The sequence below is a fragment of the Chryseolinea serpens genome (genome assembly GCF_900129725.1).
Classification (GTDB): Bacteria; Bacteroidota; Bacteroidia; order Cytophagales; family Cyclobacteriaceae; genus Chryseolinea; species Chryseolinea serpens.
Window position 1 is genome coordinate 285,884 of the sequence record NZ_FQWQ01000005.1, and the last position, 115,343, is coordinate 401,226.

The 115,343-nt window shown below is 52.0% G+C and carries 96 protein-coding genes (2 of these 96 running past the window's edge); 71 read left to right on the forward strand and 25 right to left on the reverse strand.

What is annotated here, in order from left to right; translation table 11 throughout:
* The 4 genes from BUB30_RS29250 to BUB30_RS29265 form a co-directional block, all read left to right on the forward strand.
* Positions 1-80 carry the end of a sensor histidine kinase gene (locus BUB30_RS29250; protein WP_073141766.1) on the forward strand. It extends 1,768 nt beyond the left edge of the window, so 80 of the gene's 1,848 nt are visible here — the last part of the coding sequence; its start codon lies off the left edge, out of view; it ends in the stop codon at positions 78-80.
* 36 nt (positions 81-116) lie between these two features.
* A complete protein-coding gene (locus BUB30_RS29255; RefSeq protein ID WP_073141768.1) occupies positions 117-752 on the forward strand; it encodes a response regulator in 636 nt (211 codons plus the stop codon).
* Between the two features lie 119 nt (positions 753-871).
* A complete protein-coding gene (locus BUB30_RS29260; RefSeq protein ID WP_073141769.1) occupies positions 872-1,198 on the forward strand; it encodes a hypothetical protein in 327 nt (108 codons plus the stop codon).
* A gap of 191 nt (positions 1,199-1,389) precedes the next feature.
* Entirely contained in the window at positions 1,390-2,826 is a 1,437-nt protein-coding gene (locus tag BUB30_RS29265; RefSeq protein ID WP_084138457.1) for an aminotransferase-like domain-containing protein, read from the forward strand.
* Positions 2,827-2,832: 6 nt separating this feature from the next.
* Here BUB30_RS29265 and BUB30_RS29270 read toward each other — a convergent pair whose 3' ends face one another.
* Positions 2,833-3,276, reverse strand: coding sequence for a GNAT family N-acetyltransferase (locus tag BUB30_RS29270; protein ID WP_073141770.1), 444 nt, complete (start codon positions 3,274-3,276; stop codon positions 2,833-2,835).
* Positions 3,277-4,104: 828 nt separating this feature from the next.
* On the opposite strand from BUB30_RS29270, the gene BUB30_RS29275 reads away from it, so the two are divergent.
* Positions 4,105-4,362, forward strand: a complete 258-nt coding sequence (locus tag BUB30_RS29275; protein ID WP_073141771.1) for a SemiSWEET transporter — start codon at positions 4,105-4,107, stop codon at positions 4,360-4,362.
* On the opposite strand, the gene BUB30_RS29280 is transcribed toward BUB30_RS29275, so the two are convergent.
* The 3 genes from BUB30_RS29280 to BUB30_RS29290 all read right to left on the reverse strand — a co-directional run bounded on the left by BUB30_RS29280 (position 4,352) and on the right by BUB30_RS29290 (position 7,247).
* Positions 4,352-6,007 carry a hypothetical protein gene (locus tag BUB30_RS29280; protein ID WP_143165131.1) on the reverse strand — a complete coding sequence of 552 codons (1,656 nt, stop codon included), beginning with the start codon at positions 6,005-6,007 and terminating at the stop codon, positions 4,352-4,354. The genes BUB30_RS29275 and BUB30_RS29280 overlap by 11 nt on opposite strands.
* A gap of 2 nt (positions 6,008-6,009) precedes the next feature.
* Positions 6,010-6,780: an ABC transporter ATP-binding protein gene (locus BUB30_RS29285; RefSeq protein ID WP_073141773.1), complete on the reverse strand. Its 771-nt coding sequence runs from the start codon at positions 6,778-6,780 to the stop codon at positions 6,010-6,012.
* 68 nt (positions 6,781-6,848) lie between these two features.
* The gene (locus BUB30_RS29290) at positions 6,849-7,247 is read right to left on the reverse strand and encodes a response regulator (RefSeq protein WP_073141774.1); all 399 of its coding nucleotides are present in this window, start codon (positions 7,245-7,247) and stop codon (positions 6,849-6,851) included.
* A gap of 69 nt (positions 7,248-7,316) precedes the next feature.
* On the opposite strand from BUB30_RS29290, the gene BUB30_RS29295 reads away from it, so the two are divergent.
* The 3 genes from BUB30_RS29295 (at position 7,317) to BUB30_RS29305 (ending at position 14,280) form a co-directional block, all read left to right on the forward strand.
* Entirely contained in the window at positions 7,317-10,979 is a 3,663-nt protein-coding gene (locus tag BUB30_RS29295) for a chemotaxis protein CheB (RefSeq protein ID WP_084138459.1), read from the forward strand.
* A gap of 131 nt (positions 10,980-11,110) precedes the next feature.
* Positions 11,111-11,782, forward strand: coding sequence for a GIN domain-containing protein (locus BUB30_RS29300; protein WP_143165132.1), 672 nt, complete (start codon positions 11,111-11,113; stop codon positions 11,780-11,782).
* A gap of 59 nt (positions 11,783-11,841) precedes the next feature.
* On the forward strand, positions 11,842-14,280 hold the full coding sequence (locus BUB30_RS29305) for an ABC transporter permease (RefSeq protein WP_073141777.1): 2,439 nt from the start codon (positions 11,842-11,844) through the stop codon (positions 14,278-14,280).
* 53 nt (positions 14,281-14,333) lie between these two features.
* Here the strand turns inward: BUB30_RS29305 and BUB30_RS29310 are convergent, their stop codons facing one another.
* Positions 14,334-14,711, reverse strand: a complete 378-nt coding sequence (locus tag BUB30_RS29310) for a winged helix-turn-helix transcriptional regulator (protein ID WP_073142460.1) — start codon at positions 14,709-14,711, stop codon at positions 14,334-14,336.
* Between the two features lie 206 nt (positions 14,712-14,917).
* On the opposite strand from BUB30_RS29310, the gene BUB30_RS29315 reads away from it, so the two are divergent.
* Positions 14,918-15,925 (forward strand): zinc-dependent alcohol dehydrogenase family protein, encoded by a 1,008-nt coding sequence (locus tag BUB30_RS29315; protein WP_073141779.1) that lies wholly within the window; start codon positions 14,918-14,920, stop codon positions 15,923-15,925.
* 2 nt (positions 15,926-15,927) lie between these two features.
* Here the strand turns inward: BUB30_RS29315 and BUB30_RS29320 are convergent, their stop codons facing one another.
* The 3 genes from BUB30_RS29320 to BUB30_RS29330 all read right to left on the reverse strand — a co-directional run bounded on the left by BUB30_RS29320 (position 15,928) and on the right by BUB30_RS29330 (position 18,177).
* The gene (locus BUB30_RS29320; RefSeq protein ID WP_143165133.1) at positions 15,928-16,467 is read right to left on the reverse strand and encodes a methyltransferase; all 540 of its coding nucleotides are present in this window, start codon (positions 16,465-16,467) and stop codon (positions 15,928-15,930) included.
* A 163-nt stretch (positions 16,468-16,630) separates the two neighbouring features.
* Positions 16,631-17,275: a 3-keto-alpha-glucoside-1,2-lyase-like domain-containing protein gene (locus tag BUB30_RS29325; protein WP_073141782.1), complete on the reverse strand. Its 645-nt coding sequence runs from the start codon at positions 17,273-17,275 to the stop codon at positions 16,631-16,633.
* Positions 17,276-17,337: 62 nt separating this feature from the next.
* Positions 17,338-18,177: an alpha/beta fold hydrolase gene (locus BUB30_RS29330; protein ID WP_073141784.1), complete on the reverse strand. Its 840-nt coding sequence runs from the start codon at positions 18,175-18,177 to the stop codon at positions 17,338-17,340.
* A gap of 117 nt (positions 18,178-18,294) precedes the next feature.
* Between BUB30_RS29330 and BUB30_RS29335 the strand changes: the two genes are divergently transcribed.
* A complete protein-coding gene (locus BUB30_RS29335; protein ID WP_143165134.1) occupies positions 18,295-19,581 on the forward strand; it encodes a hypothetical protein in 1,287 nt (428 codons plus the stop codon).
* Positions 19,582-19,646: 65 nt separating this feature from the next.
* On the forward strand, positions 19,647-22,016 hold the full coding sequence (locus BUB30_RS29340) for an ABC transporter permease (protein WP_073141787.1): 2,370 nt from the start codon (positions 19,647-19,649) through the stop codon (positions 22,014-22,016).
* 425 nt (positions 22,017-22,441) lie between these two features.
* Here the strand turns inward: BUB30_RS29340 and BUB30_RS29345 are convergent, their stop codons facing one another.
* Complete coding sequence (locus BUB30_RS29345; protein ID WP_073141789.1) at positions 22,442-23,449, reverse strand: helix-turn-helix transcriptional regulator; 1,008 nt, start codon at positions 23,447-23,449, stop codon at positions 22,442-22,444.
* 78 nt (positions 23,450-23,527) lie between these two features.
* Between BUB30_RS29345 and BUB30_RS29350 the strand changes: the two genes are divergently transcribed.
* Entirely contained in the window at positions 23,528-24,322 is a 795-nt protein-coding gene (locus BUB30_RS29350; RefSeq protein ID WP_084138460.1) for a cupin domain-containing protein, read from the forward strand.
* Positions 24,323-24,508: 186 nt separating this feature from the next.
* Here the strand turns inward: BUB30_RS29350 and BUB30_RS29355 are convergent, their stop codons facing one another.
* Positions 24,509-25,273, reverse strand: a complete 765-nt coding sequence (locus tag BUB30_RS29355; RefSeq protein WP_073141791.1) for a hypothetical protein — start codon at positions 25,271-25,273, stop codon at positions 24,509-24,511.
* A 59-nt stretch (positions 25,274-25,332) separates the two neighbouring features.
* On the reverse strand, positions 25,333-25,683 hold the full coding sequence (locus BUB30_RS29360; protein ID WP_073141793.1) for an MmcQ/YjbR family DNA-binding protein: 351 nt from the start codon (positions 25,681-25,683) through the stop codon (positions 25,333-25,335).
* Positions 25,684-25,836: 153 nt separating this feature from the next.
* Between BUB30_RS29360 and BUB30_RS29365 the strand changes: the two genes are divergently transcribed.
* The 4 genes from BUB30_RS29365 to BUB30_RS29380 all read left to right on the forward strand — a co-directional run bounded on the left by BUB30_RS29365 (position 25,837) and on the right by BUB30_RS29380 (position 30,894).
* Entirely contained in the window at positions 25,837-28,233 is a 2,397-nt protein-coding gene (locus BUB30_RS29365) for an ABC transporter permease (RefSeq protein ID WP_073141795.1), read from the forward strand.
* 385 nt (positions 28,234-28,618) lie between these two features.
* Complete coding sequence (locus BUB30_RS29370) at positions 28,619-29,722, forward strand: hypothetical protein (RefSeq protein ID WP_073141797.1); 1,104 nt, start codon at positions 28,619-28,621, stop codon at positions 29,720-29,722.
* A gap of 161 nt (positions 29,723-29,883) precedes the next feature.
* Entirely contained in the window at positions 29,884-30,609 is a 726-nt protein-coding gene (locus tag BUB30_RS29375) for a hypothetical protein (protein ID WP_073141798.1), read from the forward strand.
* Positions 30,610-30,669: 60 nt separating this feature from the next.
* Entirely contained in the window at positions 30,670-30,894 is a 225-nt protein-coding gene (locus BUB30_RS29380; protein ID WP_073141800.1) for a CDGSH iron-sulfur domain-containing protein, read from the forward strand.
* Positions 30,895-30,904: 10 nt separating this feature from the next.
* On the opposite strand, the gene BUB30_RS29385 is transcribed toward BUB30_RS29380, so the two are convergent.
* Complete coding sequence (locus BUB30_RS29385) at positions 30,905-31,936, reverse strand: GntR family transcriptional regulator (protein ID WP_073141801.1); 1,032 nt, start codon at positions 31,934-31,936, stop codon at positions 30,905-30,907.
* Between the two features lie 246 nt (positions 31,937-32,182).
* On the opposite strand from BUB30_RS29385, the gene BUB30_RS29390 reads away from it, so the two are divergent.
* From BUB30_RS29390 to BUB30_RS29405, 4 genes are all read left to right on the forward strand, one after another.
* The gene (locus BUB30_RS29390; protein WP_073141804.1) at positions 32,183-34,327 is read left to right on the forward strand and encodes a bifunctional aldolase/short-chain dehydrogenase; all 2,145 of its coding nucleotides are present in this window, start codon (positions 32,183-32,185) and stop codon (positions 34,325-34,327) included.
* Positions 34,328-34,365: 38 nt separating this feature from the next.
* Positions 34,366-35,640 carry a sugar isomerase gene (locus BUB30_RS29395; protein WP_073141806.1) on the forward strand — a complete coding sequence of 425 codons (1,275 nt, stop codon included), beginning with the start codon at positions 34,366-34,368 and terminating at the stop codon, positions 35,638-35,640.
* Complete coding sequence (locus BUB30_RS29400; protein WP_073141808.1) at positions 35,640-37,016, forward strand: FGGY-family carbohydrate kinase; 1,377 nt, start codon at positions 35,640-35,642, stop codon at positions 37,014-37,016. The genes BUB30_RS29395 and BUB30_RS29400 overlap by 1 nt, the downstream gene beginning before the upstream one ends.
* 178 nt (positions 37,017-37,194) lie before the next feature.
* Positions 37,195-37,566 carry a hypothetical protein gene (locus BUB30_RS29405; protein WP_143165135.1) on the forward strand — a complete coding sequence of 124 codons (372 nt, stop codon included), beginning with the start codon at positions 37,195-37,197 and terminating at the stop codon, positions 37,564-37,566.
* 195 nt (positions 37,567-37,761) lie between these two features.
* Here the strand turns inward: BUB30_RS29405 and BUB30_RS29410 are convergent, their stop codons facing one another.
* Positions 37,762-38,499 (reverse strand): LytR/AlgR family response regulator transcription factor, encoded by a 738-nt coding sequence (locus BUB30_RS29410; RefSeq protein WP_073141812.1) that lies wholly within the window; start codon positions 38,497-38,499, stop codon positions 37,762-37,764.
* A complete protein-coding gene (locus tag BUB30_RS29415) occupies positions 38,496-39,659 on the reverse strand; it encodes a sensor histidine kinase (protein ID WP_084138462.1) in 1,164 nt (387 codons plus the stop codon). The genes BUB30_RS29410 and BUB30_RS29415 overlap by 4 nt, the downstream gene beginning before the upstream one ends.
* A 266-nt stretch (positions 39,660-39,925) precedes the next feature.
* Between BUB30_RS29415 and BUB30_RS29425 the strand changes: the two genes are divergently transcribed.
* The 8 genes from BUB30_RS29425 (at position 39,926) to BUB30_RS29460 (ending at position 50,535) form a co-directional block, all read left to right on the forward strand.
* On the forward strand, positions 39,926-40,465 hold the full coding sequence (locus BUB30_RS29425) for a retropepsin-like aspartic protease family protein (protein ID WP_084138463.1): 540 nt from the start codon (positions 39,926-39,928) through the stop codon (positions 40,463-40,465).
* Positions 40,466-40,514: 49 nt separating this feature from the next.
* Positions 40,515-40,718, forward strand: a complete 204-nt coding sequence (locus tag BUB30_RS29430) for a hypothetical protein (RefSeq protein WP_073141818.1) — start codon at positions 40,515-40,517, stop codon at positions 40,716-40,718.
* A 366-nt stretch (positions 40,719-41,084) separates the two neighbouring features.
* Entirely contained in the window at positions 41,085-41,471 is a 387-nt protein-coding gene (locus BUB30_RS29435) for a hypothetical protein (RefSeq protein WP_073141820.1), read from the forward strand.
* A 165-nt stretch (positions 41,472-41,636) separates the two neighbouring features.
* A complete protein-coding gene (locus tag BUB30_RS29440) occupies positions 41,637-42,776 on the forward strand; it encodes an efflux RND transporter periplasmic adaptor subunit (protein ID WP_073141822.1) in 1,140 nt (379 codons plus the stop codon).
* A 52-nt stretch (positions 42,777-42,828) separates the two neighbouring features.
* Positions 42,829-45,978 (forward strand): efflux RND transporter permease subunit, encoded by a 3,150-nt coding sequence (locus BUB30_RS29445; protein ID WP_073141823.1) that lies wholly within the window; start codon positions 42,829-42,831, stop codon positions 45,976-45,978.
* A gap of 17 nt (positions 45,979-45,995) precedes the next feature.
* Positions 45,996-47,435 (forward strand): TolC family protein, encoded by a 1,440-nt coding sequence (locus BUB30_RS29450; protein ID WP_073141825.1) that lies wholly within the window; start codon positions 45,996-45,998, stop codon positions 47,433-47,435.
* A gap of 121 nt (positions 47,436-47,556) precedes the next feature.
* On the forward strand, positions 47,557-47,889 hold the full coding sequence (locus tag BUB30_RS29455; protein WP_073141827.1) for a PadR family transcriptional regulator: 333 nt from the start codon (positions 47,557-47,559) through the stop codon (positions 47,887-47,889).
* Between the two features lie 9 nt (positions 47,890-47,898).
* On the forward strand, positions 47,899-50,535 hold the full coding sequence (locus BUB30_RS29460) for an FtsX-like permease family protein (RefSeq protein ID WP_073141829.1): 2,637 nt from the start codon (positions 47,899-47,901) through the stop codon (positions 50,533-50,535).
* Between the two features lie 66 nt (positions 50,536-50,601).
* Here BUB30_RS29460 and BUB30_RS29465 read toward each other — a convergent pair whose 3' ends face one another.
* Positions 50,602-53,679 (reverse strand): glycosyltransferase family 117 protein, encoded by a 3,078-nt coding sequence (locus tag BUB30_RS29465; RefSeq protein ID WP_084138464.1) that lies wholly within the window; start codon positions 53,677-53,679, stop codon positions 50,602-50,604.
* Between the two features lie 130 nt (positions 53,680-53,809).
* Here BUB30_RS29465 and BUB30_RS29470 point away from each other — a divergent pair, with 130 nt between their 5' ends.
* From BUB30_RS29470 to BUB30_RS29480, 3 genes are all read left to right on the forward strand, one after another.
* Complete coding sequence (locus BUB30_RS29470; RefSeq protein WP_073141831.1) at positions 53,810-55,033, forward strand: sensor histidine kinase; 1,224 nt, start codon at positions 53,810-53,812, stop codon at positions 55,031-55,033.
* Positions 55,030-55,713: a response regulator transcription factor gene (locus BUB30_RS29475; RefSeq protein ID WP_073141833.1), complete on the forward strand. Its 684-nt coding sequence runs from the start codon at positions 55,030-55,032 to the stop codon at positions 55,711-55,713. The genes BUB30_RS29470 and BUB30_RS29475 overlap by 4 nt, the downstream gene beginning before the upstream one ends.
* Positions 55,714-55,792: 79 nt before the next feature.
* On the forward strand, positions 55,793-58,285 hold the full coding sequence (locus BUB30_RS29480) for a serine hydrolase (RefSeq protein WP_073141835.1): 2,493 nt from the start codon (positions 55,793-55,795) through the stop codon (positions 58,283-58,285).
* Between the two features lie 22 nt (positions 58,286-58,307).
* Here BUB30_RS29480 and BUB30_RS29485 read toward each other — a convergent pair whose 3' ends face one another.
* From BUB30_RS29485 to BUB30_RS29495, 3 genes are all read right to left on the reverse strand, one after another.
* The gene (locus BUB30_RS29485; RefSeq protein WP_073141836.1) at positions 58,308-59,456 is read right to left on the reverse strand and encodes a DUF3179 domain-containing (seleno)protein; all 1,149 of its coding nucleotides are present in this window, start codon (positions 59,454-59,456) and stop codon (positions 58,308-58,310) included.
* Between the two features lie 101 nt (positions 59,457-59,557).
* Positions 59,558-60,427 (reverse strand): 5'-methylthioadenosine/adenosylhomocysteine nucleosidase, encoded by an 870-nt coding sequence (locus tag BUB30_RS29490; RefSeq protein WP_073141838.1) that lies wholly within the window; start codon positions 60,425-60,427, stop codon positions 59,558-59,560.
* An 11-nt stretch (positions 60,428-60,438) separates the two neighbouring features.
* On the reverse strand, positions 60,439-61,740 hold the full coding sequence (locus BUB30_RS29495) for an NCS2 family permease (RefSeq protein WP_073141840.1): 1,302 nt from the start codon (positions 61,738-61,740) through the stop codon (positions 60,439-60,441).
* A gap of 262 nt (positions 61,741-62,002) precedes the next feature.
* Between BUB30_RS29495 and BUB30_RS29500 the strand changes: the two genes are divergently transcribed.
* Together BUB30_RS29500 and BUB30_RS29505 are read left to right on the forward strand one after the other, a co-directional pair.
* Positions 62,003-64,093 carry a carboxy terminal-processing peptidase gene (locus BUB30_RS29500; protein WP_084138465.1) on the forward strand — a complete coding sequence of 697 codons (2,091 nt, stop codon included), beginning with the start codon at positions 62,003-62,005 and terminating at the stop codon, positions 64,091-64,093.
* A 2-nt stretch (positions 64,094-64,095) separates the two neighbouring features.
* Complete coding sequence (locus tag BUB30_RS29505; RefSeq protein ID WP_073141844.1) at positions 64,096-65,130, forward strand: LIC11966 family surface protein; 1,035 nt, start codon at positions 64,096-64,098, stop codon at positions 65,128-65,130.
* Between the two features lie 11 nt (positions 65,131-65,141).
* Here BUB30_RS29505 and BUB30_RS29510 read toward each other — a convergent pair whose 3' ends face one another.
* Positions 65,142-66,146 (reverse strand): AraC family transcriptional regulator, encoded by a 1,005-nt coding sequence (locus BUB30_RS29510; RefSeq protein WP_073141846.1) that lies wholly within the window; start codon positions 66,144-66,146, stop codon positions 65,142-65,144.
* A gap of 154 nt (positions 66,147-66,300) precedes the next feature.
* On the opposite strand from BUB30_RS29510, the gene BUB30_RS29515 reads away from it, so the two are divergent.
* The 3 genes from BUB30_RS29515 (at position 66,301) to BUB30_RS29530 (ending at position 68,446) form a co-directional block, all read left to right on the forward strand.
* Positions 66,301-66,678 (forward strand): hypothetical protein, encoded by a 378-nt coding sequence (locus tag BUB30_RS29515; RefSeq protein ID WP_073141848.1) that lies wholly within the window; start codon positions 66,301-66,303, stop codon positions 66,676-66,678.
* An 11-nt stretch (positions 66,679-66,689) separates the two neighbouring features.
* Positions 66,690-67,160, forward strand: a complete 471-nt coding sequence (locus tag BUB30_RS29520) for a nuclear transport factor 2 family protein (protein ID WP_245804198.1) — start codon at positions 66,690-66,692, stop codon at positions 67,158-67,160.
* Between the two features lie 716 nt (positions 67,161-67,876).
* Positions 67,877-68,446 carry a hypothetical protein gene (locus BUB30_RS29530; RefSeq protein WP_073141852.1) on the forward strand — a complete coding sequence of 190 codons (570 nt, stop codon included), beginning with the start codon at positions 67,877-67,879 and terminating at the stop codon, positions 68,444-68,446.
* 9 nt (positions 68,447-68,455) lie between these two features.
* Here the strand turns inward: BUB30_RS29530 and BUB30_RS29535 are convergent, their stop codons facing one another.
* Positions 68,456-69,019, reverse strand: coding sequence for an OmpH/Skp family outer membrane protein (locus tag BUB30_RS29535; RefSeq protein ID WP_178377227.1), 564 nt, complete (start codon positions 69,017-69,019; stop codon positions 68,456-68,458).
* A gap of 378 nt (positions 69,020-69,397) precedes the next feature.
* Between BUB30_RS29535 and BUB30_RS29540 the strand changes: the two genes are divergently transcribed.
* From BUB30_RS29540 to BUB30_RS29580, 9 genes are all read left to right on the forward strand, one after another.
* Complete coding sequence (locus BUB30_RS29540; RefSeq protein WP_073141856.1) at positions 69,398-70,114, forward strand: ankyrin repeat domain-containing protein; 717 nt, start codon at positions 69,398-69,400, stop codon at positions 70,112-70,114.
* Between the two features lie 123 nt (positions 70,115-70,237).
* Positions 70,238-70,693, forward strand: coding sequence for an SRPBCC domain-containing protein (locus tag BUB30_RS29545; RefSeq protein WP_073141857.1), 456 nt, complete (start codon positions 70,238-70,240; stop codon positions 70,691-70,693).
* Positions 70,694-70,882: 189 nt separating this feature from the next.
* Complete coding sequence (locus tag BUB30_RS29550; protein WP_073142468.1) at positions 70,883-71,452, forward strand: RNA polymerase sigma factor; 570 nt, start codon at positions 70,883-70,885, stop codon at positions 71,450-71,452.
* Positions 71,453-71,618: 166 nt separating this feature from the next.
* The gene (locus BUB30_RS29555) at positions 71,619-72,713 is read left to right on the forward strand and encodes a FecR family protein (RefSeq protein WP_073141859.1); all 1,095 of its coding nucleotides are present in this window, start codon (positions 71,619-71,621) and stop codon (positions 72,711-72,713) included.
* A 178-nt stretch (positions 72,714-72,891) separates the two neighbouring features.
* Complete coding sequence (locus BUB30_RS29560) at positions 72,892-76,224, forward strand: TonB-dependent receptor (protein ID WP_245804199.1); 3,333 nt, start codon at positions 72,892-72,894, stop codon at positions 76,222-76,224.
* Positions 76,225-76,251: 27 nt separating this feature from the next.
* Positions 76,252-77,694 (forward strand): RagB/SusD family nutrient uptake outer membrane protein, encoded by a 1,443-nt coding sequence (locus BUB30_RS29565; protein ID WP_073141861.1) that lies wholly within the window; start codon positions 76,252-76,254, stop codon positions 77,692-77,694.
* A gap of 112 nt (positions 77,695-77,806) precedes the next feature.
* On the forward strand, positions 77,807-79,825 hold the full coding sequence (locus BUB30_RS29570) for an FAD-dependent oxidoreductase (protein WP_073141863.1): 2,019 nt from the start codon (positions 77,807-77,809) through the stop codon (positions 79,823-79,825).
* 26 nt (positions 79,826-79,851) lie between these two features.
* Entirely contained in the window at positions 79,852-81,699 is a 1,848-nt protein-coding gene (locus tag BUB30_RS29575; RefSeq protein ID WP_073141865.1) for an FAD-dependent oxidoreductase, read from the forward strand.
* A gap of 87 nt (positions 81,700-81,786) precedes the next feature.
* Positions 81,787-83,013, forward strand: a complete 1,227-nt coding sequence (locus BUB30_RS29580; protein WP_073141867.1) for an MFS transporter — start codon at positions 81,787-81,789, stop codon at positions 83,011-83,013.
* Positions 83,014-83,045: 32 nt separating this feature from the next.
* Here BUB30_RS29580 and BUB30_RS29585 read toward each other — a convergent pair whose 3' ends face one another.
* Complete coding sequence (locus BUB30_RS29585) at positions 83,046-83,354, reverse strand: GNAT family N-acetyltransferase (RefSeq protein ID WP_073141869.1); 309 nt, start codon at positions 83,352-83,354, stop codon at positions 83,046-83,048.
* 299 nt (positions 83,355-83,653) lie between these two features.
* Between BUB30_RS29585 and BUB30_RS29590 the strand changes: the two genes are divergently transcribed.
* From BUB30_RS29590 to BUB30_RS29600, 3 genes are all read left to right on the forward strand, one after another.
* Positions 83,654-86,065: an ABC transporter permease gene (locus BUB30_RS29590; protein WP_073141870.1), complete on the forward strand. Its 2,412-nt coding sequence runs from the start codon at positions 83,654-83,656 to the stop codon at positions 86,063-86,065.
* Positions 86,066-86,228: 163 nt separating this feature from the next.
* On the forward strand, positions 86,229-86,432 hold the full coding sequence (locus BUB30_RS29595) for a hypothetical protein (RefSeq protein WP_143165136.1): 204 nt from the start codon (positions 86,229-86,231) through the stop codon (positions 86,430-86,432).
* A gap of 129 nt (positions 86,433-86,561) precedes the next feature.
* Positions 86,562-87,482 (forward strand): DUF2167 domain-containing protein, encoded by a 921-nt coding sequence (locus BUB30_RS29600; protein WP_073141874.1) that lies wholly within the window; start codon positions 86,562-86,564, stop codon positions 87,480-87,482.
* A gap of 247 nt (positions 87,483-87,729) precedes the next feature.
* Here the strand turns inward: BUB30_RS29600 and BUB30_RS29605 are convergent, their stop codons facing one another.
* The gene (locus BUB30_RS29605; RefSeq protein ID WP_073141876.1) at positions 87,730-89,079 is read right to left on the reverse strand and encodes a DUF418 domain-containing protein; all 1,350 of its coding nucleotides are present in this window, start codon (positions 89,077-89,079) and stop codon (positions 87,730-87,732) included.
* A gap of 281 nt (positions 89,080-89,360) precedes the next feature.
* Here BUB30_RS29605 and BUB30_RS29610 point away from each other — a divergent pair, with 281 nt between their 5' ends.
* The 20 genes from BUB30_RS29610 (at position 89,361) to BUB30_RS29705 (ending at position 111,009) form a co-directional block, all read left to right on the forward strand.
* Positions 89,361-90,617: an Hsp70 family protein gene (locus BUB30_RS29610; protein WP_073141878.1), complete on the forward strand. Its 1,257-nt coding sequence runs from the start codon at positions 89,361-89,363 to the stop codon at positions 90,615-90,617.
* Between the two features lie 260 nt (positions 90,618-90,877).
* Positions 90,878-91,438 (forward strand): hypothetical protein, encoded by a 561-nt coding sequence (locus BUB30_RS29615; RefSeq protein ID WP_143165137.1) that lies wholly within the window; start codon positions 90,878-90,880, stop codon positions 91,436-91,438.
* A 6-nt stretch (positions 91,439-91,444) separates the two neighbouring features.
* Positions 91,445-91,771 (forward strand): hypothetical protein, encoded by a 327-nt coding sequence (locus BUB30_RS29620; RefSeq protein ID WP_073141881.1) that lies wholly within the window; start codon positions 91,445-91,447, stop codon positions 91,769-91,771.
* Complete coding sequence (locus BUB30_RS29625) at positions 91,764-92,114, forward strand: hypothetical protein (RefSeq protein ID WP_073141883.1); 351 nt, start codon at positions 91,764-91,766, stop codon at positions 92,112-92,114. Before BUB30_RS29620 ends, BUB30_RS29625 begins: the two co-directional genes overlap by 8 nt.
* Before the next feature lie 207 nt (positions 92,115-92,321).
* Positions 92,322-92,792 carry a carboxymuconolactone decarboxylase family protein gene (locus BUB30_RS29630; RefSeq protein WP_073141885.1) on the forward strand — a complete coding sequence of 157 codons (471 nt, stop codon included), beginning with the start codon at positions 92,322-92,324 and terminating at the stop codon, positions 92,790-92,792.
* Between the two features lie 46 nt (positions 92,793-92,838).
* A complete protein-coding gene (locus BUB30_RS29635; RefSeq protein WP_073141887.1) occupies positions 92,839-93,177 on the forward strand; it encodes a YciI family protein in 339 nt (112 codons plus the stop codon).
* Between the two features lie 83 nt (positions 93,178-93,260).
* Positions 93,261-94,496 carry an RNA polymerase sigma factor gene (locus tag BUB30_RS29640; protein ID WP_073141888.1) on the forward strand — a complete coding sequence of 412 codons (1,236 nt, stop codon included), beginning with the start codon at positions 93,261-93,263 and terminating at the stop codon, positions 94,494-94,496.
* Between the two features lie 216 nt (positions 94,497-94,712).
* Complete coding sequence (locus BUB30_RS29645) at positions 94,713-95,309, forward strand: outer membrane beta-barrel protein (protein ID WP_073141890.1); 597 nt, start codon at positions 94,713-94,715, stop codon at positions 95,307-95,309.
* Between the two features lie 139 nt (positions 95,310-95,448).
* Entirely contained in the window at positions 95,449-96,039 is a 591-nt protein-coding gene (locus tag BUB30_RS29650) for a hypothetical protein (RefSeq protein ID WP_143165138.1), read from the forward strand.
* Positions 96,040-96,087: 48 nt separating this feature from the next.
* The gene (locus tag BUB30_RS29655; RefSeq protein WP_073141893.1) at positions 96,088-96,732 is read left to right on the forward strand and encodes a hypothetical protein; all 645 of its coding nucleotides are present in this window, start codon (positions 96,088-96,090) and stop codon (positions 96,730-96,732) included.
* A gap of 408 nt (positions 96,733-97,140) precedes the next feature.
* Positions 97,141-97,746, forward strand: coding sequence for a hypothetical protein (locus BUB30_RS29660; RefSeq protein WP_073141895.1), 606 nt, complete (start codon positions 97,141-97,143; stop codon positions 97,744-97,746).
* 41 nt (positions 97,747-97,787) lie between these two features.
* Complete coding sequence (locus BUB30_RS29665; protein ID WP_073141897.1) at positions 97,788-98,411, forward strand: hypothetical protein; 624 nt, start codon at positions 97,788-97,790, stop codon at positions 98,409-98,411.
* Positions 98,412-98,441: 30 nt separating this feature from the next.
* The gene (locus tag BUB30_RS29670) at positions 98,442-98,858 is read left to right on the forward strand and encodes a GNAT family N-acetyltransferase (RefSeq protein WP_073141899.1); all 417 of its coding nucleotides are present in this window, start codon (positions 98,442-98,444) and stop codon (positions 98,856-98,858) included.
* Between the two features lie 126 nt (positions 98,859-98,984).
* Positions 98,985-99,431 carry a GNAT family N-acetyltransferase gene (locus BUB30_RS29675; RefSeq protein WP_073141901.1) on the forward strand — a complete coding sequence of 149 codons (447 nt, stop codon included), beginning with the start codon at positions 98,985-98,987 and terminating at the stop codon, positions 99,429-99,431.
* A 157-nt stretch (positions 99,432-99,588) separates the two neighbouring features.
* Positions 99,589-101,472, forward strand: coding sequence for a 7TM diverse intracellular signaling domain-containing protein (locus tag BUB30_RS29680; protein WP_073141903.1), 1,884 nt, complete (start codon positions 99,589-99,591; stop codon positions 101,470-101,472).
* Between the two features lie 340 nt (positions 101,473-101,812).
* A complete protein-coding gene (locus BUB30_RS29685) occupies positions 101,813-104,749 on the forward strand; it encodes a SusC/RagA family TonB-linked outer membrane protein (RefSeq protein ID WP_073142471.1) in 2,937 nt (978 codons plus the stop codon).
* Between the two features lie 13 nt (positions 104,750-104,762).
* Positions 104,763-106,235: a RagB/SusD family nutrient uptake outer membrane protein gene (locus BUB30_RS29690; protein WP_073141905.1), complete on the forward strand. Its 1,473-nt coding sequence runs from the start codon at positions 104,763-104,765 to the stop codon at positions 106,233-106,235.
* Positions 106,236-106,262: 27 nt separating this feature from the next.
* Complete coding sequence (locus BUB30_RS29695; protein WP_073141906.1) at positions 106,263-108,005, forward strand: hypothetical protein; 1,743 nt, start codon at positions 106,263-106,265, stop codon at positions 108,003-108,005.
* Between the two features lie 56 nt (positions 108,006-108,061).
* The gene (locus tag BUB30_RS29700) at positions 108,062-109,492 is read left to right on the forward strand and encodes a glycoside hydrolase family 30 protein (RefSeq protein ID WP_073141908.1); all 1,431 of its coding nucleotides are present in this window, start codon (positions 108,062-108,064) and stop codon (positions 109,490-109,492) included.
* 44 nt (positions 109,493-109,536) lie between these two features.
* Entirely contained in the window at positions 109,537-111,009 is a 1,473-nt protein-coding gene (locus BUB30_RS29705) for a glycoside hydrolase family 30 protein (protein ID WP_245804200.1), read from the forward strand.
* 37 nt (positions 111,010-111,046) lie between these two features.
* Here BUB30_RS29705 and BUB30_RS29710 read toward each other — a convergent pair whose 3' ends face one another.
* Positions 111,047-111,574 carry a DUF4142 domain-containing protein gene (locus tag BUB30_RS29710; protein ID WP_073141910.1) on the reverse strand — a complete coding sequence of 176 codons (528 nt, stop codon included), beginning with the start codon at positions 111,572-111,574 and terminating at the stop codon, positions 111,047-111,049.
* Between the two features lie 287 nt (positions 111,575-111,861).
* Between BUB30_RS29710 and BUB30_RS29715 the strand changes: the two genes are divergently transcribed.
* Positions 111,862-112,194, forward strand: coding sequence for a hypothetical protein (locus BUB30_RS29715; protein ID WP_073141911.1), 333 nt, complete (start codon positions 111,862-111,864; stop codon positions 112,192-112,194).
* Between the two features lie 11 nt (positions 112,195-112,205).
* On the opposite strand, the gene BUB30_RS29720 is transcribed toward BUB30_RS29715, so the two are convergent.
* On the reverse strand, positions 112,206-113,114 hold the full coding sequence (locus BUB30_RS29720; RefSeq protein WP_084138469.1) for an alpha/beta fold hydrolase: 909 nt from the start codon (positions 113,112-113,114) through the stop codon (positions 112,206-112,208).
* A 202-nt stretch (positions 113,115-113,316) separates the two neighbouring features.
* Here BUB30_RS29720 and BUB30_RS29725 point away from each other — a divergent pair, with 202 nt between their 5' ends.
* Positions 113,317-114,411 carry a hypothetical protein gene (locus BUB30_RS29725; RefSeq protein ID WP_073141913.1) on the forward strand — a complete coding sequence of 365 codons (1,095 nt, stop codon included), beginning with the start codon at positions 113,317-113,319 and terminating at the stop codon, positions 114,409-114,411.
* Here BUB30_RS29725 and BUB30_RS29730 read toward each other — a convergent pair.
* Positions 114,395-114,922 (reverse strand): DinB family protein, encoded by a 528-nt coding sequence (locus tag BUB30_RS29730; protein ID WP_073141915.1) that lies wholly within the window; start codon positions 114,920-114,922, stop codon positions 114,395-114,397. The two genes, BUB30_RS29725 and BUB30_RS29730, sit on opposite strands and share 17 nt — an antisense overlap.
* A 141-nt stretch (positions 114,923-115,063) precedes the next feature.
* Here BUB30_RS29730 and BUB30_RS29735 point away from each other — a divergent pair, with 141 nt between their 5' ends.
* Positions 115,064-115,343, forward strand: the 5' portion of a protein-coding gene (locus tag BUB30_RS29735; protein WP_073141917.1) for an alpha/beta hydrolase. It continues 557 nt past the right edge of the window; 280 of the gene's 837 nt are visible here — the first part of the coding sequence; the start codon lies at positions 115,064-115,066; its stop codon lies beyond the right edge, outside the window.

A 115,343-nucleotide genomic window follows, 5' to 3' on the forward strand; every position in this document is an offset into this window, starting at 1 on the left:
AGCTGCTCGACGGCAGCGCCGAAATACACTCCTCCCCCGGCGAAGGCACGGTGGTGGAAGTGCACATTCCGGTTGTCTAACTTATAGCGTACCTTAGTGAACTTGATCTTCCGCTTATGAATAACATCCGATTGCTGCTGGCCGACGACCACCCGCTGATCCGCGCGGGATTCAAATCCATGCTCGTCAAAAACGAGCGCTTCGAGATTGTGGGCGAAGCTGAAAATGGTACCGACCTGCTCACCCTCACGGCCGAGCTGTCGCCCGACATGATCCTGACCGACATCAGCATGCCGGGGATGAATGGCCTGGAGGCGTTGCAGAAAGTGAAAAAGCAATACCCCGCCATCAAGTGCATCGTGCTGAGCATGCACGAGGAACGCGAATACATCATGAACGCCCTGAAAACCGGCGCCGAAGGCTACTTGCTGAAAAGCATCGAAGGACCCGAGCTGGAAAAGGCCATCCTGGTGGTATTTAATGGTGGCAAATATTTCAGCCCCCTCATCACGTCCATCCTGGCCGACTCCGTGGCCCGCCCCGAACTCCCTGAAGTGGGAGATATAACGCCCCGCGAAAAAGAGGTGCTGGAATTGGTAGCCCAGGGCAAAAGCACCAAACAGATCGCCGACCTGTTGGGCATCAGCATCCGCACGGTGGAGTCGCACCGCATCAACATGTTGAAGAAAATGAAAGTGAACAACACCGCCGAGCTCATCCGCAAGGCCATCGAAATGAAGATCCTGTCCTGACATCCGGGTAAACCCTGAGCCGCGTTTCCGTGAAAATCATAGGGCCCAAATGGTACATATCCTGAAGGAAGCCTCTGCCCACGCGCCGTTTATTTGTACAAGAGCAAATAAACCGTGTTATGAAAAAGCGACTGAACGTGTGGACGAAGACCATGGCCCTGGTGGCCTTATTTGTGGCAAGTGTTTCCTTCGCCAACGCACAAACGGGCAACGACCCGGCATGGCCCATCTCTAAGGACGTGCAAAAAGTAGCCAATCAAAAAAGCCTGAATGACCCCAGCCTGCGCCGGTCTCACATCCGCGCGAAATCGCTGGATGCACACTGGTTTGTTTCCAAGAGAGCTACCAAAGCGTCGCGCGAAAGCATGATGGCCAAAGGCAATGTGGCTTCGACCGGAACACCTCTGTGGGTCAACGCCAAGGGTGTTCAGCACATCGGCCGATAATTGAGAAAGTTTCTGTAAGTTTTAGGTACACAGGGAGAGGGAATCCCCACCGCTCGCACGGTGGGTGATTCCCAATTTTTTTTGTGGGATATCAAATCTTTGCCCGCCCAGGCTCGTTCATAACAGTTGGAATTTTGGTATTTTTGACCATATCAGTTCCAATCGGCCTTTCACCCAAAATAGAATAGAGCATGAACGACGTGATGCCCAAGCCGGATCATAAATACAATGCCGTGGCGGAGCGCATTGAAGCGCTTATCGAAAAAAATGTGCTGAAGGTTGGCGACAAATTGTTGTCGGTCCGCGCCCTCAGCAAAGAACAGGGCATTAGCCTGAGCACGGCGTTCCAGGCCTATTATTTATTGGAGAGCAAGGGCCTGGTGGAAGCCCGGCCGCAATCGGGATATTATGTGAAATACTCCCCCGAGCATGTGCTCGACCTGCCCCGCACCAGCGAACCTCCCGACGATGCCCTTCCCGTTACCATCGACGATATGATCAACAGCGTCTACGTCGACCTCAACTCGCGTACGCTCTTGAATTTCTCTATGGCCGCACCCGCCATCGAGTTGTTGCCCACGGCGAAGCTCAACAAGGCGGTGACCCACGTGCTGCGCGAATCAAAAACAAGCTGCCTGCACTACGAACATATCCAGGGCAACGTGGCCTTGCGAAAACAAATTGCGCGACAGGCATTTAATTGGGGAGGCACACCGAGCGAGAACGACATCGTGGTGACGGCCGGTTGCGTGGAGGCCCTGTCGCTTTGCATTAAAGCCATCACCAATGCGGGCGATGCTATCGCGATCGAGAGCCCGACGTACTTTGCTATTTTCCAGGTGATGCAAAGTCATGGGCTGAAGGTGGTGGAGATCCCTACGGACCCCGTGTTGGGGTTGGACATCGACTACCTCGAGCAAGCCATTCCCCGATTTAACATCAAGGCCTGCCTGGTGGTGAGCAACTTCAACAATCCCCTGGGAAGTTGCATGCCCGATGACCGCAAGAAGCGGCTGGTGGACATGCTCGCCAAAAAAGAAATTCCACTGATCGAAGACGACATTTACGGCGAGCTCTACTTTGGTAAAACCCGCCCCAAGACCTGCAAGAGTTTTGACAAAAAAGGACTCGTGTTGCATTGTGCGTCTTTCTCCAAATCGCTGGCCCCGGGCTATCGCATCGGTTGGGCCATCCCCGGCAAGTTCAAAGACAAAGTGATCCGCCTCAAGCGCATGCACACCGTCTCCACCAACACCTTGGCCCAGGCCGCCGTGGCCGACTTCCTCAGCAAAGGCCGCTTCGAGTTGCACCTCCGCCACTTGCGCAAGGCACTCCACACCCAGGCCCTCCGTTATGTGCAGGCGGTCTGTGAGTATTTTCCCGAAGACACCTGCATCTCGCGTCCGCAAGGAGGCTTCACGCTGTGGATCGAGATGAACAAAAAAATAAATGCGTATAAGCTTCACAAACGCGCACTAAAACATAACATCGGCATTGCCCCCGGCCAGATCTTTTCTTCGCAGGGAAGATTCGAGAATTGCTTCCGCATCAGCTATGGCGAGCCGTGGAACCCAAAAATCGAAGAGGGCCTGAAGACGCTGGGCAAGTTGATGCGCGAGTGGAGATAAGGCCCGTTAACTTTTCTTTGGAACAAGCGATTTTATAAACCGCTTCGATGTTTCTGCATAGCCGTGCTTGAGATAAAAATCATGCGTAAGCAGTCGTCGCATGTTGCTGGTCACCTCCACCGAAGTACACCCCTGGGCCACCAGAAATTTTTCAGTCTCCGCCAGCATGTATTGACCGATGCCTTGGCCGCGCACCCGCTCAAGCACACAAAAAGCAGTGATGCGTCCCATCCTACCGGGCGAGTGAAAGATCTGAAACCAATGCAAGGAAATGAATCCAACCACTTCGCCTTCTACTTCACAGACGAGCAACCGGTATGTTTCGGCACTGTAGGTTTCAATTTTGCCAACCACAAAATCCAGGTTCTCCTGCGGCGGCGGATACCCCAGCTGTGTAAGCAAAACCGCCAGTGCCGCAGCGTCTGTCCGAATGGCTTGACGAATCTTCATAAGATGAATGTAAGTAAATCGGTGCGCCTTAATTGCAGTAAACGGAAATGTAAAAAATGTGTTCGGCATAGCCGTCATCATGTCCTACTTGCCGAAGCACAGAAGTTATGATGATCGTGTATAAACCCAGGTTAGGCTTGGTCTATGCACACATTATCCGTGATTCAACTTTCTTGGAAAAAGGGGCGAGCTCAAGACGTTAAACCGAATAAGCCCGTAGGGCTTCCCCATCATAACGCCCGGTGCAACCGGGCGAAGCGAGTCCATGTATTTCAACCCGCCTAGGCGGGTTACCCTTAGTGTGGGAATCTATTCGTGGTCGCAAATATATTAGTGTGAATGTTCTAGGGTGCCAAATTGTGTGGGTTCCATCGAAGATTCAGGGTGTGGTATGCTGAGTACGAGTAAATCGAGATTCGGAAGCATAATGGTGTGAATCGGATCTGCAAGGAGACCCTTCGAAAGGTAACCCCGCTGGGGTTTGTTATATATAGTCGCTGTTCGCCCGGTTGCACCGGGCGTTATGATGGGAAAGCCCTACGGGCTTGAGCGCAAATTTCTTTTGTCAGTTCACCCATGGTTATTCAACCCCAGGCTGTCCTACTAAGGCGCGTCTTAATTAACAACCCCCGGCCTACCCCGGCGCGCTCACCCCAACCAGCTCCTGCAACGTTCGATCTGTTAAAATTTCCGCAATCGTTGTAGCCGGCGAAAGCATCAATAAAATTACATGAAGGGTGAATCACCGCAACGTTTCGGTAGCTTTGGGAGTTAAATAACCTGGACGACCCGCTCAATAAACCATGGGGCTGTCCTAAAACAAACGATATGAATACGATACAACTTCTTGGACTTGCTGCAGGAATGTTAACGACGATAGCCTTTCTTCCCCAGGTGATCAAAACCTGGAAAAGCCGTTCGGCAAAGGACCTCTCGTTGGGTATGTTTTCCCTTTTTTGCTTGGGCGTAGCGTTGTGGCTGGCCTATGGCATCTTGGTGCGCGACATTCCCGTGATTGCCGCTAACATGCTCACGCTCATGCTGGCCTCCACCCTTCTCTTCTTCAAACTCCGCTTCAAAGACTAAGCTGCTCCCACGACGTCTGTTGGTAGTCGCGGTGGGCAAAGTACACGACCACCAGTTGGGCTGGGATGGCCGCCCACAGCAACACCGGCAGATAGGTAACGCCATAGTGGATCAGTCCCAACATCCCGATCATCACGCCGGTCAAAAGCCCGCGCGCCAGGTTGCCGCTTTGGGTGCGCAGGCTGGGCGCCATGGAAAACGGCAGATACCGTTTGGAGATCGTGACCAGCAAAAGCACCATGATCATATTATTGAACAGGCCGAAAACTAAATCAGGCCACACACGCCACCCCCAAACGTACAGGATGATGACGCTGATCACCGCATAGCCCGGAACAAACAAGCGTGCAAAGATCGCCTTGATCGTGCCGCTCAGAATTTCACCCGGTGCCGCCAAGGGTGCGGAAAAATAGATCCAGCTTGCCTTGAAGTCATCGGAGTACGGGATCTCGTGACACGCCACCTGTTGCACCATGAACATGAGGTAGATCAGCACCAAATGATAGTTGGATTCCGAGAGATGGGCCAGCGTGGATTCCAGCGAATCTTTGCTGCGAAAAATAAAGATGAATCCCAGGATCAGCACATACCCATACGCCGGGTAGATCTTCAGCTTGATCTTCCTGTCGCGCGACAACAATTTGGAAACCATATCGAAAGCGCCCTGCTCGACCGACGAGGCCGTGAACCAGCGACGCGACGGAAGGGCTGCACTTTGAACCACCACTTTTTTTGTTTTTGATTCGTCCACACCGCCGCTCAGCGCGCTGAGCTTCCGGTTGAAAATGGGCGTCAAATACGTGTTGACGACATACATGCCGGCAAAGGGCACAATCAACGCGCAGGCAGTTAACCCCAGGTGAAGACCGTCGAAAAGATGGAGCTTCACCATTTCCAATGCGCCGGCCATCCACAGGGGTGGAATGAGAAAACTCCAGGCGTCGAGGCTGAATTCAAAAAACTCGCCCGTAAACCTTCCCATCATGCGCGGCAGGATCTGGTAGCTGCCCATCACCGCCACGGCCATGATGATCTGAAAATAATTGATGATGTTTTTTAATTTCTCCTCGCTGGAAAATTGCATGACCAGTAAGTAGAAGGCATTGGTGATGAACACGGCCGTGAGGATGGCGAGCACAACGCCCACACCAAACGCCAGCAGCACCGCCCATCCGTGCATGAAGAACACCACCATGCAGGGAACGATGGACAGTCCCAGCGCCAGTTGCCCGAGGTAAAGCATGATGTGCGTGGCGCGCGCCACAAAGAGCGTGCGACCGTCAACGGGCCGGGGCAGGATGATGGTGTTGTCGCTGGTGTCGAGCAGGATGGAAGAGAAGTCGGTGATGAGCGTCATCACGATCATGACCATGAGATAGCTGAAGAACACTGTCATGGCAAAGCGGAACGAGGGGATGGCGCTGAGCAGGAAGCCGATGAAGAGACCAAAAATGATATAGACGAATACCGTTTGCCAGAACGTGTTGCCCGATTCTTTTGCTTTTTTCTGAAAGGTGACCAGTTGCCGCCGGTTGTCCATCACGATCTTGATGGCCACGATGGCCCGCACTTGTTCGTAGTCAGCACCCAGCAACCTGAAGATCCAGGCGAAGGCGTCCAGCACGGTCAGGAGAATTTTTTCCATCATTAACTTTTCAACACGTCGATAAAGTGACCTGCGGCGGAGGCGTGTTCGCGGTTGCCCGTGAGGTCGGTAAATATTTTTTCAAGCGAGCCGGTGGCCTGGGCGTTCAGTTCGGCGAAGGTGCCGTTGGCGATCATCTCGCCTTTGTTGATGATGATGATGCGGTCGGAGATCTTTTCCACCACGTCCATGAGGTGTGAACTATAAAAGATGGTCTTGCCGGCGTGTTTGAGCTGCGAAAGAATTTCCTTGACCAGGATGACCGCGTTGGCATCCAGACCCGACAGCGGTTCGTCCAGGAAGAGCAACGCGGGGTTGTGGATCATGCCGGCGATGAGCAGTACTTTTTGCCGCATGCCCTTGGAGAAGGTGGTCATGCGCGAGTCGCGGTGTTCGCTGAGTTCGAAAAGCTCCAGCAGGTCTTTGGCTTTTTTATCGACCACGGTCAGGTCCATCTTGTAGAGCTGGCCGATGAAATACAAATATTCCAACGGTGTGAGTGTGTCGTAGAGTGCGGCGTTCTCAGGAATGTAGCCGATCTGTTTTTTTACCTCCACGGGTTGCTTGCGGATGTCCAGCCCCAACACCGTCACGTCGCCGTCAAAGTCGGGAATGATGCCGGTCAGGATCTTGATGGTGGTGCTTTTGCCGGCCCCGTTGGGCCCGATGTAGCCGATGATCTCACCTTGGCGGATGGTGAGGTCGATGTTTTTTAGAACGGTCTCGGTATAGGTTTTCGACAGGTTCCGGGCGACGATCACGGAGTTTTCCATAGGGGAAAAGGAAGTTAGCGTGTATTACAAGTATACGCATTATTTGAATTTCCGGCTCACCGCCAACGCTAGGTCGGCTTCGTGGCCACCGCCAGGATGGTGCGGATGCTGGAATCAAAACCGTCGACGGTGGTGGGCTTGGTGAGGAATTGATGGGCGCCGGCCTTGAGACAGTATTCTTTTTCGGCGGGGGTGGAGGAGGTGGTGAGGATCACCACGGGAATATGTCGCAGGTCGTCGTCGGCCTTCAGACGGGCCAGCACATCGCGGCCGTGGAGCTTGGGGATGTTCAGGTCGAGGAGGATAACGTTGGGGAAATTTTTACCCATTTTGAGAAATGAAATCACTTTGTCGCCCTGCTTTATAACGTCCAGTGTGAAGTGCACCCCCTTTTCACGGAGCACGTCTTCCATGAGTTCGACGTCGTCCTGATCGTCTTCAACCAAAAGTATTTTCAGCGGATCCACAAAAGCGGGTTGGCACAGAATTTAAGTACACCAAATGTAAATTTTATTTTGAGTAATTCTTCTCCCGATATGGCTAAAATGAAGGAGGTCGCGGAAACAAAACTTTCGGACCCGAAAATTGTTGGCATCGGCGCTTCGGCCGGTGGCATGGAGGCGCTTCACGACCTGTTCGATTACCTGCCCGCCAACACGGGCTTTTCCTATGTGGTGGTCCAGCATTTATCGCCCGACTATAAAAGTCTCATGGCCGATCTGCTCTCGAAGCATACCGCCATGCGGGTGCGCGAGGCCGTCGATGGTTGCGAGATCGAACCGGATTGCATCTACGTGATCCCCAGCAAGAAATTAATGACGGTCGAGAACCAAAAGCTTCGTCTTGTCGAGAAGCTAAAGGGAACGGGCCCCAACACCGCCGTGGATATCTTTTTTGCGTCCTTGGCCGAAGACGTTGGTGACCGGGCCGTGGGTGTCGTGCTTTCGGGCACCGGTACCGATGGGTCAAAAGGCATCGAGGCCATCAAGCGTCGTGGCGGGATCGTGATCGTGCAAGACCCATTAACCGCCGCCTTCGACGGCATGCCCAACAGCGCCATCGCCACCGGCTATGCAGACCTGATCGTGCCGCCCGAAATGATCGGCGAAGAATTGCTGGAGTTCATTCGGGACGAGCCGCTCGTGCAATCGTTTCACAGCATGAACCGGCAGGATGAAAAAAGCCTGCGTGAGTTGTTGGAACTCCTCCACAAGAATACAAAACACGACTTCAATCAATACAAGCGGCCCACGCTGTTGCGCCGACTGGCCAAACGCATGTCGGAGGTGGGAGCGGTCGATCTCGAATCCTATCGCCAGTATATCCGGGAGAACGATGACGAGCTGAAGATCCTCGGACGTGAATTCCTGATCAACGTCACGAAATTTTTTCGCGACGGCGATGCCTTCGAGTGTTTGCGCACGCAAGCCATCCCCAACATTCTTTCAAAGAAGTCGGCAGAAGACACTATAAAAGTCTGGGTGGCCGCCTGCAGCAGCGGTGAGGAAGCCTACACGGTGGGAATGCTGTTCCGCGAATGCATGGAGAAGACCGGCGTGCTGCCTTCCAACCTGAAGATCTTTGCCACCGACATCGACGCCGACGCCTTGGAAACGGCTTCGCGTGGCGTGTATAACGAAGGTATCGCGCGTGATGTGCCACCCGCGTTGTTGAAGAAATATTTTATCGAAGAAGGAAAATCCTATCGCGTGGCGCCGGAGTTGCGTAAACATGTGGTGTTTGCCAATCACGATCTGTTGAAGGACCACCCGTTCAGCCACATCGACCTCATCCTTTGCCGCAACATGTTCATCTACATCAACCCGGTGTTGCAGCGCAGGGCGTTGAAGAAATTTCATTTCGCTTTGAAGATGGATGGCTATTTAATGCTGGGTCCCAGCGAGAACATCGGACCCTTGAAGGAGGCCATGCTCGAGCTGAACCGTAAATGGAAACTCTACCAATGCACCACCAAAGTAGCGCTGTCCGACGGCGAGACGATGCTGGTGCCGCTGGAAAGGTCCGCATTTCCTCAAGTCCCAACCCATGCGCGCAACCCGCAATCCAACATGGCCGAGATCCTGAAAGACACGCTGCTGGAAGACCGGAAGATCGTGGCCCTCATCATTGACCGCGAATTCAAAGTGAAGCAAGCGGTGGGCAGCTATAAGAATTTTCTGCACTTCCCGGACGACATCTTCAATTTCAATTTGCTGAAGTTGGTGGCGCCAGACCTGGCCGTGGCCCTGGGCGTGACCGTGCGTCGTGCCATCGCGTTGAACGAGAAAAGTGTGCTGAGACGCGTGACGGTTCACCACGAGTCGTCGCCGCGCTTTGTCAATATTATCGTGAAGCCCTATCTCACGCAAAAGGAATTTCAAGAGCCTTTCCTCTCCGTGGTCCTGGAAGAAGACCACGTGGAACCCCGCGCCATGAAAACCATCGATCCGGCTCTGGCCGGCGACCTGGACCGCATCACCGAACTGGAACGCGAACTGATCGACACCCGTGAAAATCTCCAGGCCGTGATCGAAGAACTGGAAACGGCCAACGAAGAAATGCAGGCCAACAACGAGGAGATGATCTCCACCAACGAGGAACTGCAAAGCACCAACGAAGAACTCCAATCGCTGAACGAAGAGTTGCACACCGTCAGCGCCGAACACCAGTCGAAGATCCAGGAACTGTATGAACTCAACGACGACCTGAACAACTATTTCAATAACTCCGACATCGGGCAGATCCTGGTCGACCGCAAAATGGTGATCCGGAAGTTCAGCCCGTCCTCGCGGCGCATGGTCAATTTTATAGACGCCGACATCGGCCGCTCCCTGGTGGACATCACGACCAACATCCCCAGCGTGGACATGATCGATCAGATCCGGAAAGTCATTGCCACGGGCGAATTGGTGGCGAAAGAGATCGAGACGACCGATCATCATTTCTACCTGATGCGGCTAAGTCCCTACGTGCGACGCGACAAGAGCATCGATGGCGTGGTGATCAATTTCATCGACATTTCACAGATCAAGCGGCTCGATGGCATCATCCAGGGGATCTTCAAAAGTTCAACCAGCGGCATTGCCGCCAAGCGCGCCGTTCGCGACAAGCAAAGAAAGATCGTGGACTTCGAATACCTGGCCGTGAATGAGGCCGCCGAGAAAATGTTCAAAGTAAAACCCGGCTCGTTGGCGGGTCAAAAACTGTTGCGCATGTTCAACAACGACAAGACCTATTTCGACATGTACGTGAACGTGGTGGAGACCGGCGTGCCCGTGCGCCTCGAATTTTACCAGGAGGCCACCGACAAATGGTACGACACCACCGTGGTGAAAATGCTCGACGGCGTGGTGACTACCTATACGGACATCACCAAACGGAAAAAAGATGCCGACATCATCGCGCGCAACTACGAAGACCTCGAGATCACTTCTCAAAAACTTTCCGAAAGCAACATTCAACTGGAACGCTCCAATTTCGATCTGCTGCAATTTGCCTCTGTGGCGTCGCACGATTTGAAAGAGCCCCTGCGCAAGATCCAGGCGTTTGGAAATTTGTTGCAATCCAAGATCAACGGTAAACTCTCAGAAACTGAAACCGGCTATTTCGACAAAATGATAAACGCCTCCAACCGCATGCAGTACCTCATCGACGATGTGCTCACGCTTTCGAAGCTCTCCAACAACGGCATCGTGAAAGAGACGACCGATCTCAAGGCGCTGGTGAAGGAAATTTGTGGCGACCTTGAAGTTTCCATCCGCGATAAGAAGGCGGTGATCACGATCGGCGACCTGCCGTATATCGATGCCGTGCCCGGGCAGATGCGGCAGGTATTCCAAAACCTCATTAGCAATGCGCTGAAATTTGCGGGCCCCCATCCGCCGGTCATCAGCATCGGACAAAAACCCGTGAGCCCGGAGTATGTGGAAATGCTGGGTATTTCTCCCGAGAACTTCACCTGCGTGGAAGTGAGCGACAACGGCATTGGGTTCGAGAACGAGTACAGTGAAAAGATCTTCGGCATCTTCCAGCGGCTGCATGGCCGGAACTTTGAAGGTACAGGCATCGGGTTGGCTATTGCCCGAAAGATCGTGGAGAACCATGGCGGCCACATCTTTGCCCGGAGCGAGGTGAACAAGGGAGCCACCTTCCGGGTGATCCTGCCCATCACACCCCAATCCAGCATCGGCGCGCGGTAGAGCAGGAACGTACACTTTACTGTTCAAATCTGATCAGCGCCGTGGTCACAAAACCCTCATGGAGAAACAAAAAACGCGGTTTTGCCGGCCGGCATTGTTCTTGAGTGGCTTCGCGCGACAAACAACGCCCCATGACCACCCTCTTCAGAATCCTCGCCCTGATCGCCCTTCTCTACCTGACCGAGGGCATTCAAAAAGCCGTAGGACAACCGGTGAAGCAGGCCCGTTCCGTCAAATTCTTTGAGAATGTGGTGCTGGAAACGTCCGACCACACCGTGGTGCAGATCCACGAATGCAAAACTGCCGGGGTCGCGATCAAGGCCGATGCGGCATGGATCGACAAAATAAAAACGTCCGTCAGCGGCACGACGCTGACCGTGCACGTCGATGAAAAAAATGCCGACGATGGTAATGTAGAGATCTGTATCCAGTTGCCCATCCTCCGAAAAATTTCACTGAATGGCGGTGGCTATGTACAAGTAATCGATGGCAACCTGGGCGCAGACCTGGAGACGAGCATTACCGGCGGCGGCCGCATAAAATTCGAGGAGAAGTCGCACGTACAAAATCTCTTTGGCCGCGTGAGTGGCGGCGGCACCGTGGAAGCGTTGAACCTGATGTCGGAAAAGGCGAGCATATTGATCGTTGGAGGGGGCGAAGTGATGCTGCAGGTTCACGAGGCGCTGGAGGGAAAAATTATCGGTGGCGGCAACATTTTGTATGAAGGCGATCCCCAGGTTTCTTCACAGATCAGCGGCGGCGGCCGGGTGGCCAGCCGGTATTCCCTGTTTCCGGCGTTGTAACCAACCCCATCCTGCGCGGTATCATCAGCATGATCCTTTAACCTTACCCCATAAAAAATATGATCCGCAATCAACTCCGGTTCTCGGCAAGAGTTTTTCTGAAAGACAAATTCTTTTCGATCCTCAACATGCTCGGCCTGGCGCTGGGCATTGCTGTTAGCATTATTTTATTGTTGATCCTGCAAAACGATCTTTCCTACGATAAGTATCACGCCAACTACAAACGCATCTACCGGCTGGGCGGTCACCTGCAAGCAACGGGCGTGGATGGCCGGAGCGCACGCTCGGCGCGCGAGTTGGGTGCCATCCTCAAAGCAGAGTTCCCCGAAGTGCAGGAAGTCGTACGGGCCAACAGTTGGGATCGCACCCTGTTGAAATACGAACCCAAGGACGGTGAAGAGAAAGCGTTTTACGAAGAGAACATCGTGCGCACAGACTCCACCTACTTCCAGGTCTTCACCCACAAATTTATCGCCGGCGATCCGAAGACGTGTCTGCGTGATCTGCGGACGCTCGTCGTCACCGAATCGACGGCCAAGCGCTATTTTGGCGACGACAACCCGCTCGACAAAAGCCTCATCCTCGATGGCACGCCCTGGAAAGTGACGGCCGTGATCGAAGACGTTCCGGAAAACACCCACCTGAAATTCGACATCCTGCTCTCGCGCCTGGTAGACCGTGAGTGGGTGATCGAAAACGGCGCGGTGAAGTCGGAAGCGTTTTGGAATCCCGATGTGTACACGTATCTGTTGATGCCCGACCACTACAACCCAAAAGATTTCATGGCCAAGTTCCCGGCCATCTATACGAAATATTTCAAGTCGTTCGGCGACCAGGTGGGAGGCAAATACACACCCATCCTCGAACCGCTGGCGGACATTCACTTTAACTCCACCCTCCAGGCCGACGAGCCCCATGGCAACAAGGCCTATCTCTATGCCTTCACAGGCATCGGCATCTTCATCATTTTGCTGGCCTGCATCAACTACATGAATTTGTCGACAGCCAAATCGGTGAACCGCGCTGGCGAGATCGCTATGAAGAAGACGCTGGGCTCCTCCAAGCGCGCGTTGGTTTTCTCCTTTTTGATGGAATCCGTTTTCTTGTCAATGCTCTCTCTGGTGTTGGCCATCGGGTTGGTGTTTTTCGTACTGAAAGGAACATCGTTCAACACCCTGGTAGGCAAAAACCTGTCGCCCGATTTTCTGCACAACCCGTTGTTGTTGTTTGGATCCATCGGCATTGCATTGGGCATCGGCATCATTTCGGGATTGTATCCCGCGTTCTACCTGCCGGGCATTCCCACGATCACGGCCCTGAAGGGCGCCTTTAAAAACCGGAAGTCGAGCCACGTGCTGCGGCGCGTGTTGATCACCACGCAGTTTGCCATCTCGATCTTTGTGGTCGTGTGCACGCTCTTCATGCAAGACCAGATCGACTTCATGCGGTCGCGCGAATTGGGATTCAACAAAGAAAATGTGGTGGTGTTGCCCATCCTCGACACGCTGGTGCAGCACCAGCTGACGGGTATCAAAAATGAATTTCTTCAAAACCCCAATATCACGGCCGCGACCACATCGTATAGCATCCCAGGCATGAACGTAGACGGTGGCTCCGTGATGATGGCCGAATCGAAAGAAGGCATGACGCAGCAGCGGTTCACGGGCATGTTCGTGGGCGACGATTATCTGAAAACCATGGGCATTACGCTCGTGGATGGCAGGGACTTTCAGACCGGACCCAAGGCGGATGTGAGCGATGTATTTATTGCGAACGAAGCCGCCGTGAAGCTGATGGGCTGGGGCAAGGACTCCACGGATCGACAAGGTCCCATCGGCAGGAAGCTGAAGTGGTTCCACGCCGAGAAAGATGGTCACATCATTGGGGTGGTGAAAGATTTTAATTTCAATTCATTACACAATGCCATCGAGCCGTTGATCATCGTGAAGGTCGACACCGAAGGCGGTTGGCTGCACTTGCGTGTGAAAGGCGAAAACCTGCCCGAGACCATGGCCTACATCAAAAAGAAATGGGCGGAATTCGACCCGAACCACCCCTACGAATATTTCTTCCTCGACGAACGCTTCAACGCCCAATACAAGGAAGACGAAGTCCAGCACACGTTGCTGTCCAACCTGGCCTACATCTGCATGTTCATTTCGTTGCTGGGATTGTTGGGGCTGTCCGCCTTCACGGCTGCGCAACGCACCAAAGAGATCGGCGTCCGCAAGGTGCATGGCGCCTCGGTGCCGCATATTATTTTCCTGTTGTACAAAGATGTGATGTACCTCATCCTGACGGCGGCCGTCATCATCGTGCCGCTGGCCTATTACGTGATCGAGAAATGGATGGGCAACTTTGCCTATCAAACCTCGCTGAATGTCTTCACGTTCGTAGGGGTCGCGCTGACGGCGTTGGTCTTTTCGTTCTTCACGGTGGCCTTTCACAGCCTGAAAACGGCGCGGATGAATCCCGTGAACGCGCTAAAATATGAATGATCATTTGTCACCGGGAGATGCTCCAGGCGTCTCCCGGTGAAATCGAAAACCGGTCAGACGCAATAGTCCATGTCTTCCGCATGTTTTGTGAGAATGGGCACGCCGCGCTTTCGCATCTGATTTTTCGCCCATCCGCTCAGCAGGGCAATGAAAGGGACCAGGTCGTGCCCGTCTGGCGCAAGGGTGTATTCCACGCGGGGAGGGAGTTCGGCGTATTCGTGCCGGGTGATGAGACCGTCGTCTTCCAGCTCACGCAAGGCCTGCGTCAACATTTTCGGGGTCACGCCGATGAGGCCCTTTCGAAGCTCTCCATAGCGACGCGTTTTTTGACTCAGGTGCCAAAGGATGCGGCCCTTGTATTTGCCACCGATCCGCTGAAAAGCGTAGTCTACGGAACACTGCTCCATCATTTCTTTTACCTCGGTTTTCATGCTGGGAAGATTTTTGTGTGCGATCATATTGGGCGTGGTCATGCTTTCGAAACCCCTGCTGTTCCTGGAAAATTTCAAAATTCTTTGATTTTTTTCTCGCTGGTACTCAGCATTGCTATCCTTTTGGTGCGCAGGTTACCAAAAAGTGCATACTTGATGATGAACGGAGACCGACCCAGTTTTGCTTCATAAAACAACACATTTTTATGAAAGCCATTCATCTAACGAAATTCGGTCTCGAAAATCTGCAGCTGGTAGAAGCGAAGACACCGGAGCCTGCACCCGGCGAGGTGCTCATCAAAGTAGAGGCCGTCTCCCTGAACTATGTCGACCTTGCCGTGACCAAGGGATTGTACAATCCGGCATTAGTGCTTCCCCGCATCCCGGTGTCGGATGGGGCCGGCGTCGTTGAAAGGGTCGGCGATGCGGTCACACGGTTCAAAAAAGGCGACCGGGTGATGGTACACTACTACCAAAAATGGCTGGCCGGCAAACGAACATGGGCCATGGCGCACAGTCAGGCTGGTCAGGCAACGCAGGGTTCGCTGGCAGAATACGCCGTCTTTCCCGAGGATGGGCTGGTGCGCATTCCCGATTCCCTCACGGCCGTGGAAGCTTCCACGCTTCCCATCGCCGCACTCACGGCCTGGACTGGGTTGATCGAGCAGGGTCAAGTCACCACCGGCCACACCGTGCTCACGCAAGGAACGGGTGGTGTCTCCATCTTTGCCCTGCAGTTTGCCAAAGCCGTGGGCGCGCGCGTCATCGCCACCTCCAGCGCCGACGCCAAACTGGAAAAATTAAAAGCCCTGGGCGCCGACGAGGTGATCAACTACAAAACCAACCCCGCCTGGCACGAGGAAGTGTTGCGCCTGACGGGCGGCGAAGGTGTAGAGGCCACGTTGGATGTAGGTGGAGCGGAAACCATCGGGAAGTCCTTGCTGGCGCTTCGCATGCATGGCTATGTTGGGTTGGTTGGTTTTATCACGGGCGCAACGTTGCCCATCGACTTTTTTAGAATGGTCAACGCCTGTCTGCGCGTGCAAGGCTTGTCGGTGGGCAGCCGCGGAAGCTTCGAGAACATGGCGCGCGCTGTCGACAGCACAAAACTGAAGCCTGTGATCGATACGATCTACCCGATTGAAAAAACACAAGAGGCTTTCCGCCACATGGAGAGCGGATCGTTTGTGGGAAAGATCGTCGTGACGATTTGATTTTAGCGATCGTCGCCGTACACGGCCACGGCGGAGTAGATCAGGTTGTTGTTGAAGATGGAGGGTGTTTCGTCCATTTTCGTCACCGCATGAAAACCACTTTGCTCCAGCAAGGGCTGCAGCGACGCGTAACGGATGGGGTAGGGCACCCAGGCATTGGCCCGGTCGGTGTCGTACTCCACCACGATCAGTCTGCTGCCGGAGGTAAAGTGCTTCTTCAGTTGTCGCAGGAACACGATCTTGTTGGATACATAATGCAGCGCATTGGCCATGAGCACGCCATTCGCCACAATGGCATCGAGGTCGTAGCTGACAAAATCCTTTTGTAATTTCTTTAAGGTGATTACCGCGTTGCCAAGCGTCAGGCTTCTCAGGGCGGTGGGATCTTTGTCGATGGCATAGACTGTGCTGTGGGGCGGGAGCAGCGCCGCGAGGGCGTTGGTGAAGAGGCCTTTCCCTGCACCAAGGTCCATCCAAGTCTGGCTGTTGGAAGACGGAGGTATTCCTTTTTCAATCAACCGGATGGCTAGAGACAGTTCCACGGGGAGTGTTTGGATACTTAAGTTTCGTTTTTTTGGCGGTGGCGTCAAAGTAAAACCGTCGAAATTTAAACGATGAACGAAAGTTATAAGTATTTACCCAGGTTAAAATAAAAAACGTGATAAGTTTTGGCTTATCACGTTTTGACACGCGTGCGATGTGCGTCTAAAATTTCAGATTGGCAAAGCGGCCAAAAGAGTTGGATCCGACCCATAACCCTATTTTCCCGTCGTGATGGGCATTCAACTTGTTTACCACCAGGGCTGGCGTTGGATTGTGGTTGACAAATACCCGGATGGCGTCGCCCTTCACCTCGATGCGGGCGTGGAACCATTTGTCGGGGTTGGGCGCGTTCTTTATTTCCTTCTCAAATTCGCCCGTGCGTTTTTCGCGGAGGGTATACCAGTCGTTTTCGGGCATGCTGATGTACTGGACCATGTGGTCGCGGTTTTCTTGTTTGGGGGCCACGAAATTAAACGGACGGAAATAGATGCAATCGTAGGTGCTGTCGTTCTGGGCGTGGAAGGCGATGCCCACAAAACTGGCCCCGGGGTTGTTGGCACCCATGACATCGAATTCGATGACGCCTTCCGTAAACGTCTTGCCTTTCAGCCAGGCGACGCCACTTTTTTGGTTTGGGGTGGTCAGTTGCACGCCGCTAATGCCCTCGCCGGCGTATGGTGCCAGGGTGGCGTTTTTCATGTCATAGTCCTTTTCGGATGTGCTGAGCTTGATAATTTTCCCCTGACCAAACGATGAGACAGCGATCAGCGCTGCGAAGAGACTGGTATAAAACGTCTTGATTTTCATGATGAAATTTTTTTTTTGGTTGAACTTTATCTACCTGTTTTCAGGGATGTGACAAAGGATAGTTAGGGTGCCTTCAGGAAGGGAATGATAAAATCCCGGAGCATCGCCGGATTTTGGATGAGCGACACGTGACCACTGTTGGGCAACATGAGGAGTTGCGCGTTGGGGAGAAGCTTGTACATGGCCACAAACGCCTCGGTGCGCGTGTAGTCATCACGATCGCCGGCCACGATGAGCACCGGGCATTTTATGGTCGCTGCTTTTTGTTCCGACAACCAGACGGGTTCCATCCAGGCATTCTTCAGCATGTCTACCCATTCGGCAAACCGTTGGGGTTCGGGCATGATCTTTTTGCGATCTTTCAAAAATTGGGGAAGGTTTTGCTCCTCGTTCTTACCGGTCATGGTCCAGAGGTATTCTAAAGCCTCGGGGCGTCCGTTGGTGCTATTCAGTGTACCGGCCATGCTCACGAGTTTGATCACCTGCTGAGGATATTCAGCGGCCAGGATGTTGCCCGTGATGGCGCCGTCGCTAAAACCCATGACCAGCGCTTTGTCGATCTTCTCATTTTTCAACACCGTGATCGCGTCCTGTGCAAATAATTTGTAGGTCAGGGGTGTGTGCCCGATCTCTGACCGTCCGTGTCCGCGGGTGGCGACGGCGATGACTTTAAAATTTTTTGTGAGGTCGGGGTAGTACTGTTCGTATTCGCTGATATAGCCGTAGTAGCCGCCGTGCAACAACAAAAGCGGGGGGCCTTCGCCATAGACCTCATAATAGATCCGGGCGTCGCCCGATTGTACATATTTTCCGGTCTTGGGATTGTCGCCATAGGGAATGTTCTGACCTTGGATGGACGTTACGCATCCCAAGAGGATGAGCAGGCAAGCGGTGAGTTTCATGCAATGGTTTTTTTAGGTTGATGTTAGAACGCAATATTCCAGGTTTGGTGTGGAGGATTCGGGATCAATTTGCGATCTTTTCGCAGTCAATCCGCGTTCATTAAAAAAAAACACCAGATGCCCGCTTCCGAAAAAGACTATATTGTTCTCTACCGGACACTCGTCGAAAAAAAACTGATGCTGGGCAACGGCGATGGCAAAGTGAAGCAGCGCGACCTGGAATACCTGGCCGATCACATCGAACAAAAATCAAAAGTGCGCCTCAGTATCTCCACGCTGAAACGCGTGTGGAAAGACGACTTCGCCCAGGAGCCCCATCCCACCACCTTGGATGCCCTGGCGAGCGCCTTGGATTTTGCCGACTGGCCGTCGTTCAAAAAAGCAAATGCGGCAACCCTCGTTGATGCGCTCCCCTCCGAGCCACTCGCAGCGAAACAAAAAATGAGCATGCGGTTCTACGTGGCGCTCGGCCTGGCCATTGTTGCTGCCGGTGTGATCGCGATCCTTGGATTTGGGCTGGGAAAAAAGAAATTAAAATTGCCGGCGGTCATTCCTTTTCGGGCCGACAAGACCGTGACGCAAGGCGTGCCCAACACGGTCATCTTCAACTATGACGTGAGCAACATCGAAGCCGACAGTTTTTTTATACAGAAATCGTGGAACCCTCGCGACAAAACACCGATCGATCCAACGAAAAATCATTTTACGGCCATCTACTATACGCCCGGGTTTCATCATGCCCGGCTCATGGTAGGCGATTCGGTAGTGGCCACCGAGCGGGTGCACATCAAGAGCGACGGGTGGTTTGCCGCCTTGCGCTACGACCCCTTGGATACGCACCCGGTGTACCTGGACCGCCGCCGTTTGAAGCACGACGGCCTGTTGCAGACCACGGAGGGTGATCTGAAGGCGGCTGGAATCGACGTTCAGAAAAATTTCATTTACCGGTATTATAACAGCCGCGATTTTGAAAATGTGACCAGCAACAACTTTGTGCTGGAAACCCGCCTGCGGAGTGACAGCCTGTTGAGCCAGGCTTGCCCGAATGCGGAGATCATGATCGTGTGCGAAGAAGGAATTTGTTTCATACCCATCACCATAAAGGGATGCGTGAGCAACCTCGGTGTGGGGATGGGAGAGGTTTATAAGGGAGGCAACGACCATGATCTTTCCGCGATGGGAACGAATTTGCTGAAGGAGTGGCAGACGTTGCGGATCGAAAATCACAACCGGAACGCTACCATTTTTTTGAATGACGTGGCGGTGGAACATATAAAGTATAAGCAGGACTATGGGAAGATTGTCGGGCTCACGTTCACCTTCAATACGCCCGCCGCAGTAGATTTCGTGCGTTTGAAGAATGAAACGGGCACCATCGTCTATGCGGACGAATTTGACCAATAAAATTATTTTTTTGCAAATCTGTCACCTTTTGGAAAAAGCCGGTAGCTATCTAAACTACCGCGCCCATGATCCGAAACTACATCCTCGTCACGCTGCGTAGCCTGCGCAAAAACAAGGTCTATGCCGCCATCAACATTGCAGGCCTCTCCATGGGCCTGACCAGCACCATCCTCATCCTGTTGTGGGTTTACGACGAAACGTCATACGACCGCTTTCATCCCAAGGCAGACCGCATCTACCAGGTGATGGCCAACGTGAACTACGATGGCACCCTCCACACCTGGGGCGCCGCGCCGGCTGCCGCTTACGAAGGCATTAAGACTTCCGACCCGCGCGTGGCAAACACCGCGCTCGCCGACTGGGGTTCGGATCACCTGCTGAGTGTGGGCGAAAAATCCATCCGCAAGCAAGGCCGCCATGTGACGCCCGAATTCCTGAAGATGTTTGAATTCCCCTTGTTGAAGGGCAACCGCGACAAAGTTTTGCTGGACGAAGGCTCGCTCGTGATCTCGGAGGCAGTGGCCAAGGCGCTCTTTGGCGATGCGGATCCCATCAATCAATTGGTGTTGGTGGACAATAAATATCAGCAAAAAGTGACCGGCGTGATGAATAATATCCCGGTAAATTCCTCCCTTCAATTCGACTGCCTGTTGCCCTGGAGATTGTATGAGAACCATTCACCCGACAGGAGCAACGTGCGCAGCAATTGGGGTAATTATTCGTATCCAGTATATGTAGAGTTGCGCGATCCTGAGTCTCGTGCAGATGTGGAGCAAGTGATCGGCGACCTGGGCGACCGGAATCTGAAGAGTGACGTGAAGCACACGTTCTTTTTATTTCCCCTGTTGGAGTGGAGGTTGTACGACCACTTTGAGAATGGCAAAACAGCCGGTGGGCGGATAGAGTATGTTCAAATGTTTTCGCTGATCGCGATCTTCATCCTGGTGATTGCCTGTATTAATTTTATGAATCTGGCCACGGCCCGGTCCGAGCGCCGTGCACGCGAAGTGGGCATTCGAAAAAGTGTGGGTTCGCGACGACATGACCTGGTGTTCCAGTTTTTGGCCGAGTCGTTTGCCATTGCCCTGATCGCTTTTGTGATCTCGGTGTTGCTGGCCGAACTGCTGTTGCCGGCCTACAACGCGCTGGTGCAAAAAGAGCTGTCGATCCCTTATGGTCAAGCGTCGTTTTGGATCTTTGCGGGCACGATCACTTTTTTCACGGGCATCGTCGCCGGAAGTTACCCCGCTTTTTATCTCTCTTCGTTTCAACCGGCCATGGTGTTGAAAGGCAAGGCGCAGATCGGCAAAAGCAGCGGCACACCGCGCAAAGTGTTGGTGACACTGCAATTTGGGTTCTCCATTTTGCTGATCCTGGGAACGCTGGTGGTGTACCGGCAAATCCAACACGTGAAGGGACGCGACATTGGATATGATCGCGAGAGCCTCGTCACCTTCCAGGTGAATGCCGACCTGGCGAAAAGCTATCAGCCGTTCAAACAGGCGCTCCTGCAATCGGGCGTGGTGGCGAGTGTGACCCGATCCAATTTTCCGATCACCAATCCCAATAGCTGGAGTTTTCTGGGCTGGCCCGGACAGTCTGCCGACCAAAAACTTATTTTCTGCGACCTCGCCACTGAATACGATTTCACAAAAACTATGGGCATCAACGTACTCATGGGCCGCGATTTCTCGGAAGACTTTCCCGGGGATACGGCATCGATCGTTATCAACCGGGCAGCGCTGGAGGCGATGGGGCTAAAAGATCCCATCGGACAGGAACTCGACCTGGGTCAGGGTCGCAAACGCAAATTGATTGGCGTTGTGGAGAACACGGTGATGGGCTCGGCCTACGAAACGGTTGGCCCGATGTTCGTTGAATTTATACCGACCTGGTTCAACGTCATCACCGTGCGGCTCGACAAAACGAAAGACATAGAAGCCTCCTTAAAAAGTGTTGAGGCCGTCTTCAAAAATTATAGCCCCGCCTATCCGTTCGAGTTCAAATTTGTGGATGCCGAATTTCAAAAGAAATTTACCGACATCACCCTCACCGGCAAGCTCGCAAACCTGTTTGCCCTGCTGGCCCTCGCCGTGACCGGCCTGGGACTTTTCGGACTGGCCTCTTTCATTGCCGAGCAGCGCACCAAAGAGATCGGCATTCGCAAAGTGTTGGGCGCCTCCGTGTCGAGCATTGTGGCTTTGCTATCGAAAGATTTTTCAAAGCTGGTCCTTCTTGCGTTTGCGCTATCCTGTCCCTTTGCCTGGTGGATGCTCAATGAATTCTTGCAACGGTATTCCTATCACATCGACATCCCCCTTTGGATCTTCCCGCTCACGGGAGCAGCAGCCCTTCTCTTTGCCCTCGCCATCGTAGGCACCCAGGCCCTGTTCTCCGCCCAAGCCAACCCAGCGAAGACGCTGAATGAAAATTGACAGGAAAATCGAAGCGATACCCAGCGAAGTTTGTTGGTGAAGAACACCAACAACGGCGAAGGAGAGAAGGTGTAAGCAAAGTTATTGTTCGAAACACAATGTGCTATGTGATATCTTGAATAACCCCGGACTTTAGTCCGGGGGTACAGACACCTATTTACGACGGGCTTTAGCCCTGACTTTCCCCCTCTATGATGTATCGTCCGCCCAATCATCGGCGTTGTCAGGGCTAAAGCCCGTGATTGGCCGTGGCTTGTGTGCCCCGGACTAAAGTCCGGGGTTATTTATTTGTGCTCTTCTCTTCGAAAGAGGTGTGCATAGACTAGACCTTTAGGCTGAGGTTAGCGCACTATTCTCACAAAGGGCTTTAGCCCTGACCAAGGTGGGGATCGATTCTATGAGCCGGGACTTCTTTGAATGCGTGATCAGTGTAGCGAAACGAGAGAAGAAGAGTTTCTGACCTGGCTCGGACTATGGCCGAATCTCTTCTTATACTCATAAGAGAAACTCCCGGTATTATTATAACCCACGAACTGCGCCACTTCCGAAATTGTCATCTGGTGTTCGCTCAAAAGGTGTTGCGCCTTTTGCATTCTGAGCTGCAGAATGTGCCCGAAGACCGTCGTATTGAAGAAATGCCTGTAGCCTTTCTTAAGCTTAAATTCATTGAGTCCAAACGCATAGGTCAGCTCCTTCAGCGTTAACGGCTCCAGATACGAGCGCTCGATATATTCCTTTACGGCGAGCATTTTTTCCTTGTCTTCCCTTCTCCAGGATTCCTTTCCGGATGCCGTTTGCAGGGCATGCAGGTGTTCCATTTGTAAAACAAACAGCTCCAGCATTTTGCTCTCCAGGAAAATATAGCGTGTAGGTCCTTGAAATTGACAATGCCGTATCGACTGAATCACTTCTGCGATTTGACTGTCCCAGCCCACCGGGTGATTAGCCGCCAGGAAGTTTTCTTTTTTGTAAAGGTTTTTGCTTAACGCCTCGAGCGACCCATTCTCATGGCACTGCAAGAGACCATTCAGATAAGGAAGGTCATAGGTTATGGTGAGCGCATGAAAATTTCCCGTATGGATAATGTGATTGCCCGCAAACTGGGTGCTGTATTGCAGGTTGTGATGTTGACTATTGAAATAGACCGGGTCCTTCAAATAGGGAAAGTGTGACTCTACATCGCCGTTTAAAATAAACACCGACTCGGCAGCTTCTTTCGGTTCGGTGTCCAAGAGCTGAAAAGGATTATTGGCTTGCAGGCAAAACTCAGTGAGCACCATGCCGGGTGTTGCCACGGCGTGTACTTTCCCGGAAGCCAGCCCCGGTTCTTTAAACGAGCTCAAGGTCTCGGAGTATCTTTCACTGGCATGAAGTATGGCCACTTCTGCGGTGTCGAAGTAGTTGTTCCAGTTGGCGGTGTCGATTTTATCCATTTTTCCTAAATCAAAATCCGTTTATCCTAACGCGGGCAGGGCGGGCATCAAAGACCTTTGATGAAATTTTAAAATCATATGAAAGACTTGATCGTTCCTGCAGGCAACCCTCTAAAAAAAGCCGAAATGCTTCTAAAAACGGAAAAATGGAAGTTTTTGTTGTCCCTGCTATTTTACCCGGTGGGTATTGTCAGAATCTGGCGCGTAAAGGGCTGGGTGGTGGCAAAGTTGTTCTACGCCATTTTTGGATTTGTCTTGTTTTTGGTCTCGGCGGCCTATTTGGCCATTGTGCTCTTTGCAGCTTTTCTCCCGCCTTTGGATAACAGTGTAGGGACCAACCTGGAACGGACGATCTACAACACGGAAGGCAACTATTCGGCGACGTTCGTAAAAACCGGAGGCGAAACGAATGGCGCTTATGAATTGGTACAGGTTGAGCTCGAACCGCGGGGTGGCAATGAATGGCACTATCACAAAACCTTTACGGAAGAGTTTACGGTCGTGGAGGGCCAGGTTAAGATTGGACACAACGGAAGCGAGATCGTGATCGACAAAGGGCAATCGGCCCGAGCCACGCGTGAGGACATGCATTTTTTCCAGAACACAAGAGACGAAAAGTCGGTGTTGCTGGTGAAGATCACCCCTGCTTCCGGTCTCGAAAAAACACTCCGGGTCGCCTATGGCCTGATCAACGACGGCCTCCTCAAAAACGACATGACCAAAAATCCCTGGCACATGGCATTACTCTTAGGCTACAGCGAAACATATCTTCAAGGATTGCCGGGATGGTTTCAGGAACCACTGATCAATGCCTTCGCAAAAATCGCGCAATGGAGAGGCGAGGACCGGGAGCTCTATAAGTACTTCAAGTAGAACGACGGGCGAAGCGTGCAGTGGTACAAGCCAAAGAGCATTGTGCAGCTGAGTTGTGCCAACTATAACAGAATTTAATAACCCCAGCCTTTAGGCTGGGGTTAGTGCATCACCACAACAAAGGGCATTAGCCCAGATCAAGCATGAGATTTCTCAGACGATAGCAGTCTCATCTATTGTGTAAGATCAATCCTTCGAAAAATAAAACCGCACCTCCATCTCTCCCGACACTTCCCGCTGGTGCGTCACATACCCTTCTTCGTTGTAAACATATTCATAGTGCGTTGCCCCTTCCGAACCATTCTCATTCTTTATTCGCCACGTAGCCGGATTATTTTGAAAGAGCACATGATAGGGGTGATAAAAATTCAAGAACAACGCCGCCGAATTTTTCTTGTCGTCAAAACTCTCATACGTCGTCGTGGAGCGGCGGACAAAATCCAACACATCGCGTTGATATTCGTAATACTCCATCTTCACAGCATTCCCCCGACCATCATATTCATATCCCCGCTTGATCGCCGGCGTGAATCCCGCTTCCGGCGAACCCTGCAGGGTGATCCAGGTCTTCACCCAGCCTTGGTCGTCATAGTCGAAGAAATGCATTTGGGTTATTTGGTCGTTGGTGTATTCCAGTGTCTCGGTCAGCCGCGATTCTTTGTAGATGAACTCATACATTTCTGTGTGATCCTCGCGAATGATCTTCGCGATCTGCTCATGGTCATAACGAATGGAGTACACCGTTTCCGTCGAGTCGCCCTGGTCGATCAGGCCTTGTCGTATGGTGCCGATCTGTCCGCTGTCGTTATAGCCCAGGACACGATAGGAGCGTTCTCCATAGGACATCCTCTCCGCGCGTGACTTTTTTTCCGGCGACGGTGTGGCATCATGATCTTCGCATTGTGTGAAGAGACCGGTGAGTAGAATAAAGAGGGGGATTATTTTTTTCATGCTGAACAATAGACCCGGTAAAACGACGATTCGTTGGAAGCCCCGTTTTAAAAAATAGCCTACAACGAACGTCGCTTGTTCACTTGCTCCGCCAAGGCTTTCGGCGCAACATTGGCATAGGATGTATACAGCGCATCCTTAAACATTGTCTTGCGAACTTTATTGAGCTCGATGGCCGTCCACCCCTGCTTGCCCCACGCACCGGGCACGGGATAGATGACGGCGGGATCATACTTCGAGAAAACGGATTGGTCGACAGCCGACAGCTTGACAACGGCTTTTTTCTTAGCCGTATCCAACGTAGCAAAGATCTTTTTCTTTACCCGGAACGAAGCTTTTTCAAAGTGTGGCTGTTGCTCGGCTTCGGGCAGGGCCAGGGCCCAGGTCTCTACTTCTTGCAGGGTTACCATGGTTCAATATAACGGGAACCGCGGAAAAGGCGCAGGGTTGGGATGTTAATTTTTTGTAAAACGAGTTTGCCACCCTGGAACGGTTCTGAAATAGTCTTAACTTCCTGTAACCATTCTTTTCCTGTAGAGTATTCCCGCCATAACCCTAGCCATATGATCAAAAATTATCTTTCCGTTGCCTTGCGAAACATCCGGCACAGCCCGCTGTACGCTTTCATCAATATTTTCAGTCTCGCCATCGGCCTGGCTGCATGCATGGTCATCTATCTTTTTATCAAGGATGAAAAAAGCTTCGACGCCTTTCACGCCCAGAAGGACGTGATCTACCGGCTGGATGAAGTGCAGAATTTCAGCGGCACCAACCTGCAAAAGGTAGCGCTTTCCATGCCGGGCATGGGGCCAAGCATGGTAGCCGATTTTCCGGAGATCAAAAATTTCACACGCTTCTATGATCAGGGTAGTACCGTGTTCAAAAAGGGTGAGATCCAATTGCTGGTGAAGGATGTGCGTGCCGTAGACAGTACGTTCCTCGATATTTTTGACTACGCCCTGCTGGCCGGCGACCGGGCCACGGCGCTGGATGATCCGCACTCCCTTTTGTTGACGGAAGAGACTGCGCTCAAATTTTTCCCGTCGCTGGAGAGTGCCATGGGCAACACCGTTACCCTGAGCGAGGAGGAGTTCAAGGTTACGGGCATACTAAAAAACGTTCCTGAAAACTCTCACCTCCGGTTCGATGCACTCATCTCGACTACTTTCTATCTCAGCAAAGATCGCAAGTTCAATAATCAGTGGGGGTCCAATTACCTCAACACGTATCTTGTGCTGGAGCCCCAGGCAAACATCAAAGCCCTGGAAGCCAAGTTCCCGGACTTCCTGATTCGCCACATGGACAAAGATGCCATCAAAGCTTACACGCTCTTTCTCCAACGCCTGGAAGATGTTCACCTGGCTTCTACTGATATCGAGCATGACTATAACAACTACCGGAAATTCAACGGCAAATATCTCGATGTGTTCTTTGTCATCGGGCTGTTCATCCTGCTCATCGCGGGTGTAAATTTTATGAACCTCACCACGGCGCGCGCTTCGCATCGCTGGAAAGAGATCGGTGTTCGCAAAACGGTGGGGGCGAAAAAATTTCAGCTCTTTTCGCAGTTCATCTTCGAATCGGTTTTGCTGGCGATGGTGGCATTGGTGCTGGCGCTGATGCTCAACTTCTTGTTTGTTCCGATACTGAACGATTTGATCGGCCGTCAACTTAGCTTGTGGTCATTGTTCGGAGAAGAGATGGAGGTCGTGGTGTTGTTCGCCATCACCCTGGGGCTGGGACTGCTCACCGGCATCTACCCGGCATTCTACATGACATCCTTCAGTCTCTCCCGCGTGTTGAAGGGCGGTGGCAAAGTCGATGGCAAATCCGTTTTTAGAAGCGGCCTGGTGGTGGTGCAGTTTGGATTGGCCCTGTCCATGATCGTAAGCACACTGGTCGTGCTCCAGCAGTTGTATTTCATGAAGAACAAAGACATTGGATTCGACAAAGATCAGATGATGTTGGTGAGCATGAACAAAGAGGTGAATGAAAAATTCGAGACACTAAGAACAGAACTGCAAAAGAATTCTTCCATACTCGGGGTCACAGCGTCCGGCCAACGGTTGGGTAATAATTTTCACCAATGGGGCTTTAAAGTAAAAGCCGACACTGGCATCGTGGACATCACGCCCTCCAATGTCAACGTCGATTATGAGTATTTGAAAGTATATGGTATCAAACTGAAAGAAGGCCGGGACTTTTCCAAGGAAATTGCAGGCGATGCGGGTAAGGCGTTTGTCATCAACGAGTCGTTGGCGAAGGAGTTGAATCTAAAAGAAGCCGTGGGCACGCCGGCGGGCCACGGATGGTATCACAACGATTCGCTGGGCACCATCATTGGCGTGGTGGAGGATTTTAATTTCAACTCCCTTCACCATAAGGTGAACACGCTTTCCATGGTCGTACACCCCGGGTGGGGCTACAGCGAAATGACGATCAAAGTCAGTGGCGCAAACATAGAACAAACGGTCGCCCTGGTAAAAAATCTGTGGGACAAACAGATCACCAGCTTTCCCTTTGAATACACGTTCCTGGACGAGCACTTTGCCAACCTCTACCGCTCCGATCAGCAAATGAGTTCTGTCGTAGCCATCATGGCGTCGTTGGCGATCTTGATTTCGTGTATGGGGCTGTTCGGATTGGCGGCGATCACCACCGAAAAGAAAACAAAAGAGATCGGCATCCGGAAGGTGCTGGGAGCCACCGAAACACAGATCACCATGCTGTTGTCGAAGAATTTTACAGTGCTGGTGGTGGTGTCGTTCATTGTGGCCAGTCCGCTGACGTACTGGTTGTTGTATGGATGGTTGCAAAATTTTGCCTACCGTATCAGCATTAATCCGCTCATATTCTTACTGGGCGGGATGATCGCGCTGGTCATCGCGTTGGTCACCATCAGTTATCACACGCTGCGGTCGGCGCGTGCCAATCCGGTGAAGTCGCTGCGATATGAATAGTTCTTTCTGAAAATATACAGCGCTAGGGTTAGCAATGTAGCGGGGCCGGTGGATGTAGCATTCGCCGGCCTTTTTTTTACCTAGCGACTCAGTTGTTAGATATATTTTGTTTCTCTACTTTTACAACCGCTCAGTTAGTGGCAATGCGATAAGAATGATTCCCCATCTAAAAATCTACGCAATCGAGATCCTACCGTCATCGTTCTGGCCCGTTCGTCCGAAAAATTGACGTGTGGAATTGCCCTTCCCAGAGTTTAAGGCCCGGCTTACCAGGCGGAAAATGGCGTGTTATCAATCTGTTTAGTTAGCGTTATGATCGTAAAACACCAATAAAACACTTTTACTTACTACTTAAATAATTCACCATCTAAATGTTATCTCCACTATGAAAAAAAATTATCTGATCCTTATTTTGTTATTGGTTGCCAGCAACAGCATTGCGCAATGGTTGCCTTCGGGAGCAACGACCGGCAATATTTACTATGGGAACGGCAATGTGGGAATAGGCACCACCTCCACAACCGTCAACGCGAAGGTCGAAATCGTAAGCGACAATTCGATGTTGCGGCTGAGAGGAACGCAGTTTTCTACAAACACTCCTTTGGATATCCTTAACCTGGGTCTAACGGGTTCTGGTGCAAACAATCTTACCTTCAGAGTGGGCTTTCCCTATGCAGGCGGTGTGAACGCCGGTGGGAGATTGGATTTGATAAAACTTTTGAATGGGAACACGATTTTTGCCACCAGCGAGAGTGGGACGCAATTGGGAAATGTTGGGATCGGGACAACAACTCCGTTGTCGTTATTCTCTCTCGTCAAAGCACAGCTGGGGACAAACACAGATGGATTGGATGGATCGATGTTGTATTTAAATAACGGGCCAACGCCTGATGGGAGTATTATTGTTAAATCCCATGTTTTGCCAAATCAGGTTATTGGAGCCCTTAAATTTCATGTCAGTCCGGATAACCTAAACTATAGCCAGGCGGCCATCAAAGCAATAGCCGGAACAGGATCAGTTGCCAGCATCCTTGCTTTTTATACATCTACCAACAATACTCAACATGCTGGCAATGAGGTGATGAGAATTCAAAATAGCTCTGTTGGCATTGGCACAACAAATCCGGATGCCATGCTCGCGGTCAAAGGGACAATCCATGCGCAAGAAGTCAAAGTGGATTTAAGCGTGCCGGGACCTGATTATGTTTTTGAACGCACTTATGATCTTTTTTCTTTGGAAAACCTTAAAACATATATAACCGAGAACAAGCACTTGCCGGAAATACCTTCAGCAAATCAGATGAAGGAGGCCGGAATAGATCTTGGCGATATGAACATGTTACTTTTAAAGAAAATAGAAGAGCTGACATTATACAGTATTCAGCAAAATGAATTGGTGAAAGATCAACAGAAATTGTTGAGCGAGCAGAAATCGAAATTGGACCAATTGGAAGCTGCCGTAGCGGAGATCAAAAAATCCTTGAAGTAAATCAGGTCTGAGCTAATAAATAATGAGGGCGCCATAGACAAGGCGCCTTCTTTATTTGTAAAATATTTAAAAAGGGAAACAAGCCACGCCATATGATCTTAGACATAACCCCTAATTTGCCAGGCCAGTGAACAAGAGAATGATGTATCTTTGTCTCCCGCATGACCCACCCTGCACATCAGCCTAATCCATCGGCCGAAACCATTCGCGCCATCGAAAGCGAGATTGCTGCCCTGGAGGCGGAGCTTGGTGGCATCGAGGCGCGCATCAATGCCTTTGAGACCCAGGTCCGCGTCGCACTACAGCCTCAAATCGCGAGACTGAGGGATTTGACCACGCTGTATAAGCGTCTGAGGAATGAGAAAAAGGAGAAGCGACGCGAGCAAAAGAAGAAAGGGAAAAACTATAAAGAACCAAAGGGCCTGAAGAAAACCGGTCCTGCAAAAAAAATGCTCCCTTCCGACAAAAGAGCAGAGGAAGAATTAAAGCGGCTGTACAAAGAAGCCGTCGTACGCGTCCACCCCGACAAATTTGTAAATGGCGACCCCGCGCTCTCGGAACGCGCCACCACCATGACCGCCCAGCTAAATTCCTTGTACGATGCCGGCGACTTGCAGGAATTGAGCGCACTCCATCAGCACATCCTCAGCGGCAACGCCATGAGCCACGTGCCGTATCAACCCCAGACCTTGGCCGATCCCCAGGCCATGGTGGCCTATCTTCAGAAAAAGCGCGACGAAATGATGCAGTCCCTGCACGCGCTAAAGGCCAGCGAGTGGTACGGGATCATAAATACGCATCCTGAACCAACGGCCTTCATCGATACGCTCAGGCCCCAGTTTGAAGAACGCATCCAGGTCCTGACAAAAAGAACGCGGAAGGCGTAAACACATTTCGGTGTGATCGCGGGATTTCTATCTTTGCACCCACATTCAGTAAACTCCATCATGGCAACCACCAAACTTACCATAAACAGCAACGGCTCCGTAAAAGTAGAAGGCGACTTTGAAATTGTTGACGTCCAGGGCAATGCCTATGGCCTTCAAGGTCGCACCGTCGTATCGCTTTGCCGTTGCGGCCGTTCGGCCAACAAACCTTTTTGCGATGGTTCACACAAAGGACACTTCGAACACGATGCGAAGGCGTTCGAGCTTCCTCCCAAAAAAGTCTAGTACCTTTAGATCAGAGTGACGCCCGCAGTGTAATGCTGAAGGGGATCTCAACATGCGCCTTGGAATTTTCCAGGATCAGCTGCGCCGCGCGTTCGCCCATTTGTTGAAAGTCGGTAGAGATGGTGGTGATGCCATTGAGGATGAATTTCTTCAAAGGGATTTCGTTGTACGAGATCACCCCCACATCTTCGCCGACGGTGAGCTTCATGGCCAGTATTTTTTCGATCAGGATCACCAGGTCCTTCTCCATCAGGTTGATGTATACTTCCCCCTTGCCGATGGGTTCTTCTTCAATGTTGTGCACCACTTTGCTGGCAAAAGCATATTGATGACAGAAACGACGAAAACCTTTCAGGATCTCCTCCGGATGATAGGTGTATTCAGGAAAAATAATTTTGATCGTGTGATATTTGCTAAGCCGTTCTAACGCATTTTCCAGCGCCTGGTAAATGTCCTTTTCAAAATTTTCATACACCGCTCCAAATTCATCCTTCACGCCGGGCACCAGTTTATCTAACAAGATCAATTTTTCCTTTGGAATGGAGTTGATGATCTCGTATGCATTTTCGTTGCCTTCCAGAAAATGGGCGATGATGACATAGTAGGCATAATCGTCTTTTTTATTGGCGAGCAATTTTTTAAACAACGCAAAGTCATTGTTGTAGATATAGAAATCGATCGTCGCCAGGTCGCCGAGGGTAGAGGCGAAGGCGTCGTAGATGATCTTCTTGTGTTCGCTCAGCTTGTTGAAGAGCAGAAAGATTTTTTTTGTATTGCCCACGTCTGTGCTTTTGATGAAATAACCTTTGCCGGGAACGGAACCCAGCACACCGATGGTCTTCAGGTAGCGGTAGCTTTTCTCGGCTGTGTCGCGCGAGATCTCCAGTTCGAAGCTGAGGTCATTGATAGAGGGGAGGATATCGTTTTTTTTGATGAAGTCGTCCTGGATGGCTTTCAGGATCGAGTTGGCCAATTGGATATACTTCGGTGTGGAAGAATACTCGTCGATGATAACATGGCTGTAAAAAGAAGGCGCTTTCATGTTTAATTAGGAAACAGGGTTGCTAAAAAGTCGAGAATAAATCTTTAAATTAAAAATACAAGGTAACAATAGAACAACATAATTTCGTCATGATGGTGCAGGACAGTAAAGCGGGTGCGCGCGGGTATTTTGGCGTGAATTTTACGTTCAGTCGGCGCCGGGGCAATATGAGCCTTCCGAGCAGGAAGGAACGCATGATCGTTGTTAAAAGAGTGATCTTAAAAAATATTTCAAACCTTACAGAGCATGGCTTTAGAAAAAAGTAAAAACGCGGCGTTGACATCCGGGAGCTTCAAGCATGTCAGTTATTTGTGGGATGAAGAAAAAGCGAAGTCGCTGGCCGGCGATGAAGTGGGCTTGCTCATCTATCGTTCAAACTTGTTGGGTGCCGATCTCCGGCTCACCAACTATGGCGGGGGCAACACCTCCTGCAAGGCCACGGCCAAAGACCCGCTCACCGGGAAAGAAACGGAAGTGATGTGGGTAAAAGGATCCGGGGGCGACATCGGCACCTTGAAACGAAGCGGTTTGGCCGCGCTCTATGTCGACCGCCTGCGCAGCCTCACCAATGTCTACCGCGGCATCCGCTATGAAGACGAAATGGTGGAGTTGTTCAACCACTGCATCTACGACCTGGCCTCCAAAGCGCCTTCCATCGATACACCCCTCCATGGGTTCCTCCCCTTCAAACACATCGACCACCTGCACCCCGACGCCGCCATCGCCATCGCCGCGGCCAGAGACGGCAAACGCATCACCCAGGAATTGTTCAGCGGCACCATTGGCTGGGTGGAGTGGCAACGCCCCGGCTTTGACCTGGGGCTGAAATTGCGACAGTGCCTGGACGAAAACCCGGGGATCCGCGGCATCATGCTGGGTTCGCATGGTCTTTTCACGTGGGGAGACACCGCCTATGAAAGCTATGTCAACACCCTGGAGGTCGTGGAACGCTGTGCCGAATACCTGGAAGAAAACTACGGCAAGAAACGCCCCGTCTTTGGCGGCCCCCGGCTCAAAAGCCTGGCCCCGGACGCACGCCGGCAACAAGCATCCACCCTGGCCCCGCTGCTGCGCGGTTTCTGCTCCAGCCACACCCGCATGATCGGCCATTTCACCGACGACGACCGGGTGCTGGAATTTATCAACAGCAACGACCTACCCAAACTGGCGCCCATGGGCACCAGCTGCCCCGACCACTTTCTCCGCACCAAGATCAGCCCCCTGGTGCTGGAACTGAAACCGGACGAGTCGCTGACCGGCGTGAAGGAACTAAAGGAAAAGCTGGCGCCCGCGTTCGAAAAATACCGCGAGCTCTATAAAGTTTACTATGAGACCTGCAAACATCCCAACAGCCCTGCCATGCGCGACCCCAACCCGGTGGTCATTCTCTACCCCGGCGTGGGCATGTTCACGTTTGCCAAAGACAAACAAACCGCCCGCGTAGCCGCCGAATTCTATATCAACGCCATCAGCGTGATGAAGGGCGCGGAGGCCGTTTCCGAATACACCTCGCTGCCACGCCAGGAAGCTTTCAACATAGAATACTGGTTGCTGGAAGAAGCCAAGTTGCAACGAATGCCCAAACCCAAAGCATTGTCGGGCCGCGTGGCGCTGGTCACCGGCAGCGCGGGAGGCATTGGCAAAGCCATCGCCAAAAAATTTGCCGACGAAGGTGCCTGTGTCATCATCAGCGACAATGACCCCGACCGATTGAAATCCGCCGAGGAAGAATTTACAAAGCAATACGGCAAAGACGCGTTTGCTCCCACGCTTCTGGACGTCACCAACGCAGCACAATTGGAGAAATCGATGCACACCGCCGCGCTTGCCTTTGGTGGGGTGGATATTATTGTGAACAACGCCGGTCTCTCCATTTCCAAACCGCTGGAAGAACACACGGAAAAAGATTGGGATTTGTTATACGACGTCTTGGTGAAAGGACAATTCCTCGTCACCCAAGCCGGCGTGAACGTGATGCGCAAACAGGGCTTGGGCGGCGATGTACTGAACATTGTCAGCAAGAACGCGCTGGTGTCGGGCCCGAACAATGCGGGCTACGGTTCGGCGAAAGCCGCGCAACTGCACCTGAGTCGGTTGAATGCCGCCGAATTGGGGGCCGACAAAATTCGCGTCAACGTGATCAACCCCGATGCGGTCATTGCCGACAGCAAGATCTGGGCAGGTGCCTGGGCGGAAGGTCGCGCGAAAGCCTATGGCGTGAAGGTGGAGGAGCTCCCCGCATTCTACGCCAAGCGCACCCTGTTGAACGAAATCATATTGCCCGAAGACATTGCCAACGCGTGCTTTGCCTTTGTGGGGGGCTTGCTCAATAAATCCACCGGCAACGCCCTCAACGTCGATGGTGGCGTGGCCGCAGGATTCATGCGATAACAAGAAAGAATATTTTATTTTCCTAACGGTGAAAAGAAATGCAACTGGAAAAATATAAGATCGATCAACACAACGAGACCTTAAGCGCGGCACACAAAAGAAAATTCGCAGCGCTCACGGCCGACCTGCCCCATGCCGAAACCATTGTGAAGAAGCTGGCCGATTTCCAGGTGGCCATACCGAGCTGGGCCTTGGGTACGGGTGGCACTCGCTTTGCCAGATTTGCTGGTGGTGGCGAACCGCGAAGTCTCGAAGAAAAAATTGAAGACATCGGCCTGCTCCATCAGTTGAATCGCTCTAGTGGCGCGATCTCGCTGCACATTCCCTGGGATATACCAAAGAACGGCGCGGCTATCAAAGCGCTGGCTGCACAACACGGCATCCGTTTCGATGCCATGAACTCCAACACCTTCCAGGACCAACCCGGACAAAAGCTGAGTTATAAATTTGGCTCCATGCAGCACGTCGACAAAGCGGTGCGCCGCCAGGCGGTGGAACACAACCTGGAAGTGATCGAACACGGCGTCGCGCTGGGTTCGCAGTCGCTAACGGTATGGCTGTCGGACGGATCGTGTTTCCCAGGCCAGCTCAATTTCAGGAAGGCCTTTCAGAATACCCTGGAAAGTTTGCAAGAAGTGTATGCCGCGTTGCCGGCCACCTGGAAAATGTTTGTCGAGTATAAAGCATTCGAACCCAATTTCTATTCGACCACGGTCGGCGATTGGGGGCAATCTTTACTTTACGCCACCAAGCTGGGTCCCAAAGCATACACGCTCGTAGACCTGGGGCATCACCTGCCCAACGCCAACATCGAACAGATCGTCGCCTTGTTGCTCATGGAGGGCAAACTCGGGGGCTTCCATTTTAACGACTCCAAATACGGCGACGACGATCTCACCGTGGGCAGCATTAAACCGTATCAACTGTTCCTCATCTTCAACGAACTGGTCGAGGGCATGGACGCCCGCGGCATGGATCACACGACCGATCTGGGTTGGATGATCGATGCTTCCCACAATGTGAAAGACCCCCTGGAAGATCTGCTGCAGTCGGTGGAGGCCATCCTGATCACCTACGCGCAGGCCCTGCTGGTGGATCGCGCCGCCTTGCAATCGGCCCAACAAAATAACGACGTGGTGCGCGCCCAGGAGATTTTACAAAATGCATTCCGCACCGACGTCAGGCCTTTGGTAGCCGAAGCCCGGCTGCGAACCGGTGGAGCGCTCGACCCGATCCAGCTTTTCCGCGACCAGCAAGTGCGCGAACAGCTCGTGAAACAACGCGGCCTCAAAACCATTGCCACCGGACTTTGATGCACGCCCTGCCCGTCATTTTGATCTTCGATATTGGCAAGACCAATAAAAAGATATTGTTGTTTGACGAGTCGTATACCTTGGTGGAAGAAGAAACCACACACTTGCCCGAGACCACAGACGAAGACGGCATGCTCTGCGAAGACGTGCAGGGTCTCACCCAATGGATGCGCGACGCCTGGCAAAAAGTGATACACGACAAACGCTACGACGTTCGGGCCATCAACATTTCGGGCTATGGTGCGAGCTTTGTTTACCTCGATGAAAGCCTCGAGCCGTTTTTACCTCTGTACAACTATCTGAAAGCCTATCCACCGGCACTGCAGGAGCGCTTTTACAAAACCTATGGAGGAGAGACCTCCTTTTCCGCGCGAACGGCGTCGCCTGTGTTGGGCAGCCTGAACTCCGGCATGCAGCTCTATCGCCTCAAGGAAGAGCGGCCAGCCCAGTTCAAAGCCCTGAAGTATGCTTTACATCTCCCGCAATACCTCAGCTTTATCCTCACGCGCGAACCAAGTTCGGAGATCACCAGCATCGGCTGCCACACCAACCTGTGGGACTTTGAGCAGAACCGCTATCACGAATGGGTAACCCGCGAAGGCATCGACCTGAAATTTCCTCCGTTGAAAAAAAGCACCGACGTGGTCATGGTCCGCAGCAACGAAAAGACCATTCCCGTCGGCATCGGTCTCCACGACAGCTCTGCAGCCCTCATCCCGTATCTCAAAAACTTTCACGAGCCCTTCATCCTGTTGTCCACCGGCACGTGGTGCATCAGCCTGAACCCTTTCAACAACACCCCGCTCACGACCGACGAGCTGCAACACGATGGTTTATGCTACCTGACCTACCAAGGCCAGCCCGTGAAAGCCTCGCGTTTGTTTGCCGGGTATGAGCACGAGCAAGAGATTAAGCGGTTGTCTGACCACTACGGTGAACCGATTGAGCAGATCACAGCGGTGGCGCATGACCCGGAGATTATCGACCGGCTAAAAAAGAGGGGATGGGAGGAGCGATGCCTGCGCGACACATTGCAACATTCCGTCTTCGGAGAAACCGATCTGAAAGACTTTGGGAACAGCGCCGTGGCCTATCATGCCCTGATCATGAACATCGTGGCGCGCCAGCGGATGTCGACCCGGATCGTGATGCAGGGAACGGATGTGAAGCGCATTTTTGTCGATGGCGGCTTTAGCAAAAACAGTATTTATATGCACCTGTTGGCGACCCTGTTTCCGGGGGTGGAGGTCTTTGCCGCGTCTGTGCCGCAAGCCACCGCGTTGGGCGCCGCCCTGATCCTGCATGCCCGATGGAATCAGAAACCCTTGCCCGCCAACCTCATCGGATTGAGGCATTATGCCGTAAATCCCCGGTAATTTCCCTTCAGCGAAGTCTTTTCCCACATGCTGGAAATCCGAAAAAAAATAATAAATTTCTATTCACAATAATCCCTACCCCAAACCTTTATAGATAGAAGGTTGTTTTCTAAGGGCACGGGAAAGACCCCGTCTAAGGTAGTTGGCGTATCGCGAATTGAATCCTTTTGAACCCAAAATGAACCATGCCATGTTGCTCCTGCGTGTAATTGTTCTTGTATTGATGCTTTCGATGATGTCTTGCCACGGCGGTTTGATCCCCTGCCCCCGGGTGAAGACAGCGAAGCTCCAAAAGCATTACCGGCCTTCAGCGCAATATCTCTCCGCCAAGGCCGAACGCGAGGCGGATGCCGATCTGCAGCGTCAGCGCATGCGCGACCCCAACGTAAAATACATCCAGGATGTCTCTGTAGAAGATTGGGATTGTCCCCATCCCGGCGCCAAGCGCTACAAGCCCCGGGCCGTGAAAGAGAACATCAAGAAGAATCTGAAGAAGATCAATTCCGATTCACAAAATACCCTCAAGGCCGATTCTGTCTCATCGCGCTAGTCCGCGGCTCCTTCCAGTAATGCTGCAAATCTATCAACATTGAGTAGCCCAGGCTTTAGGCTTGGTCTGTCCACACATTATTGTGATTAATTTTTCTTTGAAAGGGTTGAATGCAGTCAGGGCTAAAGCCCGGATGATGGAGGTGTGCTTGTCCCTGGCCTAAAGGCCAGGGTTATTCCAATTCAGGCACGTCAACTACTCCTGTTTCATGAATACATTATTGCGGTTCAAAGCCCTCAGCGCTTCGTTCTTATAATTGCGCCCGATGGGGATATCGATCGTACCAATCTTGACACCCGTGGGGGTGAACGATGAGATCTTATCGATGGGCACAATGAACGAGCGGTGTATGCGTGTGAATTTCCTTTCCGGCAAAGTTTGTTCCAGGTAACTTATTTTTTGATACGTGATGATCTGCCGCGTGGCCGTCTTCACCCGCACATAGTCGCGCAGGCTTTCGATATAGAGGATGTCTTTCAAATAGACTTTCACCATCTCGCGATCTTCCTTGAAATAAAGATACGCTTCGTCATAGGATCGCAACAAGGATGAATCGTTTTGCACTTCGGCGGGAGCGACTTGTTTGAGCTCGAACACTTTGCTGATGCCGCGCAAGAAGCGATCGAATGAAATGGGCTTCAGCAGGTAGTCGACAACGTCGAGGTCATACGCATCGAAAGCATATTGGCGATAGGCCGTGGTGAGGATCACGCGCGGCCGATCCTTCAGGGACTTCAGCAGGTCGATACCCGTCACTTGCGGTAACTGGATGTCGAGCAGGATGAGGTCCACTTTGGTTTTCTGCAGCAGCGTGAAGGCTTCGATGGCATTCTCGCAGCTTTTTACGAGGCTGAGGCCACTCACTTTTGTCACGTAGGACTCGAGGAGCTGACGGGCCAGGGGTTCGTCGTCGACAACGAGGCACTTGATCATGTGTATGCGGGATAAGCGTTGACTCCGGTTGGTTTACGTACGGGGGCATCCAAAAGTTCGATCTTCATCACCACGAGAAACGTTTCCGCCTCTGCATGGATCTGCAACGTATGCCGCCCCGGGTAGATCAGGGCCAGCCGCTTTTTCACATTCTGCAACCCGATGCCCGAGAAGGGACGTTCGGCGGCCTCGGGGGGCGTGCCGGTGCTGTTCTCGACTTTGACCACGAGCGTATTTTCCTGCAAGAGAATATCCACCCTAACCCAACTTTGCGCGATCTGGTTGTGCACCCCGTGTTTGAAACTGTTCTCCACGAACGGAAGGATCAGCAGGGGGGCGATGTTGATGTCGTCCAGGTTGTCATACAGATTGAGCGACACGTCGAGACGTTCCGTGTAGCGCATGGTCTCCAGGGCGATGTAGTTTTGAAGGTGCTGCACTTCTTTCAGCAGCGGCACTTCGGCCTGGTTGCTGTCATACAACATGTAGCTCATCAACTCCGAAAGCTTGTGCACCGTTTCCGGCGCCTTCGCCGGATCATTCAGCGTGAGGGCATACAGGTTGTTGAGCGTGTTGAACAAAAAATGGGGATTGATCTGCGACTTCAATAGCTTCAACTCCGCTTCCAGTTTTTCCTTCTCCAACTGCTGCGCCATTTGTTCGAACACCTGGGCGGTGCGTTGGTGATTATACCAGTGTTTCAACAAGTGGAACGAGGCCACGATCGCCACCAGTGCATACATGGTGCCGATATAGATCAGGATCTTTGGCAGGAAGAAAAGCGGCAGGGCCTGGCCTTCGGGATAGTAGAGGGGATAGACAATGAAGTAGGACAAGATCCGGAACAATAGTCCGAAAGCGGCCATCGAAGCGATCAGTCCGAGCAGAAATGAACCATACCGCCGGTTGATCAATAGCTTATCGATGAGCACGTACAAGGTAAAATAGGTGGCCATGATCTTCACCGGCAATTCCAGGAGCGAGATCATCAGCCGCTCGGTATACTTCCCATCCACCATCCCCCAAATGAAACCCTCGTAGAGCAGGAAACTTACCCAGAAAATGACATGCCACGCCAGGCGGCTGCGCAGCACCAGGGAATGGCTGACGGCGACGTCGAACAGGTTCTCTTGTTCCTTCAATTTTTGGGCGGGTGACATAGAGCGAAGATCACAATTTTCCCGCTCATCCGCGTTACTTTTTAGACAAACGACAGTACTACCTTACAAGATGCACTGCGAATTTTCGAGGGTGTCCGATAATTTTAATGAGTGGAAACTGCAACCTCGTGCATGGCTTTGAAGTCTTACCATCAGACTTCTCTAAAATGGACCAGCATTTGCAGTAGGCTATGGGCCTCGTTTGGCGAATGAGACCGGACCATCCAATGCTCTGGTAAATACGGATAACTTCTTCTTGTTGAATCATGATGTACGCGAAAATTCACCGGCAATGCATAAAAAAACGATCGTGGTGGGAATCTTGCCTGGTGTTATGGATCCCGTTCATCCTGGGGCTCTCGTGTTCGCCTGTTCGCCCACTGTACGAAAATGAAGACCATCACGTACCGTTTCGAACACACGGAGGTATACCCCTCATCACCGCGAAACTCAACGGGAAGACGGCTCACTTCATTGTGGATACGGGTGCCTCCATTTCGCTTTTGAATGAAGGCGAAGCGGACTATTTCGGATTCCAAACGAGACAGGACGAATTGTATAATGAAGTGTGCGTCACCGATCTCAACGGTACGACTACCGCAAATCGAGTGACCCCGTGTGTGTTGGAGCTGGGTACCCTGACGGTGAAGTCCCATCACTTTAAGAGTCGCGATATGGTTGAGTTCTCGAAGCCCTTCATGGAACAGGAGGGCATCCGCATCGCCGGCATTTTGGGGTCCGACCTGATGGCGTACTACCATTTGCAGATTGACTTTAAGAACCATGTCATTTCGTTCAAAAAGTAAAATGTTTTTTCAGTAGACACGTTGATGTAATATCTAAACCAGACTCCCCATGAAAGACAAAAAAGAAAATCTGGAAGATTTCGGCAAAACCGAGTTGCTGAACATGATCAGCTATCTTCAAACCAACCTGCGCCGTCGCACCGATCAACTGCACCGCGCACGGATCACGATCTCGGGATTAAAGGGCCGGTTAGCGAAAATGAAAGATACCATCGAAAGTCAGCGGAAGCGGATTTTGGAGTTGTATCAATAGTTTAGCACAAGTGCAATTATTTTCCGCGCCATAAGCTTTTGGAAAAATTCCATGCTGCAACACAGTGTCGTCGATGGTTGGCTTTAATTTTTTATCGATCCGGGTAAATACGGAGTTCTTTTTTCAGGAACGGATGTCACCAATATCTTTTTTGTGACGGTGATTTAGGATAAGCGCGTCAAAAGAGGACATGACCGGTCTGGTGTGTTCGAACGAAGGTTGTGCTCAAGCCCAAGATTTATTTCTCCGAACAGTCCGTTTGCAAACGTTAGCATCATTTTCATGTGCCGCAAATCCAAAACTATCCGCATTATTTTTCATTAAGCGCTTCCTTTAGGATATATTTACCATAGAGCTGAACGATCGATGAACATATTCAGAACAACAAGTGCCACACAACGCCCCGGTATACTATCGGCGGGTGTGTTGTATTTGTGTCTGCTGGGCTTGTTCAACACGATCTTTTTTCCCACCGTGCAAGCGTCACTGTCGCGGGGCACCGAGGTGCAGGTGCATTCGGATTCTTCCTTGCTGGAAGTGATCATGGAAGCCTTCTTCGATGTGAACGACACCGACACCGACCCGCACGATGATGAAGATGACCTCATTGAAAAGGAGCATTATATCTTACCCGCTCTTTCCCCGGTTTCTAGAGTAGCGGCTTTTGCAGAACGCAAGAAAGCACCGCGTAATCCTTTTGCTCTCAACGACCCTATTTTAGAAAAAACTACACCACCGCCCAAGTATTCGTAATAGCGGTTCTTGGTCATTCGCCTTTTCTCTTGATGCGCTACGCCTCGCGTCACGGAGAAAACGATGATCTTCATTTCATTCCAACGAATGAAATGAAACGCCTATTACATTTTTAACGCGCTCAAAAATTGAGCGTGGTGATCTCATTAATACGATTGGGCTTTTATGAAAAACATCAAGATTTTTATTTTATTTTTTTGCGTGTGGATCGCCGCCTGCAGCCCCGAACGCAAAACAGACACGCAACAAAAATTGCCGGTCACCCGACTGATCGCGAAAGACACCGTGCTGCACCGCGAGTATGTTGCCGACATCAACGCCTTCCGCAACGTAGAGATCCGTGCGCGCGTGCAAGGTTACCTGGACTACATTTATGTAGACGAGGGCCAGGAAGTAAAAAAGGGACAGCTACTCTTCCGCATCAATGATCAGGAATATAAAGCCGAATACACCCAGGCCAAGGCAAATCTGCGCAGCATCGAAGCCGATGCCAAGGCCATTGAACTGGAGCTACACCAGGTGAAGTTGCTGGTGGAGAAAGACATCATCTCCAGGACCGAACTCGAAATGGCCCAGGCCAAGTTGGCTGCCGTGCGCGCCAAAGCCGAAGAGGCCCGGTCATCCTTATCCAACGCTGAGATCCGATTGTCGCACACACAGGTCAAAGCTCCCTTCGATGGCGTGATCGATCGGTTGCCGTTCAAGATGGGAAGCCTCATCGACGAAGGGTCGCTGCTCACCACGGTTTCCGACGTCGATGCATTTTATTCTTACTTCAATGTATCGGAAAAGGAATACCTCGAATACATCAAAAAGAAACTGAACCACAAAAAGGAGAACGACGAAGTGGAGTTGATCCTCGCCGACGGCACCTTGTATGCACACAAAGGAAAGATCGAGACCGTGGAGGGTGAGTTTGAAGCCAGCACGGGCAACATCGCCTTTCGCGCCAAATTCCCCAACCCGCAGAAACTCATCAAACACGGCGCTAGCGGCAGAGTTAGGTTGACCAACACGGTACAGAACGCCCTCTTCGTACCGCAGAAGGCAACGATGGAGATCCAGGACAAAACCTATGTGTTCGTCGTCGACAGCAAGAATAAAGTGAAGATGCAAAGCTTCACGCCCAAGCTGCGGTTTTCTCATTTCTATATCGTGGAAACCGGGCTGAAGCCAGGCGACAAAGTGGTTTACGAAGGCATCCAGAACATCCGCAATGGCATGAGCATCACCCCGGCCTATCTGCCGTTGGACAGTCTCATCCTCATCACGGAACAAAAGCCTGCAGCCGTCGCCAAGATTTAGGGCGAAGATTTTTTTTGTATTCGTCAAATCCTTTTAAACCACAACGCTAAAGATGTTTCGCACCTTTATTGAACGGCCTGTGCTTTCACTGGTCATATCCTTACTCATCACCCTGCTGGGTGTGCTGGCCTGGGTTGAGCTGCCGGTCACGCAATTCCCCGACATCGTGCCGCCCGCGGTGACGGTCACCACCAGCTATGTCGGCGCCAATGCCGAAGTGTGTGCCAAGGCCGTAGTCACCCCCATCGAACGGGCGGTGAACGGCGTGCCCGGCATGACCTACATGACGTCGGTGTCCAGCAACGACGGTACCAGTATCATTCAAGTATATTTCCGGGTGGGAACCGATCCCGATCTGGCGGCGGTGAACGTACAGAACCGCGTGTCCACGGTGTTGGATGAAATGCCGGAAGAAGTGATCAAGGCTGGGGTGGTCGTTGAAAAAGAGGTGAACAGCATGCTGCTCTACCTCAACCTCACCAGCGACGACAACACCGTGGACGAAAACTTCATCTACAACTTCGCCGACATCAACGTGCTCGCCGAACTAAAACGCATCGACGGCGTAGGCTTCGCCGACATCATGGGCGCCCGCGAGTATTCCATGCGCATATGGCTCAAACCGGACCGTATGGCCAACTACGAAGTGTCCGCCGACGAAGTGATCCAGGCCTTGCGTGACCAAAATGTAGAGGCCGCCCCGGGCAGAGCGGGCGAGAGTTCCGACCGTTACAAACAAATGCTTCAATACGTGCTGCGCTACACGGGCAAGTTCAACGAACCCGTGCAGTATGGCAACATCGTGATCCGCGCCACCGAAGAAGGCGCCATGCTAAAACTGAAAGACATTGCCGACATCGAGTTCGGCTCCATGGACTATGGCATTCTCTCCAAGCTCGATGGCAAACCCTCGGCCGCGATCCTGCTGAAGCAACGCCCAGGATCCAACGCGCGCGAAGTGATCTCGAATGTGAAGCGACGGATGGCGGAGCTTCAAGCCGCTTCGTTTCCACCGGGCATGAAGTATACCATCAGTTATGATGTGTCGCGGTTCCTGGATGCATCGATCCACGAGGTGGTGCGTACGTTGGTGGAAGCCTTCCTGCTGGTGTCGTTGGTGGTGTTTATCTTTTTGCAGGACTTTCGTTCCACGCTCATCCCCGCGTTGGCCGTGCCGGTGTCACTGGTGGGCACATTCTTTTTCATGCAGATGCTGGGATTCTCTATTAACCTGTTAACGCTGTTTGCGCTGGTGCTGGCCATCGGCATTGTGGTCGACAACGCCATTGTGGTGGTGGAAGCCGTGCACGTGAAGATGGAGGAGGGCTTGCCGCCAAAGCAAGCAGCCGTTGCGGCCATGAAGGATATCAGCGGCGCCATCGTGGCCATCACGTTGGTGATGTCGGCGGTGTTTGTGCCCGTGGCGTTCATGTCGGGGCCGGTGGGAATTTTTTACCGCCAGTTTTCGCTGACGCTGGCGATTGCCATTGTTATCTCGGGGATCAACGCGTTAACCCTCACGCCCGCGCTGTGCGCGATCATGCTCAAGAAGGCTGACGAGCACAATCATGGTAAAAATTTACTCCAACGTTTCTTTTTAAAGTTCAACAATGGGTATGGGGCAGTAGCGAATAAATACCAGTCATTGATCACGGCGCTTGCGGGCCGCCGCCTTGTGACGATGGGGTTGCTGCTTTTTTTTATCGTCGCGACATGGGGTATCAATACAATACTTCCTTCCGGATTTATTCCCACGGAAGATCAAGGCATGATCTATGTGAACATTACCACGCCGTCGGGCGCAACCGTTGAACGGACGGAGCGCGTAATGGACGAAGTGCAGGTGGCCACAAAAGGTATGTCGTCCGTGGAATCGGTGTCTACGCTGGCGGGATTCAGCTTGATGACGGATGGCGCAGGGTCCTCCTATGGTATGGGCATGATCAACCTGAAGGCCTGGGATGAGCGCAAGGAGTCGCTCCCGGAAATCATAAAGGAACTGGAGGAGCGAACCAGGAACATATCCGATGCCAGCATTCAATTCTTCCCGCCGCCGACCGTGCCAGGCTTCGGCAATGCGAGTGGGTTCGAGCTTCGCGTGCTGGACAGGACAGGCTCAGGCGACCTGCAACGAACGGCGTCGGTGACCGAAGACTTCATCCGGGCCTTGAAAGCGCGGCCGGAAATTGGCGATGCCTTCACCAGTTTCGATCCCAGCTTCCCGCAATACATGATCCACATCGACCAGGAAACAGCGGCGCAAAAAGGCGTGACCATCGACAAAGCCATGAGCAACCTGCAAACGCTCATCGGCAGTTTGTATGCCACCAACTTTATTCGCTTTGGTCAAATGTATAAAGTGATGGTGCAGGCCGACGCGCATTATCGTGCCAACCCGGAAGACCTCCTCGCGTTGCATGTGAAGAACGACAAAGGCGAGATGGTTCCCTACTCGGCTTTTGTCCATTTAGAGCGCGTGTACGGTCCCGAGCAATTAACGCGCTACAACATGTTCACCGCGGCCATGGTGAACGGTGAGGCGAAGGCCGGCTATAGCAGCGGCGATGCCATCGAAGCCATCAAGCAAGTGGCCAGCCAAACCCTGCCCCGGGGATTCACTTACGAGTGGTCGGGGATGACGCGCGAAGAGATCCTGTCCGGTAACCAGGCGATCTTCATTTTTATGATCTGCCTCTTGTTCGTCTACTTATTGCTGTCGGCTCAGTATGAAAGTTTCCTGTTGCCGCTACCGGTGATCCTGTCTTTGCCGACGGGAATTTTCGGCGCATTCTTTTTCCTGACCGTGGCAGGTTTGCAGAATAACATCTACGCGCAGGTCGCGCTGGTCATGTTGATTGGACTGCTGGGAAAGAATGCTATTCTGGTGGTGGAGTTTGCCATTCAGCGACAAAAAGAGGGACTGACGGTGTTGAAAGCCGCCGTGGAAGGTGCAGCATCCCGGTTGCGTCCCATCCTGATGACTTCGTTTGCTTTTGTGGCGGGACTAATACCGTTGTGTATGGCTACGGGTGCCGGCGCGTTGGGCAATCGCTCCATCGGCACCGCCGCTGCTGGTGGCATGATCGTCGGAACGGTGTTCGGCGTCATTCTCGTTCCAGGCCTCTATGTGATCTTCGCGAGTTGGGCCGAACGAAGCAAGCCCGCGGTGAAGTTAAGTGAGCATCTACATATCGTAAATTAAAAAATTGAGATTGGACTATGGCTTTTAAGCGATCAACCTATAGTGTTTTTATTTTCGTAGTGGCCATGTGTACAGGTTGTAAAATGACCAGGCCTGTGCTTCCTCAAGCCGTAAAGGTGCCGGATTCTTTTGGCGCGGTTGCCGACACGGTCAGTTCGGGCCGTACCCCGTGGAACGCATTTTTTAGAGATCCCCATTTGATCCGCCTCGTCGGCGAAGCCATCGAAAGCAATCCCGATGTCCAGATCGCTTTGCAACGCATCGAGATGACGCGGGCTGGCGTGATGTTGCGAAAGGGAGCCCTCTTTCCGTCCGTAAATCTTTTCATGGCCCGGGGTCAACGCAAGTTTGGTGATCATACTATGGACGGTGTTGGAAATTTTGATACCAATTTTTCCGACAACATCACCGAAGACAAACGTATCCCCGAACACCTCCCGGAATATTATGTTGGCTTGCAAAGCTCGTGGGAGATCGATCTCTGGCGAAAGCTCCGAAATCGCAAGAAGGCCGCCTTTGCGCGCCTGCTGGCAAGCGAAAAAGGAAAGCACTGGGTCACGACCACGCTGGTTGCCGAGGTGGCCGTGTTATATTATGAACTGCTCGCACTCGACAACGAGTTGCTGATCATCCAAGAAAACATCCGGCTCCAGCAAAAGGCCGTGGAGGTGATCCTGGTCCAAAAGCAGGCGGGCAGAGCCAACGAGCTTGCTGTGCAACAATTCACGGCCCAACTGATCAATACCCAAGGCCTGGAGTATCGTGTGCGGCAGGAGATCGTAGACGCCGAAAACGCATTGAATGTTTTGCGTGGAAGTATGGGCAACCCCGTGGAAAGAGGCCAGCCCATACTAACGCATGTGCTTCCATCCGAGGTCACCGTCGGTATTCCCATGCAAATGCTAAGGCGGCGTCCGGATATTCAGCAAGCCGAGTTGGCGTTGCTGGCCTCGCACGCTGATGTGAAGGCGGCCTATGCAGCATTCTTTCCATCGCTTACCATCACGTCTTCGGTTGGCTTGCAGTCGTTTAGTTCAGCCTATTTTTTTAGTACACCGGGTTCTATTGCCTATAACGTTTTGGGTGGGCTAACGGCGCCGTTGTTTGATCGCAATACCATTCGCGCCGACTACAAGGCCGCCACGGCATTTCAAAATGAGGCGTTTCACCAATACCGCCGCACAGTTTTCAATGGCTACAGCGAGGTAGTGAGCAACATGAACCGGATTGAAAATTTGAAGGCCACCTCCAACCTGAAAGAGCAGGAGGTAGCTGTGCTGCAAAATGCGGTCACCACGTCGCGCGATCTTTTTAAAACAGGCTATGCCAACTACCTCGAGGTAGTAGCAGCCCAACGCGGCGTACTGGAAGCCGAATTGGCGCTGGCCGATACGCGGAAGGAACAGTTTCATTCGTTGATTGCCTTGTATAGAGCTTTAGGGGGTGGATGGGACTGATAAATTTTTGTTAACCCGCACCTCCGGTGGTGATATTTCATCATTATTTGCATAACAAATAAAATAGAACCGTTGACATTCGCGTTTATTAGCTATACATTTAGTGAACAAATAAGTGTTCATGAAAGGAACAAACCTCGGCGAATTTGAAGAACTGGTGCTGCTCACGGTGGGTATCTTACAGGAAGAGGCCTATAGCATTGCCATCGCAAAAGAGATCAAACGGGTCACCAAGCGGCATGTCATTTTTGCGGTGGTACATTCTGCTTTAAACCGCCTGGAAGAAAAGGGATATGTGGATTCCAAACTCGGCGGCGCCACCCAGGAACGGGGCGGACGGAGTAAACGGATCTTCACGATCTCTGCCGCGGGGAAAAAGGCTTTGCTGCGCAGCAAAACACAGCGGGACGCCCTGTGGAGCCTGATGCCGAAAGTTGTTTTCAAAAATATATAAGGTATACCTATGAAACATAAACCACCGGTTTGGGCGGATCGCTTCTTTGCATGGTTTTGCGCCCCGCATTTGCTCCACGATCTCCAAGGTGACCTGCACGAACGGTTCTATGAACGCATCCGCGACGACGGTGTTCGGGCAGCACGCTTTCATTTTGTGCTGGATGTGTTCTCTTTTTTCAGGCCCTACATTCTCCGGAGAAGAAAGCACGGTTTTTCTCAAACATCTTTCCGGATGCTTTTCGGCCATTACCTGAAAAGCGCGTTTCGAAGCATGAAGCGCGACAAACAATTTCTCGTGGTCAACACCTTGGGGTTGGCCCTGGGGATAGGATGCTCATTGTTGCTGATCGCCTACGTCTATACGGAACTTTCCTACGACCGGTATGTGGACGATCCGTCGTCGGTATATCGCGTGAGCTGTAGTACGGTGATCGACACAAAAGAAACCCAGTTCGCACCCATTCCGCCGGCGATTGGGCTGGCCTTGAAAGAAGCGCTTCCCGAGATCAGCGACATGGCCCGCTTTATGACCTGGTCCTATACCACGGGCAATTCTTCTGTTAGCTACCAGGACAAATCTTTTTATCAACAAAACATATTTATAGCCGACTCCACCATCTTCAAGGTGATCACGTTCCGTTTTCTGGCCGGCAATGCCGCGGCCTTGCGTCAGCCGGACAGGGTGGTGCTATCACATACCCTGGCGGCAAAGATTTTTGGCCCGGATTATTTGCAGCGGCGCGACCTTTTGCAAACCGTGATCCGTATCGACAAGCAGGAATTTGCCGTGGGCGGCGTAGTGGATGACATGCCTTATAGCAGTCACTGGCGTCCGGAAGCGATGGTTGGCTGGCAAGGTCGGGGTAATGACAATGTGTGGGACGACTCGCATGCGTATACCTACATTCGCGTCAACGCGGGGACCGATCCGCAGGCATTGCAAAAACGAATGAGCAAATTTATCGCCGCCAATGAAAATATAAAGAAGGTAGCGGAGGCCTTTGGCGCAAAGGTGTCGGTGTTCATTCAGCCCCTGACGGACATTCATCTTCATTCCGACAAAATGTATGAGCTTTCTCCCGGCGGTAGCATTGGATATATTTATGCGTTTTCCGTGCTGGCGCTGTTCTTTCTCTTTTCTTCCGGCATAAACTATACAAACCTGGCCATTGCGGCGTCGGCTCATCGCTTCAAGGAGATCGGGGTGAGAAAGGTAATTGGCGCTCTGCGTCACCAGATCCAGAAGCAATTCATGATCGAAGCGGTCCTCATCACGTTCATCGCGGCGGCGATCGGCGCAGGGTTCTTTTATTTGTTGATCCCTCGCTTCAATGCGTTGATGGAATATAAACTCGACATGGACATCTTCCGTCAAAGCGAATTTTTGGCGATGGCGACGGGCGTGGTGATGATCTTGTCGTTGCTCTCGGGATTTTATCCGGCGTTCTATCTGTCCTGGATCAATCCCATACAAATCTTGAAAAGCAAATTTAGCGGTGGCCCGGGCAAGGCGCATTTTAGGAAAACGCTATTGATGACGCAGTTTGCAATTTCAGCGATCATGATTGTGGCCGTTCTGGTGGTGAGTGCACAGATGCGGTACCTCAGCCAAAAAGATTTGGGCTTCAACAAGGAGAATGTGATGATCGTCACGATCCCGGACGCGTATATGAAGGACCTGTTGGTGCTGAAGGAAAAGCTATTGGCCGTGACCGGTGTATCGGGTGCAGCAGTATGCGACTATGTGCCGGGCTATTCCGACATGGTGGATGAACATTATGTGGAACGGGCAAACGGCGAGATGAAATCCAGCACGGTATCACGACTGCATTTCGATAAAGACTACCTGCGTGTGTTGGGTCTTGAAGTGATCCAGGGAAGGAACTTCGATCCCACGAACGAAGCCGACTACAAAGCCGCTTACCTGGTGAACGAGGCAGCGGTAAAGGCCTATGGTTGGGATAAAACACCCCAAGGCGCACTGGGCCGCAAGATCGAGGGCTTCAACTATGGCAAGAAGGGTCAGGTGATTGGCGTAGTAAAGGATGTCAACTTATTTTCCCTAAAACAAAAGGTGGCACCGCTGGTGATGGGCCTCACGCCATATGCCAGCTTTTTGTACGTGAAGACCGATGGACAACATCCGAAGGAAATGGTTCGCCGCATCGAACAGACCTATAAGGCGGTCATGAACAACGAACCACTGAGCTACCAGTTCCTGGACGAGCGACTGATGCGTCTCTATGAATCGGATCAGAAAATGAATGCGGCCCTGGTGAGCGGCTCGCAAGTGCTGATCTTTATTTCATGTCTGGGTCTGTTCGGATTGTCCTCCTTCATGGTGACCCAGCGCACGAAAGAGATCGGCGTTCGAAAAGTACTGGGTGCATCACTCCGCGAGATCATGGTGTTGCTGACACGCGACTACGTTCGTCTGATCATCATGGCCAATGCCGTAGCCATTCCACTGGGATATTTGCTGATGCGCCAATGGCTGAAGAGCTACGCCTACCGGGTTGACCTTTCGTGGTGGATGGCGCTGGTGCCGGTGTGCCTCACGGTTTTGCTGGCGTTGCTTTCCATCAGCTTCCAGGTAGCACGTGCATCGAGGGCGAACCCCGTACGGACGCTGCGCTATGAATAACCCATGGATCGCAATAGCACTGTGAGCACCTTTGTCGTGCAATAGACAGCGATTCATCCGGGAGGTTTATTTACCCAGCGTCGAAGCGGCATCGGACTTTCGCCATTCCTTCAAAAGCTCAGTTGACTGTTGAAGTAGAAAAAGATTCAGATCGCTGCTGCGCACACCGGCCTCGCGATCTTGCAATACCATATCCGAAGCATATTCATAAACGGACGTTGTCAGGCGTTGCGCCATTTCATCTCGTCCCAAGGCCATGAGCATGTCGGCCGCCTGGAGGTTGGTGTAGGACGGAAGGAGGTGGGGTGGATATAATTTTTCTACCGCCTGGATCAGCACTTTTTCGGCCATCTCCGTATTGCCTTCTTCCAGGTAGGCTCCTGCGAGCGCATTGAACGATTGGCGGATGGGTACGATCATGCGCGCGTGAAAATCCTCATAGTTAAAATAGACTTGCGGGTTGGCGAGGTTCGCGTAGTCGGCTTCTTCGATAAGATATTTATAAGTAAGAGCCTTGTCAACGGCGATATTTTTTTCATCGTGCGACGTGGCTGTAAGTCTGTACAACACGCCTTCCTGCACGGCATAAGGTTTCAAGTCCAGCCCGATGGTGCTGATGGAGGTGAAATTAAAATAGATCGGCCGTTCGCCATGGTTGCTCACGATGAGATCGACCAACGCCAAAGCATTTTTTTGCAAATAGTTCTCGGTCAGCTTTAGATTCATGACCTGTCCTTTGGCGGGGGCTGTATCGTTCGCGGTCAATTTATTTTGCGATACTGGTGGCTCTAGGTTGATCTTCAAAGTGCGCGACGGAACAATATTGTAGGCATCGCCTTGTGCGGTCAACACACGAAGGGCGCTGTGTTCCTCTTTGAGCAACTGCAGGTATTTTTTTGCGTCGATGCCTTCGCTAATGCTTTCCTGGATGTAGAGCACGTCGTTGGGGCCGTATTGGCGGTAAGCTTTGTCATCCAACGTAAGGGCAAAGGGCGGTGATTGATAATAGGGCCTTCTCAATTGCTGGATATACCAGTCGGTATTAAAATAGCTGAGCACCATCACGCGCACGTCGGTGCGGAAACCCTCCACCTCCTGGATATACCAAAAAGGGAACGTGTCGTTGTCGCCGCCGGTGAAGAGGATGGCGTTGGGTGCGCAGCTTTTTAAAGTATTGCGGGCGTTGTCGACCTGGAAAGTTCTGCCGGCACGGTTATGATCGTCAAAGTTTTGATAGAACATCCACAGCGGAATAAGGACACACAGCGCGCCGCACAACACGAGGCTTTTTGTTTTTGTGAACAGGAAGTGCGCGGCGTGGAAAAAACCGATCCCAATCCACAGACAGAAGGCGATATACGAGCCCACATAGATATAGTCGCGTTCGCGGGGTTCGACGGGAGGAGAGTTGAGATAGAGGGCCAGGATGAGGCCGGTGAGCAGAAAAAATACGGTCACGGCCAGGAAGCCCTTGCGGTCCTTTTGAAATTGGAAGATCATTCCCAACGCGCCAACCGCAAAGGGCAGCAGCCAATATTGGTTCCGGCCTGGGTTAGGATGGTCGCCGGCCGCGTGCAGACTTTGCCAGGGCTTGAGCCAATCTGCGCCCTGCACATCGCTTTCGCGCCCCGCGAAATTGAAAAAGAAGTAACGCAGGTACATGTGACCCAACTGGGCGCTGAACATGAATTTCAGGTTGTCGGCAAAGCGCGGTTTTTCGCCGGGCTTCAGATCCAGCCAGCTGCGATAGGCTTCGATGTGATCGGGATCGCGACTGTAGAGACGGGGCAAAATGGTTTGGCGTGCCTGTTCGTATTCATATTCAATGAGGGGTCCGGAAAGTTCATAGGCCGTGGTTCCTTTCGTATAGGCTTTGCTCTTCACATTAAACTCCTCGATGTTGGCATCGAAATAGGGTCCATACAACATCGGGCTGGAAGGGTATGATTCGCGATTCATATACGCCTTGATCATGTATAGATTTTCCGGATTGGTTTCGTCGATCGGTGGATTGTGTCCCGAGCGGATAAAGAGCAAGGCGTACGGTGAAAAACCCACCAACAGAAAAATGAAGGCCCAGGTGTAGGTCGAGAGGCCCGCGTATTTTTTTAACACAAAATAAAAGACCGCAATCATCAGCATGATCAGCACCAACGCACCCGAGTAAAAAGGAAAATGCAGGGTGTTGACAAAAAAGAAGTCCATGGAAAATGCCAGCTCAAAAAGTCCGATGGCCACCAGGCGGTTGATGAGGAACACCGTGAGGAACCCACTGCCCACGGTGGCCACGATCATCCAAAACGTGAGCGGTCGCTGACGGGCATACCACGAGAACGGCAGCACCGGCAGCACCAGCAAACACATGGGGTGGACGCAATAGGCCAGGCCGGCGACATAGGCGATCAAGATGATCCAGCGCCACCGTTGTGTTTCAGGTTGGTCTTTTCCTTTCAGGATCAGCCAAAGCAAGAGCACCAGGAAGAAACACGCCCCGCCATAGGTCTCCGCTTCCACCGCCGAATACCAGAACGAATCGGAAAACGCCATACACAAACTGCCCCCCAGGGCGGCGACCGCCACCAGGGCCGTGGGCGTGTTGACCGGCCGCAGGGTTTGGATGAGGTAGCACAAAATGTGATAGACCACCCACACCGCGAGCGCCGAAAACAAGCCGCTCATCATATTGATCGTCCAGGCCACCAGCTTCACATTTCCAAACGAAAGCATGGTAAACATCCGGCCGAACAGCAAGGAAAGCGGGGTGCCCGGTGTGTGGGGCACTTGCAGCTTGTAGGCAGAGGCAATAAATTCCGAACAATCCCAAAGACTGGCCGTTGGTTCCAGGGTGACCAGGTAGGTCACGAACGCTGCCAGGAAAGCCACAAGGCCGCCGGCGTGCTGGACTGGGTTGGTCTTCCAGGCCTGCGCCAGCTGCAGGGTCCGGAAATGGTCTGCTCCCAGGATGCCGACCACGGGCAATGCAAAGCCCGCTAATAAAATGGGCGGAGCAATCCAAAGCGTCAGGATGCCAAAGCCGTTGTCGGCCGGGTCCACGGCCATCAGGATAAATCCCAGGAGCAGGAGCGCCAGGGCGGCGAGGAAGTAGCTGTAGTTTTGGGAAAAGCGGAAATTTGCGTTGGGCATGGTGTTGTTTTTTTACAAGGCTACGCACCGGCGCAAAGGGACAGGGTTAAGGAGTGTAAAGAAGTGTTAAAGGAGTGTTAAAAACCGGGCGGCGAAAGGCGTTTAGCGTTTAAAGCCTTATTTTTATAAGATGAAGCGCAAGCATTTAGGAAGGATCATTTTACTGGGCACGGTCGTGCTCACCTGCCTGCTGGTGGTGCAGGTGTATTGGTTCAAGCGCGCCTTCGATGCGGCCGAACAACAATTCGATCACCGTGTGCAATTGGCGCTGAAGCACGTGGCCGATTCCGTTTCGCCCGATCCTCAAGTGAAGAAGCTGTCATCCAACTTCTTTTTTGTTTCCACGGAAAGTGTATTGAACAACACCGCACTGGACCGTTTGCTGAAAAAAGAATTCCAGTCGCGCAGCCTCGATCTCGATTATGAACTGGGTGTGTATAACGCCGATGACGACACGCTCGTCTATGGCAACTACGTCAAGGCCACACAACCCCGGCTGGCGGAAGACCACGCAACCGCGCAACAAAATGCGATGGAAAAGAATTTTGCCGTATACTTTCCGAAAAAGGAAAGCTACGTCGCCGCACAACTCGACATTTGGATCTTCTCCACCTTCATGTTGTTGCTCATGATGGGTTTCTTTGCCTATGCCATCGTGTCCCTGCTGCGGGAACGCAAGTTCGCCGAACTGAAAAACGATTTCATCAACAACATGACGCACGAGTTCAAAACTCCCGTAACCAATATCAAGATCGCAGGCGAAATGTTGAAACATAAAATGCCGGAACAGAACGGCACACAAGTGTACATCGACATCCTGTTAAAGGAGAATGAAAAGTTGCGTGAGAAGATCGACCAGGTGTTATTGGGCGCGTCGGTAGACCACTTGCAGCCCACGCTGGAACGGGTGGACGTGCACCAGCTCATCGCCGGTTGTGCCGAGGCGTTTCAACTGAAAGTGCAGGAACGCCAGGGCCAGCTCCACCTGAAGTTCGAAGCGGAATCGACGTTGATCCTGGGCGACCGCGAGCTGTTAACGCAGGCCATCAACAATGTGATCGACAATGCCGAGAAATATTCCCCGCACGCACCCCACATCGTCGTGCAAACCCGCGACAGCGGCAAGGGCATTGCCATCGACATCATCGACAACGGCATCGGCATTGCACCCCAGATGAAGCAAAAAGTGTTTGAAAAGTTTTTCCGCGTACGCTCCGGCGATATTCATGTGAAGGGCTTTGGTTTAGGACTGAGCTTTGTGAAAAGCGTGATCCGCTCGCATCACGGCGAAGTGAGTCTGATCAGTGAGCTTGACAAGGGAACGGACGTGCGGATCTTTTTGCCGAGAGCATGAAGGAGACCCCTGAGATCCTGTTGGTGGAAGACGACGAAAGCCTCGGCTTCCTTTTGAAAGATACCCTGGAAGGTCACGGATGGAGTGTTCGCCTCTGCCCCAACGGCGAGCAAGGACTCTCGGCCTTTCACAGCCACACCTTCGATCTCTGTATCCTCGACATCATGTTGCCCCGGAAAGATGGTTTCGACCTGGCCCTTGAGATCCGCAAGTATAACCAACAGGTCCCTATTGTTTTTCTCACCGCCAAGAACCAAACCGCCGACCGCATCCGCGGCTTCCAGGTGGGCGCCGACGATTATGTGTGCAAGCCTTTCAGCATCGAAGAATTCAAATACCGCATCGAAGCCATCCTGAAACGCTCCATGGGCACGGTCGACCGTACGCCGGTTTTGAAAGCAGGCCACTCTACGTTAGACGTGCACAACCTCTCCCTCTGTGCCAACGGTGTCACCACGCGTCTCACCTACAAGGAATGTAAAGTATTGCAAATCTTTTTTCGTCACGGTGGGAAAGTCATCGAACGCGACGTTTTTTTGAAGACCGTTTGGGAAGACGACGGTTTCTTCGTGGCCCGCAGCATGGACGTGTTTGTTTCCAAGTTGCGGAAATACCTTCGCAGCGATGACACCTTGCGGATTGAGAACGTGCGGGGTATCGGTTATATCCTGAAGCAATAACAGCACCCTTTTCGCGAAGAAAGATTATCTTGCTTATGGTCCGGAATAAACGACCAACCTAAACCCACAAGATAATTGTATGCGGACAAGTCACCTCTTCACCTTCTGCGCCCTATTGCTCTCCTCCGGCGCCTTCTCACAACAGCCATCAAAAATTGCACGCATCGACTCCGTACTTCGTTGGATGAGCGAAAGGGAGATGTTCAATGGGACGGTGCTGGTGGCCGAGAAAGGAAAGGTTTTGTATAAAAAAGCATTTGGTATAGCCGATCCGAAAACACGAGCGCCCCTCACCACGGCCTCGGCATTTAATCTGGCTTCCGTCTCCAAGCAGTTTTATGCGATGATGACCATGATGCTGCACGAAGGCGGCAAGCTGCAATACGATGACCCGGTGCAAAAATACCTCCCCATCTTTCCTTACCCCGGCGTCACGATCCGTCACCTGATGAATCAAACCTCGGGCCTTCCCGAATATTTTGACATCGCCGCCGCAAATTTGAATCTGCTCGATACGCTGACCAATGCTTCGATGCTGGATCTACTGGCGTATAAGAGACCGCCCTTGCTGTTTACGCCGGGCGAACGATGGGAATATTGCAACACAAACTACACCACTCTCGCATCCGTCATCGAAAAAGTATCCGGGATGACGGCCGATAAATTTTTTCAGCAGCGCATCGCCGGGCCGTTGAAGATGACGAATAGTTATGTGTATCATCTGAAAATGAAAACCTGGCCGGCCTCCCGTGTCATCGGCTTTCAGTATGAAGGCGGCCAGCCTGTGCTAAATGACCTGATGGCATTCGACGGCATTGTGGGTGATGGTAATGTTTACTCGTCCGTGGAGGACCTTTTGAAATGGGATCGGGCGTTGTATACGGAAAAGCTGGTGAAAAAATCGACGCTCAAGGAGGCCTTTACATCGGGTAGACTTTCGAACGGGAAATCTACCGGCTATGGGTTTGGATGGTTTGTTGACGATCGCGGGACCAGGGTGGAGCACACCGGTTCATGGGTGGGCTTCTATACGCAGATCATACGGTATACCGACAAAGACCAGACGCTCATCTGGCTCAGCAATTCCTCGCGCGCGACTGCCCGGCAATACGTGCGGGATATTTGGGAAGGCAAGCCCATTCAATTGCCACAGACGGAATTGATCACCAACATCAACCTGGTCGCAGGCAATGGCTTGCCGGCGCAAAAAACTTCGGTGCGCATCATGAACGATCGCATTCGCGACATCGGAAAGTTGACGCCTTACCCGAACGAGAAAGTAACCGACGGCAAAGGCGCCGTGCTGGCTCCCGGGTTTATCGACAGCCACAGTCACCACGACCGCGGCCTGAAAGATGAGCCCAAATTTTTGGCGGCCGTCAGCCAGGGCATCACCACCATTGTGATCGGTCAGGATGGAGACTCGGATCCGGTTGACTCGTTGAAAGGCAGCATGAAGAAAATTCCGGTCAGTGTGAACGTGGCCACCTACACCGGTCACGCCACCTTGCGACAGCAAATTATGAAGCAGCGCCTGTACCGCGCGGCACGACGCGCAGAAGTAGATTCGATGAAGGCATTGTTGGAAAAAGAGATGGACAAAGGATCGCTAGGCCTTGCCACCGGCCTGGAGTATGAAGCTGCATTTTTTTCAAACACCGACGAAGTGATCGCCCTGGCTAAAGTGGCTGCGGCTAAAGGTGGCCGCTACATCAGCCACATCCGCAGCGAAGACATTCACCTGGAAGAGGCGGTGACCGAGATCATCAACATCGGCCGTGAGGCAAAGCTGCCCGTGCAGATCTCGCATTTAAAAATTGCGCTGCACAGTAAATGGGGCACGGCCCCGAATGTTTTAAACCAGTTGGAGAAAGCCCGCGCGCAAGGTGTCGACATCACGGCCGACGTGTATCCCTACGCCATGTGGATGTCCACGCCGCGCGTGTTGTTTCCCAAGAAAGATTTTGACAACGAGCAAAGCGCCGTCTTTGCCACGCAAGAATTGTTCGATCCGTCCAAATCGGTGATGCTCTACTTTTCAGCAAACCGTTCCTACGAGGGAAAAACCGTTTCCGAGATCGCGACGCTGAATCATGAAACGCCGCCGAAAGCCTTGATGCGATTGATCCGCGACGCGGACGAAAAGAAAGGCTCGGCAGGCATTGCCGGTCACTCGATGGCGGAAGAAGACATCGTGAGTTTTCTGCAATGGCCTCACACCAACATCTGTTCCGATGGCGCACCCGATGGCCACCCCCGCGGACATGGGGCGTTCACACGCGTGCTGGGTCCTTACGTCCGCGATCAAAAGATCATGCCGTTGGAGACGGCCATTTTTAAAATGACTGGTCTCACTGCCGAGCACCTGGGGCTTCGCGATCGTGGACTGATCACGCCCGGCAACTTCGCCGACCTGGTATTGTTCGATCCCGCTACGGTGAAAGACAATGCCACCATAACCGACCCCATGGCCCTGTCAACCGGCATCCTGAAGGTGTGGGTCAATGGTCAGGCCGTCTATGAAAATCAGAAGGCCACGGGAAATTTTCCCGGCCGGTTTGTCGGGCGGTAAAGGCTAAAAAACGGTTGTTTTTTTATTCGAACTTCTCCGTGTCGGGATGGAACGTGCGCCAGCTATGCCAGAACTCCTGGTAGGCTTTCACGCGTGCCAGGCGCTGGTCTGGGGTGGAGAGGACACGTCCGGAGAGGTCGTAGGGTTTGCCCCCGGCAAACAAGGTGTCTTGTCGCAGGGTGAACTCTTCGGTTTGGGATGGACGCTCGAACACGACGAAGGTTTGTGCATCGCCCGAAAGGGCCAACACCACGGGTTTGCCCCCCACGTTGTCGTTGATGATGTGTTTTTCGGTGAGTTGGATCCAATCATAGGCTTTGCTGGTGTTCCCGGCCTGGATGCCCACCACCCACGACTTATCTTTCCACGAAAGGCTGTCGGTGCGGGTGAGCTTGCCTTTGCTTTTTCCTTTCTCGAACCGGCCCATGGAATCATATTTTGTGCGCGACGCAGCGTCCAGTTGCATGACCACGGCGCGGGGATAGAGCTCGAAGAATTTGCGCAGATTGGTTTGGAAGGATTCCACTTCGGGCAGCGACTGTCCTTTCAACGATCCTGCTACAGCTTCGCCCGTAGCCTGGCGCCACCAGCTTTTGGTGGTCGCATCCTCGAACATAGCATTGAAGTGGTCCATGCCCACCAGCCGGAACTTTTCGTGTTGCCCGTTCACCACCGGCTCGAACACGCGACCCGTGCGGCACACACTGCAATAAGTGACGATGATATTTTTTCCACCGATCGTGTCTTGCACCTGGTGGTGGTAGGTGAGGTAGCGGATGGGATACGCTTTGGCAATGCCTTTGTATTCGACGGCGATCACGAGGCTGCTGTCGTTCACCTGGCTTTCGTTCTGCGGTTTGAACGTGACTTTTTCCGGCTGCGAAAAAATGCTGTCGGCCGTCATTTTAAAGTTGAAGTAGTAGACTACGACCATGGCCAATGCGCCAACGGCGGCGGGCACCCACAGGCGCTTGCCCCGGAAAGCATCGCGGAACCCGGCCATGATCATCAGGCCAAAAGCAACCCGGAACCACCAACGGTAAGAATGTAAGAAATAGGCGATATCAAGACTTTGGATGTCCTGGCTGCCCGGCATGGGCATAATAAAATAAACTTTAAGGATCTCGAATACGGCAAGGAGGATCATCCCCGCATAGAATAATTTTTTCATAGCGAATCGATAGTGAAAAAAAACCTGTGATCAGCGCTGCCGTCTGTTACGGGGTCAGCGGCAGCTAACAGAGCTAAAGATAGATTTTTTTTGGAAATGAATCACTTTTTCGGTTTTCCCTGGGCCGTCATTATGGCCATGACCAGGTTTGCGGAATTGCGGGCTGCTACCTGGTAAAACGTTTCAATATCCGCAGGGGCTGTGCTGCTGGCGTTGTCGCTCATGCTCCGGATCACCAGGAAAGGGATGTGTTGCTGATAGCTGACTTGCGCCACCGCCGCACCTTCCATCTCGGTGGCCTCGGCGTGCATTTGCTTTTGAAGCTCCTGCGTGGCCTTCTCGGAAGACACAAACACATCGCCGGTCACAATGACGCCGCTGATGATCTTGGGTGAGCGAAGACCTTGCGGACTTTTGATCTTCTCCAATACTAAATTCTTGCCCGCCCGCTGGGCCAGGTGGACGAGGCTGGTGTCGCAGGGAAAGTAGATAGGGTTCTCCTGCATGGTGGCCGGGTCGCGCGTGGGACGGCGTTGAATGCCCGTGGCAGTCAGCGCCCCATAATCATGGTGGGCCAGGGTGGTGCCGATCACCAGGTCGCCGGGTGCCAGGGTTGGGTTGATCGCCCCCGCAATGCCGGTGAAGACGATGGCTTTGGGATGAAAATGCTCGATCAACAAGATGGTGGTGAGCGATGCGTTCACTTTGCCGATGCCGGTCTGCGCCAGCACCACGTGTTGTCCGTTGAGCCTTCCTTCCGTGAAGGTCAAATGCTGGATGACAAATTCGGTCTTGTCCTGCATTTGTGTGGCCAGGAATTTTACTTCCTCAGGAAATGCACCGAGGATGCCGGTGATATCCGTCACTACCGTATCGATACGTGCAGCGGGCTTGATCTCGACAATGCCTTGCCCGCGGAGCGACAAGGTGGAACAGAGGGCAACGGAAAAGAAAATGATCGTTCTAAGCATAATACTATTTTTTATTCCAGCGTAAGCGCCACCAGGGCAAAGGCATCGATGATCCAAAGGGCGAGCGGTACGTCTTTTGTTTTTCCATGACTGACTTTCAACACCGTCCAACTGAGAAATCCCCAAATGATGCCCTGGGTGATCGAATAAGTGAACGGGATGAGCACCATCGCGAGAAATGCGGGAATGGCCTCGTCCATATGTTGCCAGCGAATTTTAGTGACCGGGCGGATCATGTATGCACCCACCAAAACCAACGCCGGCGCCGTAGCGATGGCGGGAATGGCGGTGAGCAGCGGCGACAGAAATAAGAAAGGCAAAAACAATAGCGCGCCCGTGATGGCGGTCAGGCCCGTGCGCCCACCGGCCTCGATGCCCACGGCCGACTCAATGTAGGCCGTTCCCGGGCTGGAACCGAACAAGCCCGCGAGCAGCGTTGACGTCGCGTCGGTGATCAGCGAACGTTTTATGTTCCGGGGTTCACCGTTCTCGTCGGTGAGATGCGCGGCTTCGGAAAGCGCTACGAACGTGGACAGCCCATCGAACATCCCTGTAAAAACAAAAGCAAACACCACGGGTGCCAACGCCCATTGCAGGGAGTGGACCAGGTCGAGCGATAAAAGCAAACTGAAGTCAGGCGCAGAAAAAAGACCATTCCAATGCACGACGGGGTCCGGGCCGCCCCACCATCTTCCCAGCGTAAAGGCCGCCAGGGTGGTGACGAGCATGCCCAACAGCACCGCACCTTTCACCTGGCGGATGATGAGCGCCGCGGTGACCAATAAACCCAAAAGAAAAATGAGCAGGGAAGGATTGAGCTTCCCCACGCCGATCACCGTAGCCGGGTGATGTACGATGAAACCGGCGTTTACAAATCCGATCAATGCAATGAACAACCCAATGCCGGCCGTGATGGCATAGCGCAGCGGCAACGGGATCGCCTTAACGATATGCGTACGGATGTTGAACACCGAAAGCAAAAAGAAGATCACGCCCGCCCAGAACACAGCGCCCAACGCCACCGGCCACGCGACGTGCATGCCCATGACCACCGAAAAAGTGAAGAACGCGTTCAGCCCCATACCCGGCGCCACCAGGATGGGGTTGCGCGCATAGAGTCCCATCATCAGGCTGCTAAAGAAAGATACCAACACGGTGGCGGTGAGCACAGCGGCAAAAGGCATCCCGGCCTGGCTCAGCACCGAAGGGTTGACCACAATGATATAGGCCGTGGCCATAAACGACGATGCGCCGGCCACGATCTCTGTCCACGGGTGTGCATGTTTTAAGGACCGTACAGGCGGCGATGTCATCCGGCTAAAGGTGGTTTAAGCTGTGAAAGTAAGGAGTTACTTTTTAAAATAGAACGGCGTCTGCCAAAGAATGCGGGCAGGTTCGGGTGGCGACGTTTCAAACGGGTGCAAGGAAAGACCGCTAATTTATCCCGGCCCATGGATCGCCACAGTTTCATTAGGTTTTTGAAAAATGCGTCTGTATTTTCACAGCATTCCCCGGCCGATCCTCTCTTCGTGGTAGTGGGTGAATGAACTGTCATGAGCTTATAATCGACCAGCAATGTCCCGTTACTTCTTCCGAATTGTGCTTGGCCCCGGCGCGATGGCCTTGGGATGGATGTGCGCCCTCACCGCCACGGCACAGTCGGCCACAAATTTCAAAACCGAAGCGTTCCTGCTAAAGAACGTTATTCAACAAAAACATTTCAGTCCACCCGTCATCAACGATGCGTTCTCCGCCGTGGTGTTCGACAATTTTCTCGACGACCTCGATCCCGATCGCATGCTCTTCACGGAAGCCGACATCCAAACCCTCAAACCCTTCCGCGACAAGATCGATGATGAATTGAACGGCAAGAACTGGATCTTTCTTTCCACCGTTGCGCAAACCTATAAGAAATGTCTCGCCCGCTCATCGTCCCAAATTCTCCAGTATACCCAGGGGCCGTTTGATTTCAGTACGAAAGAATATTATGTGAACGACACGCTCTGGGCAAAAGACGAAACCGCATTGAGCTTCCGGTGGCGCCTGGCCCTGAAGTATGAAACCCTCGCGCGCCTGGCGGAAATGAAAACCAAATTCCCCAACGAGCGACCCGAAGAATTTTTGAAGAAACACGAGCCGGAAGTGCGCGGCAAAGTGAAAGCGAACAACATCGCCCGTGGCAAACGCATCCTCTTTCATCCTTCCGGCTATGAAAATTATATGGGCGTAGCCTTCCTGCACGCGATGGCCGGTAGCGCCGACGCGCACACGAGCTATATGTCGCCCAAAGACATGGAGACCTTCATGGCTTCGCTGAGTACACAAGGACTTTATTTTGGCGTGACCCTGAAAGACAACGAATGGGGTGACGCGGTCATCGACCGGCTTGCACCGGGGGGACCTGCATGGAAGTCGGGGCAGGTATTCGTGGGCGACATCATTCAACGGCTGCGTTGGGATGGGGGCGACTGGATCGATCTCAGCGGCATGGACCTCGACGAGGTAGGCGCCATCATGGACGAGTCCAACCACCTGAGCCTGGATTTTGAATTGAAGAATGTAAGCGGCGAACAAAAAACAGTGACGCTGCGCAAAGAAAAAATATCGGACGAGGAAAATGTGGTCCGCAGTTTTGTGATCGATGGCGAAAAAAAGATCGGCTACATTTTCCTGCCGGGATTTTATTCCAACTGGGGCGATGCCGGCGGCTCGCGATGTGCCAACGACGTGGCGAAAGCCATCATCAAACTCAAAAAAGAAAACATCAACGGCCTCATTCTCGATGTGCGGTTCAATGGCGGTGGTTCGCTGGAGGAGGCAGTGGCCCTGGCTGGGATTTTTATTGATGCCGGTCCCATTGGTGTGATGAAGAACCGTGCGGGGGAGATCGTCTCGGTGAAAGACGTGAACCGCGGTACGATCTATGACGGCCCACTGGTGCTCATGGTGAATGCTTTGAGCGCGTCGGCATCGGATTTTTTGGCGGCAGCCCTGCAGGACTATCGCCGCGCGATCGTTGTGGGAAGCCGCACCTATGGGAAAGCCACGGCGCAGGAAATATTCTCGCTCGACCCCAAGAGCACTGCCGCGAATTTTGCCTCCGTAAAAAACCTGTATGGCTATGCCTCGGTGACCCAACAAAAGATCTATCGCGTCACCGGCAAGACCGCGCAGCGCATGGGCGTAACGCCAGACATCGCCCTTCCCGACGTGCTCGACGTCCTGGGACTTCGCGAAGAAGATCAGACCCAGACATTGCCTTCCGATTCGGTGCAAAAGAAAACTTACTACCAACCCCTGGCGTTATTGCCCATCGCCTACCTGGAAGCCAAAAGCCAGAAACGCGTGGCCAGCGTGGAGGCATTCAAAACATTGACTAGTTATAGCGAGTTATTAGAAAAGAATGACGACCCGGTTCCGCTGTTCTGGGCCGACTTTATAGCCTTGCGTGATAGGCACCTGCAGATCATCCAAAATCTGGAGAAGGAGCGGGAGGCCCCGGCGCCCTATACCGTGAACAGCACTGGCTTCGAGCAGGAACGCCTCGCCATGGACGAGTATACGCGCAACCTCTATGCCGCCTGGATAAAAAAAATGCAGCAGGATATTTCTTTGGAAGAAGCTTTTCATATTCTTTGCGACTACATAACCACCTTCAAAAAATAGTGATGAATAAAATGTTAGCTACCGCGCTTCTAGGCCTGAGTCTTTGTCTGGGCTCCGGAAAAACGCTGGCCATGACGGCCGTCGAACACATGACGTTCCTTTCGGGACAGGAAGAAACCTTGTCGTTGAAATACCTGAGTTATATGAGCGAGGTCGCCCATGGTGCGCGGGCCCGCAAGATGGAAAAGCGACGCCAGGAACTGATCGCCGCCGTGCGCTCCGCTATCCGCGAAGGCAACAAGCTCAGACCGTTCGAGGGCGATGCATCCCTCCGCAATGCGTATGTAAACTACTGGACGGTGTTGCTTTCAATTTTCAATGAAGACTACGGCAAGATCATCGACATGGAAGAAGTGGCCGAGCGCTCTTACGACGCGATGGAAAGCTATTTGCTCCTGCAAGACAAGGTGGACGAGAAACTGAAAGAAGCCTACAATAAAGTGCCCGAAGCCTACCAGACGTTTGCGGCAAGCCACAACGTGCAGCTCACGCAAGGCCAGAGCACGAAGTTGGATCGCAAGCTCAACGAAACCAGCAAGGTCAACAACTATGCCCGACAACTCTTCCTCATCAGCTTCAAGAGCAGCGTGCAGGAAAGCAACATGATCGATGCCCTGAACAAAGCCGATTTGAACGGCATGGAGCAAAGCAAGAATGCGTTGAAGATGTATTCGGAAGAAGGTCTTACCCGCCTCGATACGTTGAAGCCCTATAACGGCGACGGGTCCCTGGTCACCGCCTGTCGCAAGGTCCTGGAGTTTCAGAAGAATGAATCATCGCGTTTCTCCGTGCTGTCCGACTATATGCTGAAGCGCGACGAGTTTGAAAAAATTAAAAAAGCCTTCGACGCCAAGCCAGCCGCCAGCCGCAAACAGGCTGATGTAGATGCCTACAACAAAAGTCTCGATGCCATGAACAAAGGCATAGCGGAATATAACAAAGTGAACGACGAGCTAAACAAAGGACGCGACAAGGTGATGCAAAACTGGGAGGCTACCCGCAAGCGTTTTTTGGATCAACACATTCCGCATAAATAAAACAGCATCGCTCACGCCAGGTGGGAAGGCGTTTTACCCGTCCATCGCTTAAACGCCCGCGAGAACGCACTCAGTTCGTTATAGCCCAGCATGTGCGAGATCTCTTTGATGGGATGATCACCCTTCTTTACATATTCCACGGCCAGCGCCTTCCGCACGGCATCGGCCAGTTCCTGGAATGTGACATTTTCTTCTTTTAATTTTCGCTGCAGGCTCCGCGTACTCACGTTGAAATTAGCAGCCACATCGTCCAGCGAAAGAATGCCGAGGTAGGCATTGGCCATGAGATATTCGTGGATTCGGTTTTGCAAACTCGGCTTTGATTTCAATGCCGGTGCGCCGCGATTCACCGTTTTGAGCAAAAGACTTTGCAATTCGTAGTTCGCTGTTAAAATCGGTTCACTCCAATAGCGTTTGTCAAACTCCAAGGCATAAGCCTCGCCCTTGCGCGAAGGCTTGCAACGCAGCACCCTCTCATATTCCGCAAGGTCGGTACCAGTCCGATGGGGAAATTTTACTGAAGCAGGCTGGATCTTCACCAGCAGCAAACCATCCAGTTCGTGTATGATGAAGACCATGAGCATGTCGCGCAGTTGAGTGAAGAGAAAGGGCCACGCTTGCTCCGCTTGAGGACGCGGCACGAGTTCGATGCTGAATGTTTTTGAACCATGCTTCACGTTCATGGTGAACAAGTCGGTCACGAGTGAGCTGAGCGAGTTGGCGATCGTCAATGCGTCGCCCACAGTGTTGCTGGCTTGGATGATCTGTCCCACCACGCCGAGTGCGGCAAGTTGGAGCGATTCACCAAAATGCAAACCAAACAGCGGGTCGTCGCAAAGGCGGCTGGCGTGTAGCCAGAGATCGCTGGTTTGTTTTGGTGTCAGTGCCGCTGCGTTTCCTTTTTGCAGCGCCTCCAGGTTCACGTGCGCGAGCTTGCACAAGGTCTGTGGCGATACACCTTTCTGCACGGCATAGCCGAGCAGGCTGAGAATAAATTGTCGTTGATGTGCTTCCATGCCGTAAAAGTAGTCTTCCGGTCAACATCCTTTTTATCGTTTTTCAATCTGGCGCGAAAGGGTAACCGAATGGCGCCTAAAGGTAAACGTCGCGTTGACGTGGCGCCATACTTTTGTCTTATAAATTTTTCAATCACCAAAAAACAATACAACTATGTTAACACTTAGAAATGTTCTCCTCATCAATGCCGTAAGCTCCGGTGCCACCGGCCTTCTTCTGGTTTTGTTTTCTGATTTCTTTGCCGGTCTCTTTGGCATCGAAAGCATATCACCCTTTTTGGAAACCGGGATCTTCCTGTTGGCCTTTGCCGGTTTTGTGTTTTACGAAGGTCGTCGAAGCAGTATAAACATCAGCCGCATCCGCCTCATCATCGCCTTGGACACGATCTGGGTAGTGGCCAGTGTCGTGTTGCTGGGACTGCAGTCCGTGACGATCACGGTGATCGGCAACTTGCTCATCGCAGCCGTAGCGCTGTGGGTAGCGGGTATGGCGATCCTGCAATTCAGAGGCTTGAAACAAATCACCGCTTAATCCCACCGGCCATGAAAAAGATAAATGCCTTTATTTTCCTGATGACCTGTGTGGTATTTCAGCACTATGCCCAGCAACCGGCAACGCCTCCCCAACCCGATCAAGTGGTTCGCGAATTTCTCTTTGGCGTACAGCAACACGATCGCGAAAAAGTAAAGTCCATGCTGCATCCCCAGGTGCAATGGGAACAACCCGGCAACAACCGTCTATCCGGAACCAAAAAATCAGCGGAGGAAGTCATGGAGATGGGCCGCATCATGGGCGAATGGTCCGAGCGAACGCTGCGGCTCGCCTCTATCGAACAATGCGGCACAAACGGCAACACCGTGGCCGTACGCCTCCGCTGGACCGCTGCGCAACCTACGGGAAAAGTGCTCGATGTCGGCAATGTCGATATCTATACCGTGGAGAATGGAAAGATCACACACGCCAGGATTTATTCGGAGGATATTTTTCAGGAGGATAGGTTTTGGGGGAAGTGAGGAATTAGGAGCCAGAATCCAGGAGCCGGGAGTCAGAATTTTTGTGAGTCAGAGTTCTAGGGTTGGAATTGGGGGAGGGGCTGCTGAGAAGGCTTTGTTGGTGGGACACCAACAAAGGGGCGGGGGGGTTTTCTTTGAGGGGATGGATTTTTGAATGCGCTTGGCGTCAGAATACAGTGTAAGAAGATTGTGAGACTGAGGTAGCCGCGAATTTTTAGAGGGGAGTTGTAGGTAGTCCTTATTCTGAATCTAGTTTGTTTTGAATCAGGGTGACGTTGTCGCCCTGATTTTTTTTACGCGTCTGACAAAACCCGGCCTTTAGCCTAGGTAATTTGTGAGTAATATCTTGAATAACCCCGGACTTTAGTCCGGGGTACAGGCACCTACTTATGACGGGCTTTAGCCCTGACTTTCCCTCCGTATGTACGCTGTCTGCCCAATCATCGGCGTGGTCAGGGCTAAAGCCCGTGATTAGATATGGCTTGTATTCCCCGGACTGAAGTCCGGGGTTACTCATTTTCTCCTCGAAAGATGTGTGCCTAGACTAGGCGTTTAGGCCGGGATAATACAATCCAGCTAAGAAGGGCTTTGTCCTGACCTGTCCTTCGCTACGCCCTCCATTAACCAGTCAAACCCACCGACTCCATCTTCCAAAAGTTGCGATTGTTCATTAACTTGGTGATCATACGTTCTCCACCCTAAACCCAGTTGCAGGCATGGACAAATTTTTTCACATCCGGATGCTCATGGGCATCCTCCTTGGGTTGAGCATTACGCACTTGTTGAAAGGTCTTGTCAAATTTGTGGAGCATCCTGGGAAGGTGAAGGCATACTGGATCCATTTGTTGTGGGTCTTTTATTTGTTCCTTCTCATCACGCATTTCTGGTGGTGGGAGTTTTCGTTGCACACGATCACGAGCTGGAATTTTCTCAGCTACTTCTACCTCATCGTCTATACGGCGTTCTTTTTTGTCAATGCCTCTTTGCTGTTCCCCGAGCAGATCAACGACTATACAGGCTACGAGGATTATTTCTACTCGCGTCGCCGGTGGTTTTTTGGTGCGCTTGGGTTTACGTTTTTGTTGGATATTATCGATACGTTGTTAAAAGGCGTTAATCACCTGACGCATTTGGGCTACGAGTATCTTGCCTATATTTTCCTGCATGTCATCGGCTGCCTGTTGGCGATGAAGGTGCGCGATGAAAGATTTCATGGTGCGTTTGTTATTGTCGTGATCATCTATCAAATCGTTTTCATCTACCGGCTGTACTTTACTTTGGGATAGTGATCGAACCTAATTCCCGGTTCCATTACCCGGCGCCTTAGCAACACCCATTTTTTTCAAAACCAAATCTGAAATATCCAGGATCGGATCACCATACAGCAACATACGGCCTCCGCCGGTTTGATCGCTGAAAATAAGTTGGAAGCCGTTTTCCTTGGCAACCTCCTCAATGGTTTTTCCGATTTTTGCATATACGGGCTCGATCAATTGCGTCTGCTTTTTTTCCAGTGTGGTCTGCGCGTCTTGCTGAAGGATCTCCAGGTTTTCCTGCAATTGTTGCAATTCGCGTTGCGTATTGTTGCGGACGGCTTCGGGAGCGGTCGGACCTACTTTTATAAAGTCGGCGTATTTCTTTTTCAACTCTTCATTCTTGGCCTGGATCTGATTCTCCAGTTGCTTTTGCAACGACTGCAAGGTGGACTCTATTTGGCGGGTTTCCGGAAGCTGGCTTAGGATGTACTCCACCCGGGCGAAACCGGATTTAGCGGCACTGGGCTGCGCGCTGGTGGCGAATGCCATGAGCAGGCCTATGAATAGGAAGGTGAGTTTCTTAAAAAACGATGAGGCTTTCATGGGATCGGGGGGTTTAGGTTGATCTATAAACGAGAGATGATGCGATCCGTCAAAAAGTTTTAGACGCCAGGTGTCCATTCATGGACTCCGAACGTCCGAAAAGAATACGACGGCGTGCAGCGGGTGAGGTAGAGACGGGATTTCGCGTGCTGAACGGCCATTCATGAATTGGCATGCATCTTGAATGGAGGTGTTCAGCGATTAGTTTAGGTTGGATGATACATTCATCCGGGGCTTCGAACGAAAGTTCGGAGCCTTTTTTTATTTTCTCGCGCCGCACAAACAATGTTGTGTTCCTGACCGATGTCGTGCGGGCGAGATTGTGTATGCGTATCTTCGTGGAATGGATCCCATCTCCGGCCAAACCCGAAACTACCTATGGACATGCTGACCAAAATTGCCGACGGTCGTACAGACTTAGTGTTCGATTTCGTTGCACAAGATCACGCCGCCACGTTCGCGGACAGTCGTGGCACTTCTCTTATGGCGTGGTGCGCCTACTATGGTGATGTGAGTGCTATAAAATTTCTGCTATCGAAAGGAGCATCGCTGTCCGATCTTGGACCGAACTATGATTTGAACGGCGCGGCCTTTCACGGTCATTGGAGACTCTGCCAATTTTTATTGGAACAAGGCGCGGAGGCGAACCATCCGCTGCCCGACACCGGCGAGACGCCGCTACATGCCGCTTTGTGTAAAGCCAACCGGCAACCCTACAACATCGTGGTGGAGGTGCTGTTGTCGAAGGGAGCAGATCCTAACCGGCGCACAAAGCCCCGCGTGGAAACCGGTTGCTTCATGCGCGACGTGTGGACGAAGGAGGAGACACCGTTGCACCGCGCGGCAGCATTCGGAGACGCTACGGTGATCCAAATGTTGCTGGATGCCGGCGCCGACAAAACGGTGAAAGACATGCACGGCGAGTCGCCGTTGAGTTGGGCCAGTTGGCATTTGCGCCCGGGAAACATTCTCGCGTTGCTGGCGTATGGCGAGCACACCATTCACCCGGGCCACATCCGGAGCAACGTTAGCGATCATGGTTTGGGATGGGGCAATGGGATGGAGGTGAATCTCCTGGGGAAGGCACACTTGTAAAAACTATAGTGACGCAAAAGGTGGGAATTTATTCGTGAACAGAAAACGCCCTGAAGGGTTAAAGCGTTAATGTCGTAAATTGAACGAATAGCATTTTATAATTTTCACTTTAATCTGATCACCATGAGCGCTCCCCTGATTGTAAAAAGTTCGATCACCATTCACGCTTCCGCCACCAAGGTTTGGGATGTATTGACCAAGCCGGAATATACTGAACAGTACATGTTCGGTTGCACCATCGACTCCGACTGGAAGATCGGCGGGCCCTTTCTTTGGAAAGGTGTATTCGATGGAAAGGAAGTGGTGGCCGTGAAAGGCACACTCGTGACAAAGGACGACGACCGGCTCCTGGCCTACACAACGTTCGACCCCAACACGCCGATGGAAGACATCCCTGCGAACTACACCACCGTGACCTATGCCCTGCAACCGCACGAGGATGAAATGTTACTCACGGTGACCCAAGGCGACTTCGCGAACGTGGCCGAGAGCGAGCGGCGCTACAAGGAAACCTACAACAACGGCGAGGGTTGGAACCCGATCCTGGTTCAGATCAAAGCTTTGGCGGAAGCGCAGTAAAAGTAATTTGCGACGCGAGCCCGAAGAAAAATCACGAGCGGGCACAAGCTGCTTCAAGTGGTCTCATTAGTTTGTTTTACGCATTTGACGGCGTTTCAATCGATTTAATTTAGGATGATGTTGGTATCTGTAGAATAAATTTCTTTACTTAAGCGCTTCAAAGTCAATCAAAAGGGCCAACGGATGGATATGGAGCTGAAGAAATGGGACGCGATGCGCGGCGGTGACGGAGAGGCTTTTGCCTGGCTCTATGCAAAATATTTTAAGCTGCTCTACAACTACGGAAGAAAGATCGGCGCCGGCGATGCTGCGTTGCAAGATGCCATCCACGATCTGTTTGTGGACCTGTGGCGCTTCCGTGATAATCTTTCCGAAACCACTTCCGTTCGCTTCTACCTCTATCGTTCCATTCGCCGGAGACTGGTTCGAAACGATACATCGCGTTCTTTCTTTACGGCCGACGGCATTGTGATCGAAGATGCCCTGCAGGTATCCACACCTTCGCTGGAAGAAAACCTGATCGATGAAGAAAAACAAAACCAGCGGCTCAACCGGCTCAAGAAACTCCTGAACGATTTAACGCCCCGCCAATATGAAGCCCTGGTGCTGCGGTTCTATGATGAGCTGTCGTTCGAGGACATCGGGTCCATCTTGCAGGTGAATGAACAATCGGCGCGCAACCTCGTGCAGCGCGGCCTGGCGCAGATGAAGCAGTATGCCAAATACGTGATCTCGCTTTGTTGCCTGTTTCTTTTCTGAATCCCTTCTTTTCAAATCCATCTTTCCCGTTGCCGCAAGCCGGCTTTTTCCTCATTTAATGGCCATCCCAGGCCGTAAAATTATTTTCAGCAGAAAGTGAGTTAAATCCCGCAATCGTTGCTTTTGGTATATAAATCGTTTGAAAAGGGAACGGTTTTTTATCAAAATGAAGCACTACGAAGGATATACAGCCGACGAATTTGCCAGCGATGACGACTTCATTCGTTGGGTAACGGCCCCGGGGACGCGCCCGGACCTGGACAAGTTCTGGAAGGAATGGATCGCCACGCACCCGGCACAGATGGACGAGATCGAAGAAGCGCGCCTCATGATCCAGGCCGTGATGGAAGAACCCCAATTCCTGCCCGACCAGGACTTGCAAGACAAGGTCTGGCAGCGCATCCGCCAAACCGCGCAAGTTCCCGAACCGGCACCCCTGCCGGTAAGTTTGTGGAGTCATTGGTACAGCAAAGCGGCAGCGGTCGCCATCATTCTTGGACTGGGATGGTGGGTATCGCACCATTCGCGCACCTTTCACATGACGAACGTCAAAATAGCCCAGGGCGATGGCGTAGTCCTTAAAACAAAAGAGAACGACACCTCGCTGCCGATCACCATCGAGCTGGACGACCAAAGCATTGTCGTGTTGCAACCGGGAAGCCAACTTCAATATCCGGAACATTTCAAAAAAGGTGTGCGTGAAGTAGACCTGGTGGGAGAAGCATTTTTTGAAGTAAAGAAAGATCCGGACCGGCCTTTCCTGGTATACACCGACGAGATCGTCACGCGTGTGCTGGGAACAAGCTTCACGGTTCGAAACTACCCGGCCGATGTGCGGGTGAGTGTGAAGACCGGAAAGGTGTCGGTGTTAAAAGATTCGAATAGCGGCGATCCCCAGGAAGCCAATGGCACCGTCGAGGGCGTGATCCTCACCCCAAACCAGCAGGTCGTGTATGCGCGTCAGGAAAAAAAGATGACCAAGTCGTTGGTGGAAGACCCCAACGTGCTGACCCCGGTGGCGAAGCAAGAGTTTGAATTTACGGATACCTCGGTCGCCACGGTGTTTCAGGCCATCAAAGATGCCTATGGCGTGGAGATCGTCTACGACGAGCAGGTGCTGGCCAATTGCCACCTCACTGCGTCACTCACCGATGTTTCCCTGCACGACAAGCTATCGCTCATCTGCAAGGCCATCAATGCCACCTATGCCATCATCGATTCGCACATTGTGATCTACGGAAAAGGATGCGCCAATCCTTAAAAAATACTACCCATCCTAAACCAGAAAAGAAATGCCTATGAAAATATAGATACTTCCCAAAAAAAGAAACCGGCGGTGCTCGAACACCACCGGTTCAAAAAGCCACCACCGTCATCCGAGGGATGAAAGGGGGCATTGTCTATCCGTCGTAAACACATCAAGACAAACATTCAAAAGTATGAAAAAAGAACGTCATGTTCATGGACAGCTATTGTTCATTATGAGGGTCTCCTGTCTTTATCTATTCTCCGTAATCGCCTTCTTCGGCATGGCCCACGCCGCCGATGGCAATGCACAAGTGCTGGAACGCAAGGTTTCCGTTCGCCTGGAGAACGTTTCTCTCCGCGAAGCGCTCCAGAAGATCGAAAGCGTCTCCGACGTAAAATTCTTATACCAGCCCCAGATCATCGCCGCTTCCGAAAAAGTGAACCTCACGTTCACAGACGAACGCCTGGCCGACGTGCTGAAAAAACTCCTGGATCCGCTGGCCATCCGGTTTGAATCGGAAGGCAACCAGATCGTGCTCATGAAGCAACCGCGCGGCGCACTCGAAGTAGAGCCCGGGCCGCAGGATAACAAACAACCCTTTGAAGTCCAGATCAGCGGTACGATCACCGACGACCTGGGCCAACCTTTACCCGGTGTAAATATTCTCGTGAAGGGAACAACGCTGGGAACGACTTCCGATGCCGAGGGAAAATTTTCGCTTTCGGTTGCGGATGAGAATTCTGTGCTGGTGTTTACCTTCATTGGCTTCTTATCACAGGAAGTGCAAGTAGGGCAACGCACCAACCTCAGCGTGCAGATGATGCCCGACGTTACTTCGTTGTCAGAAATTGTGGTGGTGGGATACGGTGAAATAAAAAAATCGGATGTCACCGGTTCCCTTTCTTCTGTGAAAGGTGAAGAATTGAACGCCTACCCCTCGAACAACATGATGCAATCGCTCTCCGGCCGCGCTACCGGTGTACAAGTTTCACAAACTACAGGTGCGCCGGGTGCGTCGATAAGCGTGCGCGTGCGGGGAACCAACTCCGTGCAGGGCTCCAACGAGCCGCTTTATGTGGTGGATGGATTTCCCTATTCCAGCAACCCCACGCTTTTGAACAACTCCGACATCGAGTCCATCGAGATTTTGAAGGATGCGTCGGCCACCGCCATCTACGGTTCGCGCGGTGCAAACGGTGTGGTGCTCATCACCACCAAGCGCGGCAAGGCCGGCAAGACCACGGTGGATTATGATGGTTACTATGGGTTCCAGAAGATCCGCAAGAAAATCGACATGATGAACGCGCAGGAGTATGCGCAATTCTACAATGAACAGGCCGCCAACGATGGGCTGGCCCCGCACTTCACCCAGGACCAGATCAACGGCTTTGGAAAAGGCACCGACTGGCAGGACGTAGCCCTGCGCACAGCGCCCATACAAAACCATTCCATCACCGTAAACGGCGGAGGGGAGAGCACAAAGTTCTCCATTTCCGGAAGCAACTTTAACCAATCCGGTATCATCATCGGGAGCGACTATGTGCGCAACTCGCTTCGCGCCAACATCAGCACCGACATCAGCAAGAAATTCAAGTTGGATCTCAGCACCATCCTGAGCCGCATCGATTCGGATCGCAAAAATTCAGGCAAGGGTAACCGGGGTGGTTCATTGATCTCGGCCATGTTGTCGGGCTATCCTACTTTTTCACCGTACAACGCCGACGGCACCTATACAAACCTTTCCACGGCCTACTCCTGGGGTTCGAACGTGATCACCAACCCGCTGAACTTTATCGAACAACAATCCGACTTCATTCGCTCGAATAAAGTGCTGGCCAATGGTGCGGTCACGTACAAGGTTTTGGATGGTCTTTCCATCAAGATCTCTGGCGGCATTGAAAATACCGACGACCGCAATGATTTGTATACGACCAAGAAATATGTGAACTCCACCGGTTCGGCTACGATCAATACGCAGCAGGCCACCAGCGTGCTGAACGAGAACACGATCAGTTATGTGAAGGAGTTTAATAATCACTCCATCTCAGCGGTGGCAGGATTTACCTATCAGAACTACAAGGCCACACAACTCAACACTTCCGCCAGCGGGTTCGTGAGCGACGTTCAGCAATCATACGACATCGGAGCAGGCGCCACACAGGGCGTTCCTTTTTCATCGTTCACCGAATGGACATTGTTGTCCTACCTGGCACGGGTGAACTATGGATTCAAAGGAAAATACCTGGCCACGGTCAGCTTCCGCGCCGACGGTTCTTCGCGCTACACCGATGGACAAAAGTGGGGAAGTTTCCCCTCTGCATCCCTTGCCTGGCGTGTGTCGGAAGAGGAGTTTATGCAGAACATTCGCGTGATCTCCAACCTCAAGCTCCGTGGCGGATATGGTGAGACCGGTAGCACGGCGATCGATCCTTATTCAACACTAAACCAATTGACATCGGGTAAAGCTGTTTTTGGCGATGCCTTGACAACCTATTACGCACCCACCAACCGTTTAGCGGGGCCCCTGAAATGGGAAACCACCGCACAGACGGACATCGGATTGGACCTTGGTCTCTTCCAGAATCGCGTCAACTTTTCAGCTGACTTTTATGTGAAGAACACGCGCGACCTGCTCAACACTGTGCCGCTCGCCTCGTCGTTGGGATATTCCTATACGATTCAAAATGTAGGAAAGACACAGAACAAAGGGATCGAACTTGCCCTCGGCGGTGTAGCATTGGAAGGACCTTTCCGTTGGGATCTCTCGGCTAACATTTCATTCAACAGAAACAAAGTGGTGAAATTGTATGGTGGCAATGATGTGTTGGGTGCCCCCATCGATATTTCGGTGGTCAACGATAACATCAATATTCTGAGAGAAGGCCAACCGATCGGTTCATTCTTTGGCTATGTGGAAAAGGGATATGACAACACCGGTCGGATCGTATACGAAGATTTTAACGGCAACGGCACCCGCGACATCGGCGACAAGCGCATCATTGGAAATCCGAATCCTAATTTTGTCTACGGTTTCAATTCCACCATGTCGTACAAGAACTTTGAACTGAATATTTTTATTCAGGGCACGCAGGGTAACGATATCTTCAACCTGAGCGCGGTCAACCAGACCCTCGATTATGGTCAGGCACTGAACATGCCACGCGATGTGTATGAAAACCATTGGACTCCGGAAAACCCTACAGCAAAATACCCCGTGATCAGCAGGACCTCACAGACGCAGGTGTCGAACCGCTTTGTGGAAGACGGCTCTTACCTGCGCGTCAAGAATATCCAGTTGAGCTATAATCTGCCGGTGTCGGTGCTGGAATTGCACTGGCTGCGGAAAGCACAGATCTATGTCAGCGGCCAGAACCTGCTCACGCTTACCGGCTATTCGTGGTATGACCCGGAAGTCAATTCCTATGGAGGTGTCAGTGGTGCCAATTCCATCCAGCTTGGCATCGACCACTACAGCTACCCGACGGCAAAGACGATGACGGTGGGATTGCGACTTGGATTTTGATCGTAACAACATTAAAAGACATTTATCATGAAGAAAATATTTCTATACCTGTTGACCGCTACGCTCCTTGTGGGTTGCAGCGACGTGTTGGAAGAACATCCCAAGTCTCTTTCGGCTGAAGTTTTTTACAACACGGTGGATGAGGCTACCGCTGCCGTAAATGCAATTTATGGACCCATGCGTACAGACGGTGGGTTGAGCACGAACTACCCGGCCCAATTGGAAGGCTTGGCTGACTATGGCAACTCACGTGGAAGTCAAACGCCGGTGAGCTTGTATCAAGGTTTGGATAACACGAACATCACCCGTGTGGGCGCCATCTGGGATAACTTCTATCAGTCGATCCGCAATGCCAACATTGTGATCAAGAATGTACCCAATGGCAAGGAGATCACAGCTGCGCAAGCCGCACCCATCGTAGGCGAAGCGAAATACCTTCGCGCGCTCATTTACTTTGCCATGGTGCGCAACTGGAATGGGGTGCCCCTGCGCACGGAAGAAAACATGCTGGAACCCAACATCCCGCGTGCCAGTGTAGACGATGTATATGCGTTGATCATCAAGGATGCATTGGAAGCAGAAAGCACGCTGCCCGACGTGGCAGCGCAACCCGGCAAGCCCACAAAGTGGGCTGCGAAAACATTGCTCTCGGAAGTATATTTGACCCGCGGCGATTGGGCGAATGCACGCGACAAAGCTGCCGAAGTGATCGCCTCTGGCAAGTACAGCCTGGTGCCCGTTTCTACGTCGGAAGATTTTCAGAAGATCTATGGCCCCGAAGTGGTGTCGACCTCTGAAGAAGTTTTCTATTTCAAATACTCGCGTCAGCAAGGGTTTGGGTTGGTCAATTATGCACACCGCGCCACGGCGCAGTATAAATATTACGGTCCTGGCGGCGTGTATGCGCAGTACACGGATTCGGCGGCCAACTCGGTGATCAAAAACTGGAGTAAGAACGACCTGCGCAAGGCACACATTCTTTACAATGTCGACATAGGATTGGGAGCCAACACCTGTTTGTACAGGAAGTACAGAGATCCGATCGCCACAAGTTTAGGAGGAGCCGGTAACGATTTCCCCTGGTATCGCTATGCCGATGTGTTGTTGTTCCATGCCGAAGCCGAAAGCCGTGCCAATGGTGGCCCCACTGCCGCTGCCCTGGAAAGCCTGAACAAAGTACACCGCAGAGCCTACGGCTATGACGCCAACGCCGTATCTTCTGTAGACCTGGTGCTGACCGATTACGACGCCACGACGTTTGTCGACAAAGTGGTAGAGGAACGCGGCTACGAAACCATGTATGAAGGCAAACGCTGGCTCGACCTGAAGCGCCTGGGCATTGCTAAGCAACGCATCAAGGAAGTGAAAGGAATCGACGTGGCCGAGAAACACATGTCGTGGCCGATCCCGAACTCCGAGATGCTGTACAACAAGGCGCTGACAGCCGCTGATCAGAACACAGGATATTGATAAAAGAAAATAGTTAGTTGGGTTGAGATGAGCAGCGCGCGGAGGCTTGATGCATAGGGAGCCGATGCGCGCCTCATCATACTTACACTACTTCACTTTTTAAAAACATAACATGGCGATCAAAAGACTATTGTATGTGATCGTGGGCGTATGGCTCATGCACACCCCGGGCCTGGCACAAACAAAAATTCAGGTAGACATCTGTGTTTATGGCGGAACCTCTGCCGGGGTCATCGCCGCCTACACGGCGCAAAAGCTGGGCAAGAAAGCCCTGCTCATCGAACCCGGGAAACATTTGGGCGGGATGAGTTCGGGTGGACTAGGGTATACCGACATCGGGAACAAATACGCCATCACCGGCCTGGCCCGCGACTTCTATCGCCGTGTGGGCCGTCACTATGGAAAATTTGAACAGTGGACGTTCGAACCGCATGTGGCAGAAGATATTTTTAAAGAGTACGTAAAGCAGGGGTCGATCACGGTGCTCTATGAAAGCCAGCTGAAGGAAGTAAAGAAAGAAGGCAACCGCATCACGGCGATCGTCTTGGAGAACGCCGGCAATCCATCCTTACCCAACACCATTGTTGAAGCCAAGATGTTCATGGACTGCGGCTATGAAGGCGACCTCATGGCCAAGGCTGGGGTGGACTATGTGGTGGGCCGTGAAGACAACAAGGACTTCCAGGAGACCATCAACGGCATCCAGGTGCAACATGGGCATCAATTTCCGGATCATGTTGACCCGTATAAGATCCCCGGCAAACCCGAGAGTGGGTTGCTGTGGGGCATCAGCAACGCATCGCTGCTTCCGGCCGGCACGGGCGATAAATCTGTGCAGGCCTACAACTATCGCATTTGTCTCTCGACCGATCCGGCCAACCAGGTGAAGATCACCAGGCCTGCCGGATATGATTCAACCCAATACGAACTCTTAGTGCGCCTGTTCCAGGCCACGCCGGAAAAACGCACGTTGAACGACTACTTCATCGTGAGTCGCATGCCCCACCAAAAAACAGACATCAACAACCGCGGTGGATTTTCGACAGACATGATTGGCATGAACCACGGCTATCCCGAAGGGAGTTATGCCGAACGTCAACGCATCATAAAAGATCACGAACGCTACACGAAAGGCCTGTTGTATTTTTATGGACACGATCCGCGTGTACCCAAAGCGTTGCAAACCGAGATGCTGAAATACGGCTACCCCAAAGATGAATACACCGACAACGGCAACTGGTCACCCCAACTCTACGTGCGGGAGGCCCGTCGCATGGTGGGCAGTTATGTGATGCACCAGGCGAACTGCGTGGGAGCAGAAGTGGTGAAGGATGGTGTGGGCATGGCGGCCTATGGAATGGACTCGCACAATTGTCAGCGCCTGATCATAGACGGCCAGGTGAAGAACGAAGGAAACGTTGAGGTAGGAGTTTTTGGTCCCTATCCGATTGCCTACGGGTCGATCGTGCCGAAAGCCGCACAATGCGGAAATCTCTTTGTGCCCGTTTGCCTTTCGGCGACACACATTGCCTACGGCTCGATCCGCATGGAGCCCGTGTTCATGGTGCTGGGACAATCTTCTGCCGTCGCCGCTGCGATGGCCATCGATGCGCGCACCGACATCCAGAACATCGACATTGCCAAGCTTCAACAACAATTGAAATCCAATCCGCTCGCCGATGGCAAGATCATGGACATCTTGGTAGATAACGACGACACGCAACACGTTACGCATACCGGAACCTGGATAACGGAAACCAAAGGTGGCTACGGCCCCTCATTTCTCCAAGCCAATGTAACGGCCGCAACAGCCGAAAGCACCGTGCGCTTCACCCCTGATATTCCGAAAAACGGAAGCTACACCGCCTACCTTTACATCCCCAAAGTGAAAACCCTTTCCTCGGAGAGTAAAGTGACCGTATTCGATGGCAAGAACAAAAAGGAAGTCGTCATCAAGGCTTCGGATGTAGTCGTGGAAGGACAGACTTCGGGTGAGTGGGTATCGCTGGGCACGTATACATTGCCGAAGGGTACGACAGCGTCTGTCGAGCTTTCCACACGCCAGGCCGACGGAACGGTGGTGGCCGATGCCGTCATCTTTGTGCCATCCCAGGCCGGCGCTTCCAAATAGACAAACCTTAAATTCGAATTTCAAGAATGAAAAATATTCTATTGATCGCCTTATGCCTGTTGATGACCGTTGCGGTCTATGGGCAGTATGACCTCGTGATCGTGGGGGGAACTCCGGGAGGGATCATGGCGGGCATTGCGGCCGCAAAACAAGGAAAGACCTCGGTCATCCTCGAGCGCACCAACCACATCGGCGGCCTTCCCGCCAACGGACTGGGCGCCACCGACATTGCTACACGCGGCGCCACGACCGGTCTGTTTGCCGAATTTATTTCGCGCGTAAAAAAACATTACGTGACCACGTATGGTGAAAATTCGAAGCAGGTGAAAGATTGCTCCGAGGGTTTTCACTTTGAACCCTCCGTGGGTGAAAGCGTCCTGGAACAAATGCTGGCGGAACAAAAGAACATCACCGTGCTCAAGATGCGCCAGTTTGATGTGCTGGAAAAAAATATCACGCTATACGACGACGTGATCCAATCGATCCGCGTGTTGAATCGCGAGAACGGAAAAACAGAAGAATACAAAGGCAAAGTTTTTCTGGACGCCACTTATGAAGGCGACCTGGGCGCCGCTGCAAAAATTCCTTTTCGCCTGGGACGCGAAGGCAAGGATGAGTTTGGTGAGACCGGCGCCGGCGTCGTGTACAAATATTGGGGCGGTCCCGAAGGAGAGGGCACTACGTTTCAGGGCGACAATGCCGTGCAATCGTATAACTACCGGTTATGCCTCACCAACAACCCGGCAAATCGCGTGGAAATTCAGAAGCCACTGAAATACAACCGCGAAGAATATGTTTCGCTCATCGAAGACGTTTGGACGGGCCGTCATACGGGCGTGCAGATGTTGAACGTGACCGAGGCCATGCTGGAGGAGAACCGGAAGCATATCGCCAAAGGCAATCCGTCAAAGATCCCTGGCGACGTGTGGGGCATCGCGCGACTCACCAACATGGTGACGTTGCCCAATGAAAAAACCGACGGCAACAACCAACACATGGCCTTTATCTCCACCGACCTACCCGAAGAGAACTGGCCCTGGCCCACGTCGGGCTGGGCATGGCGCGATGCGTATGCGCAGCGGCTGCGGTCGTATATCGAAGGCTTGTTCTGGTTTGCCCAGAACGACAAGGCGCTTCCCGAAAATTTTCGCAAAGCCGCCAAGGAATGGGGTTTTGCAAAAGATGAATACAAAGACAATGGCAATTTCCCACGCCAGGTCTATGTGCGCGAAGGCCGCCGTTTCGAAGGTGAATATTTCTTCACCACGAAAGACGCCACGCCGACCACCCCAGGCCAGCGACCCGTGGTGCACCCCGCCAGCATCACGGCCAGTCACTACGCCTTCGACTCCCACGCCGTGCGCAAACGCGAGCCCAATCGCCCGCACCTCGATGGATTCCTCAGCTATCCCTCGCAAGTCTACACCGTTCCCTACGGCGTGATGGTCCCAAAAACAGTGGACAACCTGTTGCTGCCTGTACCGGTCTCCGGAAGTCATATTGGATTTTCGACGTTGCGCATGGAACCTTGCTGGATGGCCATTGGTCAGGCGGCGGGCATAGCTTCAGCGTTGGCGATCGACAGCCACGTGAAAGTGAGAAATGTGGACATGAAAGCCTTGCAAAATAAATTGCTGGAACAAAACGCCACCTTGATCTACTACCGCGATTTGCAACCGGCCGACCCCGACTTTAAAATGGCACAGACGCTTGGTCTGCTGGGCTATCTTCCCGGTTGGGAGGCCAAACTGAACGAACCCGTCGACCAACCTACATTAGCACTGTGGGAAAAATTGAGCAATCGGAAACTCGCGGCCGAGCCCGGAAAGACCTTGCGCAAAGAAGTGCTTCAAAACCTTTTCAAAAATCTCTAACCCACATGCCTTCTCTTGTCCCTGTATTTCGCCGGCAATCGCCGTGTGAAGATGCAGGACGGGAGAGGCATGTCTTTCACCCGACCTATGGAAGAAGAAAAATCAGCCCTGCGCCAAGTGTTGCAGGCGCCTGTGATCATTGCAGCCCTGGGCTATTTTGTTGACATCTATGATCTGCTGCTCTTCAGCATTGTGCGCATCCCCAGCCTGAAAGCCCTGGGCCTGACGGGTGATCAATTGTTGAAGCAAGGTATATTCCTCATCAACGTTCAAATGGTGGGTTTACTCGCCGGCGGAATTCTATGGGGCATATTAGGAGATAAGAAGGGAAGACTCTCGGTACTCTTCGGCTCGATCTTGCTCTATTCCACAGCCAACCTGGCCAACGGCTTCGTGACCAATGTCACGCAATATGCCGTACTGCGATTCATTGCCGGCGTTGGCCTGGCGGGAGAACTTGGCGCGGGGGTGACGCTTGTCGCAGAGATCCTTCCAAAACAAATTCGGGGATATGGCACCACGCTGGTGGCTTCGGTTGGATTGTTTGGTGCCGTGCTTGCTTATTTTGTGGCTGCCTACACCGATTGGCAAGTGGCCTATTGGATCGGTGGTGGCCTCGGACTCTCGTTGTTGTTGTTACGCTACAGCGTGGCCGAGTCAGGCATGTTCGACGCCGTGAAGCATAAGGCCGTGGAGCGGGGCAATATTTTGAAATTGTTTTCCAACGCCAGGCTCTTCTTCAATTACCTGCGTTGCATTTTCATTGGCTTGCCGATCTGGTTTGTCATCGGCATCCTGGTCACCTTCTCTACGGAATTCGGCATCAGTCTCGGGCTTGATCTTCCGGTGGATGCGGGGAAGGCCGTGATGTTTTGTTATATAGGCCTGTCGTTGGGAGACCTGAGCAGTGGCGTGATCAGCCAGGCACTGAAGAGCCGCAAGAAAGTTGTGCTCCTGTTTATTTTTCTCACCACCACGGCGATGACGTGTTATCTGTTGCAGGGAAAATTTCCGTTATCCTTTTTTTATGGCAGCTGTGTTTTCCTGGGCTTTTCCATCGGCTACTGGGCGTTGTTTGTCACCATTGCCGCCGAACAATTCGGCACGAACATCCGGGCCACCGTGGCCACGACGGTTCCGAATTTTGTGCGGGGAACCGTGGTGCCCCTCACCATGATCTTCCAATGGCTGCATACCGGACACACCATGGTCACCAGTGCCGCCCTCGTGGGGGCAGGCACCCTCGTGGTCGCGCTCCTCGCGTTGTGGAAGATGAAAGAAACGTTTGGTAAAGAACTGGACTTTGTAGACTGATGAATTAGGATGGTCAATTGACGGCCATCCGCTCACGGCTTGCCGTGCCAATCCTGGTTCCAGATATCGGTGAACTGATCCGGATGCCGCCTGAACTCGGCGTTGACATACGGACAAAGCGGGATCACTTTCAACCCATGCTCGCGAACATAACTCGTCATGGCCTTCAATAATTTTGGCGCCACCCCTTGTCCCCGCAGTTTCTCCGACACTTCGGTATGATACACCGTAAGATTCTCCCCGGCCACCGACACGACCATCTCCGCCACGCGCTCCCCATCCTTCTCGATAAAAAAAGCGCCATGCCCCTTCGGGTTCAGACTAAGTTGAATTTCATCCATAATTAGAATGTCCTACCTGACCCCACAAATATCAACAAACTCCCAAACCCCACAAAACCGTTTTTGGTGTTGCCATCTGGGTTGAGTCGCCCGCCTTTGTTGGTGTTCTTCACCAACAAATTCAGCTTCCACTCACATTATTTATCCACCCAAAACCCACCCACCCCCGTCCACCCCCGAACATCTTTGTTCGAGGATGGAGACTAAATGCAGGAAAACCGCCTTTCAACGGCTATTTTCAACCCCACGATCGTGGCACCAATATTGGCTACCGTCCTACCTGGATTAACCCTCCGAACATGATCCGAAACTACTTCCGCACCGCCTACCGTTCACTCCTCAAGAACCGGGCGTTCTCCTTCATCAACATCTTTGGTCTCTCCATTGGTCTGGCAGCCTTCCTGTTCATCATTCACTACGTTCGCTTCGAGCGGAGTTACGAAAGTTATAATAAGAACGCCCCGAACATGTTTCGCATCACCCTGGATCTCTACAACGGGTCCGAATACGTGGTGACCGATTGCGAGACCTACGCCATCACCGGCCCGGCATTAAAAGAAAAAATGCCGGAAGTACTCGACTACGTCAGAATGTTTCACAACGACGGCCTGCAAGACGTTGCTGTGGGCGATCAAAAATTTCTCGAGGAAGACATCTATTTTGCCGACCCCTCGGCAATACCCCTGTTCGCGATAGAGCTCGTAAAGGGAGAGCCAGCCAAGGCGCTCTCGGTGCCTTTCCAGGCGATGATCTCCCGATCCATCGCCAAAAAATATTTTGGACGCGAGGATGTGGTCGGTGAAGAATTTGTGCTCGACCGACAAAAATATTATGTGTCGGCCGTCATGAAAGATCTCCCGGCCAATACGCACATTAAATTTGGTATCCTGCTCTCGCACGCCACGCTGCCGAAAAAGTATGGCTGGTATAAAGAAGATGCCTGGGGAAACAACAACGAATACACCTACCTGTTAATGAAGCCGGGAACCGACGTGGCCGCGTTCAATAAAAAACTCGCGGACTTTTCGGTGGTCATGAAAGATAAGATCAGCAATGACCGGTTGGCCGCGGAAAGTATGCCCGACATTCACCTGTACTCTCACAAAACATTCGAGCCCGAACAAAACGGCAGCGCCCGCACGGTATCGTTCCTGTTGCTCATTGCTGTGTTCATCCTGGTGATCGCGTGGGTAAACTACATCAACCTTTCCACCACGCGGGCGGTGGAGCGGGCGCGTGAGGTGGGGATCCGTAAAGTGATGGGTTCGCTAAAATCACAGCTTGTTTTTCAGTTCCTGTCCGAATCCCTTCTCGTCAACGGCTTGGCCGCCGTTTTGGCGTATGCGTTGTTCATGACCGCCTTGCCTTTGTTTCGCGAGTTCACCGGTCAACCGCTCCCCATCGAACTGACGAACGACATCACGTTCTGGTATTTATTTAGTGCACTGTGGATCGCCGGCACTTTCTTGTCGGGTTTGTATCCGGCTTTTGTGTTGTCGTCCTTCAATCCCTCTGCGGTGTTGAAAGGAAAATTCCGTTCTTCTTCCCACGGACAGCGGTTGCGACAGGGGCTTGTCGTATTTCAATTCGGTGCCACGGTAGTCCTGTTGGCCGGCATGTGTACGATCTACCTGCAGATCACTCACCTGAGAAACGTCGATTTGGGAATGAATATCGATCAGACCCTGATCATCAGAGGCGCTCATATCGACATGCCCGATTCTTTGTACAAAGCGGCTTATCAAACCTTGAAAACAGAGTTGCTTCGCCGCCCTTCGGTGCAGCAGGTGGCAGGAGCGGGATCGCTTCCGGGTCTTAGCCTTCACGAACTGAGCACGACCAACAACGTGAAGCGGGTCGGTCATGAAAACGAAGGGGGCAGTTACAATTATTATCAATTTAATATCGATGCTGATTTTATTGCTGCCATGGGCATGAAGCTGGCCGCGGGCCGTAACTTCACCGTCGACGATTCCGATGCCGACAAGGTGATTATCAACGAAGAGGCTGTGCGCAGACTGGGCTTTGCCAACGCTGAGGAGGCCCTCGGCAGCCGGATCACCTATTACAGTCAGCGAGGAAAACCCTCGGAGGTGATTGGGGTGTTAAAAAATTATTACCAGCGCTCGCCGAAGGAGGAGCACATTCCCATGGTTTTTACGTATGGCAACTATGCGGCCTACTTTGCCCTGCGATTAAAGACCAACCAGCCCTCGCAAACCATCGCCGAAGTGAAGCAAGTTTGGGAGAAGGTGTATCCCGACAACATCTTCCATTATTTCTTCCTCGACGATCAGTATAATCAACAATACCGCGCCGATGCTCAGTTTGGGGCGGTCATTGGAACGTTCTCTGCCCTGGCGGTCTTCATTGCCTGCCTGGGATTGTTCGGCCTCTCGTCGTTCACCATTGTGCAGCGCGCAAAAGAGATCGGCATACGTAAAGTGCTGGGCGCATCGGTGACGCAAATTGTGACACTGCTGTCGCAGGATTTTGCCAAGGTCATTCTCATCGCGTCGCTGCTGGCGTTGCCCGTGGCGTATTTTGCCATGGACGCCTGGTTGTCGAACTATGCGGTGAGGATTGATTTGAATGCCTGGATCTTTGTGTTGCCGGTGGCGATGATCCTTTTATTTGCGCTGGGCACCGTCAGCTTCCAGACCATCCGGTCGGCGCTGTCCAATCCATCCCAGGCCTTAAAACAGGAGTAAAGATTTTTTTTTGAGGCCTTTAAAATGCCCGCCAACGCACAGCCGTTTCCGGATGTGAACACGGCCGGGCTAGGTTACCCTTTGTTTTTGATGAATTTATAGGCATCCTGTCAAATGGCACATGGATTGGACGGAGATGAGAACGAAATGCACGTGCAAACTCATGAAAAAGATAGACATCCTGAATTTCATCACCAATTTCCGCAAAGCTCCCAACGACATCAAAACACACGGCCAGATCCTGGCCCACCTTGGCGCTGACCACGAACCGGCGATCAACCACATGCTGGAAGAACTCAAACAAGCACGGGTGATCAAGGAAGTGGAACTACAGGGTGAGAAGGCTTTCCAGGTAGTATCGAGATAAGCCACCTCCCGTAATTCATGGATTTGGAGGACCCGTGTAGCCTGGGAGATTCCTCATTTTATTCAAAAAACTTACAAGCCGGCGTGAATGTCGTGGCGAATCTTTTTCTTGGATGATTAAACCTTGTCTATGAAATCGTTACTCCCCCTCGCGTTGTGCTTAGTCATCGCGAGCGCCTTCGCCAGCGAAGCCGACAGCACACAGGTCTTGGCCGACAGTCTGGAGGCGACCTTCAACTATCAACACGGCGAAATCAAATTTGAAAATGGCATCGGCACGTTGAATGTGCCGGAGGGATTCCGCTACCTCGATCCAAAGCAAAGTGAATATGTGATCCACGACCTGTGGGGAAACCCCGGCGGCTCGGGCACGTTGGGCATGATCTTGCCCGAGGAGATCGGCATCACCGAAGGTGCGTGGGCGTTCATCATCACCTATGAAGAGATGGGCTACGTGAAAGACGACGATGCAGACGACATCGACTATGACGACCTGTTGGAAGAACTTCAGAAGGAAACAGTCGAAGGCAACAAGGAACGCGAGAAGGAAGGCTATGAACCCATCACCCTGGTGGGTTGGGCGGCAAAACCCTACTACGACAAAAGCAAAAACGTACTCCACTGGGCCAAGGAAATAAAGTTTGGCGAAGCCGAAGAGAGCACCCTCAACTACAACGTGCGCATCCTGGGAAGAAAAGGCGTGCTGGTCCTGAATGCCGTTGCTTCCATGAACGAGCTTCCTGAGGTGGAGAAAAATATTGATCCCGTTCTCACGTCGTTTAGCTACGGCGAGGGCAACAAATATTCCGACTTCAACCCCGACGTCGATGAAGTAGCCGCATGGACCATTGGTGGTCTGGTAGCCGGAAAAGTGCTGGCCAAGGTCGGTATCCTGGCGTTGCTCCTGAAGAACATCAAACTGGTCGGCCTCGCCATCGTAGGCGCCTTCGCTGGTATACGCAAGTGGTTCAAGAAAAAAGTTGATCCCCCTGCCGTAAGAGACATCGGCGGCGGCACCCCGGAACCTCCCGCGGACTCCACGCCAGCATAAGGGAGCGAGCACGGACTTCATTTTTAGCGAAGAATCCTCGCCGAGAAGAAAATAAAAAGAGGCTGTCTCAAAAAGGCAGCCTCTTCCTTTTGATTGACCTGACGCAATCCAGTCTTGGGGACAGACACCAGAGCAAACATTGGCACTCCTTTGGATTTTAATAACCCCAGGCTTTAGCCTGGGGTTACAAAAAAAGAGACTGTCCTTTGAGACAGTCCCTTTTTCATTTTGTGGTTGAACAAAAGGTTCAAGCACTGACCACGTCGACCGAAGCCTGCGTTACGCTGCGGACAAACGGTTGCCGTTTCCAATAGGTGAGACTTCGCCAGGCCCATTCGAGTGGTCCGTATAAGAAGAAACGCATCCAGATATTGCAGAAGACGATTTGAAACGCCCACACGGCAGCGACGACAAGATAGATCTCATAGCGTTGCAATTTTCCGAAGAGCGCAAAGCCGTAGCCGTTGAAAATGATGCCGCAAATCAGCGACTGCCCGAGGTAGTTGGTGAAGGCCATTTGTCCGACGGGCCTGAAAATGGCAAAGAACCAATTGAACCATCCCGACTTATACAGCAACATGATCAGGCCCAGGAAGCCGAGGGCGCGCGGGGTTCGGGTGAGCTCGTAGAAATGGAACGGCACATGTTTTACGTATTCAAACCAATTGAAATGATAATCTACTTTTAGCTTCACGTGCCAATAAGAAAGTCCCAGGCCTACACCCAAACCCAATACGCACATCCAGGCGTAAACTTTCAGGGGTGCGTTGCCGGTGATGATGCCGAGTTTGAAGAAGGCCATACCCAGCATGAAGAAGATGAGCACGTCCCAAAGCGACAGGTATAGATACGACGTCAGGTTGTCGACATAGTTTTGCGTTCGGTACGCATAGGAGCCGGCATAGCCGGAACGCACTTTCTCACCGACGTTGTTCATGCGTTCTACTTTTGCTTCGTGCTTCGAGCGCTCCTTAAAGGTTTTCATATCGGCCAGTTGTTCTTTTTGCAGGGCGGTGAGTTTCACCTGTGTGGTGTCGAGCGCCGCTACGGCCTCGCCTTTTTCGATGATGGATTTCCGAAGATACAACTCGCGGTTTTCGCGCGCCACCATGAGCAGCACACAGACACCGGCGCCGATGATGAGCGCCCGTGGCGTCCAGTCGCGGATGACAAACAGCATCATGCCGTAGCAAGCGTAGTCGAGTAAGATGTCACCTTCCCAGAGCAGAATATAAACATCGACCAGCGAGAACGCCATAAGCCACAGCTGGCGACGGAAGAAATAGTCCGCGGGCTGCAGACCCTCCGTGCGTTTCAGCTGGCGGCCGACAAACAGGATGATGCCCGCGCCAAAGAGCATGGAGAACATCGCGCGTTGGGTGCCGGAAAAAATCCAGTCCACCCCAAACCAGAGGTAATAGTTGATGGTGCCGAATTCATTCAACACGGAAGGGTCGCCTTCCGCCACACCCGGAAAAGCGAACCCCAGGATATTCATGAGCAGGATGCCGAGAATGGCCAGACCGCGAAGGATGTCAAGCACCACAATGCGCTCCGCCTGGCTTACCGGCGCGGCAAGGGTCGGATTAGGTTGCATGAGAGGGAGTTTTAATCAAGTTAACGAAATTTTTGCTGCAGCACACCCACCCTGACTCCCCCCCGAAATTCCAACCCAGGATTCTGAATTCCGAATTCTGAATGCTAACTCCCTGAATTCTGTACCCTGGTTCCCGGAATTCTGACTCCCGAATTCTGGGCTCCTGGCTCCTGGACTCTGGCCCCTGGCTCCTGGATTCTGGCTCCTGAATTCCGCATCCCCGAAATTTTGAAAGTCCCCACCCAAATCCGAAATTGCGCCCCCATTTTCAAAAAACAACTATGACCTCCATCTCCTGTGGCATCGACTTCGGAACGTCCAATTCGAGCGTGGCCATCGGAACGGGCACGGCTGTGAGCCTCGTACCCGTGGAAGGCGAGCAGGTGACGATCCCCAGCGCGCTCTTTTTTCTGAGGCCCAACAACGAAGCCTACTTTGGCCGCGAGGCCGTGAACATGTTCTTCGAACGCGAAAGCGGCCGCTTCATGCGAAGTCTGAAACGCGTGCTCGGTACGTCGCTCATGACCCAGGGCACCGCCGTGAACAACCGCCACATGCACTTCAACCGCATCATCGGTTTGTTTCTGACGAACCTGAAAGAAAGGACGGACGCCTACGCCGGAGCCGACGTTGAGAATGTGGTGATGGGCCGCCCCGTCCATTTTGTGGATCACAATCCCGCGGCCGACGATCGCGCGCAGGAAGAGCTGAAAGCCATTGCACAGCAAGTCGGGTTTCGCCATGTGGAATTTCAGTTCGAGCCTATCGCCGCCGCGTTTGCCCACGAGGTGAACATCCAAGGAGAACAACTCGCCATTGTGGTTGACCTGGGAGGGGGCACGTCCGATTTCACCGTGATCCGATTATCCAATCGGTATATTCGCAAAGCCGACCGCACCGCCGACATCCTGGCCAGCACGGGTGTGCGCATTGGCGGAAATGATTTTGATAAGGAATTGAGCTTGTCGCTCATCATGCCCGAGATCGGCTATCGCACTACGTATGGTGAAAAAAATATCGAGGTGCCGTTGCACCCCTTTCACCAGTTGGCTGAATGGAGCAAGGTCAATTTTATCTATACCCCGAAAGCGTTAATGCAGACGCGCCAGATCCTGCATCAATCGCACGACCCAGGCCGGTATGCCCGGCTGCTCCGCGTGCTTGAAAAAGAAACAGGCCACGCGTTGTTAGCTGCAGCCGAACGGGCGAAGATTGTGTTGACAGCGCAAGTGGAACACCAGGCGCTCTTTGATTTTATTGAAGACGATTTTGTGTTGACTATTGGGAGAAACCAATTTGAAGTTTCCATCCAGGAAGAGGTGCGCAAAATTTCGGCGGCAGCCCGAAAGTGCTTACACGATGCACAGGTCAAACCGGAAGCCATCGACCTGGTGATCCTCACGGGTGGGTCAACGGAAGTTCCCGTGGTGCAGGCCGAGTTTAAAAGACTTTTTCCTCAAGCCGCCATTGCTGATGAAAACAAATTGAGCAGCGTTGGACTGGGGCTTGCTTACGATAGTCGGAATAAATTCAATTAATAAGCCTAAGCCACCACGGCATGGGCAATCGCAAAGCAAGCCACACGCCTGGAGCATGATACCTGTGTGGTCAATTTGACAACTTATGCTTAGATTTAATTTCCAGGAATAATCAAGCATGCCTGCCGTTTTATGCTATGGAGACCATTGAACTGATTTTTACCATCTTGATAGTAGGGCTCCTGTCGATAGGATTAATCGTATTGATACTGAATCCGAAGCCGATATTCAAAGCGGTATTAATAGACATGCCGTTGAATTTGTTTAGGAAATCTCTCGTCGTCCAGCTATTCCTTTCGATTTTTGGAGGGAATGCCGACAGCCCGTATGGCCTGGGGAGAAAACGATATGTCAACTTCGGCAAATCAAAAAAAATCGGGTTAATTTGGGAAACGGATGGAGACAAGATAAAGGAGAGCATTGTGGAAGCCCTGGCTTCTATCCATGAAAAACCAGACGCCTGTGATTTTCAAATCACTACCGGACCAACGCTCTCGGTTATTAAGCCACCCGATTCGATTTCGTTCTATACCTTTCATTACGTGATACAATGGCTAAGCGAAGCAAACCTGAAGAGCGCAGGCCTGGTGGTAAGCCCGCGCATGGCCTATTCGTTTTACAACGATCCGGATTCTGAAAATTTAATCGGTCGCACCGACAGGGGAGCAGGCTTCTACATCTCGCTCCTGGAAGACTATGGCGCCAGGCCATTTTTGAGAATGAGCAAATACATCGTGACGCCCGATGTGTTTAATGTAGAATCTTTGAAGGCGTACTTAAAGGAAGAAGAACAGCTCGCAAGTCAGACTGCAGGCAAATAATTTTTTATGGCAGATCACACCGTGTCCTCCAATGCCAATGCCCGGGTGAATACCCTGGTGAAGAAGCTAATAAGCACCGTATTAGCATTGTCTATCTTTAATATGGTCACCGGTTTTATGCCGCTAGTGCTCTGGACGTTCGATATTGAGGTGCCGGGGTTCGTTAGTGACAATGGCTCTCTTATTGGAGGCGCTGCCTTTGGCGGTTTAATGTACGCCACAATGAAACGAAATCCGGTGGCCCTTCCGGTATGCCTCTTGACTTGTCTGACGCCCCTTTATGGTTGCATTCTTTACCTTCTTTCCACAACCCTGCTGCAAGACTATGAATGAGAAAATGATTGCACTTATCCGTAAATACGCTTTGTGGCTGACCGTGACTTATGGAATTCAATTTGCCCTCGTGAAAGTTGCCTATCAGTTTAACTATGGTTTTGACTTAGACAACCCCAAATACATAGTGGTACTGATTCAGGTTTCTATTTTCGTGATGCACACGCTGCTAAATGTGATTACAGCCTTCGTGATAAAAAGAGACAAGGATAAATTTCAAATCTATACCCAATATGTCTACCTGGCCACGGTCCTATTCCGGTCCCTGGGAGTCTTTGCTTTTTTGTTGTACGCATTTTTTAGCGAGCAGCCGGCAAAACAAAGCCCGGAGGAAGCAAGCTGATCTTTCATATCACGTGTTGAAATCTGAAAAGAAGCGATGAATCTCTGAATTCCGCAAACGACCTTTGTTTTTTGAGGCAAACGCATGGATTTTCCGTTCTCCTGAAAAAAATAAAAAAAAATTTATCAAGCCTGTCCAATTCCTGTCCATCCGGTCATTGTTGGGGTGTAATTAAACTTCAACAAGATCATTTAAACAGAAAACAACATGGAACAGAGAATCAATGCACTTGAAAAAGGACAAAATGCTTTCAAAGCGATGTATGGATTGGGTGTCTACCTGGCAAAATCGTCGATCGAGAAACCCCTCCAGGATTTGATGTATTTCAGAGTGTCGCAAATCAACGGTTGCGCCTATTGCCTGGACATGCACAGCAAGGACTTGCGGGCTCACGGCGAAACGGAACAACGCCTTCACATGATCGCCGCCTGGCGTGAAACCCCGTTCTACACCGACCGCGAACGCGCCGCGCTGGCCTGGGCTGAGGCCCTGACCCTGGTCACGCAAGGCCACGTTTCCGACGCGGTATATGAACAGGTCCGCAGCGAATTTTCAGAAGAGGAAATCATCGATTTAACGGTGGCGGTTAATACAATTAATGACTACAATCGCATTAATATTGCGTTCCGCACCACGGCGGGCGGCTACCAGGTGGGCGCGTTCGCGGTTCACAAATAGTCCATAAAAAAATATCAACAGACAACGACCTTTAAACAACACAACCATGAAAGATTTCATGTTTTTATTCCGGCAGCCCAACTACGACTACAGCAACACGTCGCCCAAGGAAATGCAGGCGCTGGCGGAGAAGTGGCAGGCCTGGGTGGCCGGCATCGAGGCGCAGGGAAAATTTGGCAGTCACGGCGCGCGTCTGGCCATGGAGGGCAAAGTGCTGAAGCCCGGCGGCGTCATCACCGACGGTCCCTTTGTCGAGCTCCGCGAGCGGCTTGGCGGCTTCGTCGTGGTGAAGGCCGAAAACCTCGACGATGCCATCACCCTGGCCCATGGTTGCCCAGCCATTGACATGGGGGGAAGCGTAGAGGTCAGACCACTTTATGAATAGATGAATCGATAGAAAAAGAGTAAACCCGCTTTGCGTAAAAGTGGGTTTACTTTTTTATTTGGACTGGATTTTATTTTTTGAAAATGGAGCAGGAATTCGACTCACTAAAACATTTATTCCAGCAGGAGTTCACCAAAATGGTGGCCGTCATCAGCAAGCTCTTTGGCTTGCAACACATCGAAATGGCCGAAGACATTGTGAGCGAGACGTTCTTGCAGGCATCCGAGACCTGGGGTGTGAAAGGCGTCCCCGCCAACCCAACGGCCTGGCTCTACACGGTGGCCAAGCACAAAACCCTCTACCAATTTCGCCGGAACAAGATCTTCGACAATAAGGTGGCCCCGGAGTGGGTGGCCCAGGAAAAAGAACAGGCGTATGTGGAGCCCGACTTTTCAAAAGAAAACATCAAAGACAGCCAGCTGCAAATGCTGTTTGCCGTTTGCAACCCCGCGATTGTCAGCGAAGCGCAAATAGGGCTGGCGTTGCGCATCCTCTGCGGGTTTGGGATAGACGAGATCGCCGACGCATTCTTGTCCAACAAGGAAACGATCAACAAGCGCTTGTTCCGCGCCAAAGAAAAACTGCGCACCGAAAATGTGACGATGGAGCTGCCCGGTGTTGCCGAGATCGCCAGTCGCCTCGACAACGTGCTGCACATTATTTACCTGTTGTTTGCCGAAGGCTATTACTCCAAAACGCAAGACCAGATCCTGCGCAAAGACCTGTGCGTGGAAGCCATGCGCCTGGGGTTGATGCTCACCGAATACGCTCCCACCAACCAACCCCACACCAATGCGCTGATGGCCCTGATGTGCTTTCATGCCTCGCGCTTCACGGCCCGGCAAACCGGCGAGGCCTCCTATGTATTATATGAGCAACAGGACGAACAGCTTTGGGACCAGGACCTCATCCACCAGGGCATTTATTTCCTTGGGCTTTCCGCTCAGGGCAACGAGGTGAGTTCCTACCATTTGGAGGCACGGATCGCCTATTGGCACTGCGTGAAAGAAGATACGCCCGAAAAATGGGAAGAGATCCTGGCCTTGTATGACCATTTATTGCAGGTTAACTATTCCCCCAGCGTAGCGCTGAACCGCGCCTTTGCTTTATTCAAAGTGAAAGGACCACAAGCCGCCCTGGCGGAAGCCGAGACATTGAAACTGGAGGACAATCATTTCTATTTTGTCTTGCTGGGCGAACTCTATAAGCATATCGATAGCCAAAAAGCCAAGTCCCATCTTCAAAAGGCCTACGCGTTGGCCAAAACGCAAACAGAAAAACAAGTGATCCAGGAGAAGATGGACGACCTGGAGAAGTAATATTGAAACTGTCGTCCCCTTCTAACAACGGTTGGCTTAGTGTTCGTACTACACTTCCTTTCCCGCGAGGTTGTCGGCTCGCCAATGTTAAGTTTTTTCAACGGTCAATTGTTTTTGCCGATTTGGATCGAAAATTGTTCATTGTGTCATGGCCTGACTAAACCCAAGCCACCGTTTTAAAATGAATTCTTTCTATTCCTAAACCCTGATTCTCTTATGAAAAAATTACTCTGGATCATTTTTTTGATCCCCCTGGTCACTCATGCCCAATTTAAAAAAGGCGATGTCTATCTGGGCGGCACATTTTCGCATTATAATGCCGCCGGCACTTTTTACATCACACCCTTTGTAGGTTACTTTGTCAATCCACGTCTGGCTTTGGGAGCCGATCTGCAGCTTAGTTCTTCAAGAAGCGAAAGTGCCATCCAGTATGCTGACGGCATACACCAGGCTGTAATCACCAGCCGCGGTGTAGTCCTTTCGCTCAACGCCAGAAGGCTTTACACCCTGTCGGACAAATTTTTTTTCGCGTTGCAGGGGGAGATAGACTATCAGCGCTCGTTTATAAAACAAGAGGTTCATGAGCTCAATTCAACAACCCGTTATAATTTCTATGGTTTTGGACTCGTGGTGTCACCGCGGTTCATCTATTTTCCTTCGTCCCGTTGGAGCATTGAAGGAGGGCTAGGGAGCCTGGGATGTTCTTTTTCAAGGAATCTCTCCAATGATACAAATACACAGTCTGTTGGACTTAATCTGGGCCAGGTGACATTAGGATTTGCTTATTATTTCAGAAAGCAAAACAGCACCTAGAGGAAATGAAGAAGAGCGAACATGGAAACGCAACTTGTCCGTTGTTTTGGATAAAAAACCGTTCGCTACCTAATCCGGCTAAAGACATGCCGGCCCTTTAGTATGATAACGTTTTACGATGCTTTTATCCCAATCCCCAATGAGAAGACTATTATTATGGATCACTTTGATGATCCCATTCCTGGCGAATGCCCAATTTAAAAAAGGCGACTCCTTTCTTGGCGGTACCATTTCGTATCAAGGCACCGAAGGTGATGTTGATGTCACACCCTTTGTAGGATACTTTGTGAATCCACGGCTTGCCCTGGGCGCCTCTTTACAGGTTGGCTACGCGAAGAGCGAGCAGCCCGGTCAATATAATGGTGGCATCCACCAGATGATTAATACCACCCGGGATTTTACTGCCGCCCTTACTGCCCAGCGATTCTACACGATCGCTGATAAATTCTTTTTTTCACTGCGAGCGGCAGCAAGTTACACGCGTACATCCGAAAAGGTAGAAATCCTTGACTATGACATTACAAGCTATAATAACCTTTATAGTGTGGGTGCAGAAGTAACGCCACTCTTCCTTTATTTTCCTTCTTCCCGTTGGAGTATCGAAGCGGGACTTGGAAGTTTGAAGTATGCCTTTACCCGGGGTCTCACGGATCGCTCCAATAGACAAAACGTAAGCCTGGACTTTGGTAAAGTGTCGTTAGGTTTTGTCTACTATTTCAGAAAGTCGTAACCCTAAAAAAATCAACCTTATCATTAATACCATTAACAGCAATACAATATGAAAAAAATATTCTTTCTTCTTTTACTTACCCCGGCCGTTGTAAAAGCTCAATTTAGCAAAGGCGACGCTTTTCTAGGGGGTAATGTTTCCGGATCCTACTATCACTACGCTCCTGTCGAGAATCAGCGGAACTTGAACTATTATCGCAATACGAACTATAGTTATTCACTCTCACCTATCTTCGGATTCTTCACCAGCAAGCGGTTTGCCTTAGGCGGAAATATTGAGATTGGCCGGACAAGCACCACAAATGTATATGGTACAAATTTGAACAGTGTTAAAAGCCAAAGCACCGACGGTTCGGTTGCCCTTCTGGGGAGATATTTTTTCACGTTTAATGAAAAATTTCTATTTGCGCTGACGGGTGATGTTTTCTATTCCAAATCCCAAACCACGAACAAATCCGCCGACGGCACCGAAACCACTGACAAGTCCAATAGCTCCGGCGTGCATGTGAAGCCCACCTTCTTATTCTTTCCTTCACGGCGCTGGGGATTTGAAGCCAGCATAGGAAGCATTGAATTTGTCCATAGTAAAACTGTTCGTGGTCAAAGTGTTATGGGGGACACGAAGAATGATGATTTTAAGGCTACCTATGGAGCAATCTCCCTTGGCCTTGCCTACTATTTCAGGAAGTCGTAACCATACAAAGATCTTGATCATCCATCACCGTAATCCTACCCTTGCCGAGACTCCACCGGCACGGGTAGGGTTGTCGAGGCCTCCTACGGCAATCTCCCTCGGCGTTGCCTGCTATTTCAAGAATTCGTATCATTATAGATGTTCACCATCCATCACGTTAGCCTTGCCGAATGCCCGTGATTTAAAGTGTGAAAAAAGGCTGGGCTGAGGCCAGTATCTTTTGGCTAGGGTTGGCGTTGTGTGTACTATACCTTTATGATCGCATGAAAGTCTATCGCTTCTTGGCAGAAGCTTTTCCAAACGGGTCCTTTGTTTTGGATCGAGAATTGCGCCTTCATCGAGGCCGGCTAAATCCATGCCGGCACTTCCGCATGATAACGTTTTACGAAACCTCAACCCTAATCCCTCATGAAAAAACTATTCCTTTGGATCCTGCTGGGGATCCCGTTCCTGGTCAATGCCCAATTTAAAAAAGGCAATGTCTATGTTGGTGGCATCTTTTCGTACCAAAATACCGGAGGCAATGTTTACCTCACACCGTTTGCCGGTTACTTTGTCAACCCGCGGCTGGCCCTTGGCACCTACGTGCAGATGGGTTATTCGAGACGCGAGGACGATGGACAATTTAGTGATGGTTTCCATCATTATATAAGTAGCGACCGTGATTTCAGCACGGCCATTACCCTCGAGCGATATTACGCGATTTCCGAGAAGTTTTTCTTTGTGCTGCATACGGAGGGGGTTTATTCGCGCGAATACCTGGAGCAGGAAATTCCTGACTTGGATGCCACCTACTACACGAATCATTATAGTATTCGCATAAACGTGATGCCGGTTTTCATGTATTTCCCTTCTCGTCATTGGAGCATCCAGGGCGGCCTTGGGTATCTGGGATATGCTTTTACGAAGAGCTTGTCGGATGGTTCCGACAGCCATTCTGTGAAGCTTGAGTTTGGAAAATTGTCATTGGGGTTTGCCTACTACTTTAGAAAGGACCCGTCGAGCAAAAAATGATTTCCAATTTTTAAAACGATATCCCTCAACAGCATATACCTATGAAAAAAATATTCTTTCTTTTCCTAATGGCTCCGATTGTAGTTCATGCTCAATTCAGCAAAGGCGATGCCTTTCTGGGAGGCACGTTGTCTGGTTCTTACAGCGACTTCTCATCCGCCAAGAATCCGATGGGGCTGAACTATTACGTTAGGTCGATTTATAGTTATTCCATTTCTCCCACCTTGGGGTTCTTTACGAGTAAGCGATTTGCCCTGGGTGGAACTATTTCGGTTGGCGGGTCGGGTACGGAAATTGGTCCCGATACGAATATGCAAAAAAATTACACTACGAACGGTTCGGTTGCCGTAATGGGTAGATATTTTTTTCCACTGAGCGAAAAATTTATGTTTGCGCTGACCGCTGATGTTTTCTATTCCCGTTCAAAAGACGACAACGCAAATGGTGACGGAAGTCGCTCGATCGACAAGTCTTATAGCACCGGCCTCCATGTCAAGCCCACCCTTCTATTCTTTCCCTCACGGCGTTGGGGATTCGAAGCCAGTGTAGGAAGCGTGCAGTTTGTACATGATCAAAGTCTCACGAAGGATGTGAAGACCGACAATTTTAACGCGACCTTTGGAGCCGTCTCCCTCGGCGTTGCCTACTACTTCAGGAAGTCGTAACATTTATTTCAAGAAGTCGTAAGATTACTCATGTTCTTCACCATCCATCACCGTAATCCTACCCTTGCTGAGTACCAGACTTTAAGACAGCGCGTATCCTGGCCGGCCTTCGACGACGCATTGGCCGGGGCAGGTCTTTCGAAATCGCTCTTTAGTGTGGTCATTCAAAATGAACACGGCCACACCGTTGGCATGGGTAGGATTGTGGGGGATGATGCGCTCTATTTCAATATTCACGATGTGATCGTCGTCCCCGAATGTCAACGGCAAGGGGTTGGTAAAATGATCGTGAAGGAACTGCTGGCCTACGCAGACAAAAAAGGTGGAACAAATTCCCAGATCGGATTGAGCAGCAGCAAAGGACGGGAAGCCTTTTATCGCGCGTTCGGATTCACCGAGAGACCCAACGATCGCATGGGCGCCGGGATGGTCCTTGTGAAGAAGTGAAACGCTGTTTCCATACGACAGCGAACGGTTGGCATCAATTCGGTAAAGAAGATTTTTCATGTCAAGTTTCTATCGTGAAACTAAAATTGGTATTTTCGAGATACACCAAACCGCGTGCGCCTCACGATGAATTTCATCCGAACAACATCCGCCAGCAAAGACTTCCAGAAATTGGTAACCGAACTGGATGCTGACCTCCGCATTCGCGATGGCGAAGACCATACCTTCTATGCCCAGTTCAACACCATCGTCCAGATCAAACACGTGGTCGTAGCCTATGAGGGTGAATTGCCCGTGGGTTGTGGGGCCATCAAGGAATATTTGCCAGACGCGATGGAAGTGAAACGTATGTATGTACCTCCGAGTCACCGGGGAACAGGCGTGGCGTCGGGCGTTTTGACGGAGTTGGAGAAGTGGGCTCGGGAGATGAACTATGAACGCTGCGTATTGGAAACGGGAAAAAAACAACCCGAAGCGATCGGACTGTATAAGAAGAACGGCTACGCCATCATTCCCAACTATGGGCAATATGAAAATGTGGAGAACAGCGTATGCTTCGAAAAAAAATTGTGAGATAGACGCTTTCCGGCGCAGAACATTCGCGCCGGTTTGTCGTTTGCCGCTCACCCGCCAGGCGGGAGGGCTGACGTAAAATTTATCGTGTATTTACAGACAGGCTTTATACCTTTGCATCGTGAACCGTGGGAAGGATCGGAGAAAATTAGAGACGATGAGCCTGAGCCTTGTGCTTTGGCTGTGGGCCGGCGTGGGCTTTGCGCAAAACCCTGTGCAGATCCGCGACGAGGTGGATCAATACATTTTTTCGTTTAGCGAGATCGAATACCTCGAAGACCCAGGCGGAAAGCTTTCCGTCGAAGCCGCTGCGTCCGCACAATGGTCATCCCAGTTCAAACCGAGCAAGACCTTCAGCCCGCAGAACTACAACCGCGCATCGTATTACTGGTACCGGATCAAGATCGCTCACGATCCCAAAAGCAAACGCCACTGGCAGATCGAATTTTTTGATCAGACCATCGACGAACTGAGTTTCTACATGCCCGAGGCGTTGGGCGGCTACCGCCTCGAGTCGTTTGGCGACAACTTCCCGTTTGGCAACCGCTTCCTCAAACACAAGAATTTCATCATTCACCTGCCCGACCAATACGACGGCACCTACACCTATTATTTCCGCGTGAAGTCGCGACAGCGCGCCGACATCCTGGTGGTGCTGCGGCCCCTGGAATATTTCTTCAACTATGCCCTGGACGAGTATTTTTTCTTTGGCATTTTCTATGGCATGATCCTCGTGTTCTGCTTCTACAACTTCCTCATGTTTGTAGCGGTGCACGAGCGGCATTATCTCTATTATATATTGTACCTGCTGGGTGTCGGTCTATATGAAATGAGCTCCGACGGCATCGCGTTCCAATACCTGTGGCCCAATGCCACGGAGTGGAATCAGTACGCGCCTGGCTTCGCGTTGTATTTTGCCTCTACATTCGCTTTATTTTTTGCCGCGTCGCTGCTCAACCTGAGAAAACAATATCCACGGTTGCTCTGGGTACTCGGCGGCGTGCTGGTTTTGCGCACGGCCTATCTCCTGGTGAGTTTCTATGTATCCGACCGCTGGTTCAACTTGCGCTTTGTTGAGGTTGTTCCCTTCCTGGCGGCGTTCTATGCGGGCATCTATGCCTTGCGAAAAGGATATCGGCCGGCGCGCTTCATGGTGGTGGGCTATTCATTTTTATTTCTCGGCATCGCCATCAAGTTCATTCAATACCTCGACATCAACTGGTTGCCCTTGGGTGAGCTGACGCACTATAGTTTGGGCTTTAGTTTTATCATGGAGATGATGTTCCTGTCGTTTGCCATCAGCGACAAGATCAAACTGTTACGACTGGAAAAAGAGAAAGCGCAGGAGAGTATCATCGAACAATTGAAGGAAAATCAGAAGCTGAAAGACTCCCTGAACGAAGAACTGGAGCAACAGGTGAAGATCAAGACCGGTGAGTTGGTTCAAAAATCGGATTTCATCGCCGCACAGAACCGGCAACTGGCCGAAGCCAATCAAAAGCTGGCGATTCAGGCCGAAGAAATTGCAGCCATGAATGCGCTGCTGACGCAGGATAACAAAAAGCTGAAACACGACGTGGAGGTGGTAACTGAAGCGCGCATTTTGTCGAAGGAAGTAGATTTTGAAGAGTTCAGCGCCATGTATCCCGACGACGCCAGCTGTCTGCGATTCCTGGCCGAGATCAAATGGCAGGGGGATTTTACGTGCACCAAATGTCATCACCACCATTTCAGTGAAGGCCGGAGCCCCTACAGCCGGCGGTGCTCGCGTTGCGGATACGACGAATCGGTGACGGCCTACACGCTGTTGCAGAACACCAGGCTCCCGATCAACAAGGCTTTCTACATGATCTTTTTGGTCTATTCAACCAACGGCACCATCTCATCGCACAAGCTTTCGGAGATCCTTCACATCCGTCAAAGTACGTGTTGGTCGTATAGCTCCAAGATCAAAAAAGCGATGAAAGAGAAGCGAAAACACGGTGAAACCCGCCACGAGGGATGGCATTCTATATTATTAGTGGAGGAACCCACCGTGTGACGTCACACAAAAAGGCGCTTTTTAGCCAGTGGAAACCGTTTTCGATCCGGTCGAAAAAAAAATAAAATATTTCTTCTCCTGCCCCCAAAAATTTAAGTCACTCATTCTCTATCGATTACGGAACCCTTTCCCGAAACCGATTGCGCCAATTCTGGCGTATCACTTTCCACGTCCCTCTCCCCATAGAAACCCGGCCAGTGGCCCCCAGGCGGGGAATTAAGGTTGTGCATGAACCGTATCAAAGCCTGTAACATACTATAGCTCAATGTGTTAGTTTGTGTTTTTTGGCGATCATGTCCAATTTTGGATCAAGACTAAACGCAACCTTTTTTATCACTCTATGAAGATCATTTTACGAATAATGGCCTTGCTCATGCTGTGCAGCATACCGGCGTGGGCACAAAGTGTGGTGACAGGCAAAGTCACAACGACAGGCGGGGAGCCACTCCCGGGAGTAAGTGTGCTACTGAAAGGAACGTCGACGGGATCCTTGACCGATGCCGACGGGAACTACACGATCAATGCTACCGAAGGAACTTTGGTGTTTTCTTTTATCGGCTACAAACCCGTCGAAGCCCTCATCGGTGGGCGGACGTCAGTAGATGTATCGATGGAAGACGATGTGACCACCCTGGAGCAGATCGTGGTGGTGGGTTATGGTACCCAGGAGAAAAAAGATATCACGGGTGCGGTAGGCGTAGTGGACCAGAAGGCCATGGCCTCGCGTCCCAACACGCAATTCGGAAACCTCATCCAGGGCAAGGCTGCCGGTGTGCAGGTGATCGTACCCAGCGGTAAGCCCTCAGCCGGATTCAGCATCCGCGTTCGTGGGGCGACGTCGATCTCGGGTAACAACGAGCCACTGTACGTTGTGGATGGTGTTCCTTCTTCGGACACGCGGACCCTCAACCCGGCCGACATTGAAAGCATTTCCGTTTTGAAAGACGCATCATCCGCCGCCATCTATGGTGCGCAGGGTGCGAACGGCGTGGTGCTCATCACCACCAAACGCGGCAAGACCGGCACACCGAAAGTGGACTTCAGCGCCTACACCGGTTTTTCGAGCGCCTGGAAAAAATTGAAAGTACTGAACAGCGAACAATACCGCGACCTGATGACGGAGTTCGGTCAGACCACCGACTGGAGTCAGTACACCGCCAACACCGACTGGCAAAATGAGATCTTCCAAAACGGACGCTCGCAAAACTACCAGGTGGGCATCTCGGGAAAAACCGATAAAACGAACTACTACATTTCCGGAGGCTGGATGCAACAGATCGGCGCCGTGCGCAGTTCCGAAATGGACCGCTACAACTTCAAGGTGAACCTCGAACAAAAAATGAACGACTGGCTCACCGTGGGCACCAACCTGAACTACATGCGCTATCACGATGTGGACGTGAGCGACAACACGAACGTGAACAGCGGTGGTGTTATTCTCGGCATGCTGTCCACGCCGCCGAACATCGGCATCTTCCGTCCCAACGGTACGTATAGTGCTAACCCTTTTCAAGACTGGGAGAACCCCGTGGCCGGCACAGATGGATCGGATCGCAACTACAAGAACCAGCGCCTGCTGGGCAACGTGTATGCCGAGATCAATTTCCTGCCCGACCTGAAGTTCCGCAGCAACGTGGGCACCGACTACCAGATGGGCATGAACGATTACTTCCTCAATCCCTTCATGACCAGCTATGGCCGCGCGAAAAAAGGTATCGGCCGCAACGAGGTGAACCTGACCAACTACTACATCATCGACAACACGTTGAGTTACAAGAAGACCATCGATCAGCATAATTTTAACGTGCTCGTCGGTTCGGTCATACAGAAATACCGGTGGGAGAATAATAAGATCGAGAAGACTGGCTATTCCAGCGCCAGCGTGCCCACCACCAACGCGGGATCGACCATCACCGAAGCTACCAACGACAAGAGCGAGAAATCAAATGCATCGTTCATCGGTCGCGTGACCTATGATTATGCTGGCCGTTATTTGTTGACAGCAAACTTCCGCGCCGACGGTTCGTCATCGTTTGGCCCGAACAAGCGATTTGGATACTTCCCGTCGGTTTCCGTGGGATGGAGAATTTCGGAAGAGAATTTCTTCCAGGGCGTTCAGGCGGTGAGCGATTTGAAATTGCGCGCAGGCTGGGGTCTGGTGGGTAACGACCAGGGGGGATACGCCTACATCGGTCGAGTGGCCAGCGGCGCAAACTATCCTATCGGTGGCGTGATCCAACCGGGCACGTATCCCGAGTCGATCCAGAACAACGATTTGAAATGGGAGAGCACGGAGCAAACCAACCTCGGATTGGATTTCTCCGTACTGAATTCGCGCGTTCAGTTTTCGGCTGATGCGTATTTGAAAAATACATCAGGTTTATTGTTGAACGTACCCCTGCCGGAATCCACCGGTTTTGATTCCGGGTTGCAGAACGTTGGAAAGGTTCAGAACAAAGGCCTCGAGTTCCAGGTGTTATCGCACAACCTCGTGGGAGACCTCACCTGGGATACGGACTTCAACATTTCTTTTAACCGAAACAAAGTGATCTACACGCAAGGCCAGCAGATCATCGGCGGCGGTGTGGCCGGACGTGGTGACGGTAGCTACACGGTGGAAGGCAAACCGATGGCGATGTTCTATGGTTATGTCGCCGGCGGTGTTGACCCCGCCACGGGTAATGCGTACTACATCGATAAGAAAGGGGAGAGCACTTTCACGCCCTCGGCCGATGACCGCACGTTCATTGGCAATCCGAATCCCAACTTCTACTATGGGATGACGAACACCCTGGGCTATAAAAACTTTGCCTTGAGCATTTTCCTCCAAGGCACACAAGGCAATGATATTTTGAACGCCACCCGCATCGAAACGGAAGGCATGACCGACGCGAAGAATCAGTCGCAGGTCGTTTCACACCGTTGGCGTGCACCCGGCGATGTGACCGACATCCCGAGGGCAAGCTGGGGCAGCACCGACAACTCGCGACTGTCGACCCGTTTTGTGGAAGACGGCTCCTACATGCGGGTGAAGGCCGTCACGCTGAGCTATAACGTTCCGACCAATGTGCTGTCGAGAGTCAAGATGAGCAACCTGAAGGTGTATGTAACGGGCGAGAACCTGTTCACCTTCACCCACTACAAGGGCTATGATCCTGAAGTGAGCGCCTTTGGCAACGACAGCGATAACCAGACGAAGAACATCGCGCTGGGTATTGACTACGGAACATTTCCGCAGACGCGCAATCTCATCTTCGGTGTAAATGTTTCATTCTAATCCGAGACCTGTTATGAAAGCAAAATTTATAAATTTCATATTCGTCCTTTCCGTGGTGGTCCTGTTGTCTTCGTGCGATGACTACCTGGCGCTGGACCCTATCTCCACCAACACGAGCGCAAACGCCTATCTCACGGCTTCCGATGCAGAAGCCGCCGTGACGGGTGCGTACGATTCGTTTTCGCAAGAGTATTACATCTGGGATAACATTATCTTCAACGACGTGATGTCGGATAATTATTATGCCGGTGGCGACAATGCCGAAATATTTGCCGTGGAAGATCTCAACGTGGTGCCAACCAACAGCCGGTTGTGGAACAACTGGTCGCAGATCTACAACGGTATTCTCAAGGCCAACATCGTGCTGGATAAAATTCCGGCCATCACCGATATCCAGCTGACGGAAACGCGGCGGTCGCAGATGTTGGGCGAAGCTTCTTTTCTTCGCGCCTTTCATTATTACCAACTGGTGAAAATGTGGGGCGGTGTTCCACTGATCACCAAACCGGTGTCGTCTACTTCGCCGTCGGAAACACAGATCGCTGCAAGTACAGAAGCCGAAGTGTATGCACAGATCATCGCCGACCTGGAATTTGCCGTGGCGAACCTTCCCGACAAGTACAGTGACGCAGCGGATGTGAACAAGGCGCGCGCCACCAAGGGTGCAGCCAACGCGATGCTCGCAAAAGTATACGCCCAGAAATCGGATCGTGACTACGCGAAAGTGATCCAATATGCCAACGCCGTGATCAGCAGCCCCGCAGGCTATACATTGCTGGCCAAGTACGGCGACCTCTGGGATGGCGCACACTACAACAATGCCGAGTCCATCATGGAGGTGCAGTTTGTTGGCGGCACGGAAGCCAACTGGGGCCCCGGCTTGTTGCTCCCGCCCTCCATTACCAACGATACGTGGAGAAAATTTGTGACTCCGTCGCACGACCTCATCAACGCGTTCGATGCAGAAGGTGATACACAACGCAAAGACGCCAGCATCCTGTTTGAAAAAGCGCCTTGGGCCGACGAGTTCTGGTCCGTGACGGTGAACGGCCAGGTGCCCTTCGCCTACAAATGGAAAACATCCGTATCCAGCACGAACCGTCAATACATCGTCCGTCTGGCCGACATCATCCTGTTGAAGGCAGAAGCGATGGCCGCAACCGGCGATATCGGCGGCGCAAAAACGGCATTGAACCTGGTGCGTCACCGCGCCGGCCTTGGCGACACGCCGGCTACGGATGCAGCCCAATTGAAGACGGCCATCCTCAACGAGCGCCGGCTTGAGTTGACGCAGGAAGCGCAGCGCTGGGACGACCTTCGTCGTAACAATGTGGCTGTGGATGTGATGAACAACCTCGTAGAGATGAACCTCATCACCGGACAACAAAAGGTCTATAACATGACGAAGGAGAAACAGCTGTTGCCCATCCCACAATCGGAGCGCAACCGGAACGTGAACCTGGGTCAGAATCCCGGCTATAACTAAACTCACCGCCTTAAATTGCTAGCAAAGATGAAAAAGATATATGCATACCTGCTGCTCATGCTCCCGATCGCATGGGCCTGTAGCGAAAAAGACAACATGGACCCCGTGGGCAACTGGGAAATCTCCAACCCGGTGCTGACGGCGCCCGCGGCCAACACCACGGTGACGCTGGACGAGAATGAGCCCGACGGCGTTACACGCTTCGAATGGCAGCCGTCAATCACCAGCAACAAGTTTATTGTTCAATACACCCTTGTGCTGGTTCCCGCGGGAAGCACGGATTACGATCATCCCATCATGGCCGTCACACCGGCCAACGCCGGCAAGGACACCTGGGTGGCTCCTGCCGCGTCGGACATCGACTACGCTCTCTGGGCCGCTTGCTACCCGGCGGGTGCCGAGGTGAAGTTGCAGTGGGTTGTGATTGGCAAGGCGATCGAGAAGAAAGCCATTGAATCGCGCGACATCACGTTCAAACGATTTGAAACAGAATACGTGCCCACAACACTCTTCTTAACGGGCGATGCCACGGAAGCGGGCTCGGATGTGACGAAGGCCATTCCGTTCCGCGCGCTGGTTGACCACGACGGCAATCAGACGGGTGTGTTCGAATTGTACACGCACCTCAACAAAGGCGCAACCTTTTTCTTCCGCGACCAGGCCGACGCACATTCCCGCAAAATGGGCGGTGCGGATGGCAAACTCGCTTGTGGTGGTGCTGAACTGGCGACAGCGGATAGCGCCGAATATCAAATCACCGTCGATGTGAAGAACAACACCTATGCGTTGTTGAAGATCGACCGTTGGAGCCTCGTGGGCGACGCAGTGGAAGGCGGCTGGGGTGGCGACGTGCCACTGGCCTATGTGGGCAATAGCGTTTGGGAAAAAGAAGTGACGTTCTATCAACCGTATGACGGCGCAGGATTTGTGCTGCGCGCCAACGGCGACTGGGGCTACCTGCTGAAACGAGTAAAAGGCACGGGCACAGCAAACAACAAGGGTGGTAAGCTCATCATGGAATCCGAAGGCAATGCGACCGGTATAGAATTTGAAGATATTCCGGGAACCACCGGCCTGCACAAAGTGACCGTGAGTCTGACCGCAGCAGGCTATACCTATGCGCTCACCAAGATTGAAGCGATCGTGGAGACCATTATCGGCAAGACCGCCAACATGACGGCCGATGCGGTATCGGGCAATTTCCCGATCAAGAACACCGACATACCGGCTGAGCTTTATCTCCTGGAAGACGGACAGAGCATCCTCACCTTCACCAAAACCGGGAACCTCTTCGAAAGCAAAAAATTTGTAGCCCTCCAGGCATCGAAGACCTATACGCTGAATTCGAAGGCGGACGGATCGGGCACCGTATACGACGGCGACGATGACGGCATCATCACAGTGGACCACGACCAGGCCTACCAGATCAGTGTAGATTTCGACGCCAAGCTGTTGAACTGGAAACACTACAACATGAAGCTTTTCCATTGGGATGAGAACGGCGGCGGATGGGATCAGCGCCAGGAATTGGTGATGACCTACACACACCCTTACATCTATGACGTGACCGGTGATCTTACCGCCGGCTACGCATCCAAGTTCAACTCACCCTGGGATGTTCAGTTTGGTACTGCCAGCATGGCACTGTCCGGCACGATGGACAACGGTGGCCCGAACTACTTCGGCATCGCATCCACCGGCACTTACAAGGCCCACATTGTTGTCTCCGATGACTACACCACGGCCGACTACAGTTTCGTAAAACAATAAGTGAGAATAAGCGGGGGATGGCGCATGCGTCGTCCCCTTGCTTTTTAAAAACACGTATGAATCAACATAACAACAGAAGTTTTTCATTTTGGGCGTATGGCATAACCGTTTTGCTGATCGCATGCACGAGCGCATGTTCACGCAAAACCAACGAATCTTCCGCGGCAAGCAACGGCGGCGACGTAGCCTTTTGGCTCACCACCGGCGATCGCTCATCGCAATTGGCGAAATCGACACTGTCTTTTACGGATGAAGAAGGATCGGACGAGGTCATCACCGTCGACACCACCCAACGGTTTCAGAGCATCGACGGTTTTGGTTTTTCGCTCACCGGCGGTAGTGCCTTCTTGCTCCACACGAAGCTGGATTCCGCGAAACGCGCGGCCTTGCTCCGGGAATTGTTTCTCACAGAAGACAATGGGATTGGCATCAGCTACCTGAGGATCAGCATTGGCGCGTCCGATCTGGACGATCATGTTTTCTCGTACACCAGCTACGCACCCGGCAAAGGAAAAGGATTCAGCCTCGACGAAGATCGCAAACATCTCATCCCGGTGTTGAAAGAGATCGTGGCACTTCAACCGGGCATCAAGATCATGGGCAGTCCCTGGTCGGCACCCGCGTGGATGAAAACCAACGCGAACGCCAAAGCCGGGAGCCTGAAGCCGGAGTACTATGAGGCGTATGCAAAATATTTTGTGGACTATGTCCAGGAAATGAAAAAAGAAGGTATCACCATCGACGCCGTGACGCTGCAGAACGAACCGGAAAATCCGAAGAACACCCCGAGCATGATCATGACGGCAGCCGACCAGGCAGCTTTTGTAAAAAATAATCTTGGTCCCGCGTTCAAAGCGGCAGGCATCCAAACCAAGATCATCGTGTTCGATCACAACTGCGATCATCCCGAATACCCCATCGCCGTGTTGGACGATGCTGCGGCCAAACCCTTCATCGACGGATCGGCTTTCCATCTTTACCTGGGTGAAATTGAAGCCTTGTCAAAAGTACACGAAGCACACCCTGACAAGCACGTATATTTCACCGAACAATGGACTTCCGGCGAAGGAACTTTTGCCGGCGACCTGCAATGGCATGTCAAACACCTCGTGATCGGCGCAACGCGCAACTGGAGTCGGAACGTGTTGGAGTGGAACCTGGCCGCCGACGCGAGCTATGGTCCGCATACCGATGACGGAGGATGCACGCTTTGCCAGGGAGCACTCACCGTGGGCGACGATGTGAAACGCAATGTTTCCTACTACATCATCGGCCATGCCTCCAAGTTTGTTCCCGATGGCTCGGTGCGCATTGCATCGAACACACTGCAGGCCATCCCCAACGTAGCGTTCGTCACACCGGAAGGAAAAAAAGTACTGATCGCCGTAAATGATACCGATACAGAAAAAAGTTTTGCCGTAAAAGCAAATGGGAAGACCTTTAAAGCGACCTTGTCAAAAGGTGCGGTAGGAACATTTGTGTGGTGAGAAGAAGAGTAGTAGAACGCAAGTTGAACGATAATCCGGCAAACGTGAGAAAGACATCGCCCATCAAGGCCATCGGAAAAAAAATTGGATACGTGTTGGCGGTCATCGCCATCACCACTGTGAGTTGCCAGAAAGACAGCGACCCGAACCCGGGACCGCCTGTGCAGCCCGCGGCCCTCGGTAAGGCCAAGGTGTGGCTCACGCGGGGCGATCAGACGAGTCTGCTCGCGCAACAAAGCGATATCTCCATCACCGCCTTGAAGGACACGCCGTCCATCACGATCGACACCACCACACAACTCCAGGAGATGGAAGGATTCGGCGCCGCCCTCACGGGATCGTCGGCCTACCTGATCAACAAAAAGCTGAGCGCTTCGCAGCGAAGCTCCCTGCTGAAAACACTTTTTAACGAAACGGATGGCATCGGCATCAGCTATCTGCGCATGACCATTGGCGCGTCTGACTTTTCGTTGTCCGACTACACCTACGACGACATGCCTGCGGGCCAAACGGATTATCCGTTGGATAACTTTTCGATCGACAAAGACAAGGAAGACGTAGTGCCGGTGTTGAAGCAGATCCTGGGTGTTCAACCGGTAGTGAGCATTATGGGTTCACCCTGGAGTCCGCCTGCCTGGATGAAAACCAACGGCAGTCTGAAGGGAGGTAAACTGAAGACCGACGCTTACGACAGCTACGCGCAATACTTTGTGAAATATATCAACGCCTTCAAAAACGAGGGCATCACCATCGATGCCATTACGCCGCAGAACGAGCCATTATATTCCACCGCGAGCTATCCTTGCATGGACATGCCGGCGACCGATCAATTGAATTTTATCAAAAACAGTCTGGGACCTGCTTTTCAATCGGCGGGGGTGGACACGAAGATCATTGCCTACGATCACAACTGGGACATCACGGACTATGCGATCTCGATTGTCAATGATGCAGGTGCTGCCCAGTTTGTGGCTGGCTCGGCGTTCCATGCCTATGCCGGCAATGTGTCGGCCATGAGCATTGTGCACAACGCCAATCCCAACAAAGGACTTTACTTCACCGAGATCTCCGGCGGCGCATGGGCCACCGACTTCAGCGACAACCTGCAATGGCAGATGGCGAACATTTTTATTGGTACGACCAAGAACTGGTCAAAGAATGCGTTGCTCTGGAACCTGGCGCTGGACGAAAACTTCGGGCCCACAAACAACGGCTGCAGCAATTGTCGTGGCGTGGTGACCATCAACTCAACCAGTGGCACAGTGACGAAGAACGTCGAGTATTATGCCATCGGTCACTTCTCAAAATTTGTGCGGCCCGGTGCTCACCATGTCTCTTCTACAGCATTTGACAGCGGCACACAACTCGACAACGTAGCGTTCATGAATACGGATGGCAGCAAAGTGTTGGTGGTTTCTAACAGCGGCAGCAATCAACAAACCTTCGTCGTTAAGCAAGGCACACGCCAACTCAGCTATACGATTGCTGCAAAGTCGGTCGTGAGCATTGTCTGGTAGCGGCGGAGAACAAAGACGATGTCAGCTGACGGAGGGCTTAGTTGCCCGTAGCCCGCGCGGTAAGCTGCTGCGTAAGCGTTTCTGCATCGGCCTTCTGCGATTGCATAAAGATCAAATAGGATGATGCATGAGCTCTCAGCGCCTCCACTTTTCCGCTGTCTAATTCAGATTGGTAAAGTGCAATAATCTCCTGCTGATTTTTCAATTGTGAGCTGACATAGGCCGTATCGAACGGCGCGCCAACCAAGGTCAGCAGAATGGCCAGTCGCTTTTCATGGATCTTGTCCATACCGGTAGTCAATTGTATCTTGTCCGACAGCGCGATGTTGCGCAGGTCTTCGATGGCGCGACGATGGTAGTTTGCCATCCGGTTTCCAAAGGCCCGCACCTGTGGATCGTTGCCTTTTTCCGCGGCCAATTGTCCATAGGTCATATCGGCCTGGCTGGCCGCACCCGCTTTGAGCAGGAAGTCTTTGTCTTTTCCGATGATGGTATGAGTATCTTTTTCCTCACACGCAAACGCCACCACACAAGTGAAAGCGATTGCCCAAAAACACGTTTTCATAGAAGGGGTTTTTCTATGAGGGAGACAATTTGAATGCCAGCGCCAAAAGCAACGTGTTTCGATCAACAGGGCACAGCGAATGCCTTTATTTATTGCGCAAACAAATCTTTCCCGGGCGAAAGCACCTCAAATTGTAGACTTTTCTGGTCTGGGTAGGGTGATGGTGTGTAAGGTGACGTCATGGGCATTGTGTAAATTTGTCAACAACTTTCGCACGCGTTGTGCAACGTTCGCCCAACTTTGAATTTCAGTTTTACCTGAATCCAGCGAAGACCCCGTAAGTGCCTATGGAAACCGTCATGCTCTTTTCTTTCACCAGCCCCGATATTAAGGTAACGATAGAAGCCTATTTCAACGACGCGGGAGGCCTCGTGGTGGACGGCTATGATATTGGCAAATCGGTGGAGGACTATTTTGGCGACAGCGACTATGAATATGTGCTCACCGTCCCGCAGCCGGAGGTGGCAAAGCTTTACACGTTATTTTCGTTGCCTCTCAACGAGCGTTCCGCGTTGCTTCGCCACCTTCAATCGCAATTCAATACCCATCACTGCTACTCCGACATCAAGAGCTTCCTGGAAAAGAACCAGGTGCATTATGAATCCTTTTCATGGAATTGAATGCTGAGCGCTTAGTGAGGTTGTACTTTTTTCGCTGTTCTGTCGAGATAAGGATCGATAATAGAAACGAGCTTCTGGGTTTGCATCATCAGCGTGACGTGGGTCATGCCGGGAAGTATGGCCAGCTGTGATGGAGGTAGCCCGGCAATGTCGCCAAAAACGCCGCCGTCGAACAGGCTGTATATTTCTGCAGTGTGTTCCATGCTCACACCGTCGTTGTCGCCTTTGATCAGCAGCAATGGCGATTTGATAGCCTTGATGTTGTTTGCCCCCAGGTCAAATGGCGTGTTGTCGGCCTTGATCAATTTGGTGACGAATTCCTTCCAGTGGGTTTTGTCGGGCGAGAGCCTGTCGTATTCTGTTTTCAGGGGGGTGTTCTCAAAAAACTCCGGCTTAAACGTTGGGAAAAGATCGCGCGCAGATTTTATCCAGCCGTCCATTTTGAAAACCGATGAAATGACCACCAACCGGTTCACCACGTGGGGGTGGCGAATGGCCAGCGCAAACGCCACGGTGCCGCCCAAACTGTAGCCGATGATGTCGGCGCTATCGACTTTAATATATTTCATGAGACCCGCCACATCGTCGGCCAGTTGGGGATAGGCAAAGTCGCGATTGGCATCGGTCGTCCGGCCATGGCCTTGCATCTCTACGGCGATCACCTGGTGTGTCTTGGCCAGCTCCGGTATCATCTCACCCCAGTTCATGTCGATGTTCATGAAGGCGCCGTGCAGCAACACCACCGGCTTGCCCTCGCCGTGAATTTCATAATACATTTTCAGCCCGTTCACGGGCGCATAGCCGCTGGACTTCAAGGTCTTTGACGCGCCGGCGGGTGCCGTTTGGGCGAGGCTCAGAAAAGAAGAGAAAAAAAGACAGCAAGCCGAGAGAAGGAACAGATGTTTTTTGATGGGTTTCATTTTTTTGAGTTTTAATGGAAGAAGTACCCTGCAAAGATGGAGGCTCTGCATTTAACCCGTGCAGTGTGAAAGCGACGATCTAAGGGGTTAATTACGGCAAAATGAAAAAATCCGATGCATTCTATCCGTGGGTATAGTAAATGGACCTGTGTATCGTATCCGGGCAATGCTTATATTCGATAGCGTTAAAACGTTATGGTCTATGCGATATAAAGTTTGCCTGTTTGTGCTGGCTTGCGCGCTGGTACATGAGGTTCAAGGGAAACCGGTTTTGTCATTTTTTAACGAATTGAAGGGCCCCGAGCTAAAAGTCCTGTTTGCCGACACCTCGCTCATCCCAACCCTGCAGGAGCTCCACGCCGAGATCCGCATGGGCATGCTCGATCTCTCACCGGAGCGCGCCGAAATATTGAAAAAGCTAAACGACGCCGACATCCCCGTAGTCGCTTGGCTCTTGTTGCCCGAAGAAAAAGGCTATTGGTTCCACAGTGGAAACGGCGACGAAGCCATTGCCCGCTACAAAGAGATCAAGCAATGGGCCGACCAGCAAGGGATTCGCTTCAAAGGCATCGGCCTCGACCTGGAACTCGACATGAACGACCTGAAACTTTTTAAAGCCAGCCCCTGGGCCCTCATCCGAAAGCTGCCTGCCAGATTATACGACGCGAAGAGCATTGAGAACGGCCGCGCCGTGTACAACCAATTGCTCCAGTTGATCAGGAAAGATGGCTACCCGATCGAAAGTTACTATGCAAGCTTCGTGAAGGACGAAACCGAACACGGCACCACATCCATCCAACGCCTGACGAAATTTCTCGACGTGCCCACCGGGAAGGAAATTCCGATGCTCTACACTTCTTTTATGGGCAATGCCGATGGTTTTCTCAAAGTGTATGCCCTGGAGCCTCATCTGAAATACGTGGCCCTGGGCAGCACGGGCGGCGGCGTAGACACGACGATGCACACGTTGAGTTGGGATGATCTTGCCCACGATCTGCGCATGGTAGGCCCCGTGGCCGAAGAGATCCACATCTTTAGCCTGGAGGGAACCGTGAAAAAAGGATTCATGCCCCGGCTGGTAAACTTTGACTACACACCGGTGCCGGAAATTCACGAAGACCAGGTGAAGACCGTCCAAAACATTCGAAGCAACATCCTGACCCTCTCCAAGATCCTGAGCTACCCGACATTATTGTTCCTGGGGATCACGCTGTTGGTGGTCTTGATCGGGTGGGGGCTTTATTTACTGGGTGTAGGGCTCTACCGGTTCGTGAGCCGTCTCAGAGCAAACCGTTAGCGACCAAATTCTCAATCTCGCTGATCTTCACCAAATGATGATCGTCGTGCTCGGCAACAAAAGTAAACAGATCCATCGCACGCATCGGTGTCTTTAGTCTGGGATGGAGTGCCGATTTGAAAACGTCTTCATCCTTCAGAAAGCGCAAACGGGTCAAAGTCGTTTGTCTCAATTGCTCGAAGGCGCTCAACAGCTCTGCCAGCGACTTCGCGTTGTGTTGCGCTTCGGTTGTTTTTGTGTTAGCGAGATCCGTGGGACGCAGTTCTTTTTCTCCCTTCAAAATGTCTTCCAGGCGTCCCTGCCACAAGGGCTCCAGATCGGCCAGGTGGCCAATGTGTTCCAGCATAGACCATTTGCCGCCGGGTTGGATCACATAATGCGACGGATCGATCCGGCGCATCTTTTCCCGCAACCGCACCGGTGTTCCTTCCAGTCTTTCAATGAGGGAGGGCATGATGTTTTGCGTGGAGGAGAAATCAAATTTTCGATCGAACCAGTTTACTTGTTCCATAGGATCACTGAGGATAAAAATGTAGGATTATAACGTAAAACCTGAAACTTAAGATAGGTTAAGATTTTGAAAACATAAGATAGATTAAGTTTCAGGTCTGATTTCTTCGGCAGTTTTGCTCAGCATTAAACATCAAACTTTATGGCAAATCTGAAAGAAGAACGCAAGGAATTTGAATCCCTGGGACATATTTATCCGGTACAAACCGGGGTCAGCATCACACACGAGGTCATTGCCGGCGTGCCGGCATACTGGTTTACCCCCGAATACATGGGTGGGAACGAGGTGGTAATTTTTCTTCACGGCGGCGGATACATCTACGGTTCGATCGGGTCGCATAGGGCCATGGTGAGCCACATCGCAAAGGCTATCGAACGGAAAATCCTCTTGGTTGAGTATTCGCTCGCACCGGAGCGTCCAT

Bases quoted from the DNA above. Each gene is read 5' to 3' on its own strand.
- BUB30_RS29620 (WP_073141881.1), top strand. From the start codon at position 91,445: ATGGCAGATCACACCGTGTCCTCCAATGCCAATGCCCGGGTGAATACC.
- BUB30_RS29670 (WP_073141899.1), top strand. From the start codon at position 98,442: ATGTTCTTCACCATCCATCACCGTAATCCTACCCTTGCTGAGTACCAG.
- BUB30_RS29595 (WP_143165136.1), top strand. From the start codon at position 86,229: ATGAAAAAGATAGACATCCTGAATTTCATCACCAATTTCCGCAAAGCT.
- BUB30_RS29625 (WP_073141883.1), top strand. From the start codon at position 91,764: ATGAATGAGAAAATGATTGCACTTATCCGTAAATACGCTTTGTGGCTG.
- BUB30_RS29335 (WP_143165134.1), top strand. From the start codon at position 18,295: ATGCCCGCTTCCGAAAAAGACTATATTGTTCTCTACCGGACACTCGTC.
- BUB30_RS29485 (WP_073141836.1), bottom strand. From the start codon at position 59,456: ATGAAAAAATTATTCTATGCGGGGATGATCCTCCTTGCCGTATTCGAG.
- BUB30_RS29415 (WP_084138462.1), bottom strand. From the start codon at position 39,659: ATGTCACCCGCCCAAAAATTGAAGGAACAAGAGAACCTGTTCGACGTC.
- BUB30_RS29380 (WP_073141800.1), top strand. From the start codon at position 30,670: ATGGCAACCACCAAACTTACCATAAACAGCAACGGCTCCGTAAAAGTA.
- BUB30_RS29260 (WP_073141769.1), top strand. From the start codon at position 872: ATGAAAAAGCGACTGAACGTGTGGACGAAGACCATGGCCCTGGTGGCC.
- BUB30_RS29675 (WP_073141901.1), top strand. From the start codon at position 98,985: ATGAATTTCATCCGAACAACATCCGCCAGCAAAGACTTCCAGAAATTG.
- BUB30_RS29445 (WP_073141823.1), top strand. From the start codon at position 42,829: ATGTTTCGCACCTTTATTGAACGGCCTGTGCTTTCACTGGTCATATCC.
- BUB30_RS29665 (WP_073141897.1), top strand. From the start codon at position 97,788: ATGAAAAAAATATTCTTTCTTTTCCTAATGGCTCCGATTGTAGTTCAT.
- BUB30_RS29340 (WP_073141787.1), top strand. From the start codon at position 19,647: ATGATCCGAAACTACATCCTCGTCACGCTGCGTAGCCTGCGCAAAAAC.
- BUB30_RS29540 (WP_073141856.1), top strand. From the start codon at position 69,398: ATGGACATGCTGACCAAAATTGCCGACGGTCGTACAGACTTAGTGTTC.
- BUB30_RS29510 (WP_073141846.1), bottom strand. From the start codon at position 66,146: ATGGAAGCACATCAACGACAATTTATTCTCAGCCTGCTCGGCTATGCC.
- BUB30_RS29385 (WP_073141801.1), bottom strand. From the start codon at position 31,936: ATGAAAGCGCCTTCTTTTTACAGCCATGTTATCATCGACGAGTATTCT.
- BUB30_RS29720 (WP_084138469.1), bottom strand. From the start codon at position 113,114: ATGAAACCCATCAAAAAACATCTGTTCCTTCTCTCGGCTTGCTGTCTT.
- BUB30_RS29375 (WP_073141798.1), top strand. From the start codon at position 29,884: ATGACCCACCCTGCACATCAGCCTAATCCATCGGCCGAAACCATTCGC.
- BUB30_RS29480 (WP_073141835.1), top strand. From the start codon at position 55,793: ATGCGGACAAGTCACCTCTTCACCTTCTGCGCCCTATTGCTCTCCTCC.
- BUB30_RS29550 (WP_073142468.1), top strand. From the start codon at position 70,883: ATGGAGCTGAAGAAATGGGACGCGATGCGCGGCGGTGACGGAGAGGCT.
- BUB30_RS29715 (WP_073141911.1), top strand. From the start codon at position 111,862: ATGGAAACCGTCATGCTCTTTTCTTTCACCAGCCCCGATATTAAGGTA.
- BUB30_RS29580 (WP_073141867.1), top strand. From the start codon at position 81,787: ATGGAAGAAGAAAAATCAGCCCTGCGCCAAGTGTTGCAGGCGCCTGTG.
- BUB30_RS29345 (WP_073141789.1), bottom strand. From the start codon at position 23,449: ATGGATAAAATCGACACCGCCAACTGGAACAACTACTTCGACACCGCA.
- BUB30_RS29495 (WP_073141840.1), bottom strand. From the start codon at position 61,740: ATGACATCGCCGCCTGTACGGTCCTTAAAACATGCACACCCGTGGACA.
- BUB30_RS29530 (WP_073141852.1), top strand. From the start codon at position 67,877: ATGGACAAATTTTTTCACATCCGGATGCTCATGGGCATCCTCCTTGGG.
- BUB30_RS29660 (WP_073141895.1), top strand. From the start codon at position 97,141: ATGAAAAAACTATTCCTTTGGATCCTGCTGGGGATCCCGTTCCTGGTC.
- BUB30_RS29605 (WP_073141876.1), bottom strand. From the start codon at position 89,079: ATGCAACCTAATCCGACCCTTGCCGCGCCGGTAAGCCAGGCGGAGCGC.
- BUB30_RS29390 (WP_073141804.1), top strand. From the start codon at position 32,183: ATGGCTTTAGAAAAAAGTAAAAACGCGGCGTTGACATCCGGGAGCTTC.
- BUB30_RS29300 (WP_143165132.1), top strand. From the start codon at position 11,111: ATGACCACCCTCTTCAGAATCCTCGCCCTGATCGCCCTTCTCTACCTG.
- BUB30_RS29400 (WP_073141808.1), top strand. From the start codon at position 35,640: ATGCACGCCCTGCCCGTCATTTTGATCTTCGATATTGGCAAGACCAAT.
- BUB30_RS29710 (WP_073141910.1), bottom strand. From the start codon at position 111,574: ATGAAAACGTGTTTTTGGGCAATCGCTTTCACTTGTGTGGTGGCGTTT.
- BUB30_RS29435 (WP_073141820.1), top strand. From the start codon at position 41,085: ATGAACATATTCAGAACAACAAGTGCCACACAACGCCCCGGTATACTA.
- BUB30_RS29635 (WP_073141887.1), top strand. From the start codon at position 92,839: ATGAAAGATTTCATGTTTTTATTCCGGCAGCCCAACTACGACTACAGC.
- BUB30_RS29690 (WP_073141905.1), top strand. From the start codon at position 104,763: ATGAAAGCAAAATTTATAAATTTCATATTCGTCCTTTCCGTGGTGGTC.
- BUB30_RS29520 (WP_245804198.1), top strand. From the start codon at position 66,690: ATGAAAAAGATAAATGCCTTTATTTTCCTGATGACCTGTGTGGTATTT.
- BUB30_RS29630 (WP_073141885.1), top strand. From the start codon at position 92,322: ATGGAACAGAGAATCAATGCACTTGAAAAAGGACAAAATGCTTTCAAA.
- BUB30_RS29490 (WP_073141838.1), bottom strand. From the start codon at position 60,427: ATGCTTAGAACGATCATTTTCTTTTCCGTTGCCCTCTGTTCCACCTTG.
- BUB30_RS29555 (WP_073141859.1), top strand. From the start codon at position 71,619: ATGAAGCACTACGAAGGATATACAGCCGACGAATTTGCCAGCGATGAC.
- BUB30_RS29330 (WP_073141784.1), bottom strand. From the start codon at position 18,177: ATGAAACTCACCGCTTGCCTGCTCATCCTCTTGGGATGCGTAACGTCC.
- BUB30_RS29285 (WP_073141773.1), bottom strand. From the start codon at position 6,780: ATGGAAAACTCCGTGATCGTCGCCCGGAACCTGTCGAAAACCTATACC.
- BUB30_RS29465 (WP_084138464.1), bottom strand. From the start codon at position 53,679: ATGCCCAACGCAAATTTCCGCTTTTCCCAAAACTACAGCTACTTCCTC.
- BUB30_RS29695 (WP_073141906.1), top strand. From the start codon at position 106,263: ATGAAAAAGATATATGCATACCTGCTGCTCATGCTCCCGATCGCATGG.
- BUB30_RS29545 (WP_073141857.1), top strand. From the start codon at position 70,238: ATGAGCGCTCCCCTGATTGTAAAAAGTTCGATCACCATTCACGCTTCC.
- BUB30_RS29655 (WP_073141893.1), top strand. From the start codon at position 96,088: ATGAAAAAAATATTCTTTCTTCTTTTACTTACCCCGGCCGTTGTAAAA.
- BUB30_RS29575 (WP_073141865.1), top strand. From the start codon at position 79,852: ATGAAAAATATTCTATTGATCGCCTTATGCCTGTTGATGACCGTTGCG.
- BUB30_RS29680 (WP_073141903.1), top strand. From the start codon at position 99,589: ATGAGCCTGAGCCTTGTGCTTTGGCTGTGGGCCGGCGTGGGCTTTGCG.
- BUB30_RS29640 (WP_073141888.1), top strand. From the start codon at position 93,261: ATGGAGCAGGAATTCGACTCACTAAAACATTTATTCCAGCAGGAGTTC.
- BUB30_RS29410 (WP_073141812.1), bottom strand. From the start codon at position 38,499: ATGATCAAGTGCCTCGTTGTCGACGACGAACCCCTGGCCCGTCAGCTC.
- BUB30_RS29280 (WP_143165131.1), bottom strand. From the start codon at position 6,007: ATGGAAAAAATTCTCCTGACCGTGCTGGACGCCTTCGCCTGGATCTTC.
- BUB30_RS29355 (WP_073141791.1), bottom strand. From the start codon at position 25,273: ATGAAAAAAATAATCCCCCTCTTTATTCTACTCACCGGTCTCTTCACA.
- BUB30_RS29500 (WP_084138465.1), top strand. From the start codon at position 62,003: ATGTCCCGTTACTTCTTCCGAATTGTGCTTGGCCCCGGCGCGATGGCC.
- BUB30_RS29310 (WP_073142460.1), bottom strand. From the start codon at position 14,711: ATGAAAACCGAGGTAAAAGAAATGATGGAGCAGTGTTCCGTAGACTAC.
- BUB30_RS29730 (WP_073141915.1), bottom strand. From the start codon at position 114,922: ATGGAACAAGTAAACTGGTTCGATCGAAAATTTGATTTCTCCTCCACG.
- BUB30_RS29350 (WP_084138460.1), top strand. From the start codon at position 23,528: ATGAAAGACTTGATCGTTCCTGCAGGCAACCCTCTAAAAAAAGCCGAA.
- BUB30_RS29405 (WP_143165135.1), top strand. From the start codon at position 37,195: ATGAACCATGCCATGTTGCTCCTGCGTGTAATTGTTCTTGTATTGATG.
- BUB30_RS29650 (WP_143165138.1), top strand. From the start codon at position 95,449: ATGAGAAGACTATTATTATGGATCACTTTGATGATCCCATTCCTGGCG.
- BUB30_RS29610 (WP_073141878.1), top strand. From the start codon at position 89,361: ATGACCTCCATCTCCTGTGGCATCGACTTCGGAACGTCCAATTCGAGC.
- BUB30_RS29315 (WP_073141779.1), top strand. From the start codon at position 14,918: ATGAAAGCCATTCATCTAACGAAATTCGGTCTCGAAAATCTGCAGCTG.
- BUB30_RS29370 (WP_073141797.1), top strand. From the start codon at position 28,619: ATGAAAAAAAATTATCTGATCCTTATTTTGTTATTGGTTGCCAGCAAC.
- BUB30_RS29255 (WP_073141768.1), top strand. From the start codon at position 117: ATGAATAACATCCGATTGCTGCTGGCCGACGACCACCCGCTGATCCGC.
- BUB30_RS29560 (WP_245804199.1), top strand. From the start codon at position 72,892: ATGAAAAAAGAACGTCATGTTCATGGACAGCTATTGTTCATTATGAGG.
- BUB30_RS29590 (WP_073141870.1), top strand. From the start codon at position 83,654: ATGATCCGAAACTACTTCCGCACCGCCTACCGTTCACTCCTCAAGAAC.
- BUB30_RS29365 (WP_073141795.1), top strand. From the start codon at position 25,837: ATGATCAAAAATTATCTTTCCGTTGCCTTGCGAAACATCCGGCACAGC.
- BUB30_RS29700 (WP_073141908.1), top strand. From the start codon at position 108,062: ATGAATCAACATAACAACAGAAGTTTTTCATTTTGGGCGTATGGCATA.
- BUB30_RS29325 (WP_073141782.1), bottom strand. From the start codon at position 17,275: ATGAAAATCAAGACGTTTTATACCAGTCTCTTCGCAGCGCTGATCGCT.
- BUB30_RS29600 (WP_073141874.1), top strand. From the start codon at position 86,562: ATGAAATCGTTACTCCCCCTCGCGTTGTGCTTAGTCATCGCGAGCGCC.
- BUB30_RS29515 (WP_073141848.1), top strand. From the start codon at position 66,301: ATGTTAACACTTAGAAATGTTCTCCTCATCAATGCCGTAAGCTCCGGT.
- BUB30_RS29295 (WP_084138459.1), top strand. From the start codon at position 7,317: ATGGCTAAAATGAAGGAGGTCGCGGAAACAAAACTTTCGGACCCGAAA.
- BUB30_RS29535 (WP_178377227.1), bottom strand. From the start codon at position 69,019: ATGAAAGCCTCATCGTTTTTTAAGAAACTCACCTTCCTATTCATAGGC.
- BUB30_RS29395 (WP_073141806.1), top strand. From the start codon at position 34,366: ATGCAACTGGAAAAATATAAGATCGATCAACACAACGAGACCTTAAGC.
- BUB30_RS29570 (WP_073141863.1), top strand. From the start codon at position 77,807: ATGGCGATCAAAAGACTATTGTATGTGATCGTGGGCGTATGGCTCATG.
- BUB30_RS29450 (WP_073141825.1), top strand. From the start codon at position 45,996: ATGGCTTTTAAGCGATCAACCTATAGTGTTTTTATTTTCGTAGTGGCC.
- BUB30_RS29425 (WP_084138463.1), top strand. From the start codon at position 39,926: ATGATGTACGCGAAAATTCACCGGCAATGCATAAAAAAACGATCGTGG.
- BUB30_RS29685 (WP_073142471.1), top strand. From the start codon at position 101,813: ATGAAGATCATTTTACGAATAATGGCCTTGCTCATGCTGTGCAGCATA.
- BUB30_RS29725 (WP_073141913.1), top strand. From the start codon at position 113,317: ATGCGATATAAAGTTTGCCTGTTTGTGCTGGCTTGCGCGCTGGTACAT.
- BUB30_RS29360 (WP_073141793.1), bottom strand. From the start codon at position 25,683: ATGGTAACCCTGCAAGAAGTAGAGACCTGGGCCCTGGCCCTGCCCGAA.
- BUB30_RS29585 (WP_073141869.1), bottom strand. From the start codon at position 83,354: ATGGATGAAATTCAACTTAGTCTGAACCCGAAGGGGCATGGCGCTTTT.
- BUB30_RS29645 (WP_073141890.1), top strand. From the start codon at position 94,713: ATGAAAAAATTACTCTGGATCATTTTTTTGATCCCCCTGGTCACTCAT.
- BUB30_RS29505 (WP_073141844.1), top strand. From the start codon at position 64,096: ATGAATAAAATGTTAGCTACCGCGCTTCTAGGCCTGAGTCTTTGTCTG.
- BUB30_RS29265 (WP_084138457.1), top strand. From the start codon at position 1,390: ATGAACGACGTGATGCCCAAGCCGGATCATAAATACAATGCCGTGGCG.
- BUB30_RS29565 (WP_073141861.1), top strand. From the start codon at position 76,252: ATGAAGAAAATATTTCTATACCTGTTGACCGCTACGCTCCTTGTGGGT.
- BUB30_RS29455 (WP_073141827.1), top strand. From the start codon at position 47,557: ATGAAAGGAACAAACCTCGGCGAATTTGAAGAACTGGTGCTGCTCACG.
- BUB30_RS29270 (WP_073141770.1), bottom strand. From the start codon at position 3,276: ATGAAGATTCGTCAAGCCATTCGGACAGACGCTGCGGCACTGGCGGTT.
- BUB30_RS29305 (WP_073141777.1), top strand. From the start codon at position 11,842: ATGATCCGCAATCAACTCCGGTTCTCGGCAAGAGTTTTTCTGAAAGAC.
- BUB30_RS29275 (WP_073141771.1), top strand. From the start codon at position 4,105: ATGAATACGATACAACTTCTTGGACTTGCTGCAGGAATGTTAACGACG.
- BUB30_RS29440 (WP_073141822.1), top strand. From the start codon at position 41,637: ATGAAAAACATCAAGATTTTTATTTTATTTTTTTGCGTGTGGATCGCC.
- BUB30_RS29460 (WP_073141829.1), top strand. From the start codon at position 47,899: ATGAAACATAAACCACCGGTTTGGGCGGATCGCTTCTTTGCATGGTTT.
- BUB30_RS29475 (WP_073141833.1), top strand. From the start codon at position 55,030: ATGAAGGAGACCCCTGAGATCCTGTTGGTGGAAGACGACGAAAGCCTC.
- BUB30_RS29470 (WP_073141831.1), top strand. From the start codon at position 53,810: ATGAAGCGCAAGCATTTAGGAAGGATCATTTTACTGGGCACGGTCGTG.
- BUB30_RS29430 (WP_073141818.1), top strand. From the start codon at position 40,515: ATGAAAGACAAAAAAGAAAATCTGGAAGATTTCGGCAAAACCGAGTTG.